We start from the raw sequence: 115,343 nt of genomic DNA on the forward strand, positions 1-115,343 counted from the left end.
CTAGATCTGCTCCTGACCAAACGCGGACAGGCGTTCGAGGTCCAGCACGTCGATCTGGTTGTACGAGAGGCGCAAAATCTGCAGCTTTTCGAGGTTTTGCAGTGCCTGGTTGATCCGTTGCCGCGACACGCCTGCCAGCAGGCCGACTTCTTCCTGCGAAATGGCCAGTGTGCGCCCGGTATCAGGGTAGAGGTCCGCATTGAACAGTTGCGCGAGCGACTGGGCGACGCGCGCGTCGACGTCCAGCAACCGGCTATTCTGGATCGACGCGATGAATTCGCCCATGCGATTGTTCAACTGCCGGATCACGAAACCGGTGAACGGCAGACTCGAGTCGAGCAGCGCGTGGAACGTCTCCGACGGCACGAACATCACGAGCGAAGGCTGAATGGCGGCGACGTCGTATTTGCGCAATTCGCGCTTGATCACGCTGCCTTCGCCAAACCAGCCGCCGGGCGGCACGCCGGAGAGCGTGCAACTGCGGCCCGAGGCGTTGTAGATGGCGAGTTTGATGAGGCCGGAATGAACGCCGATCCAGTAGTCTGACGGCTCCTGACGGCGTGCGATCCATGCGCCCCCTTCCAGATGCTCCGCGTACGCGCTGGCAAGGACCATGGCCTGATGATCGGCGGCGAGCGCCCTGAACCAGGCGCAGGTCGCGAATAGCCGCGGCAGATCGGCGCGCGGGACCCGTTCAGGCCGCTGCGAGCGGGTGTCTGCGAAAGCGGTAAACGGTGTGTCATCCATAAGCGACCAGCGAAGAGCGTGCAAGCGAAGTCGGTTGGGAGGGCGGCAGGGTGTGTCACTCTGTCATTTGAATGACAGACAGTTCACCATGACAGTTGCTAGGCTAGCTCATCAATCAGAAAAAGCGACGGCGCGGCTAGCGCCTCAGGAGACAACGCGATGAAGCACATGTTCGAAGAAGGCCTCCAGCGGCGCGAGGCCAATTATGTCCCGCTGACCCCCATCGATTTCATCGTACGGGCTGCGGAAGTCTACGGTGAGCGGCTGGCGGTCGTCCATGGGGAGATTCGCCGTAACTGGCGCGAGACCTACGAGCGTGCGCGGCGTCTGGCCAGCGCATTGCGCCAGGCCGGTATCGAACCCGGCGATACGGTTGCCGCTTTGCTGCCGAATATTCCTCCGATGATAGAAGCGCATTTCGGTGTGCCGATGGCCGGGGCCGTGCTCAATACGCTGAATACGCGGCTCGACGTGTCGTCGCTATTGTTCATGTTGCGCCATGGCGAAGCGAAGGCGCTGATCGTCGACACGGAGTACAGCGAATTCGCGCACCGCGCGGCGCTGGAATTCCCCGAGTTGCGCGTGATCAGCGTGGCCGACGCGATGCCCGCCGACGCCGACAAGTTCATCCGCGCGACTGACTACGAGGCGTTCCTGCAAACCGGCGACCCCGAGTTCGCCTGGACCTTGCCCGCCGACGAATGGGACGCTATCGCGCTGAACTACACTTCGGGCACGACCGGCGATCCGAAGGGCGTGGTTTCGCACCATCGCGGTGCTTATCTGAACGCGCTCAGCAATATCCTCGAATGGGATATGCCCAAGCATGCGGTCTACCTATGGACCCTGCCGCTCTTTCACTGCAACGGCTGGTGTTTCCCATGGACCGTCGCCGCACGTGCCGGCGTCAATGTCTGTCTACGCAAATTCGACGCGAAGACGGTGTTCGACCTGATCCGCCGCGAAGGCGTCACGCACTATTGCGGCGCGCCGATCGTGCAAAGCGCCCTCGCGAATGCGCCCGTCGAGTGGCGCGAGGGCATCACACATCGCGTCTCGACAATGGTGGCGGGCGCGGCGCCTGCGCCGGCAGTAATCGCCAAGATGAAGGAGATCGGCTTCGATCTGACACACGTGTACGGACTCACCGAGACTTACGGCCCGGCCGCCGTCTGTGCGAAGCAGGAGGAGTGGGAAACGCTCGACGACAACGCGCGCGCAGAAATGAACGCGCGGCAAGGTGTGCGCTACCACCTGCAGGCAGCCGTAACGGTGCTCGACCCGGACACGCTCGCGCCCGTGCCTGACGACGGCGAAACGCTCGGCGAGATCATGTTCCGCGGCAATATCTGCATGAAGGGGTATCTGAAGAACGAGCGCGCCACGGAAGCGGCCTTCCGCGGCGGCTGGTTCCATACGGGTGATCTTGGCGTGCGCATGCCTGATGGCTATATCCGTATCCGCGATCGCAGCAAGGACATCATCATTTCGGGCGGGGAGAACATTTCGAGTATCGAGGTCGAAGACACGCTGTACCGTCACCCTGCGGTGTCGGTTGCCGCCGTGGTGGCGATGGCCGATCCGAAGTGGGGCGAGGTACCGTGCGCCTTCGTCGAGCTCAAGGAGGGTGCTCAGGTGAGCGCTGAAGAGATCATCGCGCACTGCCGGCTGTTTCTTGCGGGATACAAGTTGCCCAAAGCGGTGCGCTTCGGCGAATTGCCGAAGACGTCGACGGGAAAAATCCAGAAGTTCGAATTGCGCGCGCGGATCAAGGCGGAAGAAACCGAATAGATCGCGCGCGATGGTCTAGCGCGCCTGATGGCGCGCTATGGGGGGCTGACGATGCAGGCGCGGGGTTCCGCGCGCATCAGGTTTGACTCGCGCTTAGCCGCGCGTGTCGACCCAGCGGCGTGCCCAGCGTGCCGAGTGCTGCAGTGCCTGTTCTTCGTTCGGGAAGTAGTCGAGCGAATAGAACTGGTAGCGCCCTTCGGTACGCGCGCTATCAGCGCGTTCGAGCAGCAGGTTGGATGAAAAGCTACCGTCGGGCAAGCGATGCGCCGAGGGTTTGACGGCATAGCCGTTGTAATGATGAATAAGTTTGTTTTGCATTTTATTTTTTAATAATGTTCGAGTGCGCGCCTGCCGTGCGAGCCGTTATACGGGCCACGCGGACGAGCTGATTCAAGCCATTGCGAGCCGAATCCAAACGCAGTCGGAAAGCTAAAAAGGGCGTTAAAGCCAGAGGGGAGAATGAGGTGCAACGAGGCGTTTGGCGCTTAGGGCTTGCTGCTCAACAACACATGCAGCTAAAAGCGATCGCGCCAACTGTGGGAGACAAAGCTCCGCGAGGATGTCGCTGCAGCCCGATGTCCGTTGCCGGACACCGAGCCCTTCAAACTTACATCGGCTTGATGTTAGCCGCTTGCAGACCCTTCGGGCCTTGCTTCGTTTCGAAGCTCACCTTCTGATTTTCAGCCAGCGTCTTGAAGCCGTCGCCGCTGATTTCCGAGAAGTGCGCGAACAGGTCGTCGCCGCCCTTGTCCGGGGTGATGAAGCCAAAGCCTTTGCTGTCGTTGAACCACTTAACGGTACCGGTATCCATGAAGAATCCTTGAGTAAAAATAGAAAAATTTGCTCTGTTGAGGAGCGCGTGAAGCGTCAAGGAGGGAGAGGACAACGAATACCGCTGAGGAGCGAGACATTGATGAACAGCAATCGAACTTCTTGAACTTCGGATGCCACAATAACCGCCGGGGCCTATCAGCGTCAACACTTATCTTGTAACTGTTTTGTTATGTACCCTGTTTGCGTATGCCGGGCGCGTGACGATGTGGCCCTCGTTGCCGGGTTGCCGTGTCGCGTGGCACGACAACCCGTTCAAGTCGGCTTTCTATTTCAGATGCCCACTTTATGTGCCGTCAGGATCAGGCGCAATCCAAGCGCGGCAACGGCGCTTGCGGCGACACGATCGATCCAGGCCTTCCACTGTAGATAGATTTCGCGCGGCCGTTTGCTTGAAAAGCACAACGCGACCACGGTGTACCAGCCGGCTTCAATCGCGAAGATCGCGGGGGGCAAGGCAAAGTAGCACCAGAGCGGCGGATGTTGCGGAAGCAGGGCCGCGAAGATACTACCGTAGTACACCGCTGTTTTCGGATTGCTGAGTTGTGTGCTCAAGCCGATCCAGAAGGATTTACGCACATTGGCGGTGGCGGCTTGCGTTGCATCGAACGCGAGCGGTTTGGCCGCACCGCGCCAGATCTTCGACGCAAGGTAGATCAGATAAAGACCACCGGCCACCTTCAAGCCGACGTATAGCCACTCTACTGTGGCTAGCAAGGTGTACAGACCGAGCAAGGCGATGCCGCTGAAGAACACACCGCCGATACCCATGCCGGCCGCCGTCGCGAGACCATCGCCGCGCGAGAGTCCGATTGAATTGCGGGCAACGATGACGAAGCTCGGTCCTGGGCTCATTGCACCGAGCAGCAGCGCGGCCAGAATTGTGACGATGGCGGTCGAGGCGGGCATTTTTGTGTCTCCTGAGCGGGCGATGCGGGTCGGTGAAACATAGCATGAGGGAGCGAGGTTTTGTTTCTGGTCAACGCGAATCGCACCCGTAAGAAGTGAATAGAGCAGTGCCGAACCCAAACGGAACAACGAAGAAAGTCCATCGTCGCAGGCCAACAATCAGTTGCTGCAAGCTGCGGAAATTGGATGCTAGAATTGCCTTCCATACGCTGAAGCAGCCTCGGCGCACCGAGGCCGATCAAGGGCGCGACCCGAGCCGTTTGCCGACGAATTCCCCGAAATCCAGGATTTATTGGACATGATTTCCAGATGCGAGTTGTCACGCATCGGGAGCGGCATCGTGAGTTCGATTTGCACTCAACCCATCTGATTCATGCATAGGCTTCGCGTTGTTTAGCGAAGCCTTTGTTTTTCCAACGCGAGCATTATTAGCCGCGAAACTGGTACGTTATGAAAGAGCGAGAAGAACAACGGCTGTTCGACCTCGACGGGAATGCGCGTGAGCGCCTGATCGTGTGGATCCGCCGACGCATGGACGAATACGGCATTACGATGGAAGCGCTCGCCGATGCGATCGAAGCCGACAAAGCCGCGACCCCAGCCGTGATGTATCGCGATGCCTTCGGTAATACGTGGGACGGTCATGGTGATAAACCTGATTGGCTCGCGCGCGCGATTTACGCCGGACAGAATATCGATCATTTCCGCTGTTAAGCGCGGCCTCGGCTTCCTCCAATAATCGTTTTCCGGCGTGGCTGCGCTATATCGCGTTGTTCGGCTTGGCGCGGCATGGCATGGCTGCATATCGGCTGGTCGCGACGTGCTCACTGAAAAACAAGCTGATCGAGTTGCGCCAATTGATTCGGTATCCAAACGGATGACCGCCCAGGCGAAAAACCAAAAAAAAGCCCGCGCGGAGCGGGCTTAACTACTCGGAGTTTCGCGATCCAGTCGCTAGACGGATCATTGCCAGTGTATGTGAAAGCTATATGAAAGTATAGAAAATCCGCGTTACAGGTCGAAAAACACGGTTTCCCTGTCGCCCTGCATATAGATATCGAACCGGTACACATTGGCCGTATTCGGCTCGCGACGCGCGATCAGCGTGCCACGCCGGTCCGCAGGAACCGCTGCCAGTACGGCATCCCGTTCATTGGCCCCGGCCTCGTCTTCGAAATAAATGCGCGTGAAGGTGTGCAGCAGCATGCCGCGCATTGTCACGATCACATTCAGATGCGGCGCTTCGTCCGGGCTTGCGCGGCCGGGTTTCACCGTTTCAACGACAAACCGCTGGAGCGGATCTGTCCCCGTGCCGACGCGGGCGAAGCCATGGAAGCCCGTCTTCAGGATTTCCTCGCGGGATGCCGGGTAGTGGCCTTGCGCGTCCACCTGCGACATTTCCAGCATCGCGTCGCCGATCACCTTGCCGTCGCCGTCGAAGACCTGACCGACGATCGTGATGTGCTCGCCGGCCGCTTCACGGTCGGCCAGAACCGGCGTAAAGAGGCTTTTGAAGTCGAAATCATATTGCTGCGGGCACAGACCGTAGGCGAAGTACGGTCCAACCGTTTGCGAAGGCGTTTGCTTGAGAGTCGTCATGGCTTAGCGCTCCATCGGGGTTTCGTTGCGGCCGCGCAGCACGATGTCGAAGTCGTAGCCGAGCGCATAGGCCTCCTGCGTCGTATCGAGCGAGAAGTTTGCGACCAGGCGGTCGCGTGCGTGCTCAGGCGTGCCCTGGAAAATCGGGTCGAACGCCAGCAGCGGGTCGCCGGGGAAGTACATCTGCGTGACGAGGCGCGAGCCGAAATGGTCGCCGAACAGCGAGAAGTGAATATGGTTCGGACGCCACGCATTCGGGTGATTGCCCCAGGGGTAGGCGCCCGGTTTGATCGTCAGAAAGCGATAGCGGCCTTCGTTGTCGGTCAGGCAGCGGCCTGCGCCGAGGAAGTTCGGGTCGAGCGGCGCGTCGTGCTGATCGTTTTTGTGCACATAGCGGCCGGCTGCATTGGCTTGCCAGATCTCAACCAGCGTATTGCGCACCGGACGGCCGCCTTCGTCGAGCACACGGCCCGTCACGATGATGCGTTCGCCGAGCGGCTCGCCATTGCGCACCGCATTGCGCGTCAGATCGTGGTCGAGCGCGCCGAGGTCTTCGGTGCCGTAGACCGGCACGCGCTGATCGCGCAGCTTTTCCTTCAACGGAATCAGCGGCCGCGTCGGGCCGCGTTTGACCGATGAACCGTAGCCGGGATAGATGTAGGCAGGATGGGACGCGAAGTCGCGCGCGGTGAGAAAGGACTCGTCCATCAGTGTCTCCTTCGAGGAATTGTGGGATACAGCGTATGGAGCGACTTTATCTAACCTGGAAGGTTATGCAAAATGACGTTTTCGCCCTTTTCGTATAACCTCTCGTTATGCAACGCAGCCTCGCGGACAGCCGCGTCAAATTCCGTCATCTCCAGTGCTTTCTGGCCGTCGCGCAGTTCGGCAGCGTGCAACGGGCTGCCGAAAGCCTGTCTATTACGCAACCCGCGGTTTCCAAGACGGTTGCCGAACTGGAAGCGATACTCGGTGTGAAACTGTTCGAGCGCGGCCGCCACGGCGCCGTGCCGACCCGCGAGGGGCAGTTGTTCATGCCGCATGCGAGCGCCTGCGTCAGTGCGTTGCGACAGGGCGTCGATTTGCTGGCGCGCGCGGAAGGCGCCGCCGCGGCCACGCTGGAAATCGGTATCCTGCCGACCGTCGCGCCGGCGTTAGTGCCACCGGTGCTGAAGCTGTTCGCCGCCCTTTGGCCGCGCGTGATCGTACGCCTTGCCACCGGCGCGAACCCCGAATTGCTCGAGCGCCTGAAGGCCGGCACGATTGAGTTTGCGATCGGGCGTCTGGCAGACCCGGAAAGGATGGTCGGGCTCAGTTTCGAGCAGCTTTTCAGCGAGCCGCTGATTGCCGTGGTCCGCGCCGGGCATCCGTTGGCGCTGGGGGCCGGCTTGCCGGCCACGTCGCTGGAGGATTTTCTGGTGGTGCTGCCGCCGTTCGGCACGCTGATCCGGCAATCGGCGGAGAGCCTGCTGAGCGCGTGGGGCGTGCCGCCGTTGTCGGGGTTTGTCGAGGTGTTGTCGGTGTCGACGGGTCGCGCGTTGACGCTTGAGAACGACGCGGTGTGGTTCGTGCCGCTGAGCGCGGTGGAATATGAACTGGCGCGCGGGATGCTGGTGCGCTTACCCTTGCCGTTCGCGGGCACCGGCGAGCCCGTGGGGCTGATCCGGCGCTCGGACACGCAGCCGTCGCCGGTGGGTCGGGCGTTCATCGATGCCATGCGGGAGGTCGCGCAGCAGCGCATGGCGGCTGCCAATGGCAAGCCTGCGGCCAAACGCGCCTCGAAACGCAGCCGCGGCAGCACGCCCAGGATCTGAGGCATGTCGCGCAGCGGTGCAGGCGCCGTGGCAGACGCAGAAGAAGCACGCTGCCACCCGATTCGCCGCGCGTGAACCATCTGGTACAAAATGAAGCTTGCGAACGCCCTGCTACCCGGTGTACAAACACGGTGCAAAAGCCGTCGCGGGCCGCATTGCTGCGGCACACCCCACATGCGATGTCACACTGCGGGTGGTTGACAGCGTGCACTGAACAGCAGAAACATCACGAACACTCAGAACAGCGTACGAACGTCTGTACAAGGAGATTGCCATGCCCAGCGACTTGCCCACTCCAGACGTCGCGCTGCGCGCCGTGTCGGCGCCTGAGCACAATCCGCTCGGCACCGCCGGCCTCGAATTCGTCGAGTTCGCCTCACGCGAGCCGAAGGCGCTCGGTGAGACCTTCACGAAACTCGGCTTCAAGGCGATCGCGCGCCATATCAGCAAGGACGTCACGCTGTATCGTCAGGGCGAGATGCATTTCCTGATCAATGCCGAGCCGGATTCGTTTGCCGAGCGCTACGCCGAGGAATATGGCGCGGGCATCTGCGCGATCGGTATTCGCGTGGCCAACGCGCAGCGCGCCTTCGACCGCGCGATCGAACTCGGCGCATGGGCATTCGAGGGCGAACGCCTCGGCGCGGGCGAACTGCTGATTCCGGCGATCCAGGGCATTGGCGATTCGCACATCTATTTCGTCGACCGTTGGCGCGGCCGTGGTGGCCAACGCGGCGGTCTCGGCGACATCTCGATCTTCGACATCGACTTCCGGCCGGTCGAGATCGATACCGCGCAAGCCGATTTGAATCACGCCGGCACCGGCCTCGTCGCGGTCGATCATCTGACGCAAACGGTCGGCGAGGGCCGGATGCAGGAGTGGCTCGACTTCTATCGCGACCTGCTCAACTTCCGTGAGATTCACGAGTTGCATGCGAACTGGCATGTGTCGGCGGAATCGCGCGTGATGGTGTCGCCTTGCGGCGCGATCCGCGTGCCTTTGTATGAAGAAGGCACGCGCCGCACGAACCTGATGCATGAGTACCTGCCGGATCATCCGGGCGAAGGCGTGCAACACATCGCGCTGGCCACTGACGACATCTTTGCGTGCGTCGAGCAACTATTGGCGAACGGCGTGGAATTCGTCGAGCCGCCGCCGCGCTATTACGAGCAACTCGATGTACGCCTGCCGGGTCATGGGCTCGATGTCGCGCGGCTCAAGCGCACCCATGTTCTGGTGGATGGCGAGATTGGTGCCGACGGCGTGCCGTTGCTGTTCTTTCAGACCTTTGTGCGCCGGGGTGCCGGCGAGATCTTCTTTGAGATCGTGCAGCGGCAAGGGCATCACGGCTTTGGTGAAGGCAATTTGAGTGCATTGGCGCAGGCACGCGAGCAGGCCGGCGCCTAGCGATCACCGCTCGCTGCTCACCGCTTAGCGCCGAATCAATCGGTATCGGGATTGCTGGCCAGCTCAGGATTCACCGCGCTGTACGCGGCCGCTTCCCGCAGCAGCCACTCGCGAAAGCTCGTGAGCGGCTTGCCGTGACTCAGCTCGGTCGGATAGACGAGGTAGTAAGCCGAGTCGGCGATCGCGGGCGCGTCGAGCGGCAACACGAGTCCGAGTTGTTCGAGCTGTGCGTCGACGAAAAATCGCGGCACTAGCGCGATGCCGAGACCGGCCGCGGCGGCGCTGATCAGCATCGTGTGGAGTTCGTAGCGGACTCCCTGCATCGTCCGGTTATCGTTGACACCGAGACTGGCGAACCACGAGGCCCAGCCGTCCGGCCGGGTGGTGGAATGCAGCAGGGGGTAGTCCAGCAGATCGGCCGCTATCTCAACAGGCCGTGTCAGCAGACTTGCTGCACACACCGGCACGACTTCCTCGCTGAACAGAAAATCTGCCGACGTGCCGGGCCATGTCGGCTTGCCGTAGTGAATCGCTGCTTCGAAATGCGTATCGGCGAACGGGAAAGTGCCGGTGCGCACGCCCATATTGACCCGCACATCCGGATACTGCGTGTTGAAGGCCGTCAGCCGCGGAATCAGCCATTGCGATGCGAAGGTCGGCAACACGGCCAGTTCCAGATAACCGCCGCCGCTGCCATGCGCAATGATCGACAGCGTGTCGCGGTCCAGTTGTTCCAGCGAGCGCCGCACCTGCGCGCTATAGACCTTGCCCGCCTTGGTCAACACCACGCGTTGCTTCACGCGCACGAACAGCCGCACGCCGAGATTGCTCTCCAGCGTATTGATCTGCCGGGACACCGCACTTTCGGTGAGGAAGAGCTCGCGCGCCGCATGCGTGAAGCTTTCGTGCCGCGCGGCGGCTTCGAAAGCGAGCAGCGCGCCCATGTTGGGGATCTTGAACTTTCGCACGTTGATTCCAAAAACGCATCAAGTGGCGATTTTATCTCGCTTTACGGATGACCCGTGGATTTGAATAATCTCGCATCCAACGATGCCGCGCTTGCGTCCTGAAGCCAAGCCGGCAGGCCACCTTCAAACTCACGAAAGCGTGCTCGCCGCACCCCGCCCGGAACCGATATGCGAAACATCAAGAATGCGAATGTCGAACAACTCCTGCTGAAACTGCTCGGCGCCGAGAAAACCGCGAGGCTGTTCGCCACGCTGAACCATCCCCAGATCCTCAACGAATGGGAAGACGGCACGGTCACGCGCGCCGAACTGGCCCAGGCGCTGAACATGGCGCTGTTCGAGGACCTGCTGGCGCGCTCGGCGAATGGCCGCCAGTACACCGAGGAGACGATCGCCGCTGGAGGCAGCGTCTACTTCGACCACGGCGCATTGCGCACGGTGCGCTGGGCGGAGAGCGGCGCGTTGCCGCCGGGCGAAGCGGCTTTCGCGCGCATTCTGCGTCCGCTCGGCTTCAGCATCAACGGCCGCTATCCGCTCGACCGTCTCGGCATGACCGGCCGCGCCTGGGCGCACGAGGACGCCCCCGACGAGATCGCACAGTTCTTCGTCAGCGAATTGCATCCCGAGCGCTTTTCGGTGGAATTCCAGCAGGCGGTGACGAGGGTGATTGGCGCCTCGTGCGATCCGCTGACGCCGCAAGCCGCCGGCCAGTTGTGGGAGCTCGAACGCGAAGGCGTGCTGCCGCTCGAGGCGGTTCATGCACTGCTGCCGGTGATCGTCGGCGCGTTCGCGCGTCAGCACGAGACGCCACGCGAAGCCGATTACGAAGTATTGTTGAAGGAGTCGGCGGAAATGGCGTGGATCGCGACCGAGGGCAACGCCTTCAATCACGCCACCGATCGCGTCGCGGACGTGTTCAAACTCTCCGACGACGAAAAAGCGAAGGGTCGTCCGATGAAGCCGGAAGTCGAGCGTTCGCGTTCGGGCCGCGTGTTTCAGACCGCGTACCGTGCGGACATCGTACGGCGCGAATTCCGCGCGGCTGACTGCAGCATCGTGCCGCGCGACGTGCCGGGTTCGTTCTACGAGTTCATCACGCGCAAGCGGACCTTCGATCAGGACGCGCGCCGCTGGGAAACGGACCTGCGTTTCGACGCGGGCAACGCCCAGGGCATCTTCAAGATGACCGCGAGCCAGGCTGCGTGATGCGCCGTTCGGGCCGTAATGCAAGCGTTGGACATGAGATGTGAGGGCCGCAGTGGGAACGTCATTGGATGAAGAGCAGGGCGCGGGCGTGAGCGCTTCGTTGAGCGATGCGGCTTATGGCACGTTGAAAGAACCACGCGTTGCCAGGCCCTTTCAAGGGACTGCTGCCGTCATGCAGGCGCTCGAAGCCGACCTGCGCCGCCATGTGCGTGGCGAAGTGCGCTTCGATCAGGGTTCGAAAGCACTGTATGCCGCGGATGCGTCGAACTATCGGCAAGTTCCGCTTGCCGTGGTGGTGCCGGCGGACGTGGACGATCTGCTGGAAACGCTTGCTGCCTGCCGCCGTAATGACGTGCCCTTTCTTCCGCGCGGCGGCGGCACCTCGCAGAACGGCCAATGCGTGAACGTTGCGGTGGTGGCAGACGCGAGCAAGTATGTGAACCGCGTCGTCTCGATTGATCCAGTAGCGGGTGTCGCGCTGGTCGAACCGGGAGTCGTCTGCGATACCTTGCGCAACGCCGCGGAAGAGCACGGCCTCACGTTCGCCCCCGATCCCGCGACGCACAGCCGTTGCACGCTCGGCGGCATGATCGCCAACAACTCGTGCGGCGCGCATTCGGTGATGGCCGGCAAGACGGTCGAAAACGTCGAAGCGCTCGAAATCGCGACCTTCGACGGCGCGCGCTTCTGGGTCGGGCCGACTTCGGATGACGAACTCGAGCGCATCATCGCAGCAGGCGGCCGCCAGGGCGAAATCTATGCCGCGCTCAAGCGACTACGCGACGCCTACGCCGATCAGATCCGCGCGAAATTCCCACAAATCAAGCGGCGCGTGTCGGGCTTCAACCTCGATCAACTGCTGCCGGAAAACGGCTTTAACGTGGCACGCGCGCTGGTCGGCACCGAGGGCACCTGCGCGGTGACCCTGCAGGCGAAAGTGCGGCTCGTGAAGAGTCCGGCGAAACGTGTGATTGTCGTGGTCGGCTTCGCGGATATCTACACCGCTGCGGATGCCGTGCCGCATTTCATGCACTGCGGGCCGATTGCGATCGAAGGACTCGACCGCGCGATCATCCGCGGCCTGCAGGCGCGCGGTTTGAAAAAGGACGAGATCGCGTTGCTGCCGCCAGGCGATGCGTGGGTCGTGCTTGAATTCGGCGCGGATACGCAAGACGATGCCGTGCGCCAGGCGCAAACCGCTGCGGCGTATTTTTCGTCGGGCGAAGCCGGGCCGAACGTGTCGGCGATGCTCGTCGAGGATCGCGCGTTGCAGGCGAAGGTGTGGTCGATTCGCGAGACGGGAGCGTCGGCGGTGGCGTTGTCCGTGGAGACGGGCACGCCGGATCCGGTGGTCGGCTGGGAAGATGCCGCGGTTGATCCGATGCGTCTCGGCGATTATCTGCGGGCGTTTCAGGCGCTGGTGGATCGTTACGGCTACGAGACGAGCCTCTACGGTCATTTCGGCGATGGCTGCGTGCACGCGCGCATTACCTTCGATCTGCGCAGCGTTGAAGGTGTCGCGACGTGGCGCAAGTTTCTGCGCGAAGCGGCGGAGCTGGTGGTCGAATTCGGTGGCTCGCTCTCGGGTGAACACGGTGACGGTCAGGCCAAGGCCGAGTTTCTGCCGATCATGTATGGCTCCGAACTGATGCAGGCGATGGAGCAGTTCAAGGCGATCTGGGATCCGGCCAATCGCCTGAATCCCGGCAAGGTCGTGCATGCATATCGCGCCGACGAGAACCTGCGCATGGGGCCGGCCTACAAGCCGGTGACCCTGCAAACAAAGCTCACCTTTGCGAGCCAGGAAGGCGACGGCTTTCAGCGTGAGATTGAACGATGCATCGGCATGGGCAAGTGCCGCTCGCTCGAAGGCGGCACGATGTGTCCGAGCTATCGCGCGACGCGTGAAGAGAAGTACTCGACGCGTGGCCGCGCGCATCTGTTCTGGGAAATGCTGCAAGGTGACGTGATTGCCGATGGCTGGCAAAGCCGCGAAGTGAAAGAGGCGCTCGATACCTGCCTCGCGTGCAAGGGTTGCAAATCCGATTGCCCGACGCATACGGATATGGCTTCATACAAGGCTGAATTTCTTTCGCATTACTACGAGATGAATCGTCGGCCGCGTCAGGCGTTGTTCATGGGCCGGATCGGCGAGTGGGCGCCGTGGGTGGCAAGGTTTCCGCGGTTGACGAATTTTATGACGTCGGCGCCGGGGTTGGCTGCGGTGGGCAAGTGGGTTGCTGGGGTCGCGCAGGCGCGTGAGTTGCCGAAGTTTGCTGAAGAGACGTATCGGCAGATTGCTCGACGCTCGCTTAAGGTTGAGGGCGACGCCCGTGCGCCTCTCGAAGTCAGGAAAGTCATCCTGTGGGTCGATACCTTCAACGATCACTTCACGCCCGAGATCGCACAGGCCGCTGCCGATGTGCTGACACAAATGGGGTGGCACGTCGTGCTGCCGAAGAACCGCTTGTGTTGTGGACGTCCGCTGTATGACTTTGGTTTGCTCGACCGTGCGCGCGCCTTGCTGACCACGATTCTCGATGACCTCGGCGACGATATCGCTGCGGGTGTGCCCTTGGTCGGTCTTGAGCCCGGCTGCCTATCGGTGTTCAAGGATGAGTTGCTGAAGCAGCTTCCCGGTCATGTTTTGGCGAAAAAACTGTCGGCGCAAACTTTTCTGTTCTCCGATTTCGTCGCGCGTCAGCCGTTTGATTGGCCGACGCTTGCAGCGGATGTGATCGTGCATGGACATTGTCACCAGAAGGCGCTGTTCGGTATGCAGGGCGATACTGCGCTGCTGAACAAGCTCGGGGTGAAGTGGACACTGCTCGATACAGGATGCTGCGGGATGGCGGGGTCGTTCGGCTTTAACGAAGCGCATCACGCGCTTTCGGAGAAAATCGGCGAGGACACGCTGTTTCCGGCTGTGCGCGCCGCCGCAGCGGCGAACGCGGAAACGATTGTGCTGACCAATGGCTTCAGTTGCCGTGAGCAGATCGAACACGGCACTGGGCAACACGCGATTCATATTGCCCAACTGGCGCAGCGGGCGTTGGCGGCGCGTCCTTGAGGTGCTGTCGCTTTGGTTCTCGCTTGGGCGTTGAGACGTGGCGCGGCGCGGTCCCGGCGCCTTCGTTATTTTTTCGTCGGTTCTGCCGTGGCCGATGTCTGCGGGATGTCGGCGCTGGTCGCCATCCACAGCACTTCAGCGTCTTCTTCGCTGGTGGAGACCGCGGCATGACCGGTGCGGCTGTCGAAGTAAAGGCTGTCGCCGGCGTTCAGATGCGTCGGTGCGTACAACTCGGAATACAGGCACACGCTGCCGCTGATCACGTACAGGAATTCCTCGCCTTCGTGACGGCCCCAGTCGTCGAACGCGTCGAGCGTGTGCGCCGAGATGCGGATGCGGAACGGCAACATCGCTTTGTGCGCCAGATCCGTGGCGAGCAACTCCATCTGATAACCGCGATAGGCGTGGCGCTGGCCTTCATTTTTGCGGGTCAGCGCGCGGCGGCCGCTGGCGCTGACTTTGGGTGTCGAGCCGAATAGCTCGCCGATTTCAATCTTCAGGCCGAGAACGATCTTCTGCAGGACGTCGAAAGTCGGGGACATCAGGCCGTTTTCGACTTTGGAGAGGGTCGAGCGGGAGACGCCGCAGAGCCGGCTCGCGGTTTCCAGCGTCAAGTCCTGCGCCTGACGGGCGGCGCGGACGCGGCGCCCGAGGTCGGTTGTCGATGGATCGGCGGGTTTGGTGAGGTGGATGTCCATGGGGGCCAACAGCTTGAATGCGCGCCTTGGGAGGCGGGTCGTGTTTCCGATAATAACATTTGAGCCTGATGGCGACTGTTGGTGACTTTGCGGATGCTCTCTTCGTCGTGCGTGCGCCGCCAGGACGGGGCCGGAACGGGGCGCTACCTGCCACACGGTGTCGGCGGGACGGGGCGGACGGCCTGGCGGAACCCTCGCGCGCTCGAATGTGGACGGTGGGTTCGCCCAGCGCGTCGAAGGGCATTTCCCATCGGAAACGTCCGTCATTGCGGTGACCCGTGCTTCGCTTCTCAGGCCATCTGTCAGCCCCGGTCCAGGCTAATACACGCAAGTCCTGAGTCGTTGGCGTTTCAACGTTCCGTTACGCAGTCCGCTCTCGCAATACCCGTGCTACCACTGCGATTGCACGCGCCACATCCTGCGCATTGGTTTGCCAGTTGCATACCGACACTCGCATACAACGCTTCCCTCGCCATGTCGTGTTGCTGAATAGCGCCTCGCCGCTCACCAGAACGGCACTGGTCACCGCGTCAGTCCATCGGTCGTGGTCGCTCTCTGAGGCTTCCGGCCGCGGATCCAGAAAGCGAACCAGGCCCTGATTGATTTGGGGCTCCCACACCAGTTCGGCGCCGGGAAGCGCGGCGATGCCCATCACGAGGCTATGCGCGGCATCGCAACAGCCATCGATCAAAGCGACGACACCTTGACGGCCCAGTTGTCGCAGCGCGGCATAGGGCGCCACCCCTCGCCCGCGTCTTGACCAGTCCGGATTCCAGTCCTTTTGTTCGCGGACCTGATCGTTGTGCGAGATGTAGCTTGCCTCGTAGGACATCGCGTTGCGATGCGCCTCAGGATGCGCGACGAAGGCAAAACCGCTGTCATACGGCACGTTCAGCCATTTGTGTCCGTCGGTTGCCCACGAATCGGCATGCTCGACGCCGGACAGCAGATGTTGATAACGCGCGCTGACGTTGGCCCACAGGCCGAAAGCACCGTCGACATGAACCCACGCGTTGTAGCGATGCGCGAGCGGAATCAGGTCGGCGAAGCAGTCATACGCACCAATGTTGAGGTCGCCTGCCTGCAGCAAGACAATCGTGGCTGTGTCGGGGGCGTTTTGCAGCGCCTGTTCAAGCATTGCCGCGTCCAGTTGGCCCGCCTGATTGGCCGGCAGTCCTGTCACCGCGCCTGTTCCCATCCCCAGCAAGCGCGCTGCTCGCGTGATGCTGCCGTGAAATTGATCGCTGCTCAGGATGCGGATTTTCGGTGCGCCGAACAGGCCGTCCCGTTCAACCTGCCAACCTCGCCTCGTGAGCAATGCGTTTCGCGCTGCCGCCAGCGCGGTAACGTGCGCCATCTGACAACCGCTCGTCAACGCGAAGCTGGCGTGATCCGGCAAACCAAGCAGATCTTTCAGCCAGTCTCCGCACGCTTCCTCAATGACCGCCACTGCGGGGCCGCATGCATACGATGCTGCGTTTTGATCCCAGGCGCTCGTCAACCAGTCCGCTGCCAGCGCCGCGGGCAACGATCCGCCGATGACCCAACCAAAAAATCGCCCGCCGGCACTCCCCATGATGCCGCCGGCCGTGTCATCGACCAGCTCATCAATCACCTGCTCAGCGGACATGCCCTCGCCGTTGAGCGGCTTCACCAGGCGCTCGCGCAACGTTTGCAGACTCGCGCTGGCTGCAACAGGGCTATGCTCCAGGTGTTCCAGATGTGCCAACGAGTGGTTCAGTGCGTGCTCAAGTGCAGGGCGAAAAGCGGATGAGTCGTTCATTTGCATTTCCAGAGGAGATGAGACGTTCCGAGAACGCGCGTCGTTCCCAGCTTGTGCCACAGGCATCGGCGCGATTACCCGGCATGCGCGAGCGGTGATTCGACATCGGTGTCGAGATCCTCGACAATTCTAAGCCGCTTGCAAGGGTTCGGTTGCCTCAGCCCGGCCGCAATCACTTTCGGAGAATCCAATGTCCGTCTCCATGACGAGATTGATCCTGTATGTCCGCGATGTTGCATTGCTGAAGTCGTTCTATCAGACCCATTTTGGTCTTTCCGTCACGGAAGACATTGAAGGTGACTGGGTTGTACTCAAGGCGGGAGAGGTCGAGATCGCCTTACACCGTGTCGGTGAGCCCTATCGTGACCATCCACCCGGGGCCAACACCTCGAATTCCAAGATCGTTTTCTCGATGCAGTCAGGGTTGCCGGCGTTGCGCGAGAAACTGGTGAATGCCGGTGTCCCGATGCGCAACCTGAAGCGCTATGACGGCTTTGCCCAACTGATGTGTGACGGAGAGGATCCGGAAGGGAACGTATTCCAGCTTTCGCAAGCAGACTGACGTCGCTGCATAGCGGGCGCAGTTCGGCCGAAATGAAGTGCTTGCCCGGCAGCGTCCACATTGAATTTTTCAGTTCGTTTCGCAGACTTTGAGCTTCGTCAGTAACATCCTGATTATATGGAAAATTGCTGCGCGAATAGATGTAATCCTCCTGTTCTGCCGTCGGCGTTTTACTAACCTTGAATGGTAGAATAAATTCGTGCTTTGCTTACCAATGAGCTCGCTTACTGTCGACATGTAGCTCAGCGGAGGCGCACCTGTGAGCGGCTGCGACGCCGTCACAGCAATAGCAGAAGACCTGACAGTCCATCCAGTTAGCATAAAAGGAATCCGTGGATTGATGCGCAGTCCCGTAACGGAACACGTTCGGCCTGCCGCGACCTGCTGGGAACACGATGAGTGACACGATGCAACCGCCGTTTTCCGTTCTCTTCGTCGATGACGACGAGATGTCGCGTAACCACTTCGCACGTGCAATCCGTGAGGACTACTGTGTGCATGTGGCGCATAGCGCAGACGCGGCGATTGCCGTGCTCAGCGAGTACGGGCCAGAGATTGCCGTACTGGTGACCGATTTCCGTATGCCGGGGCGCGATGGCGATGATCTGCTGCGCCAGGTGGCGCAGGAGTATCCGCAAATCGTGCGCATACTGGTGACCGCCTACGCCGACAAGGACATGCTGTTGCAGACGGTCAACACCGGCGACATATTCCGTATCCTGGAGAAGCCGCTTCGGACGGAATCGGTGCGCGAGGTCCTGAAACTGGCGACCGCACGCTATACCGAGCGGGAAGCGCGTCAACAACAGTTATTGGCGATGGATGAGACGCTTGCTTTCCTCGCTCACGAACTCAATACGCCACTGGCAGCGATCTCGCTTTTTGCGCGTTCCGTCGAGTCCGACGTTGCTGAGCAATACGATCCGGAGCGCCAAAAGGAAATTGGCCACGCCGCAACGTCCATGCTTAACAACGCGCAGTACTGCCTGACGCTGATCTCGTCGTTCTGGGCGACGGTGCACAAAAGTGGCGGCCAGCAGTCTGCATCGAGCAGTGGACTTCGCGAGGTCAAGGCGACACGATTGATCGCTACCTTGCTCGATACCTATCCGTTTAAGGGTTTGCAGCGCGATTGGATACAGGTCGACGTGCAAGGGGATTTTGTTGTGCGCGCAATGCCCAATTGCGTGGCGCTCGTCCTCTCCTCGTTGTTGTCCAACGCCTTGCGTGCGCTCGACGGTTCAACCGCCCCTTCGTTGCACCTCGAAGTGGCAGGTGGCCCCGAACCGGAGATCCGTGTTCGCGACAACGGGCCGGGGATTGCACCGGAGATAAAAGCGCGTTTATTGCTCGATCCGGTCACGACTCACGCCGGGGCCGGCGGGCACGGTATGGGCATGATCTTCTGCAATCGCATCATGCAATCTTTTGGTGGGCGCCTCCGGATAGATTCCGCATTGGGTGATGGCACCACAGTAACGATGGGTTTTCCCAGTTTAAAAAGTCGAATGCACACCGATCACGACAAGGCGTCGCCCGACAGTCAGATGGTGTGGAAATGAGATCGAAATCTTCTCATTGACCGGGAATGCATCCGGCATGAGCGAAGGGTGCTTTTCCAGTAGCCATTTGAGTCTTGTCGACGAACCCGCATGATGCTCGTGGGCTATCAATCGTTCAGAACGTCCCGATGATCGCGGCTCGCTTTGTCAGAAGCGAAATAGGTCTGCAGCGCGTCGGCTGAACGGCTGCCCAGTGTACAAATTCGCGCAAGCCAGTCGGGCTCCGAAGGCCATGCGCCTTCAACTATCCGCGGATAAATCTGCCTCGCGAACTGATGCAAAGCTTTTGCTCCGATATTGCCGCTGATCCCAAGGAGGAGGTGCAATTCTCCGTGCAGCGATTTGAGGTCAAGGGCTGCTGCGCTGATAGGGAGTCGCGCCACAAGCGAGCGAATCTGCTCAATGCCATTCAGGAACGATTGGTCCAACAGATCAAGCGCCGCGAGTTCTTCGAGGTGTTTCTCGTCGAGCAGACCACCCTCCTCAATTGTCGAAAGCTTGCCGATAGGTTTAGCCGGCGTTTGTGATAGATCTGCTTCCGCCGGCGCATTCAATACGCCACGTTGCTGGGAAAACTGTCTTGCAAGACCGGCATAAAGAGAACCAACCTGCACAGGTTTCACCATAATCTCGTTCATGCCCGCATCCAGGCATGCCTGTACAGCACCGATATCGGACTGGCTGGTCAAGGCAATGATCGGCACGTGGGCGTACGAGTCGGTGCGGGCGCGAATTAACGCGGTTGTTTCCACGCCGCCCATTCCGGGCATATTCATATCGAGGACGATGGCATCAACGGTATCGTCCTCCTGTAGCTGAGCCAGTACGGCCTGCCCGTGTTCGGCTTCGACAACGTTCGCGCCGAATCGCTCCAGATAGGCTTTGGTAACCAGCCTGCTGTAGGTGTCGTCGTCCGCCACCAGGATCAATTTGCCGGCGAACCCGTCGAATCGCTGGCTCAGATGGTGCCGATTGCCGTTTTCGAAGAGCGTCTGGAGCGAGGTGATCAATTCCACCACGTTCGAGGACTTTCTGATGATGTCGTCCATGCCGGCTCGTCTGGCGAGCACGCGTACCACATTGCCCGGCTCTGCCGTGTAGGCGGCGATCAGAACATTCCAGTTCGGGTATTCACGATCGGCACGAATTTTCTCGGTGGTCGTGTAGCCATCGAGAATCGGCATATTGACGTCCATCAATACGAGGTCGTAGAGAGAGGACTGACGGAGCATGGTCAACGCGATCTCCCCGTTTTCCGCCTCGCTTACCTGTGCGCCCACTTTCAAAAACGCGCGACGGGTTGCCGCCCGCTGACCGGCGTCGTCGTCGACGAGGAGGATGTGCTTCCCGTTGAAGATTGGAATGGCACGTTCAAAAATCGTGCGCTCGTGATCGGCGACTTCGCTCTCCGATACGCCTGGAAATTGCAGCGTGAATTGCGTGAATTTTCCAACTTCCGACCGGCAGCTAATGGTGCCGCCGAATGCGCGCATCGCGCGCTGGCAGTAGGCTAGGCCTAGCCCCGTTCCCGCCGCATCTCCTGCGGTACGGAACGGCTCAAACAGATGCGGCAGAATCTCGGGTGAAATGCCGGGGCCTGTATCACGAACGATAACCGACTGCCGGTCGACCGTGAGTGTGAGCGTTGCTGAAGGATGCGTGACAATGTGATGGAGCGCGTTCTTGATCAGATTGAACAGGGTGAACAGATAGACGGTTTCGTCGACCTTGAACGTGAAATCTTCCAGCACCATGAGCCTGACCTTACTGCGCTCCTTTTTATCACCGAAGCCATACTCGTCCAATGCTTTACGTGTGGTAACCGCCGCACTCAGATACGTGAGGAAGTCTGAGCGGATGGGCTTTGCGCTGACCTCGTCCAGTGTCATCGCGATGATGCGCAGGCCTCGCTCAATGGACAATTGACCGTGGGCGAGATGGCGATAGAGCAGTGCCGCACTGTCCTGCGACAACGCCGGCGCCCGGTTGGATTCTGCTGTCGCGGGCAGCGCTTCTTCCACGCGATCCAGAACGTGCTTCAGCTGGCTAAGGGGATTCCGCATTTCATGGGCGATCGAGCCCGCGAGCGCCTTTAATGCCCGGTTCTTTTCAACAAAGATGCGTCCTTTGCTGATTGCATAACTGAAAGCCATACTGCACAACACGACAACCGGCAGCAAGGCGAGATCCGACTGATTGGCCGGGCTTAAAACGATCGGCACAGGCGAGGTGATCACCGCAGCCAGACTGCCGGAAAGTACGCCAATGCCTATGCAGGTCAGTAGCAACAATGGGTTATCGATGCACAGCGCCATAATGAAGATCATCATGACTTCGGTCATCATCCACATGGTGGAGAATGAATTTCTGATCGCGAGGAACGTACAGACGAACGGCAATACGTAGATCAGGCAGCAATGCCAATAGATCAGCAGGAGGCGGTTAAACCGCTGTGGCCAACGCGCCTGAAAAATCAATGGAATGCAGACGGCTGCCGCACTCAATCGAAGGAACAGGCTGTCGTACGGCTGTGGCAGGACATAAGTCCAGACGACGTAGTAAATGGGGTGGCACAGGAGGCCGAGTGCGCCCCCCCATCGAATTGCAAGCCGGCTTCGTTCCAGCATATCCCGCATGCTCTCGCGCGGTATCACCATCTGGCCTCCAATGCCGTTCACGACCCTATCAGTTCATGCTTGCCACGATGCTGGGCGTCCGGGGTGATCGCCGATCCGTTTTTACCGTGGAAAGGTCCGACCGAAAACCCGTACTTCTTCAGAAGACCGTGAGTATATGAAACGGACCACACGGGCGGGCTACCGACGATGAAATCGGAAGCGATGCCTTCCTGCCAGGCTGCGTAGCCTTCGGCGAAACAGGTGTAGCAATCGCGGGTGGTCGGCAGTCTGAACGGGAACACGGTGTTGAGTCCGGCAGGACCACGTGCGAAGCATTCAATATATAGCGTATGAGCCCGTGACGCGAGTTCAGCTTCGACGCTTGCTGCCCGGGGATGGGAGTCGTCAATCCAGAACTGTGCCCGTTTGAGGTCAGAAGCGGTGAGGTAGGGAACACTCGTGCTGCTGGCGAGGATTGCACCATCGAACTTCGGCAGTGGGGTGTCCGGGCTGAAGGTGTGCACGGACACCCGGGTGCGTCTCATCAGATCCGCTGCCATCAGTTCCCGGGCTTGCTCCGTGAGCAGGTTCACCTTGTCCGGCAAATCGATCAGAACAAGCTCTTTCGGCGCATCTTTGTAGAGCAGGTATTTAGCGACCGTCGTGCCGAGCCGTCCGGCTGCGCCAAATAAGGCGAGCTTCGTCCTGCCGAATTCGAGGTCGAGTTCATTGCAGCAGTGAATAGCCCAGTCTTTCAGCATCGCGGCGGTAGCCGCATGACCCGTTGTGATATGAGGCGGCTTGGTATGACGCGGGAGCGCGCCATAGTTGCAGGCATAAGGCGTGGAGGCGCCCATTGCCACCATGTTCAATCCCGCCTGCCTTGCCAGTTCAAGCGCCGGGAAAAATTGCGTCTCGCGAAACCGCTTGATACCACGTGGACTTCCGAGCCATAACTCAAGGGGAACCGGACACGCGATATTGGCCCCTATGATTTGCGATCCGGAATAGATAGGCGATGCAATGAAAGGTCTTGTTTTCCAAAGCTCCTCCTCGAATGACGCGTTTCTGTGTTTTACATTGTGAAATGAAAATGAAAGCGTATCCCAATCCGTAGCGTGAAATAAAAAACCAATGCCGCCTTGATTGGCGGGCAAATTGTCCCGTATTTCTTCGGGATGAATGGTGTGTTTGAGCGCCAAAGGCGCACTATCGGAGTGCGGACCAAGCGTGCCGTGACCGTCGCAATCGGTCGATATTTCCTTATGAAGAGACGTTCGCATTTGTTTTTCCTTAGGTTGACCTTACGCCGAATGGCCAGCGCAGCGTCGCCAGTCAGGATTGACCGACGATTCTTCAACTCTAGAGATTTCCGGTACTGTTTGTCCGTGTGTTCGTTCGCATCACGGAGAGTTACGCTTAATCTCCCTTTCACGGACGGGGCCAAGACGCGCCAACCGCGGCGGTGACGGCGCCGACAAGACACACGGCAGAGCTAGTACTGGCTGAGCAAATACGCGGTAATCATCCCCACAAGCTCTCGCTTCAGGATTGGCGTTCCTAAGGTGCCCCTGTGTGCGGCGTCGTGAATGACGCCCGCAACGGCAGAGGAAAGGACCTGTGCGGCCACGGCAACCGATTCGCGGCCACGGCGGTTCCCGGACGAAGCGACCAGCGCCGTGTAGCGTCGGAGATACTCTGTCCCGAACGTATCGTGAGCGGACTTCAAACCTTCAATGTGGGGCGCCTCCTCAAGCAGCACGCGATGGAGTGCCGGGTTGATGCTATGGACTCCGATCATGCCGCGGACCAGTTGCTCGACGCGCAGTGCGATGGGCATTGTCTCGTCGTCGATCGCGTGTAGTACCGCGAGAACCTCGTCGAAATGACGAGTCGTGATGGCCTCTACCAACACGCCCTTGTTTGGAAAGTACTGGTACAGCGACCCAATGCTCACGCCGGCGGCCTCGGCGACCTCGTTGGTCGTGAATCGAGCCCAGCCCCGGTGCCCCAAAAGCTGAGCGCCTGCCGTGAGAATAGCCTCGACCGTGGCGCGCGAACGCGCTTGCCGCGGGGCTTTGCGCATGGTTAAGGCGCGCGCGGGAATGCGAGTAGCCAAATCGTTGTCCTCAAGTGAATATGAGCCAATTGCTCACATTATCACGCGCGCTTGATTCAACGAAGCACGCCCATCTCTCGAGGACGCTCAGATGAGCGCGATACCTGACACCTGCCGCGAAGTTCGACTAAAGGCCAGACCCGATGGCCTGCCCAGCGCCGACAACTTCGAAATCGTCACGGTTCCGTTGCCAATACCAGCGGATGGCGAGGCGCTTGTTCGCAATCGCTACTTCCTCGTATCGGCCTCGCTGCGCATGATGATCAGCAAAGGGGCCGAAGATGTGGAAGGCGTGCCGTTTCCGGCGCTGCGCGAGGGCGAGACCCTCGCGGGCGAAGCGTTCGGTGAGATCGTCTCAGCACCCGCAGGCAGCGGGTTGTCCCCGGGTGATCTGGTCCTGCACTTTCGGGGCTGGCGCGAATACGCGACGGTGCCCATCGCACAGTGCCGGCCCGTAGAGCCTGGATTGCCTGACCCGGTCGCGTATCTGGGGCATGGATGGACGGCTTATGCAGCGCTCACGCGCGGCGTGCAGATCCGGGCTGGCGACACCGTATTCATTTCCAGTGCGGCGGGCGCGATCGGCTCAATGGCCGGACAGATCGCGCGATTGCTCGGCGCGGACCGCGTTATCGGCAGCACCAGCTCCAAAGAAAAGGCTGCCCGCCTCGTGTCCGAGTTGGGGTATGACGCGGCGGTGTTCCGCGGGGCCACGCCGATCGTCGAGCAACTCGTCGAGGCGGCCCCCCAAGGCATCGACGTCTTTATCGATAACGTCGGAGGCGAGCAGTTGGCGGCGGCCATTGCCACCGCGCGCGTCGGGGCACGCGTCGTGATTCTCGGCGCGCTGTCGGGGCAATTGGCGACCCGCGGTCCGGGCCGAACCGCGCCGGTCGAGCTGGATTCCATCCAGCTTCTTCTGAAGAAGATTACGTTGCGCGGTTACAGTGCCGACGATGATCCTCACGTGCATGCAGAGTGGATCGACCAGTTCGCCCAGTGGCTAGGAGCGGGCAGCATTCGCTTTCCGCACGAAATCATTGCGGGACTCGACCATGCGCCTCACGCCCTGGCGCGAGTGATCAGCGGGGAATACTTTGGGACGGTCGTCGTGAAGCCGTAGGCCTGAGCGTGCGGTGGCGGGCTTTGCGATGCTCCGTGTTTATGCATTATGAATAAATGCGTCATGCAGGGCACGAGCCCCGGTTGCGGCTACAGCCAGCGCCAGATGCCCGCAGCCCAGCCGGCGAGTGGCATATGAGCCCAGGTCGCCACGAGCCAGACGACGAGGCCACCCAACAGCGCGTGCAAGCCGAATCCGCCCAGCCGCGCACGGCCAGCGGCGATCGCCGCGAACGGCAGGTAGCTCGTCTTCGATTCCCATTCGGGCCAGAGATCGGGCTGGAGTTGCTCCTTCTTCCGGTCCTGCAATGCGGAGCCGACGAGTGCGAGGAGGACGATAGCCGCTGCGAGGACGATGTTCTTGGCCACCGGGAACACCGCGATGTGGCATAACCCCCAAAGTGCGAACGACCACATCATCGGGTGCCGCGTCACCGCGAACGCGCCGCGCGCCGTTTCCGGGAATGTGGCGGGCCGGCCGCCGGTGGGAAGCGCTGGGTTGCGGATCAGAGAGCCCATCAGGAGGATCGACGCGATCAGCATGACCACGGTCGCAATTGCCCAGAGCCCATTTCCTACCGGCCATAGCGGTGCGGTCAGGGGCGCCTTCCGATAGGCCACGATCAGCCAGCCGAGTGTCAGGAACGCAACCAGCGAATAGACACCCTGGAACCCGGCTTCGCCAATTGCGCGGACCAAACGGCTGCGCAACGGATGGGACAAGAGAAAGTGACTGCCGACGAAGGCGACTGCCGCCGCCGCAACTGCGCTGGTGCTTCCCATTGGCCTGGCTCCTGAAGTGATATCGTTGGCTGACCGTATTACCCTCATTCGCAAAGATGCGTGGCCGGACGGGTTCGGCGCTGCCGGCATAGACCAAACTTCGGCGCCGAAGAGGGCTTCATTTGGACATGTCGTCATGGCAATGAAAGCCGCCATGGAGGGGTGCGACATTGCCCTTGTTCCATATTCCGTACCGAAGAGTACTACTTCGTGTGCCGCAACAGCCAAACCGCCGCTTTGTCGCGCGGTGGCATCATGCAAAGACGCGGCGAATAACGCAACGTAGCCTTAGTCGGACATTCCTGAGCGTCGCCTCAACCGTCAAGCAATCTGCCCCATATAGACCCGATGATTCACTGGAAAATGCAGTAAGTTAATCAGTGTCGTTCGTGCCTTGAAAGAGATACGGCAAGCAGCGCCGTTCTTTGGAAAAGAAACCGTCAAAAAAGCGGAGACGCGGATGAAAACTAAGCTGTCGTACACCGTATTGGCCATGCTTGGGAACGCGGCATTGCCCGCGCATGCGCAAAGCAGCGTGACGATCTATGGCTTGCTCGACGTCGGGCTGACCTATGTCAGCAACCAGAACGGCCACAGCAATCTGCGGACGGACGACGGCATCAACCGTCCGACGCTGCTAGGCTTTCGCGGCGTGGAAGATCTTGGCGGAGGGAACCGGGCGGTATTCGAATTGACGACCCAGTTCTCCATCGACAACGGCAGTCTTTTACACGGCCAGAGCCTGTTTTCCCGTACGGCGTACGTGGGGCTGGACAGTGACCATCTGGGCCGTCTGACGCTCGGCAATCAGTACGATTTCATGACCGATTCGTTGTTCTCTGGCGGCAACGATCCCGCGGCGGACGCGGGGCACCTATATGGCTTTCGCGCAGGGCCGTTCACCAAACTGGGCATTCCAGACAACCCAACCGGCGACTTCGACTGGGACCGGATGGCGGCCGAGCGGATCGCCAATTCCGTCAAGTACCTGAGCCCGACGTACGCGGGATGGAGCTTCGGCGCGATGTACGGCTTTGGCAATGTGGCGGGTTCGATTGGAACGGGGAATTCAAGCAGTTTCGGCTTGAACTATGTCGGTGCGGCGTTCGGCTTCAATGCCGCTTACACCGATGTCAAATACGTCACGGCAATCGGCGAAATCGGCATTCGCAACTGGGGCATCGGCGCCCACTACAACTGGGAGGGGTTCATCTTCAACGGTATCGTCACAACGGTGCGCAACACGGTCGAGGGTGGGGCGATCGCGGAGACTTCCGGCGGCGTGGTCTACTACTTACGCCCTGACTGGAGCGTGGGCGCAGCCTATATGTACATGAAGGGTAACGATGTGCTGAATAACAATCACGCGCATCAGATCTCCGCGATCCTTGATCATGCGCTATCGAAGCGCACCTCCGTGTATCTGATGTCGGTCTATCAGCGCACCAACGCCGGTGCACAGGCTTTGGTCAATGGGCTTAACGACCCGAACGACTCGTCAAGCGGTCCCAATCAGTTGCTCGTGCGCGTGGGCCTCCATACGCTGTTCTGACCTACGGAAGTTCGGCATCGGGCCAGACGCGGCCATGCTCGGCCATCTACCGCGCCTGGCTCGGGGCGGCCTCGGCGCCTTTTTCGATCAATACCTGATTGACCACCTCGAGGAAAGCCTGCACGAGCCGCGCGGCTTTACGCTCGGCGAGGCAGGCGACGTGCGCGTGAGTCAGCACTTGCTCGCCCTGGATCGTCAGCTTGCGCAGTCGCGAGTCGTCGACATGTTCGCGCTCCGAGACTGCCGCTACGCCGAGCCCAAATATGACCGCTTCGCGCACGGCCTCACGGCTGCCCACTTCCAGCGCAAAGTTTGGTTCGATGCCGTGCCGGCGTAGTGCGTCTTCCAGTGCCTTGCGGGTGGTGGAACCCGGCTCGCGCATGATCATCGGCTCGTTGCGGAGCTCTTCCAGACGGACGCTGCGCCGGCGCGCCAGCCGATGCGTCGCTGGAACGATGATGACCAGCGGGTGCTGACGATAGGGCACGTAATGAAGCAGGGGGTTTTCGCCGTATTGCGCCAGCACCGCGACGTCCGTTTCATACGACAACAGGCCGCGCACGGTTTCCTCCGAGTTGCCGAGCCGGATCGATACGCGCAATCCCGGGTAGCGAAGATGGAACGCCGCGACAATTTCCATTGCATGGAGCGGCCCGACCGCGCCCACGTGGATGATTCCGGTGCTCAGACCCGCCGATTCCTTCAGAAAGTCGATTGCCTCCTGTTCGTTACCGAACATCCGCTGGGCAATCGCAAACAGGGTTTCCCCAGCCGCGGACAGGATGATCCGACGGCCGCTGCGATGAAACAGCTCCACCCCGTAGCTCTCCTCCAGATCCCGCACCTGCGTTGTAACCGTCGGCTGGCTGACGTGCAACGCCCGCGCGGCGGCCGTCACGCTGCCATGTTTGCCCACGGCGTAAAACGAGCGCAATTGAGTGAGTCGCATAGATTGGTTGAATACATCGACAGAAATATTTGTATTTTTACTATACATCGATGTTTCCCATAATTCATCCGTAACGAACACCCATCAAACGAGGGGAGACGATGAACGGTGTCTTTTGGAATCCTGTAGAGGTGAATTTTGGGCCCGGTTGTATCGAGCGGCTGCCTGAGATTCTTAACGGCCGCCGCGCCGTGGTCGTGACATTCGCGGAGGCGGCGCAGATCGGGCTCGTGCAACGTGTGCGGGAGTTGTGCGGCGACAGCGTGGTTGCAGTGATCGACGACGTCCAGCCGAATCCGGACGTCACCCATCTCGCCGGTTTGTACCGCGATTTCTGGCGAAAGCACGAGGATTGCCCGGTCGTGGTCGCGATCGGCGGCGGCAGCGTGCTCGACACGGCGAAAGCGCTGATGGTCGGAACGGCGAGCGGTGATTTCGCTGAACTGCTGACCTTGCTCGACACGGGCAAGCCGTTCACCCCGCCGCGCGTGAAGTCGCTCATCACCGTGCCGACTACCGCTGGCACGGGTAGCGAAGTGACACCGTGGGCGACGATCTGGGACCGCACGATCAAGCAGCGCAAGTATTCGCTGCAGCTCCCGCAGACGTGGCCGGAGGCCGCGATCGTCGATCCGGACCTCACGCTGTCGCTGCCGCACTCGGTCACCGTGCAGAGTGGTCTCGATGCGCTATCGCATGCGCTCGAAGCGATCTGGAACGTCAATGCGAACCCGATCTCCGACGAATTCGCCGTGTCGGCCGCGCGCGACATGCTGGCCACGCTGCCGGAACTCGTCGTGAATCTGCAGGACCGGACGCTACGCGAACGGGCTTCGCTCGCAGCGCTCAAGGCGGGGCTCGCGTTTTCGAACACCAAGACCGCACTGGCCCATTCCATTTCGTATGAGATGACGATCCATCACGGTCTGCCCCATGGCATCGCGTGTTCGTTCACGCTGCCGATGGTGCTGGATCTCGCGCTTGGAAAAAATGCTGCGCGTGACGCCGTGCTCGCGAAAGTCTTTCCGTGCCCGCTGGCTGATGCGCGGGATTACCTGACCGATTTCCTCGAAGCGCTCGGTGTGCAAACGTCGTTCTCGAGCTACGGCGTCAGTGTCGAGGAATCGGACCGGATGATCGCGCACGCATTGAGCGGACCGCGCGGCCGCAATTTCATCGCAGCGGCGGCCTGACGTTCTGGCGGCAGCGAGGCAACGGGATCAGCATCACCGAACGGTGATAGAGGAGGAAAAGACACATCCGGTATCGCACCGGCGTATCTTGCAGCACAACAAAAGCCGCATGAACGGCAAGTGCCGAGGCAGCGGGCGTCAGATGACGTCACGGGCCCGGCAACTATCAGGAGACAAGCAATGGAAGCAGTGGATATTGCAGGAGGCGCTGCGGCTCACGTCGACGCCAGGTCTGTGAAGTCGGTTGCCCTCGCCAGTCTGATCGGCACAACCGTCGAGTGGTACGACTTTTTCCTCTACGGCACGATCACCGGGCTCGTATTCGACAAGCTTTTCTTTCCGACGGGGAACGCTTTCGTTTCCACCATGCTGGCCTATACGGTGTACGCAGTCGGCTTTGTCACCCGGCCGCTCGGCGGTGTGATCTTCGGCCATTTCGGTGATCGCTTCGGACGCAAGCCATTGCTGGTGCTCACGCTTTCCATCATGGGCGTATCCACCTTCCTGATCGGCGTGCTGCCCACCTACGCGTCGATCGGCATCTGGGCGCCGGCCTGTTTGCTCGTATTGCGACTGCTGCAGGGCATTGGCCTGGGTGGCGAGTGGGGCGGCGCGGTGTTGATGGCGTTCGAGTATGCGCCTCGCAAACATCGCGGCCTGTACGCATCCTATCCACAGATCGGGCTCGCAATCGGCCTGTGCCTGAGCAGCGGCGTGGTGGCCGCGCTGACGACCTGGCTGACTCCTGAAGCCTTCCTGCAATGGGGCTGGCGCGCCGCGTTCATGGCCAGCATCCTGCTCGTCGCTGTGGGCATGTTTATCCGGTTGCGCATCGTCGAAACACCCGCGTTCGCGAAGATTCGCGACACGCATGCGGTCGCGAAAGTACCGGCGCGCGAGGTATTCACCGATTACCGCAGGAACGTGTTCCTGGGTTGGGGGGCGCGTTACATCGACGGTGTGATTTTCAACATCTATGCAGTATTCGCGCTGAGTTACCTGATCGGCATCCATCACTATGCGAAGTCGGCGATCCTCGTGGCCGTCACGCTCGCCGCACTGGTGCTGATGTTCATGATTCCCATCGCGTCGCGCCTGTCGGACCGGATCGGCCGCCGCAAGGTGTTCGGCTGGGGTGCGCTGGCCTGCGGCCTGAGTGCGTGGCCAGCCCTTGCAGTCTTTCATTACTCGACCAGTCTCACCGCCGTGACCGCCACCATCGTGATCGTGTTCGGTGTGATCTACGCGTTCGTCTACGGGCCCGAGGCGGCGCTGTTCTGCGAACTGTTCGATACGCGGGTGCGCTATAGCGGCATCTCGATCGTGTACCAGGTGTCGGGCATTGTCTCCAGCTCGATCACCCCGCTCGTCGCAACGGCGCTTCTGCACTACGGCAACCTGCAGCCGTGGTGGATTGCGCTCTATATCGCATGTGTGGGACTGCTCAGCGCTGTCTGCACGTACTGCATCCGGCGCACGTTCTGAACATCGATTCGGGGCTGGGCCATAAAGAAGGTGTCCAGGAAGCGATGAAGAGTTTCACGAACGTGAAGACCTTTACCCTGCCTTGGGGCTGACTGGTGGTTGACAACAGGAGGAGAACGCGATGCCGGGCAATATCGAACTGATCGCAAGGCTGCTCTTTGCCGCGGTGCTAGGTGGCGTCATCGGCTACGAGCGCGAGCGGTTTGCGTTTCCGGCCGGATTGCGCACCCATATGCTGGTGTGCGTGGCGTCCTCGCTGGTGATGATCGTCTCGGCGTTCGGTTTCGAGGACACCCGCTCGATGCCGAACGTCGCCCTCGATCCATCACGTGTCGCGGCGCAGGTCGTGTCGGGAATCGGCTTTCTCGGCGCTGGCGCAATCCTGCTGCGCGGCGAGGTGGTGCGCGGGCTGACGACGGCGGCGAGTGTCTGGGCCGTCGCGGGCATCGGGCTCGCGGCAGGTGGTGGACTCTACGTGCTGGCGTTGGCGGCAACAGTGATCATTCTGACGACACTCACGTGGGTTAAACCTGTCGCGCGTCAGTTGCGGATGAAAGGGAAGTTGCGTCGGGCGCTGCGCCTTCAGGTGGATCGGGGGGCGATTACGCTGCCGGTGCTCTGTCGCCTGTTCGGCGAGGACGGTCCGCGGCTCAGGCACATCAGTGTTCATCCGGACGACGACGAACAGCGGGACTTCGTCACGATTTCACTGTCGCGTATGTCGACGGACGAATTCGTTGCTTATCGCAACATGCTTTGCGAGCTGATTGGTGTGCGTGAGGTCGAGGAGATTGAAATGCACTAACATGGAGTCGCTGCATTCCTATGGTGGTCGTATAAAACGGGACCCGAATTCGATGCCTAACGATCCAATCAATCCGTCAGAACGCATTGACCAACTGATCGCAGAAATCACAGACTGGCGTGGCAAGACGTTTGCCAGCATCCGCAAGAGCATCCTTGAGGCCGACCCGGCGATCATCGAGGAATGGAAGTGGATGGGAAGCCCGGTGTGGTCTCGCGACGGAATGATCGCGGTCGCCAACGCCCACAAAGGGAAGGTGAAGCTTACCTTTGCCCACGGAGCGCACCTCGCCGATCCTGACAAGCTGTTCAACGCGGGCCTCGAAGGCAACGCGAGGCGGGCGATCGACTTTTTCGAGGACGATAAGATCAATGCGCGTGCGCTAAAAGCTCTCGTCCGCGCCGCGATTGATTTCAATCTGAGCAAATTGAAGAAGAATGCGCCTGCGAGTACGCGAGCGAAAGTACCCAAAAGCAAAGAGGCATGAAGCGATAGCTCTTTTTCGCGTGTGTCTCGCTCACCCGAGTCCGCCGCTTCTGAAAGCGTAGGAAGGTCAGGCCCAACCCGACTGCTCACACATGTGACGGTCTCGTGTCAGTTCGTCGTTGCGCGCATTGCCCGATATTCGCGTCGCACGATATCCATCAGTTCCTCGACCGACGTGCTGGCCGCCTCCCGCTGGTAAGTGACACGTCCGCGCTGCATCAGCATCACGCGATCCGCGATGTCGAGCGTTTGGGCGTAGTTGTGCATGATCATGACGATAGACAAGCCCCCTTTGCTCTTGAGCCGAAGGATCAGGTCGATGATCAGTCCCGCCTCGCGGGCGCCCATCGCAGCGAGCGGTTCGTCAAGCAGCAGTATCTTCGCATTCGAATTGACCGCGCGAGCGACCGCGATAGCCTGCCGCTGTCCACCGGAAAGCTGCTCGACCGGCAGGTCGACCGAAGGCACATGCACGCCGATTTCTTCAAGACACTCGGCGGCGCGCTCACGCATTGCGCGATTGTTCAACAGGCGAAATGGCCCTCGACGTATGATTTCCCGGTTCAGAAACATGTTGTGATAGATGCTCAGCGAATTGGCAAGCGCCAGATCCTGGTAGACGCATTCAATGCCGAGTGAACGGGCGTGATCAACGGAGCGAAGCAACGTTTCTTCACCGCCTACAAATAGCTTGCCGCTGGTCTGCTGATGAAAGCCCGTCAGAATCTTGATCAACGTCGATTTGCCTGCGCCGTTGTCGCCAAGGACGCCAAGGATTTCCCCCTGTCTTAGCGTCAGCGACACGCCATCGAGCGCGGTGACCGCGCCGAACCGCTTGACGATATCTTCGCCGCGTAGCGCCTCGAGCACCTCGGACATCACAACTCTCCCTTGCGCGCGAGGCGAACCACGTGGATGTTGAAGATCATGGCCCCGAGGATCGCCGCGCCGAGAATCATGTTGAAGGTGAAGGCGTTGATGCCGATCAGCGTGAAGCCGTCGTTGAGAATGCCAAGCACCGCCGCGCCGATCAGACCACCAATGATCGTGCCCGACCCGCCGGCGAGTGGCGTGCCGCCAATCACGGCTGCGGCAACGGCGAGAAACATGATCTGGTTACCGCCCGCTTGCGGATCGATCGACGTGATACGAAAACCTTCGAGGATCCCGGTCAAGCCGGCAAGCACTGCGGCAAGAATGAAGTTACCGAGCTTCAGGCGCCTGACCTGTATCCCTGCTTCGCTTGCGCCCAGCGGATTTGCGCCCGACGCGATCGTATGCAAACCCCAGCGTGTATGACGAAGCAGCACGTGCATGACAGCGGCAATAACAAGCGTCCAGATGATCTCGCTGTAACCCCATCCCCCCATGAAGGCAGCTAGCGCGGAATCCTCCGGTGGCGAAACCGGCGTACCCCGCGAGATCGTCAGCGTGAGGCCGTTCACGAAGAACAAGGTACCGAGCGTCGTCACGAAGGATGGGATGCGCAGATACACCGTCACCGCGCCGTTAATCAATCCGACGAGGCCCGCTGCAATAACGCCGATACATATCGCGAGCCATGCAGGCAAGCCGGCTTCGATGGCGAAATACATGATGAACGGCGCAAACGCAAAGACCATCCCGGCGGAAAGATCGATCTCTCCACCGATCATCAGCATGATTTCGCCAAAGGCAATGATCGCGACCGGGGCGATGAACTGCGAGAGATTCTGAAGACTCGCGCTGGTCAGCAGGAAGTCATGGTTGACCGTCTCGAAGTAGATAGAGAGGATCAACGCAACCGCAAAGATGCGAATTTCACTGGAACGTCCGAGCGCGCCTGACCAGCGCCTCGGACGTATCGCGGTTTTTTGAACGTCCGTCACGGGAGATGTCACCCTTTGATCGCACCCGTGCGTGGCACGATCTGGGCCTTCGTGCTCTTGCCTTCATAGCGCGTCGACGTGGTGAGGTAAGGATCGACGGTGCCCTTGGTGACGAACTTCAGGCCCGTGTTGACATTGGCCGGCCCAACGAGTCCACCGGAGGCGAGAAAGATGAAGGCCTCCACGACCGTATAAAAACCCTGCACGTATGGTTGCTGGTCGATCGTGAAGTCGAGGAAACCCTCGTGAATCAGATCGACGGTGCGCGGCAACAGATCGAAGCCACCGCCGTGGACGCCTTTGGACGGCAGGTTGGATTCTTTCATGACCTCGGCGACGCCCTGGGTGCTGCCTGCGTCCACCGCGAACATGCCTTTGAGATCCTGGTGACCGAGATAGAAGGACTTGATCTTCGATAGCTCTTCGTTGACGGTCGCGCCGGTTGCGATGGTCTGCACGTCGATCTTCTTGCCCGATTTCTTGATTGCCGCTGCTGCGCCGTCAAGCCGTGGCTGAATGTTGAGCTGGCCCGGCGTGGCGATAAAGAGCGCGACGAGGCCGCTGTCGATGAGGTTCGCGATTCGCTCGCCCATCTGATAGCCAGACAGATAGAGATCCTGACCGATATAGGCAAGCCGCGGATTTGTCGAACCTGACGGTGCGTCGGCGTTATAGGCGAAGACGGGAATGCCGGCGTCGAGCGCGGCCTGGATGGGCTTATCGAAGGCTTTCGGGTCGACGATCGGCACGGCGATGGCGTCGGCTTTCCCGGCTATCGCCGCGTTGACCGCGTTCACCATTTCGCCGATGTCGGCATTGGCCGAACCGGTCCACTGGTAGTCCATCCCCAGCATGGCGGTTGCATCCTGAATGCCGTATTGCGTCGGAACGAAGAACGGATTCGTTGTGACATGGTTGACGAACACGATCTTCCACCGCTTGTGCGCCGGGAACGAACCGCCTTCCGCCGCCTGCGCCGATGTGATCATGCCGCCCATACCACCCACGAGCGCCAGTGCCGCGGACAGGCCCGCGCCCTGCAACAATCCCCGACGCATGCCTTGCACTTCGTCTTTGTCTTCCTTCTCTTGCGCCATTTCAATCTCCCGTTTCTCAATAGTTGAACACTTCACGGTCCATGACGGCGCAAGCAGGAAAAGCCCCGGCAAGACAAGCACCGGAGCCGGGCATCACCTTTCATGAAACCCACGTGCACGCGCGTACGCATGACTACCCACCAGAAAATGCTATATCACGCCCTTTTACCTACTAATCGATGTATACCCTTAACTAGTCGGACTAATTAAATTTTTGCGGTGCAGCGCGGCGTTCCGTATGCGTATTCGGCAGTGCAGCGCAACACGAAGACGGGACAGGTCTGGCTCGTTGGCGGCGGGTCATGCCTTGTCGATACGATCTGCACTATGTAACGCTTTAATAGTATGACTATCGAGCTAACGCCCGGAGGGAGCCGGACATGAAGCGCGGAAGGCGCCTGCTACGCTCTGCCCGATGGGGCGGGCGAGCCGCCACGCTCGGATTAGGGTTGTGTCTGAAACTGGCTGCCGGTTTCCAGAACGCTCTCGGCGTCCACGCGCGCATTGTCGAGCTGGACCAGACTGGCATGCCGCGCGCCCAGTGGGTCCCGGCTCTGGATTGCAGTGAGAATCGCTTTGTGACGCGGCAACGAAAGCGCATGCGTGTCGGGATGACGACTCGTCAGCTTGATGGATTCCGACAGGGCAAGCGACAGCATGTTGCCAATATAGGCCAGCAGGTCGTTGTGAGAAGCCGCCATGATCGCGCGGTGAAACTCGAGGTCCGGATCCAGTAGTGCGCTTGCGGTTTCCGCACGTTCCATCTGTTCGTAAGCCGATGCAATGCGTGCAAGGTCTTCGCTTGTCGCAGCCGTGGCGGCGAGGGCCGCTGCCGCGGGTTCGATCACGCGACGCACGGTCAGGAGCGAACTGAAGAACTCGCCTTTCGGCACGCTGTTGATCGTCCAGTACAGGACGTCGGGGTCAAGCATGTGCCAATCCGCGCGCGGCTTCACCACACTGCCGACACGCGGTTTCGACACGACCAGCCCTTTTGCGACGAGCACCCGGGTGGCCTCGCGCAGGACGGGGCGGCTCACGCCGTAGCGCTCGCACAGCACAGCCTCAGCAGGCAAGCGCTGGCCCGGCTGTACCTTGCCGCCGACGATATCCATGCCGAGCTCCTGCACAATGCGGCCGTGCAGGCTCTTGCGCTGTTGCAGATGACGGTAGTCCATGGTCAGCGATCGTGGTCGTGTCCGGCTCAGTTTGGTGCCGACCGGTGCGGCGTTCTGGATGGCACTGACCTTGTCGTCGACACGGATAGCGGTTTGTTTCGTGGCGATACGTTGCCGATTTAAGCATAGCACGCGATATCTGGCGTGAGCCGGGCGCCGACGCCGATCCTGCTCGACGCTCCTGCGGTGGCGACCCTAAACTACGCGCATACCGTCAGCCTTCCCGGAACTCATGCCCCCTCGCGAAGACCCTAACGACCAGCCGCGTGCCTCGTCCTCTGCACCAGTCGGCGCCGACGCATTGCAAGACCCGGCGCTGCTGCGCCGCCTGCTACGCGCCAAGGACCGGATGGACGCCGCCTCGCAAGAGGCCTGGCCCGTCAGGCGCCTGGCCGAGGTCAGTGGCGTCTCCGAAGCCCATTTCGCGCGCTCCTTCAAGCGGGCCTTCGGCCTGCCGCCGCACCGCTACCTGCTGACACGGCGCATCGAGCAGGCCACCACGCTGCTGCGCGACACCGAACTCAGCATCACGGACATTGCCTTCGCGACCGGCTGGGAGAGCCTGGGCACCTTCGGCCGGACCTTTCACGACATCACCGGCCGAAGCCCCAGCGCCATGCGCCTTGAGGCAAAGGCCGATACGCCTCAACTCGACCGTGTGCCCGCCTGCGTCCTGAAGGCCGCGCAGCGCCCGGATCTCACCATCGCAGTTTTGGAGAAGCGCCGCCGCGTGGCCAAAGATACAGTCCCGCCATCAACCAAGGAGGTGTCATGAACCAGGGTATTAATGTGGCGGGCTTGTACGTCGATAACCAGGATGAAGCGCTCACGTTCTACGTCGACAAGCTCGGATTCCGCGTCCACACGGACGTGCGCAACGGTCCCTACCGCTGGCTTACGGTCCAGCATCCGGATCAACCCTCGTTCCAGCTCGGCCTGTTCGCACCCGGCCCGCCGATCCACGACGAGGCCACCGCGCAAACCCTGCGCGCGATGGTCGCCAAGGGAGCCATGCCGCCTCTCGTCCTCTCGGTGGCCGACTGTCGCGCCAGCTATGCCCGGCTGAAAGCCAGCGGCGTGGAATTCACCCAGGAGCCGGTCGACCGCTTCGGCAGCGTCGATGCCGGTTTCCGCGACCCGGCCGGCAACGGCTGGAAGATGATCCAGGCCCCGAAGAGCACGACATGAAGACCGGCACCAGGATTCGCCGGTTTCACCGGTGGGTGTCCGTCGCTTTCACGCTAACGGTTGTCGCCAATTTTGTCGCCATGGCCCATGGAAACGGCCGCCCGCCGCCGTGGATCACCTACGCGCCGTTGCTGCCGCTGGCCCTCCTGCTGTTCACGGGGCTTTACCTGTTTGCGCTGCCTTACTTCAGCCGCGACCGCACCCGTCAAAGTCAACCCATAGCCAACTGATAGCCAACTGATACCAACTGGTAGCCAGCCGCGGCAGCGCATCACCCGGTCCGGGTGTTTCCTGACTCAGGTATTGCGCCGCCGCGCCGTTAATCAGTGACAACCCTCTGACTGCTCGCGCGTTCGTCGCGACGTCAGTGTGGTTGAACACTGAGCTTGGCGATTGCGCCAGCGACGGCTGGCTATGGAGAAAACGGCGTGAACCGACTCAGCTTGAATACCAAACTGTGGCTTGCATTATTGATTACGTGGCTTGGCTTGCTGGGTCTCGGTGGCTGGGCCGCGTGGCAGTCGCGCACGACGATGCTCTCGGAGCGCAAGGCGGCGGTACAAAACGTAGTCGAAAGTGCGTACGGCATCGTGGCCGACTACGCGAAGCTCGTCGATCAGCATGAACTGACGCTCGATCAGGCGAAGCAACAGGCGATGGCGCGACTGTCGGCAATGCGCTATCCCGGCAATGGCTACATGATCATCACGACGGCGACACCGGTCGTCATCATGCATCCGACGCTCGCGGATCTGCGCAACAAGGACGTCACGCACTACACGGATAGCGACGGCAAGCTACTGTTCGTCGAGATGGTCAAGCTCGCGCAGTCGCAAGGACAGGGCTTCGTCGACTATATGGCGAGATTGCCCGGAAAAAGTGAATACGTACCTAAAATCAGCTTCGTCAAACGCTTCGACGCATGGGACTGGTATCTGATTTCAGGCGTCTACGTGAACGATATCAACAAAGCGTTCCGCGCCGATCTGCTGCGTTATCTCATCACCATTCTCGTGACAGGGAGCTTCAGCACGATCGCGCTTGTGCTGATTATCCGCAACGTGAAACGCAGTCTCGGCGGCGAGCCGGCGTATGCCGCGAGCGTGGCGGAAACCATCGCGGACGGTGATCTATCGCGTACTGTGGCACTCGGTCGCGACGATCAGCAAAGCATGCTGTTTGCGATGCAGCGCATGCAGAGCAGGTTGGCTGACACGATCCGGCGCATTCGCGGCGGCACGGAAACGATTACTGTCGCGGCAGAGCAGATCGCAGCGGGCAATCTCGATCTGTCGGCGCGTACCGAAGAGCAGGCGTCGTCGCTGGGCGAAACGGCAGCGAGCATGGAGCAGTTGACGGCGACCGTGAAGCAGAACGCCGACAACGCATTGCAGGCGAACCAGATGGCGCGCAGCGCATCGACGCTCGCAGGCGAGGGCGGCGAGGTCGTCGAGCAGGTGGTTGCGAACATGCAGAGCATCGCGGCGAGTTCCGCGCGCGTGGTCGACATCATCGCCGTGATCGAAAGCATTGCGTTTCAGACCAATATTCTCGCGTTGAATGCGGCCGTCGAAGCGGCCCGTGCGGGCGAAGAAGGGCGTGGCTTCGCCGTGGTAGCGGGCGAAGTGCGCAATCTTGCACGCCGCAGCTCGGACGCGGCGAAGGAGATCAAGAGCCTGATCGAGGACTCGGTGGAACGCGTCGACGACGGCAAGGCGCTCGTCGAAAAGGCGGGCGGTACGATGCATTCGCTCGTCGATGCAGTGAAGCGCGTCACCGACATCATCAGCGAAATCTCGGCGGCTTCCGAGGAGCAAAGCCGTGGCATCGAGCAGGTCAACGTCGCGATTTCGCAAATGGACGAGACCACGCAGCAAAACGCAGCAATGGTTGAACAAGCCGCTGCGGCCGCGCAATCGATGCAGGAACAGGCGCAAATGCTACGTGAAGTCGTCAACGTGTTCCGGCTGCAAGGCGAAGCCGTCTGACGATGTGCCCGATTGCGACGCGCTTGAAGCATTGAGCGCGTCGTCTTTGCCGCCATATGCGATATACGATCCGCGAGCATCGCGGCCTGCATGTCAGATCGACTTCACTTCTCCGCCGTCCATCCGCAACGTCGAGCCCGTCATCCAGCGCGCCACAGGCGACACGACGAATGCCATTAGCTCGGCAATCTCCTCCGGCGTGCCGTAACGCGCGATACCCGCTTCAACGGGAAACTTTGCCGTCGCCTCTTCGACGGACATGTTGTGCAGCGGCGCCCAATGTTCCAGGTACGAGCGTCGCCGGCCGGTCATCACGGGCCCCGGCAGCACGCTGTTGACCTGCACCCCATCGGCGATGCCGCGATCGGAGAAGGCTTTCGCGAGCGCCACGATCGCCGCGTTGATCGTGCCCACGGCCGCATAGGGCGCCTTGGGAAACAGCGCCGAATTCCCGGACATCAGCACGACCGATCCTGAGGTTTCCTTCAGCGACGGCCACGCCGCGATCGTCAATCGTCGCGCGCCATGAAGCTTTAGCGCGAGACCGCGGTCCCATTGCTCGTCGGTCATCTCGAGCACATCGATCTGCGGCACTGCGCCCGCAATGTTGAGCAATGCGTCGATCCGCCCGAACGTCGCGAGCGTCTGGTCGACGACTTGCTGCGCAGCGTCGGCTTCAGAGAGGTCGGCGTCAATCACAAGCGACTCCGCGCCGGCCTTCTTCACCTCGATGGCCGTCTCCTCGAGGTTCGCGCGGTTGCGCGCTACGAGCACGATCGAGTCAAAATCGCGCGCTAGTCTGATGGCCGTCGCACGACCGATACCCTGGCTTGCGCCCGTTACGATGGCGACTTTGCTGGACATATTGCTTCTCCTGGTTGCGTGAATGAAGCGTGGTTTAGCGCTTCGAATGCCTTAGTGCGTGAGGAAGTCAGAAATGGCCGCGGCGATGTCCGCGGCGTGCGTCTCTAGCGCGAAGTGGCCTGTATCGAAGAAGCGCACCACCGCGGCCGGGATATCGCGCCTGAATGCCTCGGCGCCGGCCGGCAGAAAGAACGGATCGTTTTTCCCCCACACGGCGAGGAGGGGCGGCTGGTGCGTGCGGAAGTACTGCTGAAACGCGGGGTACAACGCGACGTTGCTTTGGTAGTCGCGGAACAGGTCGAGCTGGACCTCGTCCGCACCTGGCCGGCTCAGATAGAAGTCGTCGAGCGAATAGCCGTCTGGCGACACGGAAGCCGCGTCAGACACGCCATGCGTGTATTGCCAGACGGTTGTCTCGTGCGTAAGCAGCGCGCGAAGTGCTTCCCGATTCGCGGGCGAAGCGTCTTGCCAATAGGTGCGGATCGGATTCCAGCCATCGCTCAATCCTTCTTCGTAGGCGTTGCCGTTCTGCGAAATGATCGCAGTGATCCGCTCGGGGTGTCTGACGGCAAGCCGGAAACCGGTTGGCGCACCGTAGTCGAATACATAGACCGCAAAGCGATCGAAACCGATCACCTCGGTGAAGCGCTCGATGACGTTGGCGATGTTGTCGAACGTGTACGCAAAACCGTCCCGGCTGGGCATGTCGGACTGTCCGAATCCGGGCAGATCCGGCGCGACGATATGGAAACGGTCGGCGAGCTTCGGGATCAGGTCACGAAACATATGGCTCGAACTCGGAAAGCCGTGCAGGAGCAGCAGCTTTGGGGCACCCGGGCGACCGGCTTCACGGTAGAGCACCTTGAAGCCATCGACGTCGGCATGACGATAGAAAATAGAACTCATGATTTCACTCCATTGGCGAACGGGGGTAGACGGTTCACGAAAGGCGCCGGGCGATGTTGGGCATCGCAGGTCGCACGCGGCGTGCGGAAAACGTTAGCGAGCGGAAACCGACTGGATTGCTTCGACGATGACATCAGCCACCGCGTCGGCAGCCGTCACCATCGGCGTGTGATCGACCTGGTACGACCGCACGTGTGCATTCATCCGACCTGCCATGAAATGCTGGGTGGTGGGGTTGATCATCCGGTCCTGTTCCGCGATCAGAAACCAGCTCGGACGGTCTTTCCACAGCGGACGCCCAACCGCTTCGCCGATGCACGACACCGAAATGGGGCGCTGCACCGCAGCGAGCACCGCCAACTCCTGCGGCGTTGCGTGCTGCGCAAACGCCTGCGCGAACCCTTCTTGCGGCAGCCATATCAATCCATGTCGATCTGGAGCGAGTTGCGGCGCCTGCGGATGCGTTTCGCCGCGAAAGAACACGTCGCTGACTGTTTCTCCTTCGTCGGGTGCGAGCGCGGCGACATAGACCAATGCCTCGATGTTGTCGGACCGGGTCGACCCGATCACCGCGCCCGCATAGGCGTGGCCGGCCAGCACCACCGGACCTTCGATCCGTTCGAGCGCACGGTCTAGCGCAGCCACGTCGTCACTCAACGACGTGAGCGGCTGCGGCGCCGCAATGGCATTGACCCCCTGGTCCTCCAGACGATTGATTACCTTGCTCCAGCTCGATCCGTCCGCCCATGCGCCGTGCACCAGCACGACATTCACATTGCCAAACGACATGTTTCGCTCCTTTGAAGATCGTGGATGCTGCCTGTGACATACGGCTAACAGCGCCACACCGTGTAACCTGTTTGATGATGTTTTAAAGGTTACTCATTTGACGTGTAACTTGTCAAGAGCGTTTTTAGTGGTTACGATGCGATCATCGTCACTGCGCATTCATCACAAGAAAATGGACTACCGTCAGATTCCCGCGATATTCGTCGCCGATGCGCCGGGCCTCGATTTCCTGAACTCGGTTGCGACGCCGGTGGATGAAGAAGTCGACTGGATCAGCGATGGAGAAGGGTTGCTGGCCTGGCTGGAACAGGCTGAAATGGCGCCGCAGGCCGCGCTCGTGGCGCTGCGCTCGCAATCCACGCGTGCTGAGCTCGACGCTGTCGCGGCGCAGGCTCGCGATCTGCGTGAGTGGTTCAGGGAATTTGTCCAGAAGCGGAAGGGGCGGCCGCTGTCAGCCAGGAATTTGCGTGAGCTCGCTCCCCTGAATCAACTGCTCGAGCGGGACGAGCGCTATGGAGAAATCGTCGCCGATGTCACCGACGGGGTATCGGCCTTTGAATTCCGCGCGAATCGACGGTGGAAGTCGGTGGAGTCATTGCTGATGCCGATCGCCGAAGCGTTGGCGAGACTGGTGTGCGACGAGGACTTCACGCAGGTGAAGGCATGTGAAGGTCCTCGATGCACGTTGGTGTTTGCCGATCACACGCGGGGGCACGCGCGCCGATGGTGCAGCATGGCGATTTGCGGTAACCGCGCGAAGGTTGCGGCTCACCGGAAGCGGCTCAGGGAACAGGAAAGCAGTTGATATGACGCCAGCGGGAATCTGTCATTCTGCTGACGTCCTTTGGGGAGGCGTGACAGGGATCACGTCCAGGCGATTGCGTTCGATCTGGACGGCACCCTGTACGCCTTGAACCGCTTGACCCACTCAGGTTGCTCAAGCCGCCAGGTCACGCAAGCGACCCTTGGCGGCTGGAGCAGTGCGTTCAATGTCCTGAGAGTGTGACCGATCCGGTCAACGCATTCGGGTCGCGTGAGGACGCCCCCGCGATCAGCTGATACGCGCCGTTGTTGAGCTTCCAGACGTGGTTGGTGGCGTCCCATGTCGAAAGCAGCTTCGGCGCAATCGATACGCTGACTTGCTGGGACTGCCCCGGCTGCAGCGCGACCTTCTGCCAGCCGACGAGGCGTTTGGGCGGTTCGCCCAGACCGCTCGGCAGCGCGGCATACACTTCCGCGATTTCCGAACCTGCACGCGAGCCGGTGTTCCTGACGGTAAAAGTCACGGTCACATTGCCGCTGGCATCCGCCTGGGCATTAAGTCCCGAGTAGGCATAGGTCGTATAGGACAAGCCGTACCCGAACGGGAACAACGGCGCGATCTGCTTGCCGTCGTACCAGCGATAGCCCATCAATAGCCCTTCGCTGTAGGTAACGGTGGTATCAGTTGCCGAAATTGTCGGCTGCGGAAGGTCCGCGTCCTGTACCGGGAATGTGATCGGTAATTTGCCGGACGGGTTCACGTCACCGAACAGCAGATCGGCAATCGCCTGTCCGCCCTGAACGCCCGGATACCACGATTCGAGCACGCCGTGCACGTTGCCGACCCATGGCATCAGGACCGGGCTGCCGTTCTCGAGCACGACGATCACGCGCTTGGCTTGCGCGGCGACCGCGGTAATCAGCGCGTTCTGATCGTAGCTCTGGTTAAAGCTGTCGGTCGTGTTGCTCGGCAGGCTCAGGCTTGGCAAATCCGAACCCTCGCTTTCCCATTGCGTTGCAAAGATGATCGCCACGTCCGCCTTTGCGGCGGCAGTCGCTGCAGCCGTCGCGTTCGTGCCGTCCAGGAACGTCACGGTCGCATTGGGGGCCTTGGCCTCGATCGCGGCCAGCGGGGCAGATTTGTACCACGTCGCGCAGGTGCTCAGCAGAGGGGACGCCGACACGCAACCGGATACCGCATTGCCCGCGGCGGCCGGCACGGCGCCCGATCCGCCGCCGGAGAGTACGCCGGCATCGGCGTGACCGCCGATCACGACAATCGACGAGAGTCCCGCTGCGTTTAGCGGCAGCACGGGTTGCGTATCGCCGCTTGCCACAGCATTCTTGAGCAGCACTGACGATTGCTGCGCGACCTGCAGCGCAAGCGCATTGCCGGCGCTCTGATCGACGGTTCCACCGGTTGTCGGCGGCGAATCGAACACGCCCCACCGAATCATCGTGCGAAGCTTGCGCTGAACCATGTCGTTGAGTCGTGACATCGGCACGCTGCCGGCGCTGACGGCGTTCGCGAGCGCCGTGTTGAAATACGACGTGATCGTAAAGCCAGGAATCGACGCGCCGCTGCCGATATCACCGGGCTCTTCTTCATCCAGACCGGCTAGTGCCGACGCCACCGTACTATGGGTTGCGGTCCAGTCGGACTGAACCACGCCCTTGAACCCCCACTCGTTCTTGAGGACTGAGGTCAGCAGATACGAGTTTTCGCATGCATATGTGCCGTTCACGAGGTTGTACGAGCACATCACGTTGCCGGGCATACCTTGTGTGACGCCGATTTCGAACGCCAGCAATTCGGTCTCGCGCATCGTGCGTTCGTCGACGACCGAGTTGCTCGTCATCCGGTTCGTTTCCTGATCGTTCATCGCATAGTGCTTGATAGTCGCGATGACCTTTTGCGACTGCGTACCGATCGTGCGCGCGGCGCTCATCGTACCGGTCAGGACGGGGTCTTCGCCCATGTACTCGAAGGTGCGGCCATCGCGCGGTTCGCGCGTGAGATTGACGCCGCCGCCAAGGCCTTCGCCATAGCCGAGTACGCGCAGCTCGGTAGCGATGCGCGCGCCATACGCATTGGCGAGAGTGGGGTCCCAGCTCGCAGCGAGCGCCACTGGCGCGGGCAGGGCCGTCGCATTCGAGTTGACGACATTGACGCCGCCGGCCGAGTCGGCCATCGCAAGGCCCGGAATACCGAGTCGCGAAATGCCGGGGATATAGCCGGCTCCGTTGACGCCGGCCGGATACGGACCGCCGAGTCCAGCGTTCGGTATGCCCACCCCGTGGACGAGCTGGATCTTTTCGGCCGTCGTCAACTGCGCGACGAGGGCCGCAGCACGCGAATCGGCAATCGCATCGGCATCGGTCGGTGCGGGGGTTGAACTGATGTCGTTGCCATTGCCGCAGGCAGTGATGACTAGTGCAACGCCGCACGCAATCGCGCTTGCGGCAAAGGGAATCGCCAACTTCCTTCTCATCATCTCGCTCCGTTTTGTCGTTCTTTGTGATGTGATTCATGTCGCCTGGCGTTGTGCGAACACCGCCTGGGCGTGGTGATGACGCTGATATCGACGCGCTACCGATGTGTGCGCTGTCCTGTTACGCTTTGCGTGACTGAAACGCGCCGTAAGAAATTCTAGGGATGCGCCCAAAACGCGCTTGACCGACGGGTGCAGGGATTGACCGATGGCGCCTCAGGAAAACCCGCAGACAGGGTTCAATCACAGGAGGCATAGTGGAGTTGCGCCAGAAATCCGTATCAGGACGTCTCTATCGGCTGATGCTCGACGCAGCAGAACGTCAAGGTCTAGATCGAGCAAAACTAACGCGCAATATCGGCATCGACGAGGCCGATATTGCTGCATCTGATGCGCGTGTCTCTGGAGACAAGCACGTCGCAATGCTCAAGCTGGCGGAAACCTGCATGTCGCGCGACGGCTCACCCGAGGGTGATGTGTTGTTCTATCTGTTAGCTTTTCCAGAGCTTGCGGGTGTTGTCTGCAATAGCCTGACGCTGCGCGATGCATTGCGTAATTATGTCTTGTACCGCGACCTGATCGGCAATGTTGACTGGCTCGTCATGCACGAGCAGGGCGATGAAGTCGCATTCGAGTATGTGCTGGAAGGTGAAGGGCGAAGTGCCTCGAGCGCGCTGGGCAATTTCGCGCTGATCGCGAGTATCGCAAGGCTTTACGATGCGCGACTGCGTGTGCGTGAAACAGGCATCACCGACGCGCGGATGGGCGCGGCCTCGGCGCTGGGCGATGCATTCGGCATGAGGGTTCAACTCGATCAGACGCGCAATCGGATGGTGCTGCAGTCATCGGCACTGGATCGCGCGTTCGAGGTCTACAATGCGCCGCTCTCGAAGATCCACTTACATGCCGCGCATGACATGCTGCAGCGCATTCGCGAGCAGGGGCAGTTTTCCCCCACGGTCAAGCGGTGTCTGCGTGATGTGCTTCGCGAACATGAGGATGCGATCGAGCCGAAGAGCCTCCAGGCGCTCGTCTGTGAACGGCTCGCGCTCACGCGCTGGACGTTGCAACGAAAGCTGGCGGCCGAACGGAAGACATTCAGCGAAGTGTTGACGCAGACGCGTATCGACGAAGCGAGGACGCTGCTCGCACACACGCCGATGCCGATCAGCGAGATCAGCGAGCGTGTCGGCTTCGCATCGACGACGGCGTTCACGCGATTCTTTACCCGCGCATGCGGTGCCCCGCCCGCGCGTTACCGGGGCCGGCACCGTGGCGCTGCGCTGCCTGCGCCGAAACCTACCCCTTAAACTCCACAGAAACAAAAATCTTCTTGCACGGCTCAACCACTTCCCACGTTCCCTTAAACCCCGCGGGGATCAAAAACCGATCCCCGGCCCGCACAGTCTTCGCTGTCCCATCCGCATCCCGAATCACGGACACGCCCTCAAGAATCTCGCAATACTCACTCTCGGTGAAGTTCACCGTCCATTGACCGCAAGCGCCCTCCCAAACTCCAGCTGCAAGCTGCCCACACGGACTGGCAAAGTGTGTGTGAACCGCTTGCAAAGGATCGCCAGCAAGCACCGCTTCCGCCTTCGGCATGTACTCAACACTTTCTTTGGCAGGTTGCGCGAAATCTACGATGTTCAAGATACTCATAATGGTTCGAATACAAACAGAGTTAAAAATCAATGCTTCAAAAAGGACGTAGCGCACACACCCACTGCATGCGCTACGCTCGAAAGGACTCACCTGAAGCCAGCCAACAACAACATTAAAACTACAAATCAACTCCCCGATTTCAACTGCGCCCACAGGCGGTTCTCAAGCCGCATGATCGGCGCGGGCTGCGGCCGCATCAACGTCATCTTGTTCAGCACAGCCTCCGGCGGATACACATTCGCATCCTGCTCGATCGCCGGCGTCACAAACTGCCGGGCCGCCCGATTTGCAGTCGGATAGAACACCTCGTTAGTAATCGCTGCACTCACCTTCGGATCTTCGATGTAGTTCATCCACTTCATCGCCGCTTCCGGATGTGGAGCATCTTTCGGAATCGCCATTACGTCCATCCAAAGCAGGCCCGCATCCTTGATGTTCGAGAACCGCACCTCATACGAACGCTTCGCTTCCGCCGCGCGTCGCCGTGCGATCCCGACGTCGCCGGAATAGCCCAAAGCCACACAGATATCGTTGTTCGCCAGATCGTTGATATAGCCGGAAGAATTGAACTGCGTGATATACGGTCGCACTTTCTTCAGCATTTCATAGGCGGCCTGATAGTCGCCGGGATTGGTGCTGTTCGGGTCCTTGTGCATGTACTGGAGCGCGGCCGGGAAAACATCCGCAGCCGCGTCGAGGAAAGACACGCCGCAGCTTTTCAGCTTCGAAAGATTCGCCGGGTCGAACACCAGCGACCAGCTATCGACTGGCGCGTCCGCGCCCAGCGCTTTTGTCACAGCCTGAACGTTATAGCCGACACCGTCGGTGCCCCATGCCCACGGCACGCCGTATTGATTGCCGGGGTCCGCATCGGCGATCAGCTTCATCAAACCCGGGTCGAGGTTTGCAAGATTCGGCATCTTCGATTTGTCGATCTTCTGATACACACCGGCTTCGATCTGGCGCGCCATATAACTCGATGTGGGCACAACGATGTCATACCCGGAGCTGCCCGCAAGCAATTTGGCCTGCAATGTGTCGTCGCTATCGTAACTGTCGTACTTCACCGTGATCCCGGATTGCTTCTCGAAGCCCGAAATCGTGTCTTTGGCGATGTAGTCCGACCAGTTGTAGACGTTGATCGTCGCGTCCGCTGCGCGTGCAGCGTTCATGGCGGTGAGCGCGGTCAGCGAGCACAGCATCGTGCCGGTGAGAGTGAGAAGCTTGGCATGACGGATCTTCATTCGACTATCTCCTTGGTTTCAATCTTCGGTTTTCGCCGCAGCGCAGGCACAGATGCACGAGCGTGACGACGCGCACGTCCGTCTGTCACGCACGAATGCGGACGCAAATGACGCATAGGGACGCGACGCCGCCTGCCGCAGCGCAAGCGCACAGCAGGGCTAAATGGGACGTAGATAGGCGAGCGCTATGAGCCGGCCAACGCTAGCAAGACAACTTGCGCAGCGTGGACGGACCAACGCATTGCAGGCGTTCGACCGCTAAATAGCGGCGCAATCACATGCAACACTTGCTCGCAAAAAGAGAGGGGGGCTAAGGCAGAAGCGACGCGATTTCGTCAGTTCGCACCGCAATGGCTGCGGGCGCTGCAATGACGTTGTGCCGGCGGACGGAGCGACGCGACAACACGGTATCAATGGACAGGGGGCGGGATGGCGAAGCGCAGCGACTCCCCTGATGAGCGATCGAACAGCCGGACAGGAACGTTCTTTCCCGACCAGGCTGATATCTCACCAATGGACCACGGACTTTCACGATGGAACCCGAAGCGACGTTGAGTAGAAGTCCTCGCTGATGCAAACCGACTGCGCTGCGAGAACCACCAAACTGCCGCCCTAGGATATATGAGCCATTATTTTCGTCAAAGGATTTTCTTACACTGTGCCGTCATCGTCATGCACAGTGAAACGCGTTCATGCGAGCGCATGCGTCAAGCATGGCTCGCATCGAACTGCGCAAGGGCAGACAACAACGGCGTTTTACTGACTGTTGTCCATCGGCATGGGTTGAGCGGGATTCGCAACCGGTGTGGTAGTCCCGGTTTGTGACGACCCGTTGGCCGACGAGCCGTAGCCGGTGGTGTCATGCTGTGCGGCTACGCGCGCTTCAGCGGCCTGAATGTCCGCAGGGTAGGTAGAGTCAGTTGCGACAGCCGGGTTGTAGCCTGCCTGTTCAATCTGGACCAGTTGCGCTCTGACCTCCGCGCGCGTCAACGGTTGTTGATCGGACTGTGCGAATGAAGCGACCGGGGCTGCGATGGCAACGATCAGTGCGACTGCCTGGATCAGCGATTTCATGATGCTTCCCTCCGAGAGTTGTTTTATCCGGCGCCGCAACATGGGTTCGGCGACCTCTGGATAAATTCTAGGAAGCAGGCGATCCAGGGCAAACCCCTAAACGGGTAATTCAGTCTTGCAGCAAACGATAAGTCGGCGTTATGTAATGCTCTTCCTAAGATATGAAGAATTGTTTCAGACTCCAGAACGTACACCGACTCGATACGCCGTCACCTGCCGGTATGCGTTGCCGGGCCGCACGATAACCTGCTCCTGCTCAGCCATATTGACCTGGTTCGGAAAGCCGCCCGCTTCGAGACACAGTCCGGCGTACGATGAGTAGGCGATGCCGCCACGTCCCGTGTCGCCATTCAGCGAATTGCCGGTATAGAACTGTAGGCCGCGCTGATCGGTCGAGACGGTCAGTTCGCGTCCGCTGCCGGGGTCGTACGCGCATGCCACCGGGCGTACCTGCGGCCCGCTTCCGGCCATGGTGGCATCCGGCGCGTCACGCAGCACGTAGCAGTGATCGAAGCCACCCGCTCTCGCAAGCTGCGCATGCGGCCAATCGAGCCGTGCGCCGATCGGCGCGCTCTGCCGGAAGTCGAACGCATTGCCCGCCACTTCGGCAAGCTCGCACGGAATCATCGACGCATCGACTTCGAAGAACCGGTCGGCGTCGATCGACAGCACATGTCCGCGAATGTCGGTATCCCGCCGCGCCGTCAGGTTGAAGTACGGATGGCTCGTCAGATTGAGCGGTGTCGCTGCGTCGGTGATGGCTTCATAGGCGATCGCCAACGTGCCATCGTCCTGGAGCGTGTAACGCACTTGCACCGTGACGTTGCCCGGAAAGCCGGCGTCGCCCTCGGGCGATTCGAGGCGCATGACCAACGCACCGTTCTCTTCGCTCACATCCCACAGCACGCGATGAAAGCCCTGTGTGCCGCCATGCAGCAGATTCTCACCTTCGTTGCGATCGAGGGTGTACTCAATGCCGTCGAGCGTGAAGCGCGCATTGGCAATGCGGTTCGCCCATCGGCCGATCAGTCCGCCCATATAGGTGGTGGCCGCAGCATACTCGGCGGGCGTGTCGTGGCCGAGCAGGATATCGCCGAGACGGCCCGCGCGGTCCGGTGCATGCCACGAGACCAGCGTCGCGCCCAGGTCGCTGATGGCGACTTTCATGCCGTGCGCATTGCGCAGGGTGAAGAGCCGCACTGGATCGCCGCCGGGCAGTGTGCCCCATGGCTCAGAAGAAAGAGGTGCAATGCTGATCATGTCGTCGGTGGAGATAGAAGATGAAAGGCATGCTCAGCCCGGTGCTGCCGTCGAATTCACACGGTCCTGGTATTCGCGCGGCGTACAGCCGAGTTCACGGCGAAATACCGCGTACATGTATTGCAGCGACGTGAAGCCGCAACGGATCGCCACCTCGGCGCTCGACGCATCGCGCTTCGCAAGCAGTGCTTTCGCGACGTCGAGTTTGTGGCGCAGGATTTCCTGATGCACAGTGCATTGCCGTTCGCGCCGGAAATACTCTTCGAGCGACGAACGCGATACGCCCACGTAATCGGCAACCTGTTCGGTACGGATGCCCTGGCAGGCGTATTGGCGAATGAAGTGCCGCGCGCGCATCACATACGGGCTCGCGAGCGGCTGGTGTTTCGTCGATTCGAGCACATTGATGCCAACCGGTGGCACGAGAATGCGCCGCCCCGGAAAGCGCGCACCGTGCAGCATCTGATGCAGCAAGTGAGCGGCGGTGCGGCCCATTTCTTCGGTGCCTTGAATCACGGAGGAAAGCGGAATGCGGGTCAACGTCCGCGTGAGCGGATCGTTGTCGATACCGATGATCGCTACTTCTTCGGGTACTGGAATCCCTGCGATCAAACAGGCTTGCAGCAGATGCCGTGCGCGGGCGTCGGTGACGGCGATGATGCCAACCGGCTTCGGCAATTGGCTGAGCCACGCGGTGAGCTGCTCGGTTGCCTGATTCCACGATGGCGCGCTGGTCGACAGGCCGCGATAGATCTCGGTGCCGATCTGCTCGGCACTGTGGCCGTCCGTGCTGCGCAGGTGAGCGAATGCCAACTCGCGTTGCTGCGCCCAGCGATTTCCCTGCGCCTGCGGGAGGCTATACAACGCGAAGTGTTCGAGACCTGCGCCGATCAGATGCGTGTACGCAAGCGAAACGAGCTTGGCGTTATCGGTCGCGATATAGGGTAAGTCCGGGGGGTAGTGCGCTGGATCTTCGAACGATGAACCGACCGCCACCACTGGCAACGGACAATCGCGCAGCGCTTCGCCCACGGCGGGGTCGTCGAAATCCGCGATGATGCCGTCGCCGTCGAAGCGCTCAATACCCGTCAACCGGCAGCGGAAATCTTCTTCGAGGAAGAGATCCCAGGCCACGCGCGTCGACAGCAGGTAATTGCCGATGCCGGTGATGATCTCGCGGTCATACACCTTGTTCGCGTTGAACAGCAGTGCGATCCGATGGGTCGTCTGTGGTGTTTGCGGGCGGGTCATGGCAGTGGGCGGCGCGCGGATCGTCGGGATTCGCGGCGCCTTCGTCTCCTGTTGAGTGCGCTTCGAAGGCGGCACCGTTTTTAAGCGTCTGGTTATTCTAGGCCGCGAAGATCGCGCTGGTGTGAAACAAACTCGTGGGCGGTAAGAAACATCAAGCGCGCTGCGCAATTTCGCAATTGCCGACGCTTCTTGCAAGCGGCAGCATGGCGTCACCTTGTCGACCGGCGCGGCGATGCCGCTTGGGTTGCAGTGCAGCATAAAACAGGAGGCACTGATGTCCTATTTTGAACACATTCCCGAGATCCGCTACGAAGGCCCGCAATCGGACAATCCGCTTGCGTATCGCCATTACGACAAGAGTAAACGAGTACTCGGCAAGACACTCGAGGAACATCTGCGTATCGCCGTGTGTTACTGGCATACGTTTGTCTGGCCTGGCGTTGACATCTTCGGGCAGGGCACGTTTCGGCGTCCATGGCAGCAAGCCGGTGACGCCATGGAGCGGGCACAGGAAAAGGCCGATTCGGCATTCGAGTTTTTCTCGAAGCTCGGCACACCGTACTACACGTTTCACGATACGGATGTCGCGCCGGAAGGCGATAGCCTGAAGTCCTATAGCGAGAACTTCACGCGCATCGCTGACTATCTGGGACGCAAACAGCAGGACACGGGGATAAAACTGTTGTGGGGCACGGCCAATCTGTTCTCACATCCACGTTACGCAGCAGGTGCGGCGACTAGTCCCGATCCGGAGATTTTCGCGTTTGCCGCGACGCAGGTTCGTCACGCGCTCGACGCGACGCATCGGCTTGGCGGCGAGAACTATGTGTTGTGGGGCGGCCGCGAGGGCTACGATACGCTGCTCAATACCGACCTCGTACGCGAACGTGATCAGCTCGCCCGCTTCCTGCACATGGTGGTCGAGCATAAACACAAGATTGGCTTCAAAGGCGCATTGCTGATCGAGCCGAAGCCGCAGGAGCCGACCAAGCATCAGTACGACTACGATGTCGCGACCGTGCACGGTTTCCTGCTGCAATATGGGCTGGAGAAAGAGATCCGCGTGAACATCGAGGCTAATCACGCGACACTTGCCGGCCACTCGTTCCATCACGAGATCGCCACCGCTTACGCGCTGGGTATTTTCGGCAGCGTCGACGCGAATCGCGGCGATCAACAGAACGGCTGGGATACGGACCAGTTTCCGAACAGCGTCGAAGAACTGACGCTGGCCTTCTACGAAATTCTCAAGCACGGCGGCTTCACGACGGGTGGCATGAACTTCGACGCAAAGGTGCGGCGACAGAGCGTCGACGCGGAGGATCTGTTCTTCGGCCACATCGGCGCAATCGACAACCTGGCGCTCGCCGTCGAACGTGCCGCGACGCTGATCGAGAACGACCGTCTCGAACAATTCAAACGTCAGCGCTACGCGGGCTGGGAGACCGAGTTTGGCCGCAAGATCCTGACGGGCGACTATTCGCTCTCGACACTGGCCGCGGATGCATTGACGCGCAGTCTGAATCCGCAGCACGCGAGCGGTCGGCAGGAGCAGTTGGAAAACGTTGTGAATCAGGCGATTTATAGCAGGCGCTAAAACGCAGTCACATAGTAAAGCCCAGTAATAACGCTGGGTAACACCCGAAACAGGGCACTCAGTAAGACATAAAAAGATCGCGCGGCCACGCTGACCGCGCGAATGGGAAAGCTTTGGCTTGTCGCTTGTCCGGTTCTGTGGCTCGCAGCACAGACCGTCCAATCCGGTATTCCGGCTATCAGAACAAGGAGTGAGACATGAAATTCGCAACGCGTCGTACCGTATTGAGTTCGCTCGTGTGTGGAGCGGTGCTCGCCAGCCTGTCGCTTGCGGCTCCCCTCGCGCATGCGAGCAAGGACCATCCGGAAATTGGTTTCTGTATCGACGATCTGCGTGTCGAGCGCTGGTCGCGCGATCGTGACTACTTCGTTGCAGCCGCAGAAAAACTCGGTGCGAAAGTATCGGTGCAATCCGCCGATGCGAGCGAAGAGCGACAGATTTCGCAGATTGAAAACCTGATCTCGCGCGGCGTCGATGTCATCGTGATCGTGCCGTTCAATTCGAAGACGCTCGGCAATGTGGTCGCCGAAGCCAAGAAAGCGGGCATCAAGGTTGTTTCGTATGACCGTCTGATTCTCGATGCCGATGTCGATGCCTATATTTCGTTCGACAACGAGAAGGTCGGGGAATTGCAGGCGCAAGGTGTCTATAACGCGCAGCCGAAGGGCAACTACTTCCTGCTCGGCGGCGCACCGACTGATAACAACGCCAAGATGCTGCGTGAAGGCCAGCTCAAAGTGTTGAAGCCCGCGATAGACAAGGGCGATATCAAGATCGTCGGTCAGCAGTGGGTGCCGGAGTGGAGTGCCTCGACGGCGCTGCGTATCGTCGAAGACGCGCTTACGGCGAACAACAACAAGATCGATGCCATCGTCGCCTCGAATGACGGCACCGCAGGTGGTGCGATCCAGGCGCTCGCCGCGCAGCACATGGCGGGCAAGGTGCCGGTGTCGGGTCAGGATGCCGATCTTGCGGCAGTGAAGCGCGTGATCGCCGGCACGCAGACCATGACCGTGTACAAACCGCTGAAACTGATCGCAAGCGAAGCGGCGAAACTCTCCGTCGCGCTGGCCAGAGGCGAGAAGCCGGACTTTAACGCGCAGTACGACAACGGCAAGAAGAAAGTCGATACGGTGCTTCTGCAACCCACGTTGCTTACAAAGAGCAATGTCGATACGGTCGTCAAGGACGGCTTCTACACCCAGGCCCAGCTCGCGAGCCAATGAGCGTAACGTGAGCGCGGTTCAAGCCGGTGTGCCTGATATACGTCGGGCACACCGGCGCTACCGCGCGCCTTGCAGCGAGGCATAGCGAATGAGCGAACCATTACTGACGATGCGCGACATCGTCAAAGCGTTCTCCGGCGTCAAGGCGCTCGACGGCATCGACCTGACGGTGTCGCCAGGCGAGTGCGTGGGCTTGTGCGGAGAGAACGGCGCGGGTAAATCGACGCTGATGAAAGTGCTGTCCGGCGTCTATCCCTACGGTACCTGGGATGGCGAAATCATCTGGGAAGGCGAACCGCTGAAGGCCGCAAGCATAAGAGACACGGAACGCGCCGGCATCATCATCATCCACCAGGAGTTGATGCTGGTGCCTGAACTCTCGGTTGCGGAGAATATCTTTCTCGGCAACGAAATTACGCTGCCAGGCGGCCGGATGAATTACGCCGCCATGTACCAGCGCGCCGATGAACTGTTGCGCGAACTCGGCATAAGCGGCATCAACTCGGCGCAGCCGGTAATGAACTACGGCGGCGGCCACCAGCAACTGATCGAAATCGCAAAGGCGCTGAACAAGCGCGCAAAACTGTTGATCCTCGATGAACCCTCGTCGTCGCTGACCACTACGGAGATACACATTCTGCTGGATATCGTGCGCGATCTGAAGCGGCGTGGCGTCGCTTGCGTCTACATCTCGCACAAACTCGACGAAGTCGCGGCCGTATGCGACACGATCAGCGTGATCCGCGACGGGCGCCATGTCGCAACCGAGCCAATGTGCGCGCTCACCACCGACCGCATCATCTCCCTGATGGTGGGCCGCGAGATCAAGAACCTGTTTCCGCGTGAACCGCATCCAATCGGCGACGTGATCTTCGAAGCACGCAACGTAACCTGTTTCGACGTCGCCAATCCGCGCCGCAAGCGGGTGAACGATGTGTCGTTTGCGTTGCGACGCGGCGAGATTCTCGGCGTGGCCGGTTTGGTCGGCGCAGGGCGCACTGAGTTGATGCAGGCGATTTTCGGCGCGTATCCGGGTGTGAGCGAAGCGACCGTGGTCATGGAAGGCAAGCCATTGAAAATTCGTGCACCTGTCGACGCGATTCGCGCCGGCATCGGCATGGTGCCGGAAGATCGCAAACGCCACGGCATCGTGCCGGGTCTGAGTGTCGGTCACAACATCACGCTTGCTGTGTTGCAACGCTTTGCGAAGGGCGGCCGGATCGATTCCGCTGCCGAACTCGACACGATTAATACGGAGATGAAGCGACTCTCAGTGCGTGCGGCGCATCCGATGTTGTCGATCGCGAGCTTGTCAGGTGGCAATCAGCAGAAGGCAGTGCTGACGCGCATGCTGTTGACCGACCCGAAAGTGCTGATTCTCGACGAACCAACCCGAGGCGTCGACGTCGGCGCCAAGTTCGAAATCTACAAACTGATTTTTCAACTGGCGCAGCGCGGCATGTCGATCGTGATGGTGTCGTCCGAATTGCCTGAAGTGCTCGGCATCAGCGATCGCGTGCTGGTGATCGGCGAAGGTGAATTGCGTGGCGATTTCGTCAACGACGGCCTCACGCAAGAGGACATTCTCAGCGCCGCAATCCGTCCTGTGCAGCGATCCACGAACCCAACCGCAGCGAGTGCCGCATGACTCCCGACGTCACTTCCCAACCCGCAGAAGGCGCCGTATCGCGAGGCGCATTCGGTGGCCCGCAGCGCATTCAGCAACTGTTCGCGCGCTACAAGATTCTTGCGTTGCTGATTGCCGTCGCCGTGATCTGGATTTTCTTTTCATTCCTGACGCACGGCGCGTTTGTGACGCCGCGTAATCTGTCGAATCTGCTGCGGCAGATGTCGATTACCGGCATGCTCGCGTGTGGCATGGTGTTCGTGATTATCGCGGGTGAGATCGATCTATCGGTCGGGTCCTTGCTCGGTTTGCTCGGCGGCGTCGCGGCGATTCTCGACGTCAACCGGCACTGGCCGATCGGCGTCACCGTGCCAGTGGTGATGTTGCTCGGTGTGCTCGTCGGCATGTTCAACGGTTGGTGGTCGACGTACCGGCGTGTGCCTTCGTTCATTGTCGGCCTGGGCGGCATGCTGGCGTATCGCGGGATTCTGCTCGGTGTCACAGGCGGTTCGACGATTGCGCCGGTCTCCGATGGTTTTGTGTTTGTCGGCCAAGGGTATTTGCCGCGCCTTGCGGGCGATACGCTTGCGGTCATCCTGTTCGCAGTGCTGGCCATTCTGACGGTGCGGCAGCGGCGTAATCGTGAGCGTTATAAGTTGCGGGTCGTGCCGATCTGGCAGGACGCCGCGAAGGTGGTCGGGGCGGGTGTGATACTGGCCGCGTTTGTTGCCACGCTCGATCGTTATGGCGGGATCCCTGTGCCGGTTCTGTTGCTGCTCGCGCTGCTGGGCATTTTCACGTGGATCGCGACGCAGACGGTCTTTGGGCGGCGTATCTATGCAGTCGGCTCCAACCTTGAAGCGACGCGGCTCTCCGGCGTGAATACCAATCGCGTGAAGCTGGCCATCTTCGCGCTGATGGGGCTGATGTGCGCGTTCGCCGGGATCGTCAATACAGCACGGCTGGCTGCGGGCTCACCGTCGGCGGGATCGATGGGTGAGCTCGACGCAATCGCCGCGTGCTTTATCGGCGGTACGTCGATGCGCGGTGGCTCGGGAACGGTCTACGGTGCATTGATCGGTGCACTGGTGATGGCGAGCCTGGACAACGGCATGTCGATGCTCGACGTGGACGCATACTGGCAGATGATCGTGAAGGGCAGCATTCTGGTGCTGGCCGTGTGGATCGATGTCGTGTCGGGATCGAACCGGCGGTGATGGAGCAAAGGTGCGTCAGGCGAACGCTGACGCATCCTGCAGTGCCTCTGCGGAAAGGTACGTAGGCTATACGTATTGCCGCGACTCAGCCGCCAATCAGCGGACGTGCGCGATAGCAGCGGCGGCGCTCTTGCTACGCCGAGCCAGTGTCTTTGTGGCGGGTTTCTTTGCCGCCGCTGGTTTTTTTGCCGGTATTGTCGGCTTCTTGCGCGCGGCTGTCTTGACGCTCGCGTCGCTGCCAGTGCGTTTCGCTGGTGCGTCCGACACGCGCATCTCGATCCGCATGTTCGCTGCGACCGCCATATTGACCAAGGCATCGAGCGAGAAGAGATTGATCTTGCCGCGCATGAGATCCGACACACGTGGCTGAGTGACGCAGAAATGCCTGGCAGCTTCTGCCTGGCTCATTCCGATACGCGTGATATGGTCCTTGAGCGCCATCATAAGCACCGATCGGAGCTTCATGCTTTGTGCTTGTTCAGGCGTGTCTTCGATGGCGTCCCAGACGCTCGAAAATGTTTGCTTGCTCATGGCTTAACCTCTTTCAATTCGCGATAGCGCGCGGTGGCTAGATCAAGATCAGTTTTGCTGGTCTTCTGCGTCTTTTTCTGAAAGCAATGAAGCACATAAACCGCGTCGGCGAATTTGGCCACGTAAATGATCCGGAACGCACCGTTTGCGTCCCGAATCCGGATCTCCCGGACCCCTTGGCCTATCGTGTTCATTGGCTTCCAGTCGTCGGGATCCCCACCGCGCTGGACTTGATCGAGTTGATAGCCTGCGTCACGTCGAGCCGAGAGTGGGAACTCGCGCAAGTTGTCCAATGAGCTACCGCAGAACGTTAGTGGCTTTGCATCGGTCATAGCGCGAATTATACAAAATTTTGTATGGGCAAGTAATCTGCGAGCCCAGATAACGGCATGTCGATGCTCGACGTGGACGCATACTGGCAGATGATCGTGAAGGGCAGCATTCTGGTGCTGGCCGTGTGGATCGATGTCGTGTCGGGATCGAACCGGCGGTGATGCCGTGCTCTCCGTCTCTTGCGCCGCGATTGGCTCAAGATTCGACTAGTTCGAAGGTGGCTGCGGCGCTTTCTTCCTTCTCGTCCCAATAGCCCCGGACGAGGCGGCTCGCAGAATGCGGCGGAACGTTGGGCATTCCATATGGCTCGGCGCGGGACAGGCAGCAGCGTGCCGTAGGCCGTCGCGCATGGCGCTGAGCTTGCGGATCGTCCTGTCCAGTTCCCCCGCCTTGGCTACTAGCACCTGCCGGTCGATGCGCAGCTGTCCGTCCGGCGCGAACATCAGCGCAATCTCGTCCAGCGGGAAGCCGGCCGCGCGCCCCAGCGCGACGAGTGCCAGCCGGTCCAGCACGTCCGCATCGAACAGACGGCGCAGCCCGCGCCTACCGGTAGAGGCGATCAGCCCCTTTTCCTCGTAGTACCGCAGCGTCGACGCGGGAACACCGGATTGCCGCGCCACCTCGGCGATGTCTAGCTTGATCACCGCTTGACCTCAAGTCGACTTGAACTTGCATAGTGTAGCTTCCTCTCACCGAGAGCAAACACAGGACAACGACCATGGATGCCAGGCACCAGAACGCAAATACACAGACGGCGATTTGGAACGGCAGCTCCGGACGCGCCTGGGTGGCGGCGCAGGAGGTGCTCGACCAGATGTTCAAGCCTTTCGAAGATCTGCTCGTCGACAGGATGTGCGCCGGGTCCGGGCCGCGGGTACTTGACGTCGGCTGCGGGACGGGCAGCACGACACTGGCCGCGGCGCGGCGGCTTGGCGCGAAGGGCCAGTGCATCGGCGCCGATATTTCGGCTCCGATGATTGCCGCCGCTCAGGCACGCGCCGAACGGGACGGTTCGACGGCACGCTTCATTTGCGCCGACGCGCAGACCCATGCATTCGAGCCGGCAAGCTTCGACAGGATCATGTCGCGTTTCGGCGTCATGTTTTTCGATAAGCCGGTCGAGGCGTTTGCAAACCTGCGGCTTGCCGCAAGGGAGGGTGCCGAACTGTGCTGCATCGCGTGGCGGAGTGCTTCTGACAATCCGTTCATGACCACCGCCGAGCGTGCCGCCGCGCCGCTGCTACCGAATCTGCCTGCCCGCCAGCCGGGCACGCCGGGGCAGTTCGCCTTCGCTGACCGGCAACGGGTGTCTTCGATTCTCGAACAAAGCGGCTGGGCCGGGATCGACATCCTTCCGCTCGATGTGGACTGCACGCTGCCCGAGCAGGCATTAGTTGGCTATTTCACTCAGCTTGGCCCCGTTGGTCTGTTCCTTGAAGAGGCAGACGAGCGGACTCGCACTCAAGTCATCGAAACTGTCCGCGCCGCCTTTGATCCCTATGCGCACGGAACGGAGGTTCGCTATACCGCTGCGTGCTGGATGATTAGCGCCCGGGCGCCGTCTGCGTGAACCGGGAAGAAAGCGTTAGCAAAAATCCGCCACGTCCCGTATTTTTCCGCCGTTCAAGCCAGTTGCGCTGCAGCGTGCCACCGCGCGACGAATAACATTTAATGAACTGACACAAGGCTTGCGTCCGCCCTTTCCTCGAAGGGCATCCGCCAACAGCGTGCAGATTGGCTGAAACCCTTAGCTTTCAGTCCCCCACCCACTCTGCCGTCTTACTACTGTTCCGACGAAACAAACTCCCGCGCCAACCCGCGCTTTCACAGCTTCCCCGCCACCGTGCAAGCTGATCGAGTCACACGATGCTAAAGCGCAGAACCTTCCTGCTAGGCGGCGCCGGCGCGCTCGGAGCGCTGCTGGTCGGCTGGTCGGTGTTGCCGCCGGGGCAGCGCCTGACCACCTCCACGCCGCTGCCGATGGACGGCAATCAGGTCGCACTCAACGGCTGGGTCAAGATTTCCGCCGACAACAGTGTGACGATCGTGATGTGCAAAGCGGAAATGGGGCAGGGCATTCACACCGGCCTCGCGATGCTGCTGGCCGAGGAACTGGACGCCGACTGGTCGCAGGTCCGAGTGGAAAACTCGCCGATCGACAAGATCTACAACAGCGTGCAGAACGTCGTTGACGATCTGCCGTTTCGTCCGGACGACGACAGCACGGTCAAGCGCGCCACGGTCTGGATGACCAGCAAGCTGGTGCGCGACGCCGGCACGATGATGACGGGCGGGTCATCGAGCATGAACGATCTATGGACGCCGATGCGTGAAGCCGGCGCCTCGGCGCGCGCAATGCTGATTGGCGCCGCGGCTGCGCAATGGACGGTGCCACCTGGCGAATGCCGCACGGAAGCCGGCTACGTGCTGCACGCATCGGGTCACAAGGCGAGCTTCGGCGAACTGTCCACGATGGCCGCACAGCAGCCGCTGCCACGGAAGGTCGCGCTGAAAGATCCTGCGGACTTCAAACTGATCGGCAAACCGATGCGACGCATCGAAGCCGCCTCGAAAATCAACGGCACGGCTCGCTTCGGCATTGACGCGCTACCCGACGGTCTCATCTACGCAAGTGTCGTGATGTGCCCCACGCTAGGCGGTACGGTGGCGCATTTCGACGCCTCGCCTGCCACAAAAATGCCGGGGTTCATCAAAGCCTTCGCGTTACCGCCCTACGCGGGCGGCAGCGGCGCCGTCGCGGTGATCGCGGACAACGCGTTTCGCGCGATGAACGCAGTCAGCGCCGTCAACGTGGTGTGGAATGATGGGGCTGCAGCAAATCTGTCGAGCGCAGGCGTGGACACCCAGCTCGCGCAGGCACTGGCCGACAGTGACGGCCACGCTTACTACCATCGCGGCGACGTCGATGCCGCACTGAGCGGCGCGGCGCGAACCGTTACTGCCGAGTACCACGCACCGTATCTCGCGCATGGCGCGGTCGAACCGGTGAATTGCACGGTGCAGGTCGCGGACGGCGCAGCTACTGTTTGGGTCTCGACGCAAATTCCGGCCCTCGCGCGCCAGCACGTCGCGAAAGTGCTGGATATCGACGCCGACAAGGTCGACGTGCAAACGCAACTGCTCGGCGGTGCTTTCGGGCGCCGTCTCGAACTCGATTTCATCGCGCAAGCCGCGGCGATCGCCCGCGAGGGTGGCGGCCGTCCGGTGCAAACAATCTGGTCGCGTGCGGAGGATTTCACCCACGATTTCTATCGTCCGGCGTGCGTGTCGCGACTGAAGGCCGGTTTCGACAGAGACGGCAAGCTGCTCGCGTGGCATGCCACGTCCGCGAGTCAGGCGATCGTGCCGGAAGCGCTCGCGCGTTGCTACGGCGTGCCCCGAGTTCCCATCGACAAAACCACCTGCGAGGGCGCGTTCGATCAGCCCTACGAATGGCCCACCGCGCGTGTGGCGCACAAGATCGTCGAATTGCCCGTACCGGTTGGATTCTGGCGGTCGGTTGGCCATTCGCACCAGGCGTTTTTCACCGAGGGTTTTACCGACGAACTCGCCGCAGCCACAGGTCAGGACCCGATTGCATTTCGCGCGGCGCTGCTCGCTCAGCATCCGCGCCATCTGGCTGTGTTAAGACGCGTGGCAGCGTTATCGGATTGGGGACATCCCCTGACGCATGCCGCCGACGGCACCAGGCGGGCGCGTGGCGTTGCGCTGCACGAAGCGTTCGGCAGTGTCGTCGCGCAGGTGGCGGAGGTATCCGTCGGCCCTGACAAGCAGATTCGCGTGCACCGGGTAGTCTGCGTGATCGATTGCGGACTGCCGGTGAATCCAAACCTGATTCGTCAGCAGATGGAGAGCGGCATCGTGTTCGGTCTGTCGACTGCGTTGCAGGACGAAATCACTATTGTTGGCGGGGTGGTGACGCAGAAGAACTTCGTCGATTTCCCGGTCGTGCGGATGAACGATTGTCCCGTAATCGAAACCGACATCATGCCGAGCCAGATGCACCCGCAAGGCGTCGGTGAACTGGGGGTTCCACCTATAGCGCCGGCGGTGGCCAACGCTGTGTTCGCGCTGACCGGCCAGCGCTTGCGAACGTTGCCGTTGAAGCTCGCGTGAAGCGCACTGAATTGACGGAGAAAAGCATGGGATCGCTAAACATCAACGGCCGGGCGGTGGCCGTGCAAGCCGAACCGGATATGCCGCTCCTGTGGGTGCTGCGGTGCGACCTCGGTATGACCGGCACCAAGTTCGGCTGCGGTGTGGGCATTTGCGGCGCCTGCACGATCCACCTGGACGGCAAGGCGGGCCTTGCCTGCCAGACTCTCATGTCGAGTCTGCGTACGCAGAAGATCACAACCATCGAAGGCGTGCAGGGCGCCGAAGCAGAGGCGCTGAAGGCGGCGTGGATCGATCTCGACGTGGTGCAGTGCGGCTATTGTCAGAGCGCGCAACTGATGGCGGCCTGCGCGCTACTCAAGCAGAAACCCAATCCCACCGATGCGGACATCGACGCGGCGATGTCCAACATCGTGTGCCGTTGCGGGACGTATCCGAGGGTGCGCGCCGCGATTCATCAGGCGGCCGCGAAGCACCGCCCCGCTTAAGGCCGGCAGCGCCGCGGCGCAGGTGCCCGCGCCTGCCAATCGCGAACCGATCGCCGCGCAATCGGGCTCAATTCGCCAGCATCTCCACGAGCGCGACGACTACCGTAAAAACGCCGATACAGCCGCCCAGTGTGGCTGCGCCTTGCATGAAGTGCGACATACGTAACCCCGTAACGAGTAGTTGAGGCTCGTATTTAACCTGAATTGAAAGGTAAAAGAAAGCTTGTCAGTAATAGTGATTTACCCGAAGGCGACCAGCACGGATGGCGGCCGTAAGTCGATCCCACTGGCGCCGGCCAAGCCTGTCAGGGCGCTTTGGTGGCCGCCGTCGGCGCATCGGTCTCCCACCCGCCGCCGAGCGCGAGGAACAGGTTGACCTGATCGATCGCCACCTGGCCTTCCGCGGCCGCCACCTGAGACTTCGTCGAGGTCAGCGTGCGGGTCGCATCCAGATCCGAAATGAACGACTCGCGTCCGGCGCGATATAGCCGATGGGTTTCATCCGCGGACTCGGTGGCCGACTTCAACGCGGCACCTAAAGCGTCAGCGCGGGCGGCGTCGGACGCGTAGGTTGCGAGGCTGGTTTCGGTTTCGCGCAACGCGGTCAGCACCACGCCGTCGAACTTCGCCAACGCCACGTTGCTCGACGCTTCCGCCTCTCGCACACGGCCTCGTGCGCCATTCGTGGGGAAGGTCCAGCTGATCAGCGGACCGAAGGCCCAGCGCGCCGTCGGCGACGTGCCGAGGTCTTCCAGAATCCCGGTCAAACCCGCCGATGCCCCGATGCTCACAGTCGGATACAACGCGCCCGTCGCGACGCCGATGCGCGCCGTCGAAGCCGCCAGTTGACGCTCGGCCTCGCGCACGTCCGGACGGCGCTTGAGCAGCGCGGCACCATCGCCGACCGGAATCGGCTGACGGATCTGCGGCAGCGTGCTGCAGGCCAGCACGGCCGGCGGCAAATCGGACGGTGCGCGAGCCAGCAGCGCCGCGAGCCGGTATTGCGCAATCTGGCGGCGCGCCGTGTAGCGTGGAATATCCGCCGCCAGGGTATCGACCTGGGTCTGGCCACGCGTCACATCGGGCTGATTGCCGCGGCCCGCGTCGCGCAGCCGGCGCGACACATCCACACGCTCCTTCTGCAGCGCCAGCGACTGCTGCGCGACTCTGAGCTCCTCGGCCGCCGAGCACTGTTCGACATACGAGCGCACGACATCCGCGACCACGGTGATCCGCGCGAGATCGCCGGCTGCCTGCACCGATTCCGTATCCGCCGCCGCCGCTTCGACGCCACGCCGGAGCTTGCCGAACAGATCGATTTCGTACGAAATGCTGATGCCGAGGTCGCCTTCGTTAGCGACCGGCAGTTTGTTGAAGAGCAGATACTGCTCGGCCGATTCCTGCGCCCGCTCGACGAGCGCCGACGTCTTGCCGGAGAAGCCGCCCTGCGCCTGCGCCACACCCAGTGCTTCACGCGAACGCGCGAGGTTGGCCGCCGCGACGCGCAAGTCGGTGTTCGATTGCAGCGCTTCGTCGACGAGGCTGTTCAGCACCGGATCGTCATAGAGCTTCCACCAGATCGCGGGCACGTTCTGCCGGGTGGTCAGTTTGGCATCGGCGCCTTCGATCGGTGCGTTGGCGAGGGGCGCGTTGACCAGCGCCTGCTTCGGCAGCGAGTAATTCGGGCCGACGTTCATGCAGCCATTGAGCGCGACGGTCAAAGGCAGCAGCGGCAACAGCGGCAATAAGGGCAGGGCACAGGACAGCTTCATTGCGACGCGCCCGAAATAACGGCAGCAGATGCCGGCTGCGCAGTAGAAGCAGCCGGAACAGCAGACGTAGCCGAAGACATAGCCGACGTCGAAGCCGACGCCGCCGATGCATCCACCGCCCCCGACGCACCCGCAGCCGGCCGCGGCTTGCCGGTCGGCGACAGATCGAGCACCGACACCGTCGCCGTGCGTCCGGCGATCATGCGGAAGTCGGCCGGCACCTCGTCGAGCGCAACGCGCACCGGAATCCGTTGCGCAAGCCGCACCCAGCTGAACGCCGGATTCACGTTCGGCAGCAGATTCGAGCCTTGCGTGCGGTCACGATCTTCAATCCCCGCGACGATGCTTTGCACGTGACCGCGCAGCACCTTGGGCTCGCCCATCACCTGGATATCGACCCGCTGGCCGATGTCGATGCCACGCAGCTTGGTTTCTTCGAAATAACCGTCGACCCGGAACGAATGCATATCCACCACCGCCAGCACGGCCCGGCCCGCGGAGACGAACTCGCCGGTCCGCGGCGCGCGGTCGTTCAGATAACCGTCGACCGGACTCACGATGGTGGTGCGTTGCAGATTGAGCTTGGCCGTATCGATCGCGACGTTCGCATCGGCGAGCGCGGCCTCTGCCGTTTCGACACGCGAGCGGCTTTCTTCGGCGACTTCCGCCGCGACGAGGTTGCCGAGCTGGTGGTTACGCGCGTCTTCGCGGCGAGCCTGATCGAGCGTGGCGCGGCGTTGTTGCGCGGTGGCCTGCGCCTGGCGCAGTGCGAGCGCATAGCGGGCCTGATCGATCACGAACAGCACCTGGCCTTGCTTGACCTGCTGGTTGTCAACCACCTCGACCGATGAGATCAGCCCGGAGATATCCGGCGCGACCTGGATCACGTCGGCGCGGACGTGGCCGTCGCGAGTCCACGGCGCGAACATGTAGTAGGCGACCAGTTTCCACAGCACGAAGGCTGCAGCCACGACGACGATCAGGGTCAGCAGAATTTGACCGACGGAGAACCAGGTTTTTTTCACGTTATTAGTCTGTGCGAAACGACGACGGCAAGGCCCAGCACCAGCACATAGATGCCGAGATCGAAGATGGAACGGTGCCAGACGAAGCGGTAAAAGCCGACGCGTGCGAGCACCGTGCGGATGGCCAGGTTGATCAGATAGGCGATCAACATCAGCACGAGCACGGCCGGCACGAACACGCCGAAGATATCGATTTCACCGATCATCGCGGGAACTGGAAAAAGGGTGGATCGGGTTGCGGGACGGGCGCATCAGGCAGCGGCCTCCGGTTCGGGCGGCGTGGGTGTGATTAGCGTGGCCGGAAACAGCGAAAGACGCAAGCCGACCAGCGCGTGCAGCGCCTCGCGCAGCCGGCGTGCCGAGGTTTGCGAGGTCGGGCTCGGCGCGCCGGCATTGGCGAGCCCTTGTGCCGTAACGCGCGCCACGGCTGCATCGATCGACGACATCAGGCTCTCGGGCACCGGTTGGCGCACGCGCCGGTCGATGCAGGTTTCGAAGTATTGACGCACGTCGTCGAGGACATGCTCGATCGCGGCCGGTGCTTCGCCGCCGAGCCTGGCGGTCACGCGGCGCAGATCGAGTGCATTGAAGGCAATGCGCAGATCGCGGAAGCTTTCGATCGACGGATGGCGATGGTCATCCGTGGCGGCAAGGCGCGGGATTAGCTGCATCAGACGGTCGAGCATGCGTGCGGCGAGATTGCGGGGGTCTTCGATCGGCCTTGTGGATGCCGTCAGCGCCACGTCGGCCCAGCTCGAGCGCAACAGCCGGGAAGCCGCGAATTCGGCGCCGAACGGGCGCGTCACGCGGGTCCACAGATAGGCATAGAGCAAGCCGGCGAGGCCCGCGAGATTGCTGTTCAGGAAGATCAGAAAGTCGGCCGAGTAGGCATCCTGAATGCTGATGAAGGTGGCGGTATTGACGGCCACCAGCACCGTGACCATATTGAACTGCGGGCGCGGGATCAGCGTGCCGACGAGAATGAACGGCGCGGCGAACAGGATGACCAGCATCGGAAAATCATGCACATGCGGCAGTACGGCGAACAGATAAATGCCGGCGGCCACTACGGCGATTGCCGTGGCGACGAAGAACCTGAACACCATGGGCGCGGGTTCGTCGAGCGCGGCGAAGAAGCAGCAGGCGATCGCCGCCAGCGTCACCGCACTGGCGCCGTCCGCCCAGCCTGAGCTGATCCACAGACTGCACGCGATAATCACGGCAGCGCCCGCGGAAACCGTTGAAAACAGCATGATGCCGCGGTCGAAGAACTGCTCGGTGCCGCCCAGCCGCCAATGGCGGAAGCGTGGCCGCCACGAGCCTTCTTCGCGCGCGATGATGATGCGCAGCGAGCGGCAGTCTTGCCACACATCGATCACCTGTTTCATACGCCACAGTGCGTTCGAAAGCAGCGCGCTGTCCCAGTTTGCGAGGGCGGCCGGCGTCGGCTGCATCGCGGCGATGCGCTCGCGCAATGCGTTGGCGACCGCGTCGGGGTGATGACCCCCGCTGGCCGCGGGAAGCGGCGTATTGAACCACTTGATGACGTCGTTGAGCAACGCTTCGAGACCCTCTGGCCATGTCTGCCGGCCGCTGTTGTACAGCGCGATCAGCGGATCGGCCAGCGCCGACATCATCGGCAGCAGTAACTGCATGCGCCCGCGCAACTCGTGAGCGTGGGTCAGGATGTCCGGCCGGGTATTGTCGTAGGCAAGCTGGCTCAGCAGCAGTTCCAGCCCGTTGATGGTGGACGCGATCCGCTGGCGAGCCCCCGAGATTGCCGAGCCCGCAATGCGCCCGGACAGCGTTTCGGTCGCATAGAACGCCGCGTCGCGAAACCACGCGTCGGTGCGCTCGATAAGGGTGGGCGCGAGCCGGCTAGGAAACAGCGAACTGCCGACAATGCTCGCGCACACTATGCCGAGCAGAATCTCCTCGGTGCGGCTGATAGCCAGATCGAACACGCCGCCTGGATTGGTCACCGAAGGCAAGGCGATGATCGGCATGGTGTACGCCGCCAGCATGAACACGTAACTGCGCGCGGTACGGTCAGACACGGCCAGATACAGCAGCGTGCCGGTCCACAACGCGACGATCACGCTGAACAGATAGGGCGATTCGACGAACGGCGGTACCAGCAGCACCGCGGCCGACGCGCCGAGTGCAGTGCCGAGTGCGCGATAGAGCGCCTTGGAGCGGGTCGCGCCGACAAACGGATTCGATACGATGTAGACGGTGGCCATCGCCCAGTACGGCCGCGGCAACTCGAGCGCGAGACCGATATAGAGCGCGATCATCGCCGCGGCAAACGTCTTGACCGAGAACAGCCAGTCGCGAATGGTGGGATAGGCCATAAACCGTTACTTGGCGTCCCTGGTATTGGGTGGCGCCGCTGTGTCGGCCGTGAAAGCGGCCAGCACCCGCAAGGTCGCTTCGAGATCGCTGCGCGGGATACCTTTCAAAGCCTGCGCGCGCAACGTATTAAGTTCTTCTTCCATTTTCGCGGTGACGGCGCGGCCCTCATCGGTGAGCACCACGGTCTTGGCGCGCCGGTCTTCGGGATCTTCGTCGCGGCGCATCAGGCCGGCGGCGCACAGTTGATCGAGTAGCCGCACGAGCGAGGGCCCTTCAATACCGATGTGATCGGCCAGCGTGACCTGCCGCACCGCTTCGCCGAGCCGGCTGGCGGTCAGGAGCGGCGTGGCGCACGCTTCGGAGACGTTGAAGGCCGCGAGCACGCCATGGCTTGTGCGCCGCCATTTTCTGGCAGCGACGACCAGGGTGCTGCTTACGGTGCGGCGCAAGGCATCGAGATTCGACATGGCCGGTATTGTATTTCTAAAATATTCGTTAGCAAACTATTGAATTGCGGATTTTTTGTGACACCGGTCTGTGTGGCGCTGGCGCAGGAGCCCGGCACATTCAGCCGTGAATGCGCGCCTTCACCAGTTCGATGAAGCGGGTCGCAGCGCTATTGCGTAGTCCCGCAGGGTAGGCAAGATGCAATGGGGCGCTCAACTTCGCGGGATTCAGCAACGTGCAATACACCGTTCCCACCTGGTCGTAACGTTGCATCGACGCCGGCACCAGCGTGACCCCTAACCCTGCTGCGACCAGATTGATCCCCGACACCATGCGCGGCACCTCGCGCGCAATCCGCGGCACGAACCCGGCTTGTCGGCACGCTGCCAGGATGTCCGCATACATGCCAGGTGCTCCCGGCCGACGGACCAGAATGAAGTCCTCGTGCGCCAGCGCCTTTAACGACACCTGTGGCCGTTTTTTGCCCGCCCCCTTTAGCAATGGATGCCCAACAGGCAATACCACCACCATCGGCTCGTCGAGCAATAACTCGAACGCCACGCCCTCGCGCGCGTCGACCGGCTTGCGGAGAAACGCGGCCTGAATCTGCCCCGCGGCCAGACGCTCGATAATCTCCGCCGCGTTGAGCTCGGCAAGCTCCACGGCGACTTCGGGACACACCGCGCGAAAGGCCCGGATCGTCTCCGTCGTGAAGGGATGGAACGCAGCCGAACTGGTGAGGCCGATCGAGATCGTGCCGAGTTCGCCGCGCGCGATCCGATGCGCCTTGTCCACCGACTGCTGCAGGTCTTGCAGCAAGCGTTGCGCGTCTTCCGCAAAGGCCTGCCCCGCGGGCGTCAAGGTTACGCCGCGCGGCATGCGCACGAATAGTTCGAAGCCGATCTCTTCTTCCAGCGTTCGAATCTGCTGCGAGAGTGGCGGCTGTTGCATCGCCAGCCGCTCAGCCGCACGCGTGAATTGACCTTCCTCGGCAACTGCCAGGAAGTAGCGCAAGTGGCGAAGCTCCATGGTGTTCCGTCTCCCTGGCCGCTTTACGTTCTGTTCATTGCCATATTTTATAAATATGGAGGGTGCGAAAAACAGGTATTTTACATTTGGCCCGTCCGGTCCTACGATCTGGTTCATCGCGTCGGCTGGTGCTGGTTCTGGATTTTTGGGCTTATCAACGACGGATTCGACGATGCACCGCGTTCAAGACGGTGCACAGCAATCAGGAGCAAGGTGCATGACATTCAATCGTTTACGATGTTTGGCGAGGGGCGGCCTGGCCGTTGGCGCAGCGATGCTGACATGGCTCGCACCACCGGCATTCGCGGTGAATGCTCACGCATCCCATCTGAAGCCGGCGGCGGTGATCTCGGATACCCGGTTCACGATCGACACGTCACAAGGGCAAGCTGAATTCCCGCTGTATCTGTCGAAGGATTGGAACGTCGCGCAACCCCAGGTGACGCGCGCGGTGATCGTGGTTCACGGCAAATTGCGCAACGCCGACGTGTACTTCCGCACTGCGCAAAATGCACGCGAAGCGGCTCATGCGGACGCCGACGCCACGCTTCTGATCGCACCGCAGTTCCTTGCCACGCTCGACATGCGCGCGCATGACGAGCCGGCCGATCTGCTGCGCTGGAAGGGCGACGCGTGGATGGGCGGCGAGGCGGCGCGGGCGCCGCTGCCTATCAGTTCGTACGCGGTGCTGGACGCGATCGTTGCGCGTCTCGCGGATCGCAAGCTGTTTCCGAATCTGCAACACGTGGTGTTCGCAGGACATTCGGGCGGCGCACAGGTCGTGCAGCGTTACGCCGTGGCGGCGCGTAACATCGACGTGCTGACCCGCGAAGGCATCGACGTGCGCTACGTGGTCGCGAACCCATCGACGTATGCGTATTTCGACGCGCAACGGCCGAATGCGCAAGGTGTCGCGGCGCCGTTCGACGCCGCGCAATGCGCTGACTTCAATCAGTGGAAATACGGCATGGACAATCGGCCGCCGTACCTCAATGACCGCTCGCCCGCGCAACTCGAAGCGACCTATGCGTCGCGCCGGATCGACTACCTGGTCGGCGGCGCGGATACCGATCCGCAGCAAAGCGCGCTCGATAGAAGCTGTGCTGCCGAAGCGCAAGGTCCGCAGCGCTTCGCGCGTGCAGAAGCTTATTACCGGTATATCCAGTCGCGTCATCCTGAAGGACTGAACCAGAGCTTTCATATCGTGCCGGGCGTCGGCCACGATGGCGCGCGCATGCTGACATCCGTCTGCGCACTGTCGGCGATGTTCGATACCCAGGGATGCGAGCAATGAGTGAGGCGAGCTTGAATCAGCGTGACGGTGCGGGGTCCGCTACGGAGGCATCCAACGGCTTGAGCCCGTCGATGGTGCGGCGCGCGATCTTCGCCTCGGTGCTCGGCAACGGGCTCGAGTGGTTCGATTTCCTGATCTACGGCTACTTCGCGAAGATCATCGCGCAGGTATTCTTTCCCAGTGGCAGTGGCTTCGTGTCGATCATGCTGACGCTCGCTACGTTCGCCGTCGGCTTCATCGTACGGCCGATCGGCGGCATTCTGTTCGGCATCTACGCAGACCGGGCGGGGCGGCGCACAGCGCTGTCGCTGCTGATCATTTCGATGGCGGCGAGCACGCTGTTGATGGGCCTCACGCCCGGTTATGCCAGCATCGGCATCGCGGCGCCGTTGCTCGTGGTGCTCGCACGGCTCTTGCAAGGGTTGTCGGTGGGCGGGCAGTTCGCGACCGCCTCGGCGATGCTCGTCGAGTATGCGCCGCCGCACAAGAAGATGTTCTATGGCAGCTTCAATATGTCGGCGCAGGCGTTTGCGTTGCTGCTTTCGTCGGGTGTCGGTTATCTGCTGACCACGCAACTTACGCACGAGCAACTGGTGGCATGGGGCTGGCGTCTGCCGTTTCTGTTCGGCGCGCTGGCAGGGCCGTTCGGTTTCTACATCCGGCATCGTGTGGCTGAGTCGCCGGAGTTCGAGCGTTTGCTTGATCACAAAGACAAGCCGCCGCGCGTGACGGTGCGCCAGTTCTTCCGCGATAACGGCGATGCGGCGATCTGCGCGATGGGCGTGATCATTGTCGGCGCAGCGACCAATTACGTGTGGCACTCGTATCTATCCGTCTATGTCGAGCGGCAACTGCATCTGCCGCTCTCCACCGCGCTGCTCGGCGCGTTTGTGTCGGGCGTCCTGAATCTGTTTCTGTTTCCTCTGTCCGGCAAGCTCGCCGATCGCTACGGCGCATACCGGCTGTTCTATCCGATCGTGATCGCGTGGATGGTGTGCGTGTATCCGCTTTATCACTTCGTCGTGACCAATCCGACACCGGGGCATCTGTTCATCGCGCAGATGGTCGCGACGGTGTTCCTCGCCGCCATGTCCGGTGCGCATCCCGGCATGCTTGCGACGCTGTTTCCGGTACGTAGTCGTTCGGCGGGTGTGGCGCTGTCGTACAACATTGCGGTGACGGTATTCGGCGGCATGGCGCCGCTCACCATCACCGGCCTGACGCATCTGACCGGCAGCAGTTTGACGCCGGCGTTCTATCTGATTTTTGCCGGTTTCGTATCGCTTGCGATGGTGTATTTCACGCGATCGGGACGCGAGGCGGGCAGCGCAACTGCGAAGTTCGTCGCGCCGCGTTAGCCGTCACTCGTTAGATTTATTGGATTAACCAGAGCTTATTGCATGACCCAGCCTTTGATCACAGATGACGAACGCGCGCCGAATGAGCATCCGGTCGCGGTCGTCGCGAGCCGGCATCTGAGTGTCGCGACGCAAGCGGGCGGCGGCACCGTGCCAGTGCTCGCGAACGGCGACTGGCTTGTGCCGACGCGTGACGTTAAGCGCGCGGTGATTCTGATTCACGGACGCTTACGCAATGCGGATACGTACTTCGATCTGGCGGAGCGCGCGTGCGCGCTTGCCGGTGGCGACGCGGCCGATACGCTACTGATCGTGCCGCAATTTCTCGCGAGCGCAGACGTTAGCGCACATGCCTTACCGCCGTCCATGCTGCATTGGGAGTGGACGAGCTGGATGGGCGGTGAGAATGCCGAAGGTCCGGCGCCGCTCAGTTCGTTCGATGTGCTTGACGCGATCTTGCATACGTTGGCGTCGCGCGAGCAGTTTGCGTCGCTGAGCGAGGTGGTGATCGCAGGGCATTCGGGCGGTGGCCAGGTGGTGCAGCGCTATGCCGTAGTGACGCAGGGTGAAGCAACGCTCGTTGCGCGCGGGATCGCGCTGCGCTATGTGGTCGCGAATCCATCATCGTATGTGTACTTCGATGCGATGCGGCCGACTGCATCCGGCGAGTTCGCAGCGTTCGATGCGGCGGCGTGTCCGTCGTTTAATCGCTGGAAGTATGGGCTTGAGGGGCTGCCTGCCTATGTTTCGACTAGCGGGGACGCGGGTTCTGCTCGTGTACTCGAGTCGCGCTATGCGCGTCGTGATGTCACCGTGCTGCTCGGCGGCGCGGATTGCGATCCGCAGCATCCGGCACTTGACCGTTCATGTGCCGCGCAGACGCAAGGGGCTCATCGGCTGGAGCGTGGACTGGCTTACGCGCGTTATATGGCGTTGAGGCATCCGGAAGGATTGGCGAAGCATCGTACGCTTGTGATCGACGGCGTTGGGCATGATGCGAAGGGGATTTTTTCATCGGCGCAGGGATTGGTCGCGTTGTTCGGCGTCGGCAGTTGACGTGTGTTCTCAAAACGCTGATCGAGGCGTTCGGCGCATGCCTATCCAGGGGCATGAACTGCGTTAACCAAGGTGCGGTCGGCGGGTATGGGCACGAAGCGTGCTACTCCACTCATGCCATCCGTGAGCCACCTTCCGAAGGACTGCGCCGATATGAACAAGACCAGAATTCTCGCCGCCGCGATCACCGCTGTATCGCTGAGCGCCTTGCTGCCGTGCGGGGCGAATGCCGACGATGCGCCGAGCCCGTGCGCGTCGCTCAAACGGATTGTCGCAGCGGCACCGGACGGTTTGGCCTCGCTGACACCGGAAGACGGTAAAGGCGTCGCGCAACCCTACGGCGATGACGCGCAATGCTCGGCGAGCCGTGGCAGCTACCAATGCACGTGGACGCCGCACCATGACGCCGGCTCGAGTGCGGACGCGCTGCAGTCCGTCGCGGCGGACATCGCAGCGTGTCTGCCGGACGCGACGCATGAGCAGAATTCGCCGGGACGTCAGCACTTTTATCTAGGTACACGCGCGAGGCGGACCGATATCACGTTGACGCGGGCCGGTTCGAACAAGCTGAGGTTGGTTGTATCGGGTAAGTGATGGGGTACGTAAGCGGGTACGTGGGCTTCGAGTCAGCTATTCGCACGCGGCAGATGTCCGGCCGTCGTTACTGTGACGCCGGCCACCACGTCCAGCCGCGTCGCGAGTGTCGCAACTCAACCATCGAAAGCGGCGCGATCTCAATGCGCGGAAACACCGCCGGCGATGCCTCGAGCGCATGAACAATCGCGGCCCTGATTACCGGCGCGTGCGTGATGGCGACGACATGTTCCGTATTACGCTGCGCGTTGCCTGTTCCTGCGCTTAACGCGCGGTCTTTTGTCCCGTTCGTTCTATCGCTTGATGCACTGTCCGTTGCTCGGGGCACGCCCTCGCTCAACGCGTCGTCTAGCGCATCGAGCCACTGTCCTACCCGCTTCACGAGTTGACTGAATGACTCGCCACCGTGTGCGGCAGCGTCCGGATCGTGTGTCCACGCGGCGACGTCTTGCGGTGCTTCGACGGCGAGATCAGCGAGGCAGCGGCCATGCCACAGGCCGTAGTCCATATCCGCGAGCCCCTTGTGGACCGATGCGCTGAGACCCAAGGCCAACGCCGTATCGCGCGCGCAAACGGCAGGGCTGACGAAAGCCGCCGCGTCGTCCGGAATCGACAGACGCACACGTGTCGCGCCTGCTTCGGCGATGCCGCGTGCATCGAGCGGATCATCGGCGGGGAAGCGGGCCGCGCGCATCGCCGCGGTCGATGCGTGGCTGATCAGTAACAGCCGTGTGTCCATTCAGTTGAGTTCCATAGAGGCCTGATTAACGCGAGACGCATGCATTGCGTTTCCGGGAGGCGAAGTTTAGCGCGTAGAATAACGCGCACTGCGAAGTACGGAAGCCGGTGAGAGCCCGGCGCGGTCGCGCCACTGTAATCGGCATTTACTGCCGAAAGCCAGACCTGAACTTCGCACTATCTTTCTTCAATCGACTTTCGGGGCGCGTTACCCCCAGGAGATGTCCATTATGTCCAACGCTGTTTTCGATTCTGCGACTCAACCCGTCGCTCAACCCACGCCGATTCCGCTGCGTGAGTTGTTGCCGTGGGTCGTGTTCGGCGGTTTGCTGCTGTTGCTCGCCATTTATTTCGTTGGTGCAGAAGAAGGTGCCACCTCGCTGGTGCCGGGTATGTACGTGCATGAATTCGTGCACGACGGCCGCCATCTGCTCGGCTTTCCTTGCCACTAACGGAGTTAAACATGGTTGGTAAATTGTTGGTACGCGGGATGCTTGCAGGCATCGCCGCAGGGTTGCTCACGTTCGGCTTCGCCAGAGTGGTAGGCGAGCCGCAGGTCGATCAGGCGATTTCCTTCGAAGAAAAAGCCGATGCCGCCAAAGGCGAAGCGCCCGAACCCGAAATCGTGAGCCGTGAAACGCAAGCCGGGCTGGGATTGTTGACGGGTGTGGTGACGTATGGCGCTGCATTCGGCGGCCTTTTCTCACTGGTGTTTGCGTATGCATATGGACGCGTCGGCGCATTGAGCGCGCGTGCGTTGTCCGCGTGGTTGGCGCTTGGCGCGTTTATCACGCTGGTGATTGTCCCGAACATCAAATATCCGGCGAATCCACCCTCGGTGGGCGACCCCGAGACGATCGGGATGCGGACCGGCTTGTTCTTCCTGATGATTGCGATCTCGCTGGCCACGATGGTGTTCTCGCTGAAGGTGCGACGCCGCGCGGCGCTCAAGCTGGGCGCGTGGAATGGCTCGATCGTGGCCGGTGTGGTGTTTGTTGTGATCATTGCTGCTGTGCAGTTGTCGATGCCGGTGATCAACGAAGTACCGGCGGCCTTCCCGGCGGTGCTGTTGTGGAAGTTCCGCGTCGCGGCAATCGGGATGCAGGTGATTATGTGGACGACCGTTGGGCTGCTGTTCGGCGCCATGGTTGAGCGGAGCAAACTGCTGGCGCCTGCGAGCCGCAGCGCGGCGAAGTCCGCTTACCTTTGATGTACGCGGCGTGACCGCGCAATCCGCGGTGAAGCCGCTTACCCTTTGGCGCTATTGGCGTGACCGCGAATGCGGTCACGCCGACGTGCAGCGCAAGAGAAGCCAACTACATCAAGTACTTGGCGCGCTTGCCAGAATGTTATCCACAGGCTTGCGAACAAAATCTGTGGATAAGCTGCGCCTCCGCAATGCGCTGTCCTCGCGAACCGCGTAGTCGATCATCACTGCATCCCCCGCACCGCAAGCAACAAACCGATCTGCGTCAAGCACTTAGGTGGGTAGCCCCGTTGTTATCAACAAGCCTATGAACATTTTCTGTGGACAAGTTCCGTGGCTGCATAACGATATGCGAATCGCTTGGTTGCCCGAACCCCGGGCGCATCCGACACTCACTCCAATCTCAAGCAAACCGAGCCTGGAGCCATGTCGAACACATCAAGCCTGCGCCCATCATGGGCCACTCGCATCACGGCACTTCTGCTGCTGGCCGCATCGGCAATCACGGCGACAACAACGGCCATAGCAGCGCCACCTTCGGGCGATCCGATCCTGATCGGCGTGAGCGGCCCGCTGACCGGCCAGAACGCTCAGTACGGCGCGCAATGGAAGGCCGGCTTCGATCTCGCGCTGGATGAGATCAACAGCCACAACGGCATCAACGGCCGCCCGCTGAACTACGTTTTCGAGGACAGCCAGAGCGACCCACGCCAATCCATCACGATCGCGCAGAAGTTCGTCAGCGACCCGCGCATCCTGATTGAACTCGGCGATTTCTCCAGTCCGGCTTCGATGGCCGCCTCGCCGATTTACCAGCATGCCGGCCTTGTGCAGCTCGGCTTCACCAACTCGCATCCTGACTTCACCAAGGGCGGCGATTACATCTGGAGTCCCTCGGTCAGTCAGGCCGACGCCCAGCCGCTGCTCGCCGATCTCGCTGTGAAAACGCTCGGCCTCAAGCGTATTGCCGTGCTCTATCTGAACACCGACTGGGGGCGCACGAGCAAAGACGTCTTCGTCAAAGCCGCCAATGAACGCGGCGCGCAAGTCGTTGCGGCCGAAGGCTATCAGCCGGCCGAGAAAGATTTCCGCGCGACGCTGGTGCGCGTGAGCGCTGCCAACCCAGACGGCATCGTGCTCATCTCGTACTACTCCGACGGCGCGCAGATCGCCCGCCAGGCACGGACGAGCGGCATCAACCTGCCGATCGCCGCGGCCAGTTCCGTGTATTCGCCGAAGTTCCTCGAACTCGGCGGTGAGGCCGTCAATGGCGTGGCGACGAACACCAGCTTCTTCCCGGGTGAGTCCGGGCCTGAGGTGCAGAGCTTCGTCAACCGCTTCGAAGCGAAATACCATCGCGAGCCGGACGCGTTCAACGCCTATGCGTACGACGCCGTCATCATTGCCGCCTACGCGCTGCGCGCCGGTGGCCCCGACCGCAAAGCCGTGCGTGATGCGCTGCCGAAGCTGCATGACATTCCGAGCGTCGTGTTCGGCAAGGCTAATTTCGATCCGGCGACGCGTCGTGTGATTGGCGTGAAGAACATCAACGTGGTGGTGAAGAACGACAAGTGGGTGTTGCTTGACAGCAAGGCGACGGTTGCGCAGAAGTAGGCATCCTATCCCTTCGCCTATCGAACTATCCGATCATTCACGACATTTGCACCATGAGCCTTTCACTCGACCACATCGTGATTCGCGTCCACGACCTGATGCAGACCATTGAAGATTTCACTGCGCTCGGTTTCACCGTGCAACAAGGCGGCACCCATGCCGATGGCGTGACGCACAACGCGCTGATCGGTTTCGCCGACGGCAGTTACATTGAGCTGATTGCTTTCTTGCAGGCGGCGCCGCAGCGTCGGTGGTGGGACGTGGGGCAGCGTCACGGCGATGGTTTTGTCGATTACGCGTTGTTGCCGTCGAGCGTGGGCGCCGTGATTGACGCCGCGCAGGGGCGTGGATTGCAATACGACGGTCCGCAGGCGGGTGGGCGTGTGCGTCCGGACGGCGCGCGGCTCGAGTGGCAAATCGGCCGGCCGCGGACCAGTGACTTGCCGTTCCTGTGTGCGGATATCACGCCGCGTAATTTGCGTGTGGCTGAAGGCGCGGTGCGTGAACACGCGAACGGCGTGCGAGGGGTGGCGAGTTTGACGGTCGCCGTGGAGGATCTCAAGGCGAGTGTGCAGCGATATCGGGCGTTGCTCGGTGTGAGTGAACGGGAGACGCGGGCGGTGGCTTTGCCGGGGCTGGGAGCTGTGTCGGCGACGGTGTCGATTGGCGATGCGTCGGTCGTGTTGTTGAGCCCCGTGCGTGTTGATGCCGCGAGTGTCACTGTTGAAGGCGCGGCCTTGCGCCGGCAACTCGCCACGCGTGGGGAAGGGGTGTTCGGTGTTGCGCTATGCGCCGACGGTCATGCGGAGTCACGAGTGCTTGATCGTGATCGCACGCATGGCGCGTGGTTCGAGATTGCTGCGGGGTGAGGGGGCGCCTTTTGGCGCCCAGTGTGCAGGAATGGTTTTACATCAATGGCTTGGGGTGGTTGTGGGGGTGTTATCCACAGCCTTGCGAACATTTTCTGTGGACAAGTTCACAAGAGCAACTGTCCCGCCAGCGCGGTAGGCAAACAAAACCAGACTCGTCGCCTATCGCCGCTTACGCGCTTTTCCCCCGAAGCGTCCAATTGAACACCCTCCGCGTTTCCACAACCGGCTGCGTCAACCGATCAAACAACTGGGCGACGGCGCCATCTAGCTGAGCGAGGGCCGGTGTCTTTGCCGGATCGACATTAATGGCAGCAGTCACCAACACACGCTCATCCAACTCGCTGCGCGCAGAATCCGCTACGCCGCCGTCACCGTTATACCGTGCGATCAGCGAATCCAGCCGCGCCACAATCGATTCCACATGCGCCGCGCCGACATCCGCCGCATTGAGCGCCACCTCTCCCGACGACGCGCCGCGCCGCGAAGGATCACTCAACACCCGCGCCCAGTGCAAACAACAAAGCAGCGAACCGGTGGCCAATTCAACGCCAGGATTCCACACCACTACCCGCTGAGTCTGTAGCGGTTTCAGCGCGATCCGCAGATCATGCCAGGCGCGATCAAGCTTGCGCATGGCCGGCGCCGTCTCAGACGTCTGAGGAGCGGACCCAGCAAGCCGCACCACCTCGCGCAGTGCGCCAAGCACAGCCCCAAGTCTCGTCTCAACATGGCGAGTCGCTGCTAGCGGCATCATCAAAATCGCGACCGCAAACGACACAAGGCAACCGATCAGCACTTCTTCGATCCGCAACTCAACTAGCGGTCCCATCGCGAAGCCCAGCTCGCCATACACGAGCCCGACGAGCACGGTAATGAAAAACACCCCTGGCGCATACGCACTCAGGATGTAGTAGGCCCAACCGAACACGCACAGCACCATCGCTGCCACGAGCAGCACCGGCGAGTCGTGCAGCGGCGCGGCCAGCAACACGCTGACTAGCGCGCCAGCCAGCGTCCCCGCGAGGCGCTGGGCGCCGCGATAGACCGTGTCAGCGCGTGACCGCGTGCCGAGGAACACCACGAACGTCGTGATGACCGCCCAGAACCAGCGCTCTGGAGACAGCGAATGGCCGATCAGCATGGCGAGAAAAGCTGCGGTCGTGGCGCGCGTAGCCGGCAACCAGCAGAGCCTGGTGCGCAAATCGGCAAACCATTGCGCCACGGACTGAGCGCCTGCACCGCCAGCCGACAAAGTCGAAGCGTGGCGCCGCGCATGGCCCCGATGCGCAATCTCCCTGAGCCGGCCAATCGCATGACGCAGCACGTCCGCACTCGCTTGTGTGCTGCCACCTGCAGCCGATGAAGCAAACACATGCTGCCCCGCCGCGACTTCCACTTCGACTATCCGTTCACGGATCGTCTCGGTATCCGGCGGATTCAGCAACGCCAACTGTTCTTCAAGCGAGAGCGCGGCTTCGTTCAGCGCCGACAGATGCACCGCACTCGGCGCGGCGAGTACACGCGATGCGCGCAACGTCACCGTGTGAATGGCAAGCCGGAAGCTGGCAACCGCCCGCATCGGCACGATCACACGGCCGACCAGCGTGACCATCAGCGGTCCGAACGCGGACAGCAAGAGCGATTGCACAAGGTGCAAGGACGAAGGATGCAGGTACAGCCCCAGGTAGAAACACACCACGCCCAGCATCGCGCAGCCCAGCGCACGCGGACCGCACGCCTGAACCAGCATGCCGACGAACATCACGACCAGGAAGCCCGCATCCCCAGCAAGCGGATAACGGCTCAGTACGCTCGCTGCCGCAAAGCACACGCAGGCGCAGAGATAAAGACGGAACAATGTGCCGAACCACGCCGGCGGCCGCGCATCGCGCACGAACAACGGCGCCACCATCGCAAAGAGGATGCCGGGTGCGGCGAGGGTAATCGGTTGGTGATGAAAGACGGTCCACGCGATGCTGGCAAGGCCGGTTAGCAGGCAGGCAAGCGCAACGCGTAGCGCAGTATGGAGACGCACGAGTCCCGGGTCCGCAACCAGCAGGCGGTCGGCGACGCGCGAAAACGCGGAAGCAATCATGATCGATGATATCCAGGCTAAATGGCCGCCACCGGCTTTTGGCCGATTGCGACAGGGCGGGCATGCGAGCTCGCCACCTTCGTATCGTCGAATGAGGCTGCCGTGCCGGGATCACCGGCTGGAAGCCCCGTCCGACGACAGGCAATAACACGCGAACAGGCACGCCGAATACGCTGCAAAGGGTGGCGCAGCGCGTCCGGCGGATTCGGGTTTTCCCGGATGATACCGGGTCAAAATTACGTTTGTCGAATTTTTTGCGGCGGTGCAGCAGGGCAGCACCAGTAAGGATGAAGCCCGCGCGAAACGGTTTTGCGGCCTGGCGGCGCGGTCTTCGAGACCGGTGCGCGCCGTGTTGAACTCAATCAGGTCGCGTCGTGGAAAATCACCCCAAGGGTATGCCGGTGGCCCGACCGCAGGCGGCTCACGCCATGCCGCAGATTCACGCGATACACGCCGCGCGACCCTTGCACTGGCCGTTGATGCACCGCAAACACCACGGCGTCGCCCTTGCCGAGCGGCACGACTTCCGTGCGCGACTGCATCCGTGGACGCTGCTCCGTCATGACGAACTCCCCGCCCGTGAAGTCCGCGCCGGGCTCGGACAGCAGAATCGCGACCTGAAGCGGGAAGACGTGTTCGCCGTACAGATCCTGATGCAGGCAGTTGTAGTCGTCGGTGGCGTATTGAAGAATCAGGGGAGTCGGGCGCATTTGACCGGCGGCGTGGCAGCGCTCGATGAATTCGTCGTGCGCTGCCGGATAGCGCACATCGATCTTCATCACCTCATTCCAGCGATTCGCCACTGGCGCGAGGCGCGGATAGAGCGCCTCGCGCAACGCCGCCACCGGTTGCGGCAGCGGATACGCAAAGTACTTGTATTCACCGCGGCCGAAACCATGCCGCGCCATCACGACGCGACTGCGATACAGGTCGTCGCGCGGATAGAGTGCGGACAGCGCATCGCATTCCTGGACACTGAGCAGATTGCGCAGCATCGCGCAGCCGCAGCCATTCAGTTCTTCTTCGACATTAAACCAGTCGACGGCGTCGACACGGCGCGTAAGCGAACTGGTGACGGTGCCGGAGTCTGTCTCCGTTGGTCCAGCGTGTTTCAGTTTGGGCGCGAACCCCAGTTCCAGCTCCCCCGACTGCGAGCGCAGACCCTCCGCAACCGTATTCATCAGTATTCTCCACAAGGCGATTCATCGAACGATGACTGAGTGTAAGCACATGCCCAACGCGCCGCACCCCGACTCTTGCTCTGCAATTCCCCCGTTCGCCGGGCACGGTGAGTTCGGCGCCGGGGCGTCGGTAAAACTACCAGGTTAAGCCAGGCCGAATCCCCACTTCGCTGAAAACAAATTGTTAGGGCCGCGTGGCTCGAACACACTGGCATCCAGTCGAGCGGCGTATTTCTGGCGTCGCGCAGCACAGAGGATAGGGAACATGACATTGGCTGCACTGGAGCCGCACAAGATCAGCGACATTCCGCGTTACTGGGCAGCGGCCGCGCCCGATGCCATCGCGATTCGCGAAGACGGCCGGCAGTTGAGCTTTGGACATCTGTGGCAAAACGTCGAAGCAGCAGGGCAATTTTTGCGCGAGCAGGGCGTCGACACCGGTGACCGCGTGATGATCGTCGCGGAAAACTGCACGGCGGTGATTACGCTGCTATTCGCCTTGTCGGAGCTGGGCGCATGGCCCGCGATCGTCAACGCGCGCTTGTCCGAACGCGAGATCGAGTCGATCCGCGAACATTGCACGCCGCGTCTGATGATCTTCACGCACGCGGCATCGCCCGATGCGGTGCGTCACGGCGTCCGGTATCGGGCGCGTGAAATCGCCCCACCTGGGCTCGGTCCGCTGATGATTGGCGGCCATGATGCCGATATCACACGCGAACCGGAGGCGCTGGCCCGCAAGGTGGCGTTGCTGATTTATACGTCGGGCACTACGGGCAAGCCCAAAGGTGTGATGGCGACGCATCGCGGTCTGCTGCATTTCGCGCGGGTTTCGGCGACCTCGCGCAACATGGGTCCGGCCGATTGCGCGTACGCCGTGATGCCGATCTCGCACATTTTTGGCCTCGCGACGCTGCTGCTCGCTACTTTCCAGGCCGGCGCGAGTCTGCTGCTAGCGGCGCGTTTCAGTGCCGAAGAGGTCCTCGCCGCGCTCGCCGCCGATGAAATCTCGATCCTGCAAGGCGTGCCGACCATGTTCACGCGAATCGTCGCGCAGGCACGCGAACAAGGCGGCGTGCGTTTCACGCCGAAGCTGCGTTATCTCTACACCGGCGGCGGCCCGCTCGATCTGACGCTGAAGCAGAACGTCGAGGCGCTGTTCGGCCAGCCGCTGCACCACGGCTACGGGATGACGGAATACGCGGGCTCGCTGTTCATTACGCGGATGGACCGGCCGCGCCAGGATTGTTCGTCGGGCGAGATCGTCGAGGGCGCGGAACTGCGCATCGTCGACGCCGATGGCGAAGACGTCGAGCGTGGCACGCCTGGCGAGCTCTGGGTGCGTGGGCCAGGCGTGATGTGCGGCTACTACCGCGCCCCTGAACAAACCGAAGAAGCGTTGCGCCCCGGCGGCTGGCTGAACACCGGCGATATTGGCCGTCTGGCTGACGACGGCGCCTTGTTTATCGTCGGCCGCACCAAGGATCTGATCATCCGCTCGGGCTTTAACGTCTATCCGATCGAAGTGGAGTCGGTGATCAATACGCACGATTCGATCAGGCAATCGGCCGTGGTGGGCCGCGCGACCAGCGACGGCAACGAGGAAGTGATCGCCTTCGTCGAGTTGAAAGAGGACGCCGAATTCGACGTTGAAGCATTGCAGGACTATCTGGCCGACCGGCTGTCCGCCTACAAGCGGCCCGCGCAAATCGTCCGCGTCGATTCGATTCCGACCACCGCGAGCGGCAAGCTGCTCAAGCAAAAACTGCGTGCGCTAGCCGAGGAATTGCAAGCGCACGAGTAAGCGTCAAAGCGCCACGCCGCCGCGCAGCGCGGTTTCAGGAGGCGGCCGCAGCACCTCAAAAAACAGGCCAATCAGGCCACGGAGGAGACATGAAGCAGTTCGCATCGCGCGGCCGGCTGGCCGCGAGCTTTCTCGGTAGCGCTCTGTTATTGGCCGGCTTGCCTGTTCAGACGAACGCCGCTGAGTGGCGTGTCGGCGTCGAGTTGCCGCTGACCGGCTCGCTCGCCCAGGCCGGCACAGAGATGTATCGGGGCATCCAGGTCGCCGCCGACGTCTACAACCGCCGCAATCCGCAGAACAAGATCACGCTGGTTGCGATCGACGACGAATCGAATCCCGCCAAAGCCGTAGCCGCTGTCGAAAAACTCGCGTCGCAGAACGTGGTGGCGATCGCGGGCGCGGCCAATTCGAATTGCGCAGGGCCTGCATCGGAAGCGGCGAGCAAGGCCGGTATCGTGTATGTCACGTCGGGTGGCACCAGCGACGACATGGTGCGCCGCGGCCTGAAGAATTTCTTCCGGGTCAGCAATACGCCGGGCTATACGAAGGGCATGCTCGGCCTGTTCGAAGAACTCGGCGTGAAGTCGGTGTCGATCGTCTACTCCACTAAAGATGCGACCAGCGACCTCGCGCAGCAACTCGATACCGCGCTCAAAGCTAAAGGCATGACCACCACGCTGCACGCGTTCGATCCGTCGATGAGCGACTTCAAGCCGATCATCAACAAAGTCAAGCTGCAGGATAAATCGGATGCGATGGCGATGATCGGTTACGAGAACGACTACGTCGGCATTCTGCGCGCCGCGAAAGTGCTCAAACCCAATCTGAAAGCGATCGCCGCGCCGTGGGCCTTCGCGAGCCCGAAGATGGCGACGTCGTTTCCCGATCTGGTGCCGAACGTGTACGGCGCGACCGTGCTCGCCTCGCCGGCCGATTACCGCTCGGCCGATCAGCGGGAGTTTTCCGACACGTATCGGCGGCTCTTCAAAACCGACTCCAACTATCAGTCGCAGACGTCGTTCGCGTACGCGCAGTTGCTGTTCGACGCGATTGCCCGCGCACAGAAGGCCGGCACGCTCGACAAGGGCGGCCTCGCCGACAGCCTGCGCCAGAGCGCCGGCAACGGCACCTTCCTCGGCAAGGTGAGCTTCGACGCGCGCGGCGACAACCCCGGCTACGTCGCGCACATGGGCCAGTTCACGCACGACGGCAAGCTCGCCGTGGTATGGCCTGCCGACTATGCAACGGCAAAACCCGTCTATCCAGGCGTGCCATGGTAAGCCGCGCGCTGCACAACCCATTCACGAAAGAGGAAAGCCGCGATGATCCGCGATCAGGAAACCATGAACGTTCTGCTCGACAACGTCGCACGCTTCGTGCGTGAACGTCTCGTGCCGAACGAAGAGCGCGTTGCCGAAACCGACGAGATTCCCGTCGACATCGTCAACGACATGAAAGCCCTGGGCCTGTTCGGCCTGACGATTCCCGAGCAGTACGGCGGCCTCGATCTGACGATGGAAGAAGAAGTGCTCGTTATGTTCGAACTCGGCAAGACCTCGCCCGCGTTCCGCTCGATCATCGGCACGACGGTCGGGATCGGCTCGCAAGGCATCGTGATCGACGGGACCGAGGAACAGAAGGCGCAATGGCTGCCGAAGCTCGCGAGCGGCGAGACGATTGCGTCGTTTGCGTTGACGGAACCCGAGTCGGGTTCGGATGCGGCGTCGCTGAGAACGCGTGCTGTGCGGGACGGCGATCACTACGTGGTCAACGGCACGAAGCGCTTTATTACCAACGCGCCGCAGGCCGGCATCTTTACGCTGATGGCGCGCACCAATCCGGACGAGCCGCGCGCGGGCGGCATTACCGCGTTCATTGTCGAGGCGAATACGCCTGGCATCAGCTTCGGCAAGCGGGATCGCAAGATGGGTCAGAAGGGCGCGCATACCTGCGACGTAATCTTCGAGAACTGCCGTGTGCCGGCGCACAACGTGATCGGCGGCAGGGAGGGCGTCGGCTTCAAGACGGCGATGAAGGTGCTCGACAAGGGCCGCATTCATATCGCGGCGATCTGTGTCGGTGTCGCGCAGCGCGTGCTTGACGATGCCTTGCGCTACGCGATGGAGCGCAAGCAGTTCGGTCAGCCGATCGCGGAATTTCAGCTGATTCAGGCGATGCTCGCCGATAGTCAAACGGAATTGTATGCGGCGCGATGCATGGTGCTCGATGCGGCACGCAAGCGCGATGCGGGCGAGAACGTCAGTACGGAGGCGTCGTGCGCCAAGCTGTTTGCCTCGGAAATGTGTGGACGGGTCGCGGATCGCGCGGTGCAGATTCATGGCGGCGCGGGCTATATGGCCGACTACGGCGTGGAGCGCTTCTATCGCGACGTGCGGCTGTTCCGTATCTACGAAGGCACCAGCCAGATTCAGCAGATCGTGATTGCACGCAACATGATGCGCGCCGCGGCGCAGTGATGACGAAAGGCTCGCTAGAGACCGAAGCCTCACTGGATAAATACAAAAGCAGGAGACAGGTATGAAACGTAGTACTACTGCACCGCTCGCCGTGTCGCTCAAAGCCGTGGCCGCTGTGTCCGCGCTTGCACTCGCCACATGGGCGCAGGCCGCGGAACTGCCGGTCGGCGTGGAGTTGCCCTTGACCGGCAGCATGGCGCGCGCCGGCAATGCGCAACTCGAAGGCATCCAGGTCGCGGCCGACGTCTTCAATCAGCGCGACCCGCGGCATACGGTGAAGCTCACCATCGTCGACGACGAAGCGCAGCCGGCCAAAGCCGTCTCCGCCGTGGAGAAGCTCGCCTCGCAAGGCGTGCTGGCCATTACAGGCGGCTACGGCTCCAACGCCGTGAGCCCGGCGTCCGAGGCCGCCGACAAAGCCGGACTCGTGTACATCACATCGGGCGGCGTGGATAGTGCGATGACCTCACGCGGCCTGAAGAACTTTTTCCGGATCGGTCCTGCATCTGGCTATTCGAAAGCGATGGTCGGCCTGCTGACCGACATGAACGTGAAATCCGTCTCCATCGTCTCGTCGACCAAGCAGGCCACCACCGACCTGTCCAAAGATGTCTCGGCTGCGCTGAGCGCAAAGGGCGTCAAGGTCACGGTGCATGAGTTCGATCCGGCGATGACCGACTTCAAGCCGATCGTCAACAAGATCAAGCTGCAGGACAAGCCCGACGTGATGGTGATGATGGGCTACGAGAACGACTATATCGGCATTCTGCGCGCGGCGAAGGTGCTCAAGCCGCAACTGAAGGCCGTGATCGGCTGCTGGTCGCTCGCCACACCGAAGATGGCGAGCGAGTTCCCGGATCTGGTCAACAACGCGGTCGGTAACGCGATGCTGCCGCATCCGGTGCAATTCGCTTCGCCTGAAGGCAAGGCGTTCGTCGCCGCCTATCAGAAGGCCTATAACAAGGACCCCGACTATCTGGCCGAGTTCTCCTACGTGCAATCGATGGTGCTGTTCCAGGCGCTCGCGAGCGCCGCGGATAAGGGCACGCTCAAGAATGGCGGTATCGCCAGCGAGTTGCGCGCGCGACCATTTGATACGCTGATCGGCACGGTTCACTTCGACAGCAAGGGTGACAACCCCGCGTTCCTGAACAACATGGCGCAGATTCAGGACGGCAAGGTGGTCGTGGTGTGGCCGAAGGACAAGGCCACAGGCAAGCTCAACTATCCGGCACAGCCGTGGTGATGCCACGACCGATGCCTATGCCAAGGTTGCCCACGCCGTGTCGGCAATCCATACGCCGGCAAGCTACGCGCTGGCCGATCCGCGTGCCGATTGAGGAGTTGCCATGACCGATCTGATCTTGCAGTCGCTTTACTCCGGCGTGCTGGTCGGCGGCGCGTATGCGCTGGTCGCGCTCGGCCTCGCGCTGGTGTTCGGCTCGATGCGCATCATCAATCTCGCCCACGGCGAACTGGTGCTGCTGGCCGCTTATATCGCGTACTCATTCGAAACACGCCTCGGCCTCAATCCGATGCTCGCGATTCCCGTTGCGATTCCGGTGGTGTGCGCGGCGGCCGGCACGGCGTGGTTTCTCGTCAGCAAGATTGCGCGTGACCGTGAGTTGAATTCGCTGATTCTCACCTACGGGCTCGGCATCATCCTGACGAATGGCGTGTTGCTGATCTGGGGTGCCGACGTTCGTTCGAGCAATTCCGCGTGGCTGCAGGACAGCGTGATGCTCGGCAACGTGCTGAGCATGCGCAGCGAACTGCTGTCGTTCGGACTCAGCGTCGTGCTGATGGGCGCGCTGTGGTGGTGGCTGTCGCATTCCTGGTACGGCCGCGCCGTGCGGGCGATCTCCAGCAATCGCGATGCCGCGCAGCTAATGGGCATCAATCCGCGCAAGACCGAGTTGGTGTCGTTTCTGGTCGCCGGTGTGCTGGCCTCGTGCGCCGGCGTGGCGATGTACGCAAGCAGCGCGGTCCAGCCTTCAATCGGCGAGGCGATGACGGTGAAGGCCTTCATCATCACCGTGCTGGCGGGCGTTGGCTCGATCCCGGGCGTGCTGCTCGGGGCGCTGCTGCTGGGCATTGCCGAAGCCTTGACCGTCACGCTCTACAGCTCGGCGTTGCAGGAACTGGCGGGCATGCTGCTTTTTCTGCTGGTGTTGTATGTGTTGCCCAATGGTCTGTTCGGCGTTGCCCGGAGAAGAGGATGACTCGCAATCTAACGTTGGCCGTGATCGTGATAGCGCTGTATATCGGCGTGCCACTCGTGCTTGGACACGACCTGTATCTGATGAGTCTGGCGGTCGCCTCATTGACGATCGCCGGTGTGGCACTGGCATGGGCGCTGCTCGGCAACCTGGGTGGCATGGTGAGCTTCGGACATAGCGCGTTTTTCGGTGTCGGTTCGTACCTCTCCGCCTTGTTGACGCTCAAGGCCGGCTGGCCCGTGTTTCCCGCCATGTTGGCGGGTGGACTGGGCGCGGTGGTCGCGTCGTTGGCCATGTTGCCCGCCTTACGTCTCAAAGGTCCGTACTTCGCGCTGGCCATTCTGGCGTATGCACAGATTTTCCGGATTCTGGCGACGCAGTTCTCCGGCATCACCGGCGGCTCGAGCGGTTTGTCGAGCATTCCCAGTCTGCCTAAAGTGGCGGGTTTCGACTTCGGCTCGAAAACCGGCGGCTACCTGGTGATCCTCACGCTGGTGCTGGTGTTCGCTGTGGCCTACCACTTCCTGCGGCGCAGCTATGTGGGCCTGGCACTGCGTGCGATGCACGAGTCGGAAGACGCCACGCGTGTGGTTGGCGTGAATAGCGTGATGCTCAAGTTGTCGATGCTGATGCTGTCCGCGTTGATGACGGGGCTCGTCGGCGCGTTCAACGCGCACACCATCAACTTCCTCGAACCCGACTACGCGTTCAACTCGACGTGGGCCGTGGTGCCGATCATCGCGGCGATCTTCGGCGGCTACCGCACGATCGTTGGGCCACTGGTGGGGGCGGTCGTCGTGTATCTGGTTGATCAGTTGATCCTGAAGAGCCTGCTGCCCACGGGGCATCAGGTTGTGCTCGGCATGCTGCTGGTCGCGATGATCATCGTCAGTCCGGCGGGGCTCACCGCCATGGTGTTCAGGAAATCCAGGCGAGGTGCCTATGCCGCAAGCTGAACTCCAATTGCGCAACGTGACGATCCGCTTCGGCGGCATCACGGCGGTGAACGACGTCTCCATGGAGGTCGGCACGAACGATCTGGTCGGGCTCGTCGGGCCGAACGGCGCGGGCAAGACGACGCTCTTCAACGCGATCTCCGGACTGGTGCGGCCGACACACGGCTCGATCAGCTTCGAGGGCGCCGACATGCTGAAGACCTCACTGCATCGGCGTGCCCGTCTGGGCATCGGCCGTACCTTCCAGGTGCCGCAGCCGATGCATGAACTGACGGTGCGCGAGAATCTGATCGTCGCGCAACGCTTCGGCGCGGGGCAGGTCGATCACGCTCGCATCGACGAGATTCTGGCGTTCCTCGATCTGAGCGGCAAAGCGGAACGCAATGCCGCCACTGAACTGGCGCTGACTGAATTGAAAGCGCTGGAAGTCGCGAAGGCCTTGGCCACCGGCCCGAAACTGCTCCTGCTCGACGAAGTGCTCGGTGGACTCGAAACCGCCAGCAAGCGCCGTTTCATGAAAACGCTGATGGATGTGCATGAGCGCTACCGGGTCGGCATTCTGATCATCGAGCACGATATCGAAACCGTGATGAATTTGTGCCGTCGCGTGTGCGTGCTGAACTTTGGCCAGTTGATTGCAGACGGCCCGCCCGCCGAAGTGTTCCGCGATCCGGCGGTGGTGAAGAGCTATACCGGTGAGGTGATCGATGCTTGAGATGAATGCGGTGCGAGCCGGCTATGGCGCGATCAACGTGCTGTGGGACGTGTCGTTGAACGTGGCGCGCGGCGAGGTGACGACCATCGTCGGGCCGAATGGCGCGGGCAAGACCACGCTGTTACGCGCGATCATGGGCTTGCTGCCGCTGCAGCGCGGGCAGATCGTGTATGACGGGGCTTCGCTGGCAGGCGTGCCGACGTGGGATTTGCCGGAGCGTGGCATCGCGATGGTGCCGGAAGGCCGGCTGATTTTCCGCGACATGTCGATCGAAGAAAACCTGATGCTCGGCGCCTTTCCGAAGGCACGCCGTGCCGCGGCGAAAACCCAGCTGGAAGAGGTGTTTTCGTTGTTTCCTCTATTGAAGGAGCGGCGTGCGCTGCCTGCGGGCACGCTGTCGGGCGGTCAGGCGCAGATGCTGGCGCTCGGGCGCGGGCTGATGTTGTCGCCGCGACTGTTGCTGATCGACGAGCCCTCATTGGGACTGGCACCCGTGGTGGTGCAGGACGTATTCGAAATTCTCACGCGCCTGAAAGCGGAGGGGCGCACCATCGTGCTGGTCGAGCAGAACACGAATATGGCGCTGCGCCTGGCCGATCAGGTGTACCTGATGCAAGGCGGCAAGGTGACGCTAGCGGCGCGGGCCGCGGAGGTGGATGTCGACACGCTGCACGACAGGTACTTCGCGCGCTAAAGCCCCACAAGCTAAAGGCTTATGTACCTACTCGAGGCGGCCGATGCCATCGGCCACCAGCAGATCGACGAGCTTGCGTGCGAACAGCGGTAACGCCTGGCGATCAGCGACGCAGATTTGCAGCTTGCGTACCGCCCATTCGTCGGTCAGCGGAATGATGCGCAACGCCATGGTCTGCGCATGGCGGCGCGCGGTGCCCTCAGGCAGTACGCCGATGCCGATGTTCGCTTCGATCATCCGGCACGCGGCTTCGAAATTACTGACCTGAATACGCCAGCGCATCGAGCGCTGCAAATCGGCTGAAGCACGCTTCAGGAAGCCGTAGATTGCGCTGGCCTCCGGTGGCCCGACAAAGTCGTAATCGAGGGTATCCGCAAAATCGATCTTTTTGTTCTGCGCGAGCGGGTGGCTCAATGCGGTGGCCAGCACCAGCCGATCACGCCGATAAGGCATCACTTCCAGCCCCTCGGTGCGCACGTTCCCCGCGACGATACCGATATCGACCGTGCCTTCCTGTACCGCCTTGACGATATCCGGACTCAGCCGTTCATGCATATCGACATACACGTCGGGGTGATTGACGAGGTAGGTGCGTAAAACGGCTGGGAGGAACTCGCTCATTGCCGTGGTATTGGCGTACACACGCACGTGGCCCTTCACACCTTCCGCATATTCCTGCAGATCGCCGGTCAGCTTTTCGAGTTGCTGAAACACGCGCCGTGCGTGCATCAGCAGCGTCTCGCCTGGCGCGGTCAGCGTGACACCCTGGCTCGTGCGGCTCAGCAGCTTCACGCCGACCTGTTCCTCGAGGTTCTTGATCCGCGTACTGGCCGCGGGTAGCGACAGGTGCGCCCGTTCTGCGCCGCGTGTCAGGCTGCTTGCTTCAGCAATGTGAATGAAGAGCTTGAGATCGACGAGATCGAAATGCATGGGGTGTCCGTTGGAGGGCAGGGCCATTATTGCGCTGCCGTTGGCTTTCCGACATTAGGCGAACTACGGGTTAATGCTAGCCGAATTGGGGATTCGGCATATCCAAATTGTCCTTGCGCGATCAATGCGTCAAGCTGCATCGAAACGAATCGTGACCGAATCAGCATTGACTGAAACAAGAGACAGCAAGGAGCGAGCCGCATGACGACGCAGCAGATGATGGATGGCAAGGTGGTGATCGTAACCGGCGCGGGCGGGGGCATTGGCCGCGATATCGCGCTGCTGATGGCGCGTCAGGGCGCACGGGTGGTGGTCAACGACATCGGCGCGTCGCTGGAAGGCGAGGGTCGAAATGCGGGTCCGGCGCAAGGCGTCGTCGAAGAAATCGCGGCGTTCGGCGGCACGGCCACCAGCAATACCGATAGCGTTGCCGACGCGCAAGGCGCGGAACATATCGTGCAAAACGCGCTGGATGTGTTCGGCCGGGTGGATTGCGTGGTCAATAACGCCGGCATCCTGCGCGACCGCTTTTTTCACAAGATGAGCAGCGACGAATGGGATGCGGTGTTGAAAGTGCACTTGTACGGCACTTACAACGTATCGCGTGCCGCTGCCGGACATTTCAAGGAACAAGGCGCCGGTGCCTTCGTGCATATGACGTCGACGTCGGGACTGGTCGGCAATCTCGCACAAGCCAATTACAGCGCGGCGAAGCTCGGCATTGCCGGCTTGTCGAAATCGATTGCGCTCGATTTGCAGAAGTTCGGTGTGCGTTCGAACTGCATTGCGCCGTTCGCATGGAGTCGCATGATCAGTTCGATCAAGGTCGATTCGGCGGAACAGGAGGCGCGCGTCGCCAAAATCAAACAGATGACGCCTGCCAAGATCGCGCCGCTCGCGGTCTACCTTGCCAGCGATTCTGCGCGTGAGGTCAACGGCCAGATTTTCGCGGTACGCAACAACGAGATCTTCGTGATGAGTCAGCCGCGCCCGGTGCGCTCGGTACATCGTGGCGAAGGCTGGACCCCTGAAAGCATCGCCGAGCATGCGATGCCGGCCTTGCGTTCAGCGTTTCATTCGCTCGATGTGTCCGCGGACGTATTCAGCTGGGACCCGGTGTGACGACGCGCGACGCGCCCAAACCAGCTAGTCCGGTGGCAAACGCGGTCAGAACAAACGAGGAGCAGGAGACATGCTCGATCGATTGAATGCGCAGCTCGAGCGGCTGCGGCAGCACCCGTTTTATGCGGGACGTCTGCCGTCTCACGTGACGAGTGCGGCGGATTTCGCGGAGCGCGTGCCGTTGATGTCGCGTGCGGATCTGGTTGCCGAGATGGGACGCACGGGCTATGGCGCCTTCGCGCCGCAGGTGCCGCCGGTGCGAGTCCATCTCACACCCATGGGCGCCTCGCTGGTGCCGATTCTGCATAGCGCCGCCGATCTTCGTGCAATCGAAGCGGCGTGCGGCCAGCATCTCGATGCCTGCGGCATCGGCCCCGGCGACGTTTGCATGGTCACGTTCGGCTATCACCTGTTCGTCGCAGGGCTCTTTTATCAGAGTCAGATGGAAGCGCGCGGCGTGGCGTGCATTCCTCACGGCCCTGGCGAAACGGAGCGCGCGGCGGATATCGCCCGGCGTTGCGGCGTCACGGTGCTGGCGGGTAATCCATCGCACGCACTCAAGCTGATCGAAGCCGGTTGTCCCGTGCCGCGCGTGTTTTTTGCGGGCGGCGAGGCCTTCACCGGCAATGAGGCGCTGTATCGCCGCGTTCGTGAGGAGATGCCGGGCGCGCTGCTGATCGACAGCTTTTCCCTTTCCGAATGTCTGCCCGTCGCGCGTACGTTTCCCGGCGGCACGGGCGTGCACGTGTTCGACGAGTTGCTTTACGCGGAAGTGATTGATCCCGACAGCGGTCAGCCAGTCGCGGAGGGCGAGCGAGGGGAACTTGTACTTACGCACCTGAAGAAGGAACTGCAACCGCTCGTGCGGTATCGCACCGGCGATCTGACCGTGCTGCAAAGTACCGAACCGTTGTTCGGCCGCACGGTGTCGTTACCGCGCGTCGTGTTCGGCCGTGCCGACTCGATGCTGAAGATCAAGGGCGTGAAGGTGTATCCGTCCGAATTGCGCACCGTCCTGCTCGGCGTCGACGGGCTGAGCGGTGCTTATCGTCTCGTCGTGTCACGTCACCCACATGGCGGCGATCACCTTGGCTTGCAGATCGAAGGCACACCTTCTCCCGCCGCTATCGAGGCCATTGCCGCTCGCTTCAAACGCCAGACGCTCATCAGCGCCGACACCGTCCAAGCCATTGCGAAGCTGGAGGGCACGCATCTCGTCACCGATCAAAGGAGCACAGCATGAGCAGTGAAGCGAACCGGGCGCCGTGGCGTTTTATCGTTGGCCACGACAGCTATGCAGATTTCTCGATATCGGTTTCGCCGGCCGTCGAGCGTGCCGTGGCGGATGGGATCGCACCGCCCACCGTGTATCTGAACATCTTCAACGAAGACAGCATTACGATCGGCGTCAACGAAGATCCGCAGCAGGTGCTCGATCTCGCATTTTGCCGCAGCCACAACGTGCTGACCCGGCGCCGGGTGAACGGTGGCGGCGCGATCTACGCGGGTAAGGGCTCGGCCTTCCTCGCCCTGTATCTGCCCACCAGTGTGCGCGGTGTGCCGCCGACCGCCGCTATCGCCTTTCCTACGATTCTCGGGCATGTCGCCGAGAGCTTGCGTGAAGTGTTCGGTTTGTCGGCTTCCTATCGCCCCTTGAACGATGTCGAAATCGATGGCCGCAAATTGGTCGCCACGTCGTTGAAGATCGAAGGCGGCGTGCTGACATTTCGCATCCTGCTGAACATCAAGGCGATCAATACGGAGATCGCGGCGCAGGCGATGCCGCTTGCGCCGGAGAAAACACGCGACAAGAAACACAAGGATCTCGGCTCGCGTTACACGTTTCTGGAAAAGGAACTGGACCGCCCGATCACCCATGAGGAATTGATTGCATGGGTCGATGGGTGCATGCGGCGCGCCTTCGACAGCGCACCCCTGCGGGATGGCGCGCTCCTGCCGCAAGAGCACGCGATGGCCGGGCAGTTTGCCAAGGAGTTGATGAGTGACACCTGGTTCTACGAGAAGAGCGAAGCCGTGCGCTACGGGTCGTTGATGCGCGCCGGCGACCGCATCGGACGAGGTCGCGAGAAAGCACCCGCCGGGCTGATCTGGTTGAGTCTGCTGGTGCGAGACGGCCTCGTCGTGCGGGCGATCGTCAATGGCGATTGGCATCCGCGTCCGATCCGTTCGGTCGATTGGCTGGAAGACGGTTTCGGCGGCCTGCCCGCCACGCGTGAAGCGTGCGAGCACCACATCAACGCGTTTCTCGCGCGCGCTGACGTGGAGTTCGCCGGTGTCGAAGCCACTCATCTGATGAAGGCACTTGATCTTGCTTTGGCGAACCTGGATCAATCCGAGGTCGCGGTATGAGCGACACGTCGTTGCTCTATGACGTCGATGGCGAATCCGGCATTGCAACGCTCACGCTGAATCGTCCGCAGCAGAAGAACGCGCTGGATATGTCGGTGCGCGTCGCGTTGCGTGAGGCGGTGTATGCGATCCGGCAGGACCGGTCGATTCGTGCGGTTGTGCTGTGCGGCGCAGGCCAGGACTTCTGTTCGGGTGGCGACTTGCGCGAGATGAAGGTGGGTAGCGCTGAGGTCGGCCGCAATCGCATCGACGATCTGCATGGTTGGATCAGCATGCTGATCGATCTGGACCGGCCGGTGATTGCCGCGGTGGATGGCGTTGCCTACGGTGCGGGATTCAGCCTCGCATTGGCGGCGGATTTCCTGCTGGCCACGCCGCGCGCGCGATTCTGCATGCCTTTCATGAAAGTCGGCCTTGTGCCGGATTGCGGCGCTTTCTACACCTTGCCGCGCGTCGTCGGCCTGGCGCGTGCGAAAGACCTCGTATTCACAGCGCGTGAGGTCGATGCCGGCGAGGCGCAGCGGATGGGCGCTGTGTTCGAAATCGTCGCGCCGGAAAGCCTGCACGCGCGCGCGATGCAGATCGCCGGCAGTCTGGCCGCCGCATCGCCGATCGCATTCGCACTCGCCAAGCGCGCGTTGAATCAGTCATTAGGCGCCGATCTGCGCAGCATGCTCGAGATCGAATCGGCCGCACAAGGCATCGCGTTTTCGACCGACTTTCATCGCGAAGCCGTGCAGCGCTTCAAGGACAAATCGACGCCCCTGTTCCAGTGGCCCGCTACCTGAATCATCATGACGATCGACTACCACACGTTGCGCAACTGGCCGTTCGAGGACATCGAACAGACCTACACCCAACGCGATGCGATTCTCTACAGCCTCGGTCTCGGCTACGGCAGCAATCCACTCGATCCCGACGATTTGGCATTCGTGTACGAGAAGGCGCTGCGCGTGCCGCCGACCTTCGCCGTCGTGCTCGGCTATCCGGGTTTCTGGGCGAAGCATCCCGGCACGGGCATCGACTGGGTCAAGCTGCTGCATGGCGAGCAGCGGCTGCGGATTCATCGCCCATTGCCGGTGGCGGCGACCGTCGTCGGGCGCTCGCGCGTGGCGCGGATCGTCGATAAAGGGGCGGGCAAGGGCGCGTTGGTGCTGATCGAGCGCACCGTCACCGATAAGGCTAGTGGCGAATTGCTCGCCACTGTCGAACAACTGAATTTCTGCCGTGGCGATGGCGGCTTCAGCGCGAACGGCCAGCCTTCCGACGCACCATTGCCTGGGCCTCCGCCGATGCCCGAGCGGGCGCCGGACGCCGTCTGCGATCTGCCGACGCGCCCCGAGACGGCGCTGATCTACCGCCTCTCCGGCGACGACAATCCGTTGCATGCCGATCCGGTTGTGGCACGCGCAGCGGGCTTCGAGCGACCGATACTCCACGGTCTCGCGACATGGGGCGTGGCCGGCCACGCGGTGCTGAAAACCGCTTGCGCAGGTGTGCCGGAGACGTTGGCCTCGCTGTATGCCCGTTTCACCGCGCCGGTTTATCCGGGCGAAACCATCCGCACCGAGCTCTGGATCGACGGCGACGTGGTGAATTTTCGCTCGCGTGTGCTGGAGCGCGATGTGCTGGTACTCAACAACGGACGCGCTGAACTATGCTGAAGTTTGACGCCTATCTTTATCGATGTGCTCACAGGATTGACCCTACTTATGTCCAGAACGCCTAAACCTCTGATCCGCTCGGATATCGCCTATAGCACGCCGGATCGCATTGTCGTGCGCGGCAAGGATTTGCCCAATGAAGTGCTGGGCCACATGAATCTCGGTGACTTCGCCTTTCTGCAACTGACCGGCAAGGCCGCCACCCGCGAACAGTCGGCAATGTTCAATGCGATTCTGATTACGCTGGTCGAGCACGGCATGACGCCGAGTGCGATCGCCGCGCGCATGACCTATGCGGGTGCGCCGGAATCCTTGCAGGCCGCGGTCGCGGCTGGGCTATGCGGGTTGGGCTCGGTATTCGTTGGCAGTATGGAAGGCGCATGCCGGATGCTGTCGGAGGCACTCCCCCTTGACGCCAGTGCCAATGCCAATGCCAATGCCGATGTCACAGATGCCGATCTCGAACGGATCGCCCGGGACACCGTGGCCGCCTATCGCGCGCGCGGCGCCGCTGTGCCGGGTCTGGGTCATCCACTCCACAAGCCGATCGATCCACGCACGCCGCGTCTGTTCCAGCTTGCCGGGGAGAACGGCATGTCGGGCGACTACGTGAAGTTGATGCAGTTGATCGGCGCCGAAGCTGAGCGCGCGTCCGGCAAGGCACTGCCGATCAATGCCACGGGGGCGATCGGCGCGATTTGCTGCGAGTTCGGTTTTCCATGGCGCATTGTGCGTGGCTTCGGCGTGATGGCGCGCGCGATTGGCCTCGTTGGCCACATCATGGAAGAAGGCGAAAAGCCGATGGCAATCGAAATCTGGCAGCGCATCGAAGACGAAGCCGCCGCCCATCTGCGCGGCGAAGCCTAGCCGGTGCGCCCGCTGGGCGGGCCGCCTGCGTGCCTTAAGCAAAATCAAAGGCCCGATTCGAAAATGCAAACTTCGCGGAATGCATCGCCTCGTTCATAGTAAGACCGTATTAAGCCCAACACGTGTATCCGGAGATTTTGCCCATGTCTGCTTCCCCAGAGAAACTCGACGACTGGCTCGACAAGGAGGCGGTAACCGAAGACGACATCACGGCCTTTCCGCTGACAGCGATGGCCGCGACGCTCGACCGGGAAGAAAGCGGCGATACGGTGCCGCCGCTCTGGCACTGGCTGTACTTTCTGCCGATCTCGCCGCTGTCCGAGGTGGGTCCTGACGGTCATCCGAAACGCGGCGGATTTCTGCCGCCGGTACCGTTGCCGCGTCGCATGTGGGCCGGCGGCCGGCTGACGTTCCATGCGCCGCTCAAAGTGGGCGAGCACGCGAAACGTACCTCGACCATCGCCAATATCGAAGACAAGACGGGCCGCTCGGGCCGTCTCGTGTTCGTGACGGTGCAGCACACGATCGAAGCCGGTGGTGAACTGAAGCTTGAAGAAGAGCACGACATTGTCTATCGCGACGCGCCGCAGGAGGGCGCCCGCCCCCCGCAAGCGGCGCTCGCGCCGGAGGGTGAAACGTGGCGCCGCACCGTCGATGCGGACGCGGTGATGTTGTTCCGCTACTCCGCGCTGACTTTCAACGGCCATCGCATCCATTACGACTACCCGTACGTGACCGAGGTGGAAGGTTATCCCGGCCTGATTGTGCACGGGCCGCTGATCGCGACGCTGCTGGTCGATCTGGTGCGCCGCGAACAACCGCAGGCGGTACTTCAAAGCTTCGCGTTCAAGGCGCTGCGGCCCACCTTCGCGGGTCAGCCTTTCACCGTATGCGGCAAACCTTCTGCCGACGGCAAGACCATCGACCTGTGGGCCAAAGACCACGAAGGCTATCTGACCATGCGCGCGACGGCCGCGCTCGCCTGAACTCCACGAGATTCGTTTATGCAAACCACGCAGCAGGATTCGTTTCAGGACATTCGCGAGGCGGTTCGCGACCTTTGCCAGCAGTTTTCCGGCGAGTACTTTCGCAAGATCGACGAAGCCCGCGGCTACCCCGAAGAATTTGTCGATGCCCTGACAAAGGCCGGCTGGCTCGCCGCGCTGATTCCGCAGGATTTCGGCGGCTCGGGGCTGGGGCTCACGGAAGCATCGGTCATCATGGAAGAAATCAATCGTGCCGGCGGCAATTCGGGCGCTTGCCACGGGCAGATGTACAACATGGGCACGCTGCTGCGTCACGGTTCGGAGGAGCAGAAGCGCAAGTATCTGCCAAAGATCGCAAGCGGCGATCTGCGGCTGCAGTCGATGGGCGTGACCGAGCCGACCACCGGCACCGATACGACCAAAATCAAAACGACCGCTGAACGGCGCGGCGACCGCTATGTGATCAACGGCCAGAAAGTGTGGATCTCGCGCGTCCAGCACTCGGATCTGATGATTCTGCTGGCGCGCACTACGCCCCTTTCGGACGTGAAGAAGAAATCGGAAGGCATGTCGATCTTTATCGTCGACCTGCGCGAAGCCATCGGCCACGGCATGACGGTGCAGCCGATTCTGAACATGGTCAATCACGAGACCAATGAACTGTTCTTCGACAACCTCGAAATCCCCGCCGAGAATCTGATCGGCGAGGTAGGGCAGGGCTTCAAATATATCCTCGACGGCCTGAATGCGGAGCGCACACTGATCGCGGCGGAATGTATCGGCGACGGCTACTGGTTTGTCGACAAGGTCACCGAGTACGCCAAGGAACGCATCGTGTTCGGCCGGCCCATCGGTCAGAATCAGGGCGTGCAGTTTCCGATCGCGCGTTCGTTCATCAACGTCGAAGCGGCCAGCCTGATGCGTTTCGAAGCGGCGCGCCGCTTCGATGCACACGAGCCTTGCGGTGCCCAGGCGAACATGGCGAAACTGCTTGCCGCCGACGCGTCATGGGAAGCGGCCAACGCGTGTTTGCAATTCCACGGTGGCTTCGGCTTTGCCTGCGAATACGACGTCGAACGAAAATTCCGCGAAACGCGTCTGTACCAGGTTGCGCCGATTTCCACCAATCTGATTCTTTCATACGTAGCCGAGCATATTCTCGGGCTGCCGCGTTCGTTCTGAGTCCCGGACTGAAATAAACATGAGACCACTCGACGGTATCAAGGTCGTCACACTCGAACACGCGATCGCCGCGCCGTTCTGTACGCGTCAACTTGCTGATCTCGGCGCGCGCGTGATCAAGATCGAACGTCCCGGCGTCGGCGATTTTGCGCGTGGCTACGATGAGCGCGTGCATGGGTTGTCGTCGCACTTCGTCTGGACGAATCGTTCGAAGGAAAGTCTCGCGCTCGATCTGAAACAGCCGGCCGCGCTGGAGATTCTCGATGCGCTGGTCGCCGATGCCGACGTGCTGGTGCAGAACCTCGCGCCGGGCGCGGCGGATCGGCTTGGGCTCGGTTACGACAGGTTGAGCGAGAAGTATCCGAAGTTGATCGTCTGCGATATATCCGGCTATGGTGCCGATGGCCCGTACCGCGACAAGAAAGCGTACGACCTGCTGATCCAGAGCGAATCGGGTTTTCTTTCGATCACCGGTTCGCCCGGCGCGCCTGCCAAGGCGGGGTGTTCGATTGCGGATATTGCGGCCGGCATGTACGCGTACTCGAACATTCTCAGCGCGCTGTTGTTGCGTGGCCGCACGGGGCGAGGATGCCGGATCGACGTGTCGATGCTGGAGAGCATGGTTGAGTGGATGGGTTATCCGCTGTACTACGCGATCGATGGCCAACCACCGCCCGCGTTGTCCGGCTCGGCACACGCGACCATCTATCCGTATGGACCTTTCCCCGCTGGCGACGGCAAGACGGTGATGCTCGGTCTGCAAAACGAGCGCGAATGGACGCTGTTCTGCGAGCACGTGCTCGCGCAACCCGAACTCGCAACCGACGAGCGCTTCGCGTCGAATTCGAAGCGGACCTCGGCGCGCGAGGTGTTGCGTGATGTGATCGTGACGGCGTTCGCCAGGCTGACTGCTGCGCAGGTGATCGAGCGGCTCGATCATGCCGGTATCGCTAACGCGCAGATGAATACGCTGGCCGATGTGTGGGCGCATCCGCAGCTGAAGGCTCGCGAGCGCTGGCACGAAGTCGGCACACCGGCGGGTACGGTGCCCGCGTTGTTGCCGCCGGGTTTGCCGACGGACTTCGATCCGCGCATGGATCCTGTGCCCGCACTCGGCGAGCATACCGATGCGATCTTGCGGGAACTCGGTTACGACAGCGCACGGATCGACGCGCTGCGTGAAGCCGGCACGATCTGAATGGTCCTTTGTGCCGGCGTGTGAGCCACGCCACGCTGTCGGCCTGAACGAACCTGACGCGACCTTAAAGCGACACCTAAGCGACACTAAACCGACCTCGCCATGACCGATCATCCCAGCCTTACGCTTGCGACCTTCGCCGCCCAACTCGACTTCGACAGCATTCCGCCAGCGGTGGTCGAGCGCACCGTCAACCTGTACGTCGATTGGCTCGGCTCGGCACTCGCCGGCAAGGGCGGGCGCCCTGTCGAAACGATCGCGCGGTTTGCGCGTCATGCTGGCGGCGCTGCCGTCAAAGCCGTTCCGTGCGAAGTCCTGATCGATCGCAGCCGTACCACGCCGTATTTTGCGGCGATGGTCAACGGCGCCGCATCGCATTTTGCCGAACAGGACGATGTGCACAACGGCTCGGTGTTTCATCCGGCGACCGTGGTGTTTCCGGTGGCGCTCGCGTTGGCGCAGGCCAATCGCGCCTCGGGGCGCGAAATGATTGTGGCGGCGGTGGCGGGGTATGAAGTGGGCATTCGCATCGGCGAATTTCTCGGACGCTCGCACTACAAGGTGTTTCATACCACGGGCACCGTGGGCACGATTGCGGCCGCTGCCACCGCCGGGCGTCTACTCGGGTTGTCGCCGACACAGATGCTCGACGCTTTCGGCTCGGCGGGAACACAAGCAAGTGGCCTGTGGGAGTTCCTGCGCGACGCCGCCGACTCGAAGCAATTGCACACCGCGATGGCCGCCGCCAATGGCCTGATGGCCGCGCAACTCGCCGCCGACGGTTTCAAGGGCGCTACGCATATTCTCGAAGGCGCACAAGGCATGGCCGCAGGCATGTCGAGCGACGCCGATCCGGCGCGACTCGTCGACCGGCTCGGCGTGCGCTGGGCGACTGCGGAGACCTCGTTCAAGTACCACGCTGCGTGCCGTCACACGCACCCTGCTGCGGACGCATTGCTCGCCGTGGTGCGGGAGCATCGCCTCGACCTGCTCGATATCGCGAAGGTGGTCGCCCACGTTCATCAGGGCGCAATCGACGTGCTCGGGGCAGTCGTCACGCCGCGCACCGTGCATCAGGCGAAGTTCAACATGGGAACGGTTCTGGGCCTCGTCGCGCATCACGGCTATGCGGGCGTGACCGAGTTCGAACAGGGTTTCGACGCAGTGTCGATCGCGGCCTTCCGCGGTAAGGTCGACATGGTGTTCGACGCTGAAGTCGATGCCGCCTATCCGGCGCGCTGGATCGGCAAGGTGACGGTCACGACGACTGACGGCCGCACGTTCAAAGGCCGCGTCGACGAACCGAAAGGGGATCCGGGCAATACGCTGTCGCGTGACGAGATCGCGACCAAGCTGCATCGCTTGGCGGCGTTTTCCGGTGCGGCGACTGAGAGCGAGGCGACGAGCTTGCTCGACAATGCATGGCAGATTGCGGAGCAGACCCATGTCGAGTCTGTGTTCGGTGCTGAGGCTAACGCGACGGTGGCAGCGTGAACGCGCCGCTGCCGCGTTCGTACCTGTTCGTGCCGGGCAACCGGCCGGAGCGCTTCGCGAAAGCGCATGCCGCTGGCGCGGACGCGGTGATTCTCGATCTCGAAGACGCCGTGCAGCCCGATGAAAAACCGGCAGCGCGCGCGGCGGTGCTGGCTGCTGTTTCGAGCGGCGTTTCTGGTGACGCTTCTGGCAGTACTTCCGGCAGTGCTTCCGGGCTTGCATGGGTGCGGATCAACGGCTCGGATACGTCGTGGTTTAACGACGATATCGCCGCGCTCGTCACGTATCCGGGTGTCACCGGCATCGTGCTGCCGAAGGCTGAAACGCGCGAGCAGATCGAGGCTGTACTGGCGCATGCGCATCCTGGACTGCGCGTGTTACCCATTGTCGAGACCGCGCGTGGTTTCGCGAATCTCGCCGAACTGTGCGCTGCACCACGCGTTGCTCGCATCGTGTTCGGCACGCTCGATCTTCAGCTCGATCTCGGTATCGACGGCGACAACGAGGAGCTGCATCTGTTTCGCTCCCAGATCGTGTTGTCGTCGCGGCTGGCAGGCATTGGTGCACCGGTGGACGGCGTGTCGACCACCATCACCGATCTGGAGCAGATCGAAGCTGACGCGCGCCGGGGGCGGCGTTTTGGATTTGGCGGCAAGCTGTGCATCCATCCGAAGCAGATCGATGCGATCCATCGCGCTTATGCGTGGAGCGAGGCAGAGCAGGCGTGGGCGATGCGCGTGCTGGCCGCGGTTGAGACGAGCAACGGCGCGGCTGTGGCGGTCGATGGGAAGATGGTGGATATGCCGGTGATTCTGAAGGCCCGGAGGATTGTGGGAGCGACGACTCGCTAGCTCATCGCAACAACACCCGTTTCGCGCGGTAGTTTCGTGTCCGGTTAAGATTGCATTTTGCAATTCGAGCGGCCGCTGGCGCTCCTTTTCCGGCAGTCACCATGCATTTCGATTTCGTGGATTTGCGTTTGCTCCTCAATATCGCCGACACGCGAAACCTGGCGCGCGCGGCGGAACGCTCGCATCTTTCTGCGCCGGCGGCCAGCACCCGGGTCAAGAATATCGAGGAGCAGCTAGGTTTCAAGCTGCTCTATCGAACCAGCCAGGGCGTGACGCTCGCGCCCGCCGGCGAAGCCTTCGTTCATCATGCGCGGCTCGTGCTGGAGCGGGTCGAGCATCTCGCGGGCGACATGCAGGAGTACGGCGAGGGCATCAAGGGCCACGTGCGCATCTGGGCCAACACGACTGCGATCAGCGAGTTTTTGCCGGCCGTGCTGAGTCATTTTCTGCGCGATCATCCGGACGTCAACATCGATTTGCGTGAAGTGCTGAGCGGCGAAATTGTCAAAGGCGTGACGGATGGTGCGACGGACATTGGCATTGTCGCGGGCAACGTTCACGCCGAACATCTGGAAATGCTGCCGTATCGCGACGACCGGTTGGTCCTGGTGACGTCGCCCGATCATGCACTGGCGAAGCACTCCTCAGTCGAATTCGCGCAATTGCTCGATGCCAATTTCGTGAGCCTGCCTACCTCGAGCGCGATTCACGCGTTCATCACCAGTGCGGCCGATGCGCTCGGCGCGCGTTTGAAGTTGCGTATCCAGGTGGGCAACTTCGAGGCGGCGTGCCGGATGATCGAGGCGGGCGTGGGTATCGGTATCGTGCCGGAATCGGTTGCGCTGCGGCACATGAAGACGATGCAGATTGCGATCGTCGGCCTCAACGACGTGTGGGCCGAACGCAAGCTGAAAATCTGCGTGCGCAGTGTGAAGGATCTGCCCCCGTTTGCGCGCGTGCTGGTTGATCGGTTGATGGCCGGCGTTTGATGCCATCGCGAAGGCGGGCCGGGCGCGGGTGATTGCCGTCCAGAATTTCCAATAAGAAACGAATGGCCCGGCGGCGGTGCACCACCGACTGATCGACAACCGCCTGTGCGTCAGCCACCCGCATCGGGCATCTATACGGTTCCGTCAGGCCCAGAAGGCTTGTCCGCGCGTTCGGGCAAGCCCCCCGGGCAAATACCCTTGCCGCCATAAAATCCCGCGTGTATAGTTTCCTAACTTACTCTTGTTTCGCATCGGAAATTAAAGGGATTCTCATGGACGCTTCCACCATCCTCGCCGACCTGGGCATCGCCCACGCGGCGCAAGCCGGCGACATCGCGGTTCATTCGCCGATTACCGGCGAACTCATCGGCCGCGTGGCCAGCAACACGGTGGCGGAAGTCGACGTGGCCCTCGCCAACGCGAAAGAGGCGTACACGGCCTGGCGCAACGTCCCGGCGCCGCGCCGCGGCGAGCTGGTGCGCCTGCTCGGCAACCGTCTGCGTGAAAAGAAGCAGGCGCTGGGCAGCATCATCACGCTCGAAACTGGCAAGATCCTGCAGGAAGGCATGGGCGAAGTGCAGGAAATGATCGACATCTGCGACTTCGCGGTCGGTCTGTCGCGCCAGTTGTACGGTCTGACAATCGCCTCGGAGCGCCCGGGCCACCGTATGGCCGAAACTTGGCATCCCATGGGCACGTGCGTCGTGATCTCGGCGTTCAACTTCCCGGCAGCGGTGTGGTCGTGGAATGCGGCGCTGGCGCTGGTGTGCGGCAACGCGGTGATCTGGAAGCCGTCGGAGAAGACGCCGCTGACCGCGCTCGCCGTCAATCAGATTCTCATCGAGGCGCTGCAGGAATTCGGCGACGCGCCGGCCGGGCTGACCGCGCTGATCAACGGTGGCCGCGACGTCGGCGCGAAGCTGGTGGCCGACCCGCGTGCGTCGATCGTCAGCGCCACAGGCAGCACGGAAATGGGCCGCACGGTCGGTGTCGAAGTGGCGAAGCGCTTTGGCCGCTCGCTGCTCGAACTCGGCGGCAACAATGCGGGCATCGTCGCGCAAACGGCGGATCACGAACTTGCGATGCGCGGCATCCTGTTCTCGGCCGTGGGTACGGCCGGGCAGCGTTGCACGTCGCTGCGGCGTCTGTTCGTGCACGAGAGCGTGTACGACAAGACCATCGAACGTCTGAAGCAGTTGTACAGCAAGGTGCCGATCGGCAATCCGCTCGAAAAGGGCACGCTGATGGGACCGCTGATCGACAAGCAATCGTACGCCCGCATGCAGGAAGCGCTGCAGCAGGCTACGGCTGAAGGTGGCAAGGTGTTTGGCGGCGAGCGCGTCGAGGTAAAGGGGTATGAGGGTGGTTACTACGTGCGTCCGGCGATCGTCGAAATGCCGTCGCAAACGGCGGTGGTGCTGAAGGAAACCTTCGCCCCGATTCTCTACGTGTTGCGCTATTCGGATTTCGCGGATGCGGTCGAGGCGAACAATGCGGCGGTACACGGTTTGTCGTCGTGCGTGTTCACAACCGATCTGCGCGAAGCTGAACGCTTCCTGTCCGATTCGGGTAGCGACTGCGGTATCGCTAACGTGAACATCGGACCGAGCGGCGCGGAAATCGGCGGCGCGTTCGGTGGCGAGAAGGAAACCGGCGGTGGTCGTGAGTCGGGTTCGGATGCGTGGAAGGCTTACATGCGCCGCGCGACCAACACGGTCAACTATTCGTCGGCATTGCCGCTGGCGCAGGGCATCGACTTCAATATCGGCTGATCTGGTAAGCGCGAATACCGCAAGAACAAGCAAGCGGTAGAGCATTCAGCAGAAAGCAGCGGCGTATTCACGCGCCGCTGTTCACACCTTCTTTCAGCAATCCGTTTGCGCCGCCCGCCGTTTCTGAGCGGCCACGCTACTCGTGGAGTAAGACGTGAGTTCCAAAGTCGTGATCGTCGGCGGTGGGGTGATCGGCAGCGCGATTGCGTATTTTCTACGGCGTAATGATCCGTCGGTCAGCGTCACGGTGATCGAACGCGATCCGACGTATGCGCGCTCATCGTCGGCATTGTCGGCGGCATCCATTCGTCAGCAATTCTCTACCCCGCTTTCCATTCAGATGTCGCTATTCGGCATCGAGTTTCTGCGCTCGATCGGCGAGCGGCTCGAGATCGACGGCGTGAGACCGTCGATCGATCTGCACGAAGGCGGCTATCTGTTTCTCGCCACGCCCGCCGGCGAGACGACGCTGCGTGAGAATCACGCGCTGCAGAAGAGTCTGGGCGCCGACATCAGTTTGCTGGACAAAGGCGCGTTGCAAGCGCGCTTTCCCTGGCTCAATACGGGCGACCTCATTGCCGGCGCTTTTGGCGAAAGCGGTGAGGGCTGGTTCGACGGCTATGGTCTCGTGCAGGCACTGCGCAAGAAAGCGCAGGCGCTCGGCGCGCGCTACGTTGCCGCCGACGTCACCGCGCTGCATCGCGACGGCAAACACGTAACACAAGTGCAAACCGCGAATGGCGAGGTCTACGCGTGTGACTTCGTCGTGAACGCTGCGGGCGCCTGGTCGCGCAAAGTCGCGCAGATGGCCGGTATCGATCTCCCGGTATTTGCACGACGTCGAAGTATCTTTAATGTCACATCGCCCGCGCGGCTCGAACAGTGTCCGTTGCTGATCGATCCGAGCGGTGTGTATTTCCGGCCCGAGGGCAAATCGTTCATCTGCGGTACGTCACCGTCAGCGGACAACGATCCCGACGATTTGCCGCTCGATGAAGTCGATCACGCGCTATTCGACGACGTGATCTGGCCGGCACTCGCGCATCGCGTGCCGCAATTCGAAGCGCTGCGCGTGCAGAACTGCTGGTCCGGCTACTACGAATATAACGTGCTCGATCAGAATGCGATCATTGGCTATCACCCGGACGTGGATAACTGCATTTTTGCCAATGGCTTTAGCGGGCACGGTTTGCAACAGGGACCGGCAACCGGCCGTGGCATCAGCGAATTGATTCTGTATGGCCGCTACACGACGCTCGATCTGGGTTCGCTGAGCTTTACTCGCGTACTCGAGAACCGGCCGATCGTGGAGAAGAACGTGGTCTAGCGCGGGCCGGAGGTGATGCGGAAAACGCAATACGTAGTGCGTAGATATCGTTTGCCGCTCACCCTGACGATGGCCACAATCGATGCCGAACTTCCATCGACAAGCATCGACACGATAAACGGCCCGTCACCATGTTCACGTTCAATCCCGCATTCGAAGCGCCGACCGGTTCGCCGATCCGCGAGCTGTTCAAGTATCTGGCCCAGCCCGGCATGATTTCGTTTGCCGGTGGCTATCCGGCCAGCGATCTGTTCGATCGCGAGGGCCTGGATGCGGCCGCGGCGCGTGCTTCGCAGCAGCCCACGCCCTGTCTGCAATATGGTCCGACTGATGGCCTTGCCGTCCTCAAGGAACAACTGGCTCATTTGATGACGCGGCGCGGTACGCCGTGCACGCCGCAGGAATTGCTCGTCACGACCGGTTCGCAGCAGGGCTTCGATCTGCTGCTGCGCGTGATGGTCGCGCCGGGCGATGTGGTGCTGGTCGAACAGCCGGCCTATCCAGCGACCTTGCAGGCACTCAAGCTGCAGGAGGCCGATGTGGTGACCGTGCCGGTCGATCAGGACGGACTCAATGTCGCCGCGCTCGCCGCGTTGCTCGAAGGGGGCACCGAAGCGGGCAAATTGGCGCGGCCGCCGAAGCTGCTCTACACCGTGCCGACCTTTGCCAATCCGACCGGCGCGACGTTGTCGCTCGAACGCCGCATGGCGTTGTTGAAACTGGCGGCGCGGCACCATTTTCTGATTGTCGAAGACGATCCTTATGGTGACCTGCGTTTCAGCGGCGCGGCGTTGCCGTCGTTGCTCGCATTAAGCGATCAGGTGCCCGGTTCGCGCGACTGGGTCGTGCATTTTTCGAGTCTCTCGAAGATCGTCGCGCCGGGTTTGCGGGTCGGCTGGATGGTTGCGCATGCGGAAATCTTGCGCCGATGCGTGGTCGCCAAGCAAACGGTCGACCTGTGCAGTTCGCCGTGGACCCAGGCCATCGCCGCCGAGTACCTCGCGAGCGGCGCGCTGGAACGGCATCTGCCGCGGATCATTGACGCCTACGCCGTGAAGTGCCGCACGCTGTGCGATGCGCTCGATGAGCATTTGGGTGACGCCATCGCGTTTCATCGTCCCGCCGGCGGCATGTTCGTCTGGGCGCAATTGAAGAATGGGCAAAATGCGTCCGACACGCTGCGCGCCTGTATCGAGCGCAATGTCATGTTCGTGCCAGGCGTCGCGTTCTATAAAGACAATATCGATCCGGCGGCACTGCGCCTGTCATTTGCAGCGCCGGGCGTAGCCGATATCGAAACCGGTGTGCAGAGAATGAAGCAGGCCCTTGCACTCTTTTGATCGCGGCTAACGCAGTCGCGCGGTATTCGATGAAAAGCAGTAAGCGCGATACTTGAGATAACCCGGCGAGCACGTGGTGCGCAGCCGGGTTTCTTTATGCAAGTACTAAATCGCGGAGATTTGGCATAACCATCCCGATGCGGTAAAGCAGCGAAAAATCATACGCGGCCTGATCATGCGCGTCGGCGCTTCGTTGCTCTGTCGAGGACGCCAGCCGGCGCACGTGCCGTTTCCTTCGTGTGTCGCCTCCTTCATTACATACCATTTTAACTCAAGCGCCGCTTCAAACGAGCGCGCTTTCTGAAGATTTAATTTCGCCCGTTCAATATTTCCGTCAAACTCCTGAAACATGGCTGATTGTTAGAATGGCGAGTGTGACTGGTTTTGAGCTAAAAATATCGGTTATCATCGCAGCCTTCGGCGAATGATTTCGATGAGTTAATTCATCGGGTATCCACGTTAATACCGTCGCATCGAACCAGAAAAAATCAGATGAAGATGTCGCGTAAAAAGATTGCAATCCTGGTAGTCGGTCTTCTGGTCGTGGCCGGCGTGGTCATTCAGGCGGTGTGGCGTCCATTTGCCCATCGCAAAGCCACCGGGACCAGCGAAATCGTGCTCGATATTCGTCACCCGGATGCGGTGATCGACAGCGAAGCGCTCTCGCGTTTGCCGCGCGACATCTTGCGTGTGCCGCTGTTGCACGACGTGCTGACGCAGGACTTCGTCGACTATTACGAATCGAACGATACGCGCCTGTCCACAGAAGGCGCACTGCGGCGTCTCGCATTCGAACATCAGTTGGACTGGCGCGACGAACTGATCCGCCGCGTATTCGACGAACCCGCGCATGTGCTGCTGTGGCGCTCGCCGGACGGCCGCCTCGGTTACTGGGTGATGTCGATGCACCGTAACGGTCTGGCAAAGCTGCTGCAAGGCTTCGGCAACGTCGCCGCGAGCGACTCGCAGTTGAGCCAGGTTGCCAAACTTTCCGGCGACGTACCGGTTTACGCGTTGAAGCTGGCGGTCGGGCGCACGATTCTGTTCGCAACGAAGGACGACCGTCTTGTCGTGTTGTCCGCACCGGGTGTGTTGCTCGACGCGAAAGGCGGCTTGCTGGGCGAGCGGGCCGACGCCGTGTCCGAGATGCTGTCGTCAGGCCGCGACGATGCGGCGCGCGCCTATCAACTGGACGCACCGGGCGATGCACTGAAGGGCCACCGGCTAGTGGTGTCGGCTAATTACTTGTCGTTTGGTTATCAGGCGTTTTTCTCAGGCATCGACGCCCTGCGATTCGATTTTTCGCCGAATGGCAGCGCTGCGGCGAACTGGCAGACCTCCGCCTTGATCGAACCGGACAAGTTGCCTCAGGCGTGGAATAGCGCCGACTTGTGGCGCGCGTTGCCGGCCAATCCGGCGGCGTGCACGAGCTTGCCGGCTGACTGGAAAGAAGCGTCGGGCTTGTTGGGCAAGGTGGCCAGTGTGGGCGCCGATGGCGCTGCCGCGATCGGCGATCAGCTCGCCGGCCCCGCAGCCGTCTGCTGGTATGCGAAGTCCACGCTGGTCGCGCCGGTGTTCGTCGCTCGCGTGAAGACGCAGGACGCGGCGAGCATCGATACGCTAAAGACCGCGCTTGGCAAGACCTTTGGCGAAGTGATTGGCGCGTACGAGGCGAAGGCCGCTCAATCCGCCGACGCTGATTCGGGTTATCGCCGCTTGCCGGTTACGAAGCACGAGCAGGGCACCGGCGTTACCGTGTGGCAACGGCCGGTCAGTGCGCGCTCGGGTACCGCTTTGTCCAGCAAGGCGTCGTTCGCGTCGCAACTATCGGCGGAGCGCTATTTCCCGGTGACGCTCGCACTGGCGCACGGTTATCTGATTTTTTCTCCTGACTCGCGTCTCGTCGACGATACGCTTGCCGTGCTCGACAAGCGCTATCCGGCGCTCGCCGATACGCTCGCGCCGCAGCGTCTGCCGCGCACGATTCTCACGCTGACGCCTTCGTCCGCGGCTGCGTTGATCGAACGCGAAGCGGGCGCGGCGTTGCCGGCGGATCAGGAAGCGGTGTTCCGCAATGCGTCGCGCACGCACCTTGTGCCGAAGCTGCATGCGCTCGCCCACTACCCACCGGTTTCGTTGACGCTGCCGCAGAACGTGCCGGGTTCGACGGGTTGGGTGCCGGTGGAGTGGTGGTTCGATCGCGCGGCGGCGGGTGCAGGTGGCGGTACGGACACCGGTGCGGCTGATGCGCCTGCGGATCAACCCGGCACTGAGGGCGATTGAATGCGCCGCCTTCACGTCGGTGACGTGGTTTCCGCGAGGAATGCGCGCGTGCAGGCGCAGGCGTGTGAATGTGCGACGCGTGAGCGCGCACGGGTCGTGCATTTTGCCACTGGCACGGGCAACGCAGCCGCCGCGATTGACACGACCACTCCTTCGTCGATGACCCGCGCCATCTGTGCCGCGCGCCGCACCTGGCTCGCACGCGCCGCGTCAGCGCTCGTCATGGCCAGCCTTGCGCCCTATGCGAATGCGCTCAACAGCACCACCGCATCGCCTGACCCCGACGCGCTCTCACCGCAGCAATCCGCCGCATTTCGCGCCTGGTTCGTGCGCATCGTCGACCAGCAAATGCGCCGTGGCCCGACGCCGCGCTGGACCCAACGCGATTGCGCGGGCCTCGTGCGCTTTGCCGTCGGCGAGACGCTCAAGCCGCACGACACTAAATGGCTGCGCGCCAACGGCATGACCAGTCTCGCGGACACCAGCAGCATGCCGCCCGAACTCCAACTGTCCGTATCGCAACGCACGATTGCCAATCGCTGGACCCAGCTCGACGGTTCCACCGGCGCCTACGCGTCGGCGATCGCACTGATTCAACGCAATAGCCGTTTTGTTTCGAAGGACGTGAACCAGGCGCTGCCCGGCGACCTGTTGTTCTTCGACCAGGGCGACGACCAGCATCTGATGATCTGGCTGGATCGCTACATCGCTTATCACACAGGCACCGTTACGCCGACCGATACCGGTCTGCGCGCCGTGGCCGTTGCCGACCTCATGCAATGGAAAGATTCCCGCTGGCAGCCGCTCGACGGCAATCCGAATTTCGTTGGCGTGTTTCGTTTGGACTTTCTGACACCATGACCCGAATGAATTCCGTCACCGCGTCGCGCGCCTGGCTCGGCAACTTGCATCGTCGTGCGGGCGTCGCCCTGGTCGCGCTCTTCGCGGCCATGGCGCTCGTCATCGCGCCAACGGCCTATGCCGACGACGACGCCTCGAGCACCGCCGCCGATACTAACATCGCCGCGAGCCCGACGCTGCAAACAGCGCCATCGAGCAATTTCGCTTCGCAGAAGATCGACGGTCAGCCGTTCTTCCTGCTTTCGGATGCGAGCTTCGGCAGCGATCAGTTGGCGCAGGTGCGTCTCGAGGCGCCCGGCCGCGACTTCAAGGACGCGCTGCAAGGATATGGCGGCGCGGACATCGTCGTGTATCGCGTGCCGAAGCCGTTGGACTTTCTGAAGGCGCAGAAGAATCTGCATCGCCTGAATGTCGCACCGAATTACCAGGGCGAAGGGCTGGCGAATACGCTGGCCTATCTGTGGGACCGCTGGTTCACTGAAGCACGCCGCGCGTGGCAGCGCGTGCTGTCGTTCGCAACGCGCAGCAAGGCGACCGCAGCCGAGCCGCAATTCAAGCTCGGCGAGGAGGCCGGCAAGCAGACGCAATTCCAGCAGAACTCGCAGTTCGCGCCGCTGAAAGGCTATGACATGGTCGCGCGCTTTCGCTATCCGATCTGGGACGCGAAGGTGATCGAGCCGCCAAAGGGCGTGAATCTCGAAGGCAGCAGCAGTAACTTCATCGAAGCGAGTGCGGGCAACGTGATGATTCCGGTCGGCAAGCTGCCGCCGGGGCTGTATATCGTCGAGGCGGTGATCGGCAACTATCGTGCGCATACCTTGCTGTTTGTGTCGGACACGGTCGCGGTCGTGAAAGCGGCGTCGAGCGGCATGCTGGTGTGGACCGCCCGGCGCGATAACGGCAAGCCGGTGCCGAATACCGACGTAAGCTGGACCGACGGCGTAGGCGTGCTGCAAAGCGGCACGACCGGTAGCGACGGGGCGCTGGTGCTGCAGCACGTGAGCCCCGAGCGTAGCTACATACTCGGCACCGATCCGCAAGGCGGCGTGTTCGTCTCGGAGAATTTCTATTACGACAGCGAGATCTACAACACCAAGATCTATGCGGTGACCGACCGTCCGATGTACCGTCCGGGCGACGCGGTGCATGTGAAATTCATCGGCCGCACGTTCCAGAACGCGACGCAATCGACCGCGCCCGCCGAGGCCGATATCAAGCTCGACGTGCTCGATCCGAACGGCTCGCCGGTGGCGACCAGCAAGGTGCATTTTGCTTCGGATACGGGCGGGGATACCTCGTTCACGCTTCCCGCCGATGCCACCGCCGGCGGCTACACGCTGCGCTTCGATTACAACGGCGATGTATACGGCAGCGCATTTCGCGTCGCCGAATATGTGAAGCCGCATTTCGACGTCAACCTGTCGATGGATAAAGCCGACTATGCGACGGGCGAGCAACTGAAGGGCAAGATCCAGTTGCGCTACTCGGACGGCAAGCCGGTGCGCGACAGCAAGGTCTCGGTCACGCTGCGTGCGCAGAAGGTAACGATCGTCGATGGTGAACTGCGCTATGCGGGGTTGTTCCCGGTCAAGCTGGAACAGCAGGAGCTCACGACCGATAGCGACGGCAACGCGAGCCTTACGCTGCCCGCTGCCAGGGAACCGAGCCGGTATGCGTTGACGCTGTTCGCGCAGGACGGCGCGGCCTACAAGGTGCGTGTGACGCGTGAGGTGTTGATCGCGCGCGGTGCGACACCTTATCGCCTGTCGACGGCCAAGTCGTTTTCGCAGCCGAAGGAAGCGGTCAATTTCGATCTGCAAGCACTTGGGTCGATCGACCCGTCTTCGCATGCGCCGGCCAAGTGGGAATGGACGCGCCTTGAATCGCAAACGCATGCCGAAGGCGCAATCAAAGGCGCAACGGCGGGCGGCAAGCTGTCGTTCCCGGTGCAATTCGACGAACCGGGGTCGTACATGCTGTCGGTCAAGGACGACACCGGCAATCTGCTTGCCGCCGCGAGCCATTGGGTCGCGGGCGATGGCCTGAAGGCGATTCCGGGCAGCGTCGAGATCGTGTTCGATCGCGACAGGTACAAGATCGGCGACACCGCCGAAGCGCTGATCACCTTCCCGATGCCGGTCGACGATGCACTTCTGACGCTGGAGCGTGACAACGTCGAACACCGCGCGTTGCTCACAGCAGGCGGCGACTGGCTGCAGCTGCAACGCGTGGCCCCCACGCAATGGAAGGCGCGCATCAAGGTTGGCGAAGAATTCGCGCCGAACATGACGTTCTCGGTGCTGTACGTGCATGCCGGCGAATACGTGTTCCAGAACGCGGGCATCGTGGTCGCGCAGCCGCAGATCGAACTGAATGTGAAGAGCGACAAGCCGGTGTACGGCCCGGGCGATACGGTCACGCTGAACTTCGACAGCACGCTGAACGGCAAGCCGGAAGCGGCGAATCTGACAGTGAGCGTGGTCGATGAAATGGTCTACGTGTTGCAGCCGGAAATCGCGCCGAATATCGTCGACTTTTTCTATCACCCGCGCCGTAACAATGTGCGGACGTCGTCGAGTCTCTCGTTCATTACGTACGACCTTGCGCGCTCGCCGTTGAAGGGCGCGCCGGGCGGCCCGCAACGCGCGAACTACAACGAGCGCGGTGTGAAGGTGCTCGAACGGCCGCGTCGTGACGATCAGGACACGGCCGCTTGGGAAGGCACGCTGAAGACCGACGCGAGCGGTCACGCCACCATGACCTTCAGGATGCCGGACTCGCTGGCCCGCTGGCGCATCACCGTGCGCGCCGCGGCGCCGGACGGCATGGTCGGTCAACGTACCGCGTATGTGCGTTCGGACAAGGCGCTGTATCTCAAGTGGAGCGGGCCGTCGCATTTCCGCGTGAACGATCAGCCGGCCATCGACATGATCGCCTTCAATCAGACCGACGCGGATATGGACGCCGAATGGGTGGTCAACGGCGGCGGTCTCTCGCTGAACCAGAAGGTCACGCTCAAGCGCGGCGCCAACTATCTGCGTTTGCCGACCGGCGCGTTGAAGGCGGGTGTGATCGACGCGAGCTTGCGCCGTGCCGGCAAGGATGTGGATCGCCTGCAGACCACCATCCATCTCGATGCGAGCGGCTGGCTCGATCTGCATCAGAACACGGTGGCGCTCGACGGCTCGAACAAACCGCTCAATCTGCCTCCCGATGCGCAGGACGTCAGCGTGCGGTTCATTGGGAATGCTGCGAGCCAGTTCGCGCGTGTCGCTGACGATCTCATCAACTATCCGTACGGCTGCGCCGAGCAGACATCGAGCCGCCTGATTCCGCTGGCACTCGCCCACGACGCCATCGGCCGCGGCCTCGGTAGTGACGGCGGTGCGAGTTCGACACAAGGGCTCGAAGCGCTGCTGCGCAATCAGCGGCAACGTCTGGCGATGCTGGCGGGCGTCGGCGGTACGTTCGGCTGGTGGGGCGATACGACCGGCGGCAGTTCGCTGATTACCGCCTACGCGTATTACGCGGACTGGCTCGCGAGCCGCAGTCTTGGCATTACGCTGCCGGCCGACAACTGGCAGCATGCGATGGATGTCTATCGCGATGCCGGTGCGAAAGAGCCGCTGTTGCATCGCGCGCTGGCGCTGTGGTTCATGCAGCAGATGGGCCTGCCGGTCGCGACGCCGGTTTCAGGTGTCGCTGCTGACTTGACGAACGACGCAGCGGCCGCCGGCAAGGTGCCGTCTGGCAACGTCACGTA

100 protein-coding genes, 2 pseudogenes and 1 riboswitch (1 of these 103 running past the window's edge) are annotated in these 115,343 nt (G+C 61.5%); of the genes and pseudogenes, 62 read left to right on the top strand and 40 right to left on the bottom strand.

Translation table 11 applies throughout. The features are described 5' to 3' along the window. Positions 1 to 747 (bottom strand): Crp/Fnr family transcriptional regulator, encoded by a 747-nt coding sequence (locus PQQ96_RS12395; RefSeq protein WP_408291980.1) that lies wholly within the window; start codon positions 745 to 747, stop codon positions 1 to 3. A gap of 159 nt (positions 748 to 906) precedes the next feature. Between PQQ96_RS12395 and PQQ96_RS12400 the strand changes: the two genes are divergently transcribed. After that, positions 907 to 2,538: an acyl-CoA synthetase gene (locus tag PQQ96_RS12400; protein WP_408291982.1), complete on the top strand. Its 1,632-nt coding sequence runs from the start codon at positions 907 to 909 to the stop codon at positions 2,536 to 2,538. A 93-nt stretch (positions 2,539 to 2,631) separates the two neighbouring features. Here PQQ96_RS12400 and PQQ96_RS12405 read toward each other — a convergent pair whose 3' ends face one another. The 3 genes from PQQ96_RS12405 to PQQ96_RS12415 form a co-directional block, all read right to left on the bottom strand. Further along, positions 2,632 to 2,856, bottom strand: a complete 225-nt coding sequence (locus PQQ96_RS12405) for a hypothetical protein (protein WP_408291984.1) — start codon at positions 2,854 to 2,856, stop codon at positions 2,632 to 2,634. A gap of 289 nt (positions 2,857 to 3,145) precedes the next feature. Beyond that, complete coding sequence (locus PQQ96_RS12410; protein WP_007178877.1) at positions 3,146 to 3,349, bottom strand: cold-shock protein; 204 nt, start codon at positions 3,347 to 3,349, stop codon at positions 3,146 to 3,148. A 293-nt stretch (positions 3,350 to 3,642) separates the two neighbouring features. Beyond that, positions 3,643 to 4,278, bottom strand: a complete 636-nt coding sequence (locus PQQ96_RS12415; RefSeq protein WP_408291986.1) for a LysE family translocator — start codon at positions 4,276 to 4,278, stop codon at positions 3,643 to 3,645. Positions 4,279 to 4,728: 450 nt separating this feature from the next. Between PQQ96_RS12415 and PQQ96_RS12420 the strand changes: the two genes are divergently transcribed. Next, the gene (locus PQQ96_RS12420) at positions 4,729 to 4,992 is read left to right on the top strand and encodes an H-NS family nucleoid-associated regulatory protein (protein ID WP_408291987.1); all 264 of its coding nucleotides are present in this window, start codon (positions 4,729 to 4,731) and stop codon (positions 4,990 to 4,992) included. A gap of 297 nt (positions 4,993 to 5,289) precedes the next feature. Here PQQ96_RS12420 and pcaG read toward each other — a convergent pair whose 3' ends face one another. Both pcaG and pcaH read right to left on the bottom strand, forming a co-directional pair. Continuing rightward, the gene (gene pcaG / locus PQQ96_RS12425) at positions 5,290 to 5,877 is read right to left on the bottom strand and encodes a protocatechuate 3,4-dioxygenase subunit alpha (protein WP_408291989.1); all 588 of its coding nucleotides are present in this window, start codon (positions 5,875 to 5,877) and stop codon (positions 5,290 to 5,292) included. Positions 5,878 to 5,880: 3 nt separating this feature from the next. Beyond that, positions 5,881 to 6,585: a protocatechuate 3,4-dioxygenase subunit beta gene (gene pcaH / locus PQQ96_RS12430; RefSeq protein WP_408291991.1), complete on the bottom strand. Its 705-nt coding sequence runs from the start codon at positions 6,583 to 6,585 to the stop codon at positions 5,881 to 5,883. A 107-nt stretch (positions 6,586 to 6,692) separates the two neighbouring features. Here pcaH and pcaQ point away from each other — a divergent pair, with 107 nt between their 5' ends. Both pcaQ and PQQ96_RS12440 read left to right on the top strand, forming a co-directional pair. Beyond that, complete coding sequence (pcaQ, locus tag PQQ96_RS12435; RefSeq protein ID WP_408291993.1) at positions 6,693 to 7,691, top strand: pca operon transcription factor PcaQ; 999 nt, start codon at positions 6,693 to 6,695, stop codon at positions 7,689 to 7,691. Positions 7,692 to 7,965: 274 nt separating this feature from the next. Then, positions 7,966 to 9,099 carry a 4-hydroxyphenylpyruvate dioxygenase family protein gene (locus tag PQQ96_RS12440; protein WP_408291995.1) on the top strand — a complete coding sequence of 378 codons (1,134 nt, stop codon included), beginning with the start codon at positions 7,966 to 7,968 and terminating at the stop codon, positions 9,097 to 9,099. Positions 9,100 to 9,134: 35 nt separating this feature from the next. Here the strand turns inward: PQQ96_RS12440 and PQQ96_RS12445 are convergent, their stop codons facing one another. Continuing rightward, positions 9,135 to 10,067, bottom strand: a complete 933-nt coding sequence (locus PQQ96_RS12445; protein ID WP_408291997.1) for a LysR substrate-binding domain-containing protein — start codon at positions 10,065 to 10,067, stop codon at positions 9,135 to 9,137. A 168-nt stretch (positions 10,068 to 10,235) separates the two neighbouring features. Between PQQ96_RS12445 and PQQ96_RS12450 the strand changes: the two genes are divergently transcribed. Together PQQ96_RS12450 and PQQ96_RS12455 are read left to right on the top strand one after the other, a co-directional pair. Beyond that, positions 10,236 to 11,273, top strand: coding sequence for a DUF1338 domain-containing protein (locus PQQ96_RS12450; RefSeq protein ID WP_408291999.1), 1,038 nt, complete (start codon positions 10,236 to 10,238; stop codon positions 11,271 to 11,273). Between the two features lie 52 nt (positions 11,274 to 11,325). Further along, the gene (locus tag PQQ96_RS12455) at positions 11,326 to 14,343 is read left to right on the top strand and encodes an FAD-binding and (Fe-S)-binding domain-containing protein (RefSeq protein ID WP_408292001.1); all 3,018 of its coding nucleotides are present in this window, start codon (positions 11,326 to 11,328) and stop codon (positions 14,341 to 14,343) included. 65 nt (positions 14,344 to 14,408) lie between these two features. On the opposite strand, the gene PQQ96_RS12460 is transcribed toward PQQ96_RS12455, so the two are convergent. Continuing rightward, positions 14,409 to 15,041: a helix-turn-helix domain-containing protein gene (locus PQQ96_RS12460; RefSeq protein WP_408292003.1), complete on the bottom strand. Its 633-nt coding sequence runs from the start codon at positions 15,039 to 15,041 to the stop codon at positions 14,409 to 14,411. Positions 15,042 to 15,402: 361 nt separating this feature from the next. Next, positions 15,403 to 16,824, bottom strand: a complete 1,422-nt coding sequence (locus PQQ96_RS12465) for a pyridoxal phosphate-dependent decarboxylase family protein (protein WP_408292005.1) — start codon at positions 16,822 to 16,824, stop codon at positions 15,403 to 15,405. 190 nt (positions 16,825 to 17,014) lie between these two features. On the opposite strand from PQQ96_RS12465, the gene PQQ96_RS12470 reads away from it, so the two are divergent. Together PQQ96_RS12470 and PQQ96_RS12475 are read left to right on the top strand one after the other, a co-directional pair. Further along, a complete protein-coding gene (locus PQQ96_RS12470; protein ID WP_408292007.1) occupies positions 17,015 to 17,386 on the top strand; it encodes a VOC family protein in 372 nt (123 codons plus the stop codon). 395 nt (positions 17,387 to 17,781) lie between these two features. Further along, positions 17,782 to 18,948: an ATP-binding protein gene (locus PQQ96_RS12475; protein WP_408292009.1), complete on the top strand. Its 1,167-nt coding sequence runs from the start codon at positions 17,782 to 17,784 to the stop codon at positions 18,946 to 18,948. A 107-nt stretch (positions 18,949 to 19,055) separates the two neighbouring features. On the opposite strand, the gene PQQ96_RS12480 is transcribed toward PQQ96_RS12475, so the two are convergent. The 3 genes from PQQ96_RS12480 to PQQ96_RS12490 all read right to left on the bottom strand — a co-directional run bounded on the left by PQQ96_RS12480 (position 19,056) and on the right by PQQ96_RS12490 (position 23,685). After that, positions 19,056 to 21,605, bottom strand: coding sequence for an ATP-binding response regulator (locus tag PQQ96_RS12480; RefSeq protein ID WP_408292152.1), 2,550 nt, complete (start codon positions 21,603 to 21,605; stop codon positions 19,056 to 19,058). A 17-nt stretch (positions 21,606 to 21,622) separates the two neighbouring features. After that, positions 21,623 to 22,849, bottom strand: coding sequence for a hypothetical protein (locus PQQ96_RS12485; RefSeq protein ID WP_408292011.1), 1,227 nt, complete (start codon positions 22,847 to 22,849; stop codon positions 21,623 to 21,625). Positions 22,850 to 23,061: 212 nt separating this feature from the next. Continuing rightward, entirely contained in the window at positions 23,062 to 23,685 is a 624-nt protein-coding gene (locus tag PQQ96_RS12490) for a TetR/AcrR family transcriptional regulator (protein WP_408292013.1), read from the bottom strand. Between the two features lie 91 nt (positions 23,686 to 23,776). Here PQQ96_RS12490 and PQQ96_RS12495 point away from each other — a divergent pair, with 91 nt between their 5' ends. Next, a complete protein-coding gene (locus tag PQQ96_RS12495) occupies positions 23,777 to 24,808 on the top strand; it encodes an MDR family NADP-dependent oxidoreductase (RefSeq protein ID WP_408292014.1) in 1,032 nt (343 codons plus the stop codon). An 89-nt stretch (positions 24,809 to 24,897) separates the two neighbouring features. Here PQQ96_RS12495 and PQQ96_RS12500 read toward each other — a convergent pair whose 3' ends face one another. Beyond that, on the bottom strand, positions 24,898 to 25,590 hold the full coding sequence (locus tag PQQ96_RS12500) for an NnrU family protein (protein ID WP_408292016.1): 693 nt from the start codon (positions 25,588 to 25,590) through the stop codon (positions 24,898 to 24,900). Between the two features lie 460 nt (positions 25,591 to 26,050). Between PQQ96_RS12500 and PQQ96_RS12505 the strand changes: the two genes are divergently transcribed. Further along, the gene (locus PQQ96_RS12505; RefSeq protein ID WP_408292018.1) at positions 26,051 to 27,142 is read left to right on the top strand and encodes a porin; all 1,092 of its coding nucleotides are present in this window, start codon (positions 26,051 to 26,053) and stop codon (positions 27,140 to 27,142) included. A 46-nt stretch (positions 27,143 to 27,188) separates the two neighbouring features. Here PQQ96_RS12505 and PQQ96_RS12510 read toward each other — a convergent pair whose 3' ends face one another. Beyond that, positions 27,189 to 28,091 (bottom strand): LysR substrate-binding domain-containing protein, encoded by a 903-nt coding sequence (locus PQQ96_RS12510; protein WP_408292020.1) that lies wholly within the window; start codon positions 28,089 to 28,091, stop codon positions 27,189 to 27,191. Positions 28,092 to 28,192: 101 nt separating this feature from the next. On the opposite strand from PQQ96_RS12510, the gene psrA reads away from it, so the two are divergent. The 4 genes from psrA (at position 28,193) to PQQ96_RS12530 (ending at position 32,061) form a co-directional block, all read left to right on the top strand. Then, positions 28,193 to 29,284, top strand: a complete 1,092-nt coding sequence (gene psrA / locus PQQ96_RS12515) for an iron-containing alcohol dehydrogenase PsrA (protein WP_408292022.1) — start codon at positions 28,193 to 28,195, stop codon at positions 29,282 to 29,284. A 180-nt stretch (positions 29,285 to 29,464) separates the two neighbouring features. Next, positions 29,465 to 30,769: an MFS transporter gene (locus PQQ96_RS12520; RefSeq protein ID WP_408292024.1), complete on the top strand. Its 1,305-nt coding sequence runs from the start codon at positions 29,465 to 29,467 to the stop codon at positions 30,767 to 30,769. Positions 30,770 to 30,890: 121 nt separating this feature from the next. Next, complete coding sequence (locus PQQ96_RS12525; RefSeq protein ID WP_408292025.1) at positions 30,891 to 31,574, top strand: MgtC/SapB family protein; 684 nt, start codon at positions 30,891 to 30,893, stop codon at positions 31,572 to 31,574. 67 nt (positions 31,575 to 31,641) lie between these two features. Beyond that, positions 31,642 to 32,061: a DUF1801 domain-containing protein gene (locus PQQ96_RS12530; protein WP_408292154.1), complete on the top strand. Its 420-nt coding sequence runs from the start codon at positions 31,642 to 31,644 to the stop codon at positions 32,059 to 32,061. Between the two features lie 107 nt (positions 32,062 to 32,168). Here PQQ96_RS12530 and PQQ96_RS12535 read toward each other — a convergent pair whose 3' ends face one another. From PQQ96_RS12535 to PQQ96_RS12550, 4 genes are all read right to left on the bottom strand, one after another. Further along, complete coding sequence (locus PQQ96_RS12535) at positions 32,169 to 32,939, bottom strand: ATP-binding cassette domain-containing protein (protein ID WP_408292027.1); 771 nt, start codon at positions 32,937 to 32,939, stop codon at positions 32,169 to 32,171. Next, on the bottom strand, positions 32,939 to 33,904 hold the full coding sequence (locus PQQ96_RS12540) for an ABC transporter permease (RefSeq protein WP_408292156.1): 966 nt from the start codon (positions 33,902 to 33,904) through the stop codon (positions 32,939 to 32,941). Before PQQ96_RS12540 ends, PQQ96_RS12535 begins: the two co-directional genes overlap by 1 nt. Positions 33,905 to 33,936: 32 nt before the next feature. Next, on the bottom strand, positions 33,937 to 35,025 hold the full coding sequence (locus PQQ96_RS12545; RefSeq protein WP_408292029.1) for a sugar ABC transporter substrate-binding protein: 1,089 nt from the start codon (positions 35,023 to 35,025) through the stop codon (positions 33,937 to 33,939). A gap of 443 nt (positions 35,026 to 35,468) precedes the next feature. Continuing rightward, positions 35,469 to 36,203, bottom strand: coding sequence for a FadR/GntR family transcriptional regulator (locus tag PQQ96_RS12550; RefSeq protein ID WP_074288921.1), 735 nt, complete (start codon positions 36,201 to 36,203; stop codon positions 35,469 to 35,471). A gap of 232 nt (positions 36,204 to 36,435) precedes the next feature. Here PQQ96_RS12550 and PQQ96_RS12555 point away from each other — a divergent pair, with 232 nt between their 5' ends. The 4 genes from PQQ96_RS12555 to PQQ96_RS12570 all read left to right on the top strand — a co-directional run bounded on the left by PQQ96_RS12555 (position 36,436) and on the right by PQQ96_RS12570 (position 39,379). Further along, positions 36,436 to 36,978, top strand: coding sequence for a helix-turn-helix domain-containing protein (locus tag PQQ96_RS12555; protein ID WP_408292031.1), 543 nt, complete (start codon positions 36,436 to 36,438; stop codon positions 36,976 to 36,978). Beyond that, complete coding sequence (locus PQQ96_RS12560) at positions 36,975 to 37,391, top strand: VOC family protein (RefSeq protein ID WP_408292033.1); 417 nt, start codon at positions 36,975 to 36,977, stop codon at positions 37,389 to 37,391. The genes PQQ96_RS12555 and PQQ96_RS12560 overlap by 4 nt, the downstream gene beginning before the upstream one ends. Continuing rightward, positions 37,388 to 37,621, top strand: a complete 234-nt coding sequence (locus PQQ96_RS12565; RefSeq protein WP_408292034.1) for a hypothetical protein — start codon at positions 37,388 to 37,390, stop codon at positions 37,619 to 37,621. The genes PQQ96_RS12560 and PQQ96_RS12565 overlap by 4 nt, the downstream gene beginning before the upstream one ends. A 198-nt stretch (positions 37,622 to 37,819) precedes the next feature. Continuing rightward, the gene (locus tag PQQ96_RS12570; RefSeq protein ID WP_408292035.1) at positions 37,820 to 39,379 is read left to right on the top strand and encodes a methyl-accepting chemotaxis protein; all 1,560 of its coding nucleotides are present in this window, start codon (positions 37,820 to 37,822) and stop codon (positions 39,377 to 39,379) included. Between the two features lie 93 nt (positions 39,380 to 39,472). Here the strand turns inward: PQQ96_RS12570 and PQQ96_RS12575 are convergent, their stop codons facing one another. From PQQ96_RS12575 to PQQ96_RS12585, 3 genes are all read right to left on the bottom strand, one after another. Next, positions 39,473 to 40,243, bottom strand: coding sequence for an SDR family oxidoreductase (locus tag PQQ96_RS12575; protein ID WP_408292037.1), 771 nt, complete (start codon positions 40,241 to 40,243; stop codon positions 39,473 to 39,475). 51 nt (positions 40,244 to 40,294) lie between these two features. Beyond that, positions 40,295 to 41,149, bottom strand: coding sequence for an alpha/beta fold hydrolase (locus PQQ96_RS12580; RefSeq protein ID WP_408292039.1), 855 nt, complete (start codon positions 41,147 to 41,149; stop codon positions 40,295 to 40,297). Between the two features lie 93 nt (positions 41,150 to 41,242). Next, entirely contained in the window at positions 41,243 to 41,938 is a 696-nt protein-coding gene (locus PQQ96_RS12585; RefSeq protein ID WP_408292041.1) for an alpha/beta fold hydrolase, read from the bottom strand. A 172-nt stretch (positions 41,939 to 42,110) separates the two neighbouring features. On the opposite strand from PQQ96_RS12585, the gene PQQ96_RS12590 reads away from it, so the two are divergent. Further along, positions 42,111 to 42,743: a CGNR zinc finger domain-containing protein gene (locus tag PQQ96_RS12590; RefSeq protein ID WP_408292158.1), complete on the top strand. Its 633-nt coding sequence runs from the start codon at positions 42,111 to 42,113 to the stop codon at positions 42,741 to 42,743. Between the two features lie 181 nt (positions 42,744 to 42,924). On the opposite strand, the gene PQQ96_RS12595 is transcribed toward PQQ96_RS12590, so the two are convergent. Beyond that, on the bottom strand, positions 42,925 to 45,192 hold the full coding sequence (locus PQQ96_RS12595; RefSeq protein WP_408292160.1) for a beta-glucosidase family protein: 2,268 nt from the start codon (positions 45,190 to 45,192) through the stop codon (positions 42,925 to 42,927). Positions 45,193 to 45,449: 257 nt separating this feature from the next. Here PQQ96_RS12595 and PQQ96_RS12600 point away from each other — a divergent pair, with 257 nt between their 5' ends. Continuing rightward, on the top strand, positions 45,450 to 46,502 hold the full coding sequence (locus tag PQQ96_RS12600; protein ID WP_408292043.1) for a helix-turn-helix transcriptional regulator: 1,053 nt from the start codon (positions 45,450 to 45,452) through the stop codon (positions 46,500 to 46,502). Here PQQ96_RS12600 and PQQ96_RS12605 read toward each other — a convergent pair. From PQQ96_RS12605 to PQQ96_RS12625, 5 genes are all read right to left on the bottom strand, one after another. Beyond that, positions 46,492 to 47,010 (bottom strand): cupin domain-containing protein, encoded by a 519-nt coding sequence (locus PQQ96_RS12605; protein WP_408292045.1) that lies wholly within the window; start codon positions 47,008 to 47,010, stop codon positions 46,492 to 46,494. The two genes, PQQ96_RS12600 and PQQ96_RS12605, sit on opposite strands and share 11 nt — an antisense overlap. After that, a complete protein-coding gene (locus PQQ96_RS12610) occupies positions 46,983 to 48,059 on the bottom strand; it encodes a polyamine ABC transporter substrate-binding protein (RefSeq protein WP_408292162.1) in 1,077 nt (358 codons plus the stop codon). Before PQQ96_RS12610 ends, PQQ96_RS12605 begins: the two co-directional genes overlap by 28 nt. A 798-nt stretch (positions 48,060 to 48,857) precedes the next feature. Continuing rightward, a complete protein-coding gene (locus PQQ96_RS12615) occupies positions 48,858 to 49,175 on the bottom strand; it encodes a DUF4148 domain-containing protein (RefSeq protein WP_408292047.1) in 318 nt (105 codons plus the stop codon). 174 nt (positions 49,176 to 49,349) lie between these two features. Then, positions 49,350 to 50,435 carry an aldose epimerase family protein gene (locus PQQ96_RS12620; RefSeq protein ID WP_408292048.1) on the bottom strand — a complete coding sequence of 362 codons (1,086 nt, stop codon included), beginning with the start codon at positions 50,433 to 50,435 and terminating at the stop codon, positions 49,350 to 49,352. A 33-nt stretch (positions 50,436 to 50,468) separates the two neighbouring features. Continuing rightward, entirely contained in the window at positions 50,469 to 51,686 is a 1,218-nt protein-coding gene (locus PQQ96_RS12625; protein WP_408292050.1) for a XylR family transcriptional regulator, read from the bottom strand. A 274-nt stretch (positions 51,687 to 51,960) separates the two neighbouring features. Here PQQ96_RS12625 and xylA point away from each other — a divergent pair, with 274 nt between their 5' ends. The 4 genes from xylA to PQQ96_RS12645 all read left to right on the top strand — a co-directional run bounded on the left by xylA (position 51,961) and on the right by PQQ96_RS12645 (position 57,353). Beyond that, entirely contained in the window at positions 51,961 to 53,283 is a 1,323-nt protein-coding gene (gene xylA / locus PQQ96_RS12630) for a xylose isomerase (RefSeq protein ID WP_408292052.1), read from the top strand. A 197-nt stretch (positions 53,284 to 53,480) separates the two neighbouring features. Further along, positions 53,481 to 54,509: a D-xylose ABC transporter substrate-binding protein gene (xylF, locus tag PQQ96_RS12635; protein ID WP_408292054.1), complete on the top strand. Its 1,029-nt coding sequence runs from the start codon at positions 53,481 to 53,483 to the stop codon at positions 54,507 to 54,509. An 88-nt stretch (positions 54,510 to 54,597) separates the two neighbouring features. Then, the gene (gene xylG / locus PQQ96_RS12640; RefSeq protein WP_408292055.1) at positions 54,598 to 56,157 is read left to right on the top strand and encodes a D-xylose ABC transporter ATP-binding protein; all 1,560 of its coding nucleotides are present in this window, start codon (positions 54,598 to 54,600) and stop codon (positions 56,155 to 56,157) included. Continuing rightward, positions 56,154 to 57,353: a sugar ABC transporter permease gene (locus tag PQQ96_RS12645; protein ID WP_408292057.1), complete on the top strand. Its 1,200-nt coding sequence runs from the start codon at positions 56,154 to 56,156 to the stop codon at positions 57,351 to 57,353. Before xylG ends, PQQ96_RS12645 begins: the two co-directional genes overlap by 4 nt. Before the next feature lie 255 nt (positions 57,354 to 57,608). Here the strand turns inward: PQQ96_RS12645 and PQQ96_RS12650 are convergent. Beyond that, a pseudogene (locus tag PQQ96_RS12650) lies at positions 57,609 to 57,884 on the bottom strand (helix-turn-helix domain-containing protein); the annotation flags it as partial. Continuing rightward, the gene (locus PQQ96_RS12655) at positions 57,881 to 58,216 is read right to left on the bottom strand and encodes a type II toxin-antitoxin system RelE/ParE family toxin (protein ID WP_408292058.1); all 336 of its coding nucleotides are present in this window, start codon (positions 58,214 to 58,216) and stop codon (positions 57,881 to 57,883) included. The pseudogene PQQ96_RS12650 and the gene PQQ96_RS12655, both read right to left, overlap by 4 nt. A gap of 39 nt (positions 58,217 to 58,255) precedes the next feature. Between PQQ96_RS12655 and PQQ96_RS12660 the strand changes: the two are divergent. Further along, a pseudogene (locus PQQ96_RS12660) lies at positions 58,256 to 58,378 on the top strand (sugar ABC transporter permease); the annotation flags it as partial. 45 nt (positions 58,379 to 58,423) lie between these two features. Here the strand turns inward: PQQ96_RS12660 and PQQ96_RS12665 are convergent. Then, positions 58,424 to 58,861 carry a helix-turn-helix domain-containing protein gene (locus PQQ96_RS12665; protein WP_408292059.1) on the bottom strand — a complete coding sequence of 146 codons (438 nt, stop codon included), beginning with the start codon at positions 58,859 to 58,861 and terminating at the stop codon, positions 58,424 to 58,426. A 74-nt stretch (positions 58,862 to 58,935) separates the two neighbouring features. Here PQQ96_RS12665 and PQQ96_RS12670 point away from each other — a divergent pair, with 74 nt between their 5' ends. The 3 genes from PQQ96_RS12670 to PQQ96_RS12680 all read left to right on the top strand — a co-directional run bounded on the left by PQQ96_RS12670 (position 58,936) and on the right by PQQ96_RS12680 (position 62,842). Further along, on the top strand, positions 58,936 to 59,787 hold the full coding sequence (locus PQQ96_RS12670) for a class I SAM-dependent methyltransferase (RefSeq protein ID WP_408292061.1): 852 nt from the start codon (positions 58,936 to 58,938) through the stop codon (positions 59,785 to 59,787). A 296-nt stretch (positions 59,788 to 60,083) separates the two neighbouring features. Next, positions 60,084 to 62,354, top strand: coding sequence for a xanthine dehydrogenase family protein molybdopterin-binding subunit (locus PQQ96_RS12675; protein WP_408292063.1), 2,271 nt, complete (start codon positions 60,084 to 60,086; stop codon positions 62,352 to 62,354). A gap of 26 nt (positions 62,355 to 62,380) precedes the next feature. Next, positions 62,381 to 62,842, top strand: a complete 462-nt coding sequence (locus PQQ96_RS12680; RefSeq protein WP_408292064.1) for a (2Fe-2S)-binding protein — start codon at positions 62,381 to 62,383, stop codon at positions 62,840 to 62,842. A 305-nt stretch (positions 62,843 to 63,147) separates the two neighbouring features. Here the strand turns inward: PQQ96_RS12680 and PQQ96_RS12685 are convergent, their stop codons facing one another. From PQQ96_RS12685 to PQQ96_RS12710, 6 genes are all read right to left on the bottom strand, one after another. Then, on the bottom strand, positions 63,148 to 64,614 hold the full coding sequence (locus PQQ96_RS12685; RefSeq protein WP_408292066.1) for an efflux transporter outer membrane subunit: 1,467 nt from the start codon (positions 64,612 to 64,614) through the stop codon (positions 63,148 to 63,150). Continuing rightward, positions 64,611 to 65,639 (bottom strand): efflux RND transporter periplasmic adaptor subunit, encoded by a 1,029-nt coding sequence (locus tag PQQ96_RS12690; protein WP_408292068.1) that lies wholly within the window; start codon positions 65,637 to 65,639, stop codon positions 64,611 to 64,613. The genes PQQ96_RS12685 and PQQ96_RS12690 overlap by 4 nt, the downstream gene beginning before the upstream one ends. Beyond that, positions 65,636 to 65,845 carry a DUF1656 domain-containing protein gene (locus PQQ96_RS12695; protein WP_408292070.1) on the bottom strand — a complete coding sequence of 70 codons (210 nt, stop codon included), beginning with the start codon at positions 65,843 to 65,845 and terminating at the stop codon, positions 65,636 to 65,638. The genes PQQ96_RS12690 and PQQ96_RS12695 overlap by 4 nt, the downstream gene beginning before the upstream one ends. A gap of 45 nt (positions 65,846 to 65,890) precedes the next feature. Beyond that, positions 65,891 to 67,993, bottom strand: a complete 2,103-nt coding sequence (locus tag PQQ96_RS12700; RefSeq protein WP_408292072.1) for an FUSC family protein — start codon at positions 67,991 to 67,993, stop codon at positions 65,891 to 65,893. A 6-nt stretch (positions 67,994 to 67,999) separates the two neighbouring features. After that, complete coding sequence (locus PQQ96_RS12705) at positions 68,000 to 68,461, bottom strand: MarR family winged helix-turn-helix transcriptional regulator (protein WP_408292074.1); 462 nt, start codon at positions 68,459 to 68,461, stop codon at positions 68,000 to 68,002. A 100-nt stretch (positions 68,462 to 68,561) separates the two neighbouring features. Next, entirely contained in the window at positions 68,562 to 69,470 is a 909-nt protein-coding gene (locus tag PQQ96_RS12710; protein WP_408292076.1) for a LysR family transcriptional regulator, read from the bottom strand. A gap of 217 nt (positions 69,471 to 69,687) precedes the next feature. Here PQQ96_RS12710 and PQQ96_RS12715 point away from each other — a divergent pair, with 217 nt between their 5' ends. From PQQ96_RS12715 to PQQ96_RS12730, 4 genes are all read left to right on the top strand, one after another. Beyond that, positions 69,688 to 70,764: an alpha/beta hydrolase gene (locus PQQ96_RS12715; protein ID WP_408292078.1), complete on the top strand. Its 1,077-nt coding sequence runs from the start codon at positions 69,688 to 69,690 to the stop codon at positions 70,762 to 70,764. Then, entirely contained in the window at positions 70,761 to 72,122 is a 1,362-nt protein-coding gene (locus tag PQQ96_RS12720) for an MFS transporter (protein WP_408292080.1), read from the top strand. The genes PQQ96_RS12715 and PQQ96_RS12720 overlap by 4 nt, the downstream gene beginning before the upstream one ends. A gap of 42 nt (positions 72,123 to 72,164) precedes the next feature. Next, positions 72,165 to 73,178 carry an alpha/beta hydrolase gene (locus PQQ96_RS12725; protein WP_408292082.1) on the top strand — a complete coding sequence of 338 codons (1,014 nt, stop codon included), beginning with the start codon at positions 72,165 to 72,167 and terminating at the stop codon, positions 73,176 to 73,178. Between the two features lie 153 nt (positions 73,179 to 73,331). Further along, complete coding sequence (locus PQQ96_RS12730) at positions 73,332 to 73,772, top strand: hypothetical protein (RefSeq protein ID WP_408292084.1); 441 nt, start codon at positions 73,332 to 73,334, stop codon at positions 73,770 to 73,772. Positions 73,773 to 73,839: 67 nt separating this feature from the next. On the opposite strand, the gene PQQ96_RS12735 is transcribed toward PQQ96_RS12730, so the two are convergent. Then, a complete protein-coding gene (locus PQQ96_RS12735; RefSeq protein WP_408292086.1) occupies positions 73,840 to 74,511 on the bottom strand; it encodes a histidine phosphatase family protein in 672 nt (223 codons plus the stop codon). An 89-nt stretch (positions 74,512 to 74,600) separates the two neighbouring features. Beyond that, positions 74,601 to 74,687, top strand: a riboswitch (adenosylcobalamin (AdoCbl) riboswitch). Positions 74,688 to 74,740: 53 nt separating this feature from the next. Here PQQ96_RS12735 and PQQ96_RS12740 point away from each other — a divergent pair. The 4 genes from PQQ96_RS12740 to PQQ96_RS12755 all read left to right on the top strand — a co-directional run bounded on the left by PQQ96_RS12740 (position 74,741) and on the right by PQQ96_RS12755 (position 78,200). Continuing rightward, positions 74,741 to 74,962 (top strand): CbtB domain-containing protein, encoded by a 222-nt coding sequence (locus PQQ96_RS12740; protein ID WP_120348989.1) that lies wholly within the window; start codon positions 74,741 to 74,743, stop codon positions 74,960 to 74,962. An 11-nt stretch (positions 74,963 to 74,973) separates the two neighbouring features. Then, positions 74,974 to 75,720: a CbtA family protein gene (locus PQQ96_RS12745; RefSeq protein ID WP_408292088.1), complete on the top strand. Its 747-nt coding sequence runs from the start codon at positions 74,974 to 74,976 to the stop codon at positions 75,718 to 75,720. A 423-nt stretch (positions 75,721 to 76,143) separates the two neighbouring features. Continuing rightward, on the top strand, positions 76,144 to 77,331 hold the full coding sequence (locus tag PQQ96_RS12750) for an ABC transporter substrate-binding protein (RefSeq protein ID WP_408292090.1): 1,188 nt from the start codon (positions 76,144 to 76,146) through the stop codon (positions 77,329 to 77,331). A gap of 53 nt (positions 77,332 to 77,384) precedes the next feature. Then, on the top strand, positions 77,385 to 78,200 hold the full coding sequence (locus PQQ96_RS12755; RefSeq protein WP_408292092.1) for a VOC family protein: 816 nt from the start codon (positions 77,385 to 77,387) through the stop codon (positions 78,198 to 78,200). Positions 78,201 to 78,372: 172 nt separating this feature from the next. On the opposite strand, the gene PQQ96_RS12760 is transcribed toward PQQ96_RS12755, so the two are convergent. Beyond that, complete coding sequence (locus PQQ96_RS12760; RefSeq protein ID WP_408292093.1) at positions 78,373 to 80,298, bottom strand: FUSC family protein; 1,926 nt, start codon at positions 80,296 to 80,298, stop codon at positions 78,373 to 78,375. A gap of 362 nt (positions 80,299 to 80,660) precedes the next feature. Then, the gene (locus PQQ96_RS12765) at positions 80,661 to 81,479 is read right to left on the bottom strand and encodes a 2OG-Fe(II) oxygenase (RefSeq protein WP_408292095.1); all 819 of its coding nucleotides are present in this window, start codon (positions 81,477 to 81,479) and stop codon (positions 80,661 to 80,663) included. Positions 81,480 to 81,744: 265 nt separating this feature from the next. Between PQQ96_RS12765 and PQQ96_RS12770 the strand changes: the two genes are divergently transcribed. The 8 genes from PQQ96_RS12770 (at position 81,745) to PQQ96_RS12805 (ending at position 90,344) form a co-directional block, all read left to right on the top strand. Continuing rightward, a complete protein-coding gene (locus PQQ96_RS12770; RefSeq protein ID WP_408292097.1) occupies positions 81,745 to 83,283 on the top strand; it encodes a class I adenylate-forming enzyme family protein in 1,539 nt (512 codons plus the stop codon). Positions 83,284 to 83,372: 89 nt separating this feature from the next. Beyond that, positions 83,373 to 84,563 (top strand): ABC transporter substrate-binding protein, encoded by a 1,191-nt coding sequence (locus PQQ96_RS12775; protein ID WP_408292099.1) that lies wholly within the window; start codon positions 83,373 to 83,375, stop codon positions 84,561 to 84,563. A 42-nt stretch (positions 84,564 to 84,605) separates the two neighbouring features. Further along, complete coding sequence (locus PQQ96_RS12780) at positions 84,606 to 85,760, top strand: acyl-CoA dehydrogenase family protein (protein ID WP_408292100.1); 1,155 nt, start codon at positions 84,606 to 84,608, stop codon at positions 85,758 to 85,760. A gap of 61 nt (positions 85,761 to 85,821) precedes the next feature. Then, the gene (locus tag PQQ96_RS12785; protein ID WP_408292102.1) at positions 85,822 to 87,006 is read left to right on the top strand and encodes an ABC transporter substrate-binding protein; all 1,185 of its coding nucleotides are present in this window, start codon (positions 85,822 to 85,824) and stop codon (positions 87,004 to 87,006) included. Positions 87,007 to 87,109: 103 nt separating this feature from the next. After that, entirely contained in the window at positions 87,110 to 87,982 is an 873-nt protein-coding gene (locus PQQ96_RS12790; protein ID WP_408292104.1) for a branched-chain amino acid ABC transporter permease, read from the top strand. Beyond that, positions 87,979 to 88,935, top strand: coding sequence for a branched-chain amino acid ABC transporter permease (locus tag PQQ96_RS12795; protein WP_408292106.1), 957 nt, complete (start codon positions 87,979 to 87,981; stop codon positions 88,933 to 88,935). Before PQQ96_RS12790 ends, PQQ96_RS12795 begins: the two co-directional genes overlap by 4 nt. Further along, positions 88,922 to 89,650 carry an ABC transporter ATP-binding protein gene (locus tag PQQ96_RS12800; protein ID WP_408292108.1) on the top strand — a complete coding sequence of 243 codons (729 nt, stop codon included), beginning with the start codon at positions 88,922 to 88,924 and terminating at the stop codon, positions 89,648 to 89,650. Before PQQ96_RS12795 ends, PQQ96_RS12800 begins: the two co-directional genes overlap by 14 nt. Then, on the top strand, positions 89,643 to 90,344 hold the full coding sequence (locus PQQ96_RS12805) for an ABC transporter ATP-binding protein (protein WP_408292110.1): 702 nt from the start codon (positions 89,643 to 89,645) through the stop codon (positions 90,342 to 90,344). The genes PQQ96_RS12800 and PQQ96_RS12805 overlap by 8 nt, the downstream gene beginning before the upstream one ends. A 27-nt stretch (positions 90,345 to 90,371) precedes the next feature. On the opposite strand, the gene PQQ96_RS12810 is transcribed toward PQQ96_RS12805, so the two are convergent. Further along, positions 90,372 to 91,274: a LysR family transcriptional regulator gene (locus tag PQQ96_RS12810; RefSeq protein WP_408292111.1), complete on the bottom strand. Its 903-nt coding sequence runs from the start codon at positions 91,272 to 91,274 to the stop codon at positions 90,372 to 90,374. Positions 91,275 to 91,490: 216 nt separating this feature from the next. Between PQQ96_RS12810 and PQQ96_RS12815 the strand changes: the two genes are divergently transcribed. From PQQ96_RS12815 to PQQ96_RS12900, 18 genes are all read left to right on the top strand, one after another. After that, on the top strand, positions 91,491 to 92,396 hold the full coding sequence (locus tag PQQ96_RS12815; RefSeq protein WP_408292164.1) for an SDR family NAD(P)-dependent oxidoreductase: 906 nt from the start codon (positions 91,491 to 91,493) through the stop codon (positions 92,394 to 92,396). Between the two features lie 70 nt (positions 92,397 to 92,466). After that, positions 92,467 to 93,639 (top strand): phenylacetate--CoA ligase family protein, encoded by a 1,173-nt coding sequence (locus PQQ96_RS12820; RefSeq protein WP_408292113.1) that lies wholly within the window; start codon positions 92,467 to 92,469, stop codon positions 93,637 to 93,639. Then, positions 93,636 to 94,766: a lipoate--protein ligase family protein gene (locus tag PQQ96_RS12825; protein WP_408292115.1), complete on the top strand. Its 1,131-nt coding sequence runs from the start codon at positions 93,636 to 93,638 to the stop codon at positions 94,764 to 94,766. Before PQQ96_RS12820 ends, PQQ96_RS12825 begins: the two co-directional genes overlap by 4 nt. Further along, positions 94,763 to 95,554 (top strand): enoyl-CoA hydratase/isomerase family protein, encoded by a 792-nt coding sequence (locus PQQ96_RS12830; RefSeq protein ID WP_408292117.1) that lies wholly within the window; start codon positions 94,763 to 94,765, stop codon positions 95,552 to 95,554. The genes PQQ96_RS12825 and PQQ96_RS12830 overlap by 4 nt, the downstream gene beginning before the upstream one ends. A gap of 6 nt (positions 95,555 to 95,560) precedes the next feature. After that, entirely contained in the window at positions 95,561 to 96,430 is an 870-nt protein-coding gene (locus PQQ96_RS12835; RefSeq protein WP_408292119.1) for a MaoC/PaaZ C-terminal domain-containing protein, read from the top strand. Positions 96,431 to 96,478: 48 nt separating this feature from the next. Continuing rightward, complete coding sequence (locus tag PQQ96_RS12840; protein WP_408292121.1) at positions 96,479 to 97,297, top strand: citryl-CoA lyase; 819 nt, start codon at positions 96,479 to 96,481, stop codon at positions 97,295 to 97,297. Between the two features lie 143 nt (positions 97,298 to 97,440). Then, a complete protein-coding gene (locus tag PQQ96_RS12845; protein WP_408292123.1) occupies positions 97,441 to 98,283 on the top strand; it encodes an HTD2 family dehydratase in 843 nt (280 codons plus the stop codon). Between the two features lie 18 nt (positions 98,284 to 98,301). Beyond that, positions 98,302 to 99,465 (top strand): acyl-CoA dehydrogenase family protein, encoded by a 1,164-nt coding sequence (locus tag PQQ96_RS12850; protein WP_408292125.1) that lies wholly within the window; start codon positions 98,302 to 98,304, stop codon positions 99,463 to 99,465. 19 nt (positions 99,466 to 99,484) lie between these two features. Continuing rightward, the gene (locus tag PQQ96_RS12855) at positions 99,485 to 100,663 is read left to right on the top strand and encodes a CaiB/BaiF CoA transferase family protein (protein ID WP_408292127.1); all 1,179 of its coding nucleotides are present in this window, start codon (positions 99,485 to 99,487) and stop codon (positions 100,661 to 100,663) included. Between the two features lie 102 nt (positions 100,664 to 100,765). Beyond that, positions 100,766 to 102,157 (top strand): MmgE/PrpD family protein, encoded by a 1,392-nt coding sequence (locus PQQ96_RS12860; RefSeq protein WP_408292129.1) that lies wholly within the window; start codon positions 100,766 to 100,768, stop codon positions 102,155 to 102,157. Beyond that, a complete protein-coding gene (locus tag PQQ96_RS12865; RefSeq protein WP_408292131.1) occupies positions 102,154 to 103,008 on the top strand; it encodes an HpcH/HpaI aldolase/citrate lyase family protein in 855 nt (284 codons plus the stop codon). The genes PQQ96_RS12860 and PQQ96_RS12865 overlap by 4 nt, the downstream gene beginning before the upstream one ends. Positions 103,009 to 103,109: 101 nt before the next feature. Next, a complete protein-coding gene (locus PQQ96_RS12870; RefSeq protein ID WP_408292133.1) occupies positions 103,110 to 103,997 on the top strand; it encodes a LysR family transcriptional regulator in 888 nt (295 codons plus the stop codon). 272 nt (positions 103,998 to 104,269) lie between these two features. Continuing rightward, complete coding sequence (gene amaB / locus PQQ96_RS12875) at positions 104,270 to 105,769, top strand: L-piperidine-6-carboxylate dehydrogenase (protein WP_408292135.1); 1,500 nt, start codon at positions 104,270 to 104,272, stop codon at positions 105,767 to 105,769. 154 nt (positions 105,770 to 105,923) lie between these two features. Further along, a complete protein-coding gene (locus tag PQQ96_RS12880; protein WP_408292136.1) occupies positions 105,924 to 107,096 on the top strand; it encodes an NAD(P)/FAD-dependent oxidoreductase in 1,173 nt (390 codons plus the stop codon). A gap of 131 nt (positions 107,097 to 107,227) precedes the next feature. Next, entirely contained in the window at positions 107,228 to 108,436 is a 1,209-nt protein-coding gene (locus tag PQQ96_RS12885) for an aminotransferase-like domain-containing protein (RefSeq protein ID WP_408292138.1), read from the top strand. A gap of 492 nt (positions 108,437 to 108,928) precedes the next feature. Then, positions 108,929 to 110,719 carry a DUF2138 domain-containing protein gene (locus PQQ96_RS12890; protein WP_408292140.1) on the top strand — a complete coding sequence of 597 codons (1,791 nt, stop codon included), beginning with the start codon at positions 108,929 to 108,931 and terminating at the stop codon, positions 110,717 to 110,719. A 159-nt stretch (positions 110,720 to 110,878) separates the two neighbouring features. Continuing rightward, complete coding sequence (locus PQQ96_RS12895) at positions 110,879 to 111,580, top strand: DUF1175 domain-containing protein (RefSeq protein ID WP_408292166.1); 702 nt, start codon at positions 110,879 to 110,881, stop codon at positions 111,578 to 111,580. Continuing rightward, positions 111,577 to 115,343: the 5' portion of an alpha-2-macroglobulin family protein gene (locus PQQ96_RS12900; protein ID WP_408292142.1), read on the top strand. Its footprint extends 1,030 nt past the window's final position; the window shows 3,767 of its 4,797 coding nt (coding positions 1–3,767); its start codon is at positions 111,577 to 111,579; its stop codon lies off the right edge, out of view. The genes PQQ96_RS12895 and PQQ96_RS12900 overlap by 4 nt, the downstream gene beginning before the upstream one ends.

This window comes from Paraburkholderia sediminicola, assembly GCF_046027825.1.
GTDB classification, from domain to species: domain Bacteria; phylum Pseudomonadota; class Gammaproteobacteria; order Burkholderiales; family Burkholderiaceae; genus Paraburkholderia; species Paraburkholderia sediminicola_D.

Coding starts and splice junctions, on each gene's coding strand:
- PQQ96_RS12395 (WP_408291980.1), bottom strand. CDS start 747: ATGGATGACACACCGTTTACCGCTTTCGCAGACACCCGCTCGCAGCGG.
- PQQ96_RS12400 (WP_408291982.1), top strand. CDS start 907: ATGAAGCACATGTTCGAAGAAGGCCTCCAGCGGCGCGAGGCCAATTAT.
- PQQ96_RS12405 (WP_408291984.1), bottom strand. CDS start 2,856: ATGCAAAACAAACTTATTCATCATTACAACGGCTATGCCGTCAAACCC.
- PQQ96_RS12410 (WP_007178877.1), bottom strand. CDS start 3,349: ATGGATACCGGTACCGTTAAGTGGTTCAACGACAGCAAAGGCTTTGGC.
- PQQ96_RS12415 (WP_408291986.1), bottom strand. CDS start 4,278: ATGCCCGCCTCGACCGCCATCGTCACAATTCTGGCCGCGCTGCTGCTC.
- PQQ96_RS12420 (WP_408291987.1), top strand. CDS start 4,729: ATGAAAGAGCGAGAAGAACAACGGCTGTTCGACCTCGACGGGAATGCG.
- pcaG (WP_408291989.1), bottom strand. CDS start 5,877: ATGACGACTCTCAAGCAAACGCCTTCGCAAACGGTTGGACCGTACTTC.
- pcaH (WP_408291991.1), bottom strand. CDS start 6,585: ATGGACGAGTCCTTTCTCACCGCGCGCGACTTCGCGTCCCATCCTGCC.
- pcaQ (WP_408291993.1), top strand. CDS start 6,693: ATGCAACGCAGCCTCGCGGACAGCCGCGTCAAATTCCGTCATCTCCAG.
- PQQ96_RS12440 (WP_408291995.1), top strand. CDS start 7,966: ATGCCCAGCGACTTGCCCACTCCAGACGTCGCGCTGCGCGCCGTGTCG.
- PQQ96_RS12450 (WP_408291999.1), top strand. CDS start 10,236: ATGCGAAACATCAAGAATGCGAATGTCGAACAACTCCTGCTGAAACTG.
- PQQ96_RS12460 (WP_408292003.1), bottom strand. CDS start 15,041: ATGGACATCCACCTCACCAAACCCGCCGATCCATCGACAACCGACCTC.
- PQQ96_RS12465 (WP_408292005.1), bottom strand. CDS start 16,824: ATGAACGACTCATCCGCTTTTCGCCCTGCACTTGAGCACGCACTGAAC.
- PQQ96_RS12470 (WP_408292007.1), top strand. CDS start 17,015: ATGTCCGTCTCCATGACGAGATTGATCCTGTATGTCCGCGATGTTGCA.
- PQQ96_RS12475 (WP_408292009.1), top strand. CDS start 17,782: ATGAGTGACACGATGCAACCGCCGTTTTCCGTTCTCTTCGTCGATGAC.
- PQQ96_RS12480 (WP_408292152.1), bottom strand. CDS start 21,605: ATGGTGATACCGCGCGAGAGCATGCGGGATATGCTGGAACGAAGCCGG.
- PQQ96_RS12485 (WP_408292011.1), bottom strand. CDS start 22,849: ATGCGAACGTCTCTTCATAAGGAAATATCGACCGATTGCGACGGTCAC.
- PQQ96_RS12495 (WP_408292014.1), top strand. CDS start 23,777: ATGAGCGCGATACCTGACACCTGCCGCGAAGTTCGACTAAAGGCCAGA.
- PQQ96_RS12500 (WP_408292016.1), bottom strand. CDS start 25,590: ATGGGAAGCACCAGCGCAGTTGCGGCGGCGGCAGTCGCCTTCGTCGGC.
- PQQ96_RS12505 (WP_408292018.1), top strand. CDS start 26,051: ATGAAAACTAAGCTGTCGTACACCGTATTGGCCATGCTTGGGAACGCG.
- PQQ96_RS12510 (WP_408292020.1), bottom strand. CDS start 28,091: ATGCGACTCACTCAATTGCGCTCGTTTTACGCCGTGGGCAAACATGGC.
- psrA (WP_408292022.1), top strand. CDS start 28,193: ATGAACGGTGTCTTTTGGAATCCTGTAGAGGTGAATTTTGGGCCCGGT.
- PQQ96_RS12520 (WP_408292024.1), top strand. CDS start 29,465: ATGGAAGCAGTGGATATTGCAGGAGGCGCTGCGGCTCACGTCGACGCC.
- PQQ96_RS12525 (WP_408292025.1), top strand. CDS start 30,891: ATGCCGGGCAATATCGAACTGATCGCAAGGCTGCTCTTTGCCGCGGTG.
- PQQ96_RS12535 (WP_408292027.1), bottom strand. CDS start 32,939: ATGTCCGAGGTGCTCGAGGCGCTACGCGGCGAAGATATCGTCAAGCGG.
- PQQ96_RS12545 (WP_408292029.1), bottom strand. CDS start 35,025: ATGGCGCAAGAGAAGGAAGACAAAGACGAAGTGCAAGGCATGCGTCGG.
- PQQ96_RS12550 (WP_074288921.1), bottom strand. CDS start 36,203: ATGGACTACCGTCATCTGCAACAGCGCAAGAGCCTGCACGGCCGCATT.
- PQQ96_RS12555 (WP_408292031.1), top strand. CDS start 36,436: ATGCCCCCTCGCGAAGACCCTAACGACCAGCCGCGTGCCTCGTCCTCT.
- PQQ96_RS12560 (WP_408292033.1), top strand. CDS start 36,975: ATGAACCAGGGTATTAATGTGGCGGGCTTGTACGTCGATAACCAGGAT.
- PQQ96_RS12565 (WP_408292034.1), top strand. CDS start 37,388: ATGAAGACCGGCACCAGGATTCGCCGGTTTCACCGGTGGGTGTCCGTC.
- PQQ96_RS12575 (WP_408292037.1), bottom strand. CDS start 40,243: ATGTCCAGCAAAGTCGCCATCGTAACGGGCGCAAGCCAGGGTATCGGT.
- PQQ96_RS12580 (WP_408292039.1), bottom strand. CDS start 41,149: ATGAGTTCTATTTTCTATCGTCATGCCGACGTCGATGGCTTCAAGGTG.
- PQQ96_RS12585 (WP_408292041.1), bottom strand. CDS start 41,938: ATGTCGTTTGGCAATGTGAATGTCGTGCTGGTGCACGGCGCATGGGCG.
- PQQ96_RS12590 (WP_408292158.1), top strand. CDS start 42,111: ATGGACTACCGTCAGATTCCCGCGATATTCGTCGCCGATGCGCCGGGC.
- PQQ96_RS12595 (WP_408292160.1), bottom strand. CDS start 45,192: ATGAGAAGGAAGTTGGCGATTCCCTTTGCCGCAAGCGCGATTGCGTGC.
- PQQ96_RS12610 (WP_408292162.1), bottom strand. CDS start 48,059: ATGCTGTGCTCGCTGACCGCGCTCACCGCCATGAACGCTGCACGCGCA.
- PQQ96_RS12615 (WP_408292047.1), bottom strand. CDS start 49,175: ATGAAATCGCTGATCCAGGCAGTCGCACTGATCGTTGCCATCGCAGCC.
- PQQ96_RS12620 (WP_408292048.1), bottom strand. CDS start 50,435: ATGATCAGCATTGCACCTCTTTCTTCTGAGCCATGGGGCACACTGCCC.
- PQQ96_RS12625 (WP_408292050.1), bottom strand. CDS start 51,686: ATGACCCGCCCGCAAACACCACAGACGACCCATCGGATCGCACTGCTG.
- xylA (WP_408292052.1), top strand. CDS start 51,961: ATGTCCTATTTTGAACACATTCCCGAGATCCGCTACGAAGGCCCGCAA.
- xylF (WP_408292054.1), top strand. CDS start 53,481: ATGAAATTCGCAACGCGTCGTACCGTATTGAGTTCGCTCGTGTGTGGA.
- xylG (WP_408292055.1), top strand. CDS start 54,598: ATGAGCGAACCATTACTGACGATGCGCGACATCGTCAAAGCGTTCTCC.
- PQQ96_RS12645 (WP_408292057.1), top strand. CDS start 56,154: ATGACTCCCGACGTCACTTCCCAACCCGCAGAAGGCGCCGTATCGCGA.
- PQQ96_RS12655 (WP_408292058.1), bottom strand. CDS start 58,216: ATGACCGATGCAAAGCCACTAACGTTCTGCGGTAGCTCATTGGACAAC.
- PQQ96_RS12670 (WP_408292061.1), top strand. CDS start 58,936: ATGGATGCCAGGCACCAGAACGCAAATACACAGACGGCGATTTGGAAC.
- PQQ96_RS12675 (WP_408292063.1), top strand. CDS start 60,084: ATGCTAAAGCGCAGAACCTTCCTGCTAGGCGGCGCCGGCGCGCTCGGA.
- PQQ96_RS12680 (WP_408292064.1), top strand. CDS start 62,381: ATGGGATCGCTAAACATCAACGGCCGGGCGGTGGCCGTGCAAGCCGAA.
- PQQ96_RS12685 (WP_408292066.1), bottom strand. CDS start 64,614: ATGAAGCTGTCCTGTGCCCTGCCCTTATTGCCGCTGTTGCCGCTGCTG.
- PQQ96_RS12695 (WP_408292070.1), bottom strand. CDS start 65,845: ATGATCGGTGAAATCGATATCTTCGGCGTGTTCGTGCCGGCCGTGCTC.
- PQQ96_RS12700 (WP_408292072.1), bottom strand. CDS start 67,993: ATGGCCTATCCCACCATTCGCGACTGGCTGTTCTCGGTCAAGACGTTT.
- PQQ96_RS12705 (WP_408292074.1), bottom strand. CDS start 68,461: ATGTCGAATCTCGATGCCTTGCGCCGCACCGTAAGCAGCACCCTGGTC.
- PQQ96_RS12710 (WP_408292076.1), bottom strand. CDS start 69,470: ATGGAGCTTCGCCACTTGCGCTACTTCCTGGCAGTTGCCGAGGAAGGT.
- PQQ96_RS12715 (WP_408292078.1), top strand. CDS start 69,688: ATGACATTCAATCGTTTACGATGTTTGGCGAGGGGCGGCCTGGCCGTT.
- PQQ96_RS12720 (WP_408292080.1), top strand. CDS start 70,761: ATGAGTGAGGCGAGCTTGAATCAGCGTGACGGTGCGGGGTCCGCTACG.
- PQQ96_RS12725 (WP_408292082.1), top strand. CDS start 72,165: ATGACCCAGCCTTTGATCACAGATGACGAACGCGCGCCGAATGAGCAT.
- PQQ96_RS12730 (WP_408292084.1), top strand. CDS start 73,332: ATGAACAAGACCAGAATTCTCGCCGCCGCGATCACCGCTGTATCGCTG.
- PQQ96_RS12735 (WP_408292086.1), bottom strand. CDS start 74,511: ATGGACACACGGCTGTTACTGATCAGCCACGCATCGACCGCGGCGATG.
- PQQ96_RS12740 (WP_120348989.1), top strand. CDS start 74,741: ATGTCCAACGCTGTTTTCGATTCTGCGACTCAACCCGTCGCTCAACCC.
- PQQ96_RS12745 (WP_408292088.1), top strand. CDS start 74,974: ATGGTTGGTAAATTGTTGGTACGCGGGATGCTTGCAGGCATCGCCGCA.
- PQQ96_RS12750 (WP_408292090.1), top strand. CDS start 76,144: ATGTCGAACACATCAAGCCTGCGCCCATCATGGGCCACTCGCATCACG.
- PQQ96_RS12755 (WP_408292092.1), top strand. CDS start 77,385: ATGAGCCTTTCACTCGACCACATCGTGATTCGCGTCCACGACCTGATG.
- PQQ96_RS12760 (WP_408292093.1), bottom strand. CDS start 80,298: ATGATTGCTTCCGCGTTTTCGCGCGTCGCCGACCGCCTGCTGGTTGCG.
- PQQ96_RS12765 (WP_408292095.1), bottom strand. CDS start 81,479: ATGAATACGGTTGCGGAGGGTCTGCGCTCGCAGTCGGGGGAGCTGGAA.
- PQQ96_RS12770 (WP_408292097.1), top strand. CDS start 81,745: ATGACATTGGCTGCACTGGAGCCGCACAAGATCAGCGACATTCCGCGT.
- PQQ96_RS12775 (WP_408292099.1), top strand. CDS start 83,373: ATGAAGCAGTTCGCATCGCGCGGCCGGCTGGCCGCGAGCTTTCTCGGT.
- PQQ96_RS12780 (WP_408292100.1), top strand. CDS start 84,606: ATGATCCGCGATCAGGAAACCATGAACGTTCTGCTCGACAACGTCGCA.
- PQQ96_RS12785 (WP_408292102.1), top strand. CDS start 85,822: ATGAAACGTAGTACTACTGCACCGCTCGCCGTGTCGCTCAAAGCCGTG.
- PQQ96_RS12790 (WP_408292104.1), top strand. CDS start 87,110: ATGACCGATCTGATCTTGCAGTCGCTTTACTCCGGCGTGCTGGTCGGC.
- PQQ96_RS12795 (WP_408292106.1), top strand. CDS start 87,979: ATGACTCGCAATCTAACGTTGGCCGTGATCGTGATAGCGCTGTATATC.
- PQQ96_RS12800 (WP_408292108.1), top strand. CDS start 88,922: ATGCCGCAAGCTGAACTCCAATTGCGCAACGTGACGATCCGCTTCGGC.
- PQQ96_RS12805 (WP_408292110.1), top strand. CDS start 89,643: ATGCTTGAGATGAATGCGGTGCGAGCCGGCTATGGCGCGATCAACGTG.
- PQQ96_RS12810 (WP_408292111.1), bottom strand. CDS start 91,274: ATGCATTTCGATCTCGTCGATCTCAAGCTCTTCATTCACATTGCTGAA.
- PQQ96_RS12815 (WP_408292164.1), top strand. CDS start 91,491: ATGATGGATGGCAAGGTGGTGATCGTAACCGGCGCGGGCGGGGGCATT.
- PQQ96_RS12820 (WP_408292113.1), top strand. CDS start 92,467: ATGCTCGATCGATTGAATGCGCAGCTCGAGCGGCTGCGGCAGCACCCG.
- PQQ96_RS12825 (WP_408292115.1), top strand. CDS start 93,636: ATGAGCAGTGAAGCGAACCGGGCGCCGTGGCGTTTTATCGTTGGCCAC.
- PQQ96_RS12830 (WP_408292117.1), top strand. CDS start 94,763: ATGAGCGACACGTCGTTGCTCTATGACGTCGATGGCGAATCCGGCATT.
- PQQ96_RS12835 (WP_408292119.1), top strand. CDS start 95,561: ATGACGATCGACTACCACACGTTGCGCAACTGGCCGTTCGAGGACATC.
- PQQ96_RS12840 (WP_408292121.1), top strand. CDS start 96,479: ATGTCCAGAACGCCTAAACCTCTGATCCGCTCGGATATCGCCTATAGC.
- PQQ96_RS12845 (WP_408292123.1), top strand. CDS start 97,441: ATGTCTGCTTCCCCAGAGAAACTCGACGACTGGCTCGACAAGGAGGCG.
- PQQ96_RS12850 (WP_408292125.1), top strand. CDS start 98,302: ATGCAAACCACGCAGCAGGATTCGTTTCAGGACATTCGCGAGGCGGTT.
- PQQ96_RS12855 (WP_408292127.1), top strand. CDS start 99,485: ATGAGACCACTCGACGGTATCAAGGTCGTCACACTCGAACACGCGATC.
- PQQ96_RS12860 (WP_408292129.1), top strand. CDS start 100,766: ATGACCGATCATCCCAGCCTTACGCTTGCGACCTTCGCCGCCCAACTC.
- PQQ96_RS12870 (WP_408292133.1), top strand. CDS start 103,110: ATGCATTTCGATTTCGTGGATTTGCGTTTGCTCCTCAATATCGCCGAC.
- amaB (WP_408292135.1), top strand. CDS start 104,270: ATGGACGCTTCCACCATCCTCGCCGACCTGGGCATCGCCCACGCGGCG.
- PQQ96_RS12885 (WP_408292138.1), top strand. CDS start 107,228: ATGTTCACGTTCAATCCCGCATTCGAAGCGCCGACCGGTTCGCCGATC.
- PQQ96_RS12890 (WP_408292140.1), top strand. CDS start 108,929: ATGAAGATGTCGCGTAAAAAGATTGCAATCCTGGTAGTCGGTCTTCTG.
- PQQ96_RS12895 (WP_408292166.1), top strand. CDS start 110,879: ATGACCCGCGCCATCTGTGCCGCGCGCCGCACCTGGCTCGCACGCGCC.